Below are 115,343 nucleotides of genomic sequence, written 5' to 3'. Positions count from 1 at the left end.
ACCACACCAAGGCAGAACTCCTCTGCCTCGGAAAAATTCGACCCCAAGAGTTGTTTTGCCAAATCCTGAGAGGGGATGCCCAAACTGACGCCACAACGTTTCTCAATGGATGCAATGTAGTGTGTCAGCTGTTCATGGGTTGGCATGGGCAGTTCAATGCGCAATTGAAAACGGCGCCAGACCGCCTTGTCCAGCAATTCAGGGTGGTTGCTCGCCGCAACCACCACCACGTAGTCGGGCATGTCGTCCAATTGCAGCAAGAAAGAGCTCACCACCCTTTTTATTTCCCCTGTCTCATGGATGTCGCCACGTTCCTTGCCCAGGGTCTCGAATTCATCAAAGAACAGTACACAGCGCTGCGTTCTGGCGTACTCCAGCACGCTTTTTAGTCGGCTGGATGTCTCGCCAAGATAACTGCCCACCAGTGTTTCGTACCGAATGACGATGAGGGGATACATCAGCTGAAAAGCCAGTGCTTCGGCGAGCGTTGTTTTCCCATTGCCGGGCGGGCCTGCGAGCAAAATCTTGCTTCGTGCACGCAGATTATGTGCATGGAGCAACTCTGAGCGATGCTGTTCCTCAATGAACTCTTGTACCTGCACCTTGATTTCTTCAGGGAGGACCAAGCTGTCCAGATCACGCTCTGGCACGATTTCGTAAAATAGCTCTTTATCCGTGCTGCCAGCGTTCATTTTTGCTGCCGGATATCGCGCAAATGGCATGGTGTTGGCTTGCAATGCCTTGGTCATCCGTTCCGCCAGCAATCGGTGGCCTTTTTGTTTTTCTTCCTGGATCAGCCCTTCAGCGATTTTTCTGAATGCCAGCTGATCCCCACGGGTCGCAGTTTTGAGCAGATCAACCAATAAATCAGCTTGTGCCATCAACGTATGCTCCGAAAATAATCCAAATACTTACTCATTGCTGATCTCGACAAATGGTGAAAGCACTTCGAGCAGCGAAAGGCCGCCATGTGTCAGCGTCGGGTAGCCGCCTTGGCTGCGCCATTTCCAGCGGCCAAGCGCCAACAGGTGTGTGCCGCGCGGGTTGTCCATCTGGAGTGACACGGGCGGCACGAAGGGCCCGGTATCGCCGGCCCCCGTCTTGCTGCGCCCGCTGGCGAAGGTCTTTTTGAGAAACTGAGCGACTTCGCCCTGCGCGTCGTGGAAGTGCCCCGTCGCGGCGTAGCCATGATCGGAGGTGATGACCAGCCTGCGCCCCGTCGCCAGGCGCTCGACAAAGGCCCAGAAGTCATCGCTGCCGAGTTGCTCGGCCACGTCGCGGATCAGCACGTCGAGACCTTGGCCCGCCCCGTCGCTGGCGTGAAGCTTGTTGTCGGGCCAGTGGTGCCAGAACACCCAGTTCGGCGAACCATCCACCAGATTTTCGCAATCCTTCCACGGTATATCGACAGATTCGGTGTGCGCCGGTTGCAGCCGGTGGGTCAGGCCGCCCCGGTTGCCTCCCAGCTGACTGCGGTCGCTCAAACCCAGTGCGCGCGCGAATTCATGGGTTGTCGCAGGCAGTTCGGACGCATTGGCTTCGACGCCGTGCAAAGTGAATCCGCGTTCCCTGGCGCCCTGCACCAGCCAGGGCAGTTCGCGCAATGACAGGCCGTCAAGGATCAGCACCGCTTTCGCGGTGTAGGGTTCGGCCCACCAGCGTGCGAGCCGGTCCGAGGTGCGTTCGACGCTGTCGCCAAGGGCCTGCCACAGATCCCACCCGACGGACGACAGGAAGTGATCGAGTGCACCTATCTCCCGGTCACGCTGGACGACCTCACTGGGCGCATTGCCGGCAGTCAATGGCTTGGACGCCATGCCGATGGCGGTGTCGATGAGGATGCGCCATGCATCCTTGGCAGAGCCTTTGGTCAGGTTGCGCAGTACCTCGGCGTCGAGTGCCATCAGCTGTCCTCCTTTTCAAGGCTTAGCGCGAAGGTCATGCCATCGGGCAGTTTCCTGAGCAAGTCCTTGAGTTGGGCACCGTTGGCCGCCAACACCTTGATCGAGACCTCGGCGAGCTGTGTGGCGGGGCCTATGCGCCAGTCTTCGAGCTTGCCGATCAGGTTCAGTGCTGAGGTGGATGGGTTGCTCAGCGGGATGCGCGGTTTGCCGCCAGCGCCCGTCGAGCCGTCATCAAAGATGCTGCCTCCGGCCCGGGGCGTAGCGTCGTCAGAGCGTGTGTCGGTGCCCGCAGGAGGCGCTGTGCGACCGTCGGCCGAGGCGCCAGCGTCTCCGCCAACGGGCGGGGGGGATGCAGGATGCGTTGTGCCGCCGGTGCTTGGCACTGCCGAGGGCTTCATCAGAAACACCTCGTTGAGCAGGCGTCCGGTATGGGGAAGCTTGGAGCGCAGCCGTCTCCAGGCTGCGTCCTCGTTCTCGTCTTCTCCGGGCCGGGTCTGCAAGTGCTCCATGTCGCGCACGCGGATGACGATCCTGCCCTGCGCGCACAGGCGCAGGATGCGCTCCTTCATCGCGGTCTCGCCAAGCCAGGGGATGCAGTCCTGGCCCGCCGGGCGAGGCTCTTGCAGTTCGCGCAGCAGCTTGCCGAGCGAAGCGTGTTCGGCGGCTGCCTGGAGCACCAGCTCTTGAAAGTCCTCGGGAACGAACAAGTCGTTGAGCAGCGTTTCTTCGATGTCCTCAGGGATTTGCGCGCCCTGCTTTTTCAGGCCTTCGACGCTGAATACGCACTGGCTCGGGTCGGAAAAGTCCCAGCGGCGCAGCACGGCGAATTGGTCAAAGCGCTTCTTCAGGACATCGCGCAGCGCAGCCTGGAACTCGGTGTGCAGTTTCTTGTACTCGGGGTTTTGGCCGCTCCATTCCTGCGCCTTCATTGCGGAGCGGGCCAGGATCAGCAGATCACGGTCCAGGAACATGTTCGGTGATTCCGATCGCGGCAGCAGGAAGCGGATGGTGTTGCGGCGCTTTTGCAGATGCTCTTTGAGCCAGCGGCCAAGGCGTTGGTTTGTGGTGTCGGGTCTTTCCGGCAGCACCAGGATGGGCAGACGCTCGTCCCAATGCTCTGGCTGCTCGGCCCGGTCCAGGGTGGACCACGGATCGGTTTGCCAGGATTTCGGCAGTGCGATCACACGAAAGGTCCGGACCACTTCGTCGGTACCGCCGATGACGTAGCGAATCTGCTGGGCCAGCTGGATTTGGTCGGAACCGTCGGCAAACAGCTTGTCGTTGCGCGCGCAGGCCTTCAGCTTGGCACGGGGGTTTTCCTCTTCGCAGAAGATTAGCCGGGGGCCATTTTGGTGGATGTTGAAGCTGTTTTCGACGATGGTCGCGAGTTCGACCTGGAACGCGTTGTCGTCAACCGCTGCGCTGCGGGTGATATCGACCTGGAGCGTCGCGGCCTCGGCTCCGGCGAGGTTTCCGACGGCAATGGAGCGCAACCACAGCGCACCCACGAGCTCCTGAAGATGGGGTGCGAGCTTGGCGTGGTCGGCCACGGCCTCAGTGACAGAGAGGCCGTTGTGCTGGGCCTTCTCCCGCAAGCTGCGGTGGTGCTCGTTGGCGACCGAATCGAGTAATGCGCCAATACCCGAAGCATCGTTATCCAGCCGGAAGTCCGCCGCCGTAAGCACCGGAGTCATCTCGCCACGGCTCTTGTAGAGGTTGGCCAGAATGCGGATCATGTCGCGCGTTTCCTGCGCGTCGGTCGCGACCAGCACCTGCTCTTCGAGCAGTCGCAGCAGGTGCGGGGCGTAGGGCCAGGATTCGGTGAATTCCTTGCGCTGGCGATCCTGCTCGGACGACGGCACATCCAGTAGACGAAAATACTCGGCAACATGCGTGGCGACAAGCGACTCGATGCGGGCCGGATCCATCTGCATCCGGTTGTCAAACAGGCGGTGCAACAGCATCCGCCGGCGGTCGAGCTGGATGCGCTCGGCGTTGCCGCCCGCCTTGAAGTCGATGGCGACCGGATTGACGCGGTGCACCTGCTGGTAGGCGTCGCTGCTGCCGTTGCGAACCGAAATCACCAGCACCAGCAGGTCCGGCCGCTCCTTGGCGATCTCCGAGAGGGTCTGGATGAAGTTGAACGCCCAGTTCCTCCAAGGGGACTGCGTGGTGTTTTTCAGGCCGTCGTACCACGTCTGGAATTCGTCCAGGAGCAGCATCGTCGGGCTGTGTTGCAGCAGTTCGAGGATCAGCTGGTCGGATGGAATATCGGTCTTGGCCGTCCCCATTCCCTCCCACTTGCCCTTGATGTAGGTGCCGTGAGGGTGGCGCTCGAACAGCAAGTCCCACAGGAACTTGTGGCGTTGGCGATGCAGGCTCTCGCCAATCACCAGCAGTCCGTCGCGCAGGGCGATCTTGCCGGCACCGGGGTCATCCAGTCGGGCCGACCACGCATCGAGCCAGGCCCTTGTCGATGCCGCATCGTTGACCGCGTGGTAGAGCGCGGCCATCAGATGTGATTTGCCCAGCCCGCGCTCGCCGATCACCACCACCGGGCGACCTTGCCCGGGACCAATGGCCTCGATGCCCTTGAGCAGGTCATGCGTCGGGTACGTGATCTTCAGGAACTGGTCCGCTGCAATTTGCGTTGCGCCGGTGTTCGATCCGTTGGACAGTTCGATGGCTGTCCCCTTGAGGCGCCGATCCTGAAATTCTTCTCGCAGAGTCAGTTCCAGCATTACGCGCGCTTCCCTTTGTCAGATAGGTTCTTGCCCGCCACGTCCTCGTCCTCGTCCTGTCCGGGGTCGAGCGCTTGCCTCGACTGCTGCTTGATCCAGCAATCGATGTCCACGCGCGAGAAGCGCCATGCCCCGCCCACCTTGAAGGCCGGGAGCTTCTTGGCGGCCGCGAGCCGGTAGATCGTTCGTTGCGTGACCCTCAGGTAGTCGGCGACCTGTCCGACGGTGAGGATTTCGCCCTCGCTGGTACTTGTGGGCATGGGGATGGCCAAATTTTGGCAAACGGCGACAGGATAATGCAAAATTTTCAATCCACGCGGAAACTCGTCCGATCCCGCCGGGCGAGCGCTTTGCGGACGGGTTGACTGACCGGGTGGCCGTGGTGCCTGGGCGAGCGCCGGTGTCCGGTCTGCCTTGGGTGATTGCAAGCAGCGCAACGTCAGCAGGAAACTTCACACGGACACGCACACAATGCTTGCTACACTGCTGGCGCGGGTTTTTACTGGATCGGGAGCTCGTCATGGCGGGCGTTGGCGGCGGCGTGGGCCCTGCTGGACGGGCTTGCCAACGGTGGCTGCGAATGCGCCTTGGTGCATCCGCGACCCGATGATGGAACATGTCAACCACCACCCCGAGGAGGAAAATTCCTCGGCTTGCAAGGAGATCGCAATGAAAGCGAACGTGAATTTGCTGGACTGCAGCCGGGAGCCCTCGGACGAGCAGTTGGAGGATTTGATGCGTGACGTGGCGGCAGAGGCTCGCGCCAAGGCCACCCTCGCAAACACCGCGCTGCGCAACACCCTCGCCGCGCAAACCGCCGAGGTGCGTGCGCGCTACCACCTCCCGGTGCCGCGTGCGGTCGCTTTGGCCGCCCGGTGACGAAGCCGCGTCCCACCCTCATCGTCGTCGCCGGACCGAATGGCTCCGGCAAGACCTCGCTGACCACCAAGGTCTTGCAGCACCAGTGGATCGAGGGCTGCATCTACATCAACCCCGACAACATTGCCCGCGATGTGTTCGGGGACTGGAATTCCGTTGAATCCGTCATGGCTGCGGCCAAGTATGCAGAGGCCGAGCGCGAGCGCTGCCTGCATGAGCGGGAAAGCATGGCCTTCGAGAGCGTGCTCTCGGCACCGGACAAGATCGACTTCATCCAACGGGCGAAGGATGCAGGCTACTTCGTCCGGATCTTCTTCGTCGGCACCGACCACCCGTCCATCAACGCAGCGCGTGTGTCCCTGCGCGTGATGGAGGGCGGGCACGACGTTCCCATCTCGAAGATCATCTCGCGCTACTCCAAGTCGATTGCCAACTGTGCGGCGGCGGCTGCGTTCGTCGATCGGGCGTACATCTACGACAACTCGGTCGATGGCGAAGAGCCCAGGCTGCTTTTCCGGACGGTGGAGGGCGAGATCGTGAAGGTCTACAACGCGATCCATGGCTGGGCACAGTTCATTGTGGAGACGCTGCCGCACGGGCAGGAGCCGTCCCATGCGCAGGAGTGCGACCATGGCGTCGATTGAGACCCCCTTGCCTCGGGGGCCTTCGGCGATCCTCAGGCCGATTCCCGAACCACCAGCCTGTGGGGCAGGATGCGGTGCCCGACGATCTGCCCCTCCATCTGTCCCAGCAGCATCACGACGGCCGCGGCGCCCAGATCCTGCATGGGTTGCCCGACCGTCGTGAGGGCCGGCTCGAATACCTCGGCGATGGGCACGTCGTCGAAGCCGACGACGGCAGTGTCTTCCGGGACCCGTCGGCCGGCCCGGCGCAAACCCTTGATCACCCCGATGGCCAATGTGTCCGAGACCGCGAATACGGCGGTCGGTGGCGTGACCAGCGATAGCAGCGCCGCTGCGGCCAGGCTGCCCGCGGCGTAGCTGTTCGTGCCGGTGGTTCGTATCCGTTCGGTTTCGACGGCAATGTCCGCCCGCCGCAGGGCCAATTCGTAGCCCTCGCGCCGCTGCCGGGCGTAGAGAAAGCGTTCGTCGCTGTTCACGAGCGCGATCCGGCGGTGGCCGCGGTTGAGCAGGTACTGCACGGCGTCGGTGGCGGCTTGGCGGTGGTCGATGCTGACGTGGGGGATGCTCATCTCATCCGGTTGGAACTCGGAGCAATGGACCCAGGGCCGGCCTTCTGCCGCCTTCGCCCACGCGGCGCGCTCGTGCACCGGGACCAGATTGATGACGCCGTCGGGCAGGCCGCTTTGCAGCACTTGCAGCGATGCCTCATCGTTCGCCGAGCCTTCCAAGTCCACGGGCAGCACCGTGTATCCCCTTTGTCGCGCGACCGACACGGCGCCGCGCACGATTTCGGCGTAGTAGGGGTTGGCAAAGTCCGGCACGAGCATGAGCAGCACCCCGCTGCGGCCCGTGCTCAGCCCGCGTCCGAACGGGTTGGCGCGGTAGTCCAGCGCTTGCACTGCGGCTTGCACGCGCAGCCGTGTCTCTGCGGAGACGGGCTTGCTGCCGGTGAGCACCCGCGAAACGGTGGCAATGGAAACCCCGGCCTGGTGGGCGACTGCGTTGATCGAGGGTTTGGTACTCATGGAGGCGGGCTGGCTTCGCGGTTGCGCCACTTTTTCTGCAAAGGAAAACGGTTTCCTCATTGTCGCCTGTTCCAGGGAAAGCACTAATGGATACAGGTGGGAAAACGTTTATCTTTTGTTACCTGATTCAAACAAAAAGCGACGCGCAGCCAGGGCGAAAAAAGGCCCCATCCGGCGCATCGACCCGGAGCCAGGATAAGGAGACAAACTTGAAAACGACCCCCATCTTTCCCTCTGCGGCCTGCATTCGAAGGGCCGTGCCCTGGGTCGCGCTCGTGCTGGCTTGCAGCGCCCGGGCCGGCGAGTCGGTGGAGGTCATGCACTGGTGGACCAGCGGCGGGGAGACGGCCGCCGTCGGCAAGTTCAAGGAAGCGCTCAGCGTGCGGGGCGTGGAATGGAAGGATTTGGCCGTCGGGGGCGCTGACAACCAGCGCACGCTGCTGAAGACGCGGGTCGGCAAAGGCAGTCCGCCCGACGCGGCGCAGATCAATTCGGACGTCCGGGCCTACGCCGCAAACCCCGGCAACTTGGCGAATCTGAACGACGTTGCGGCGAAGGGCGGGTGGGACGACGCACTGCCGGCGCCCGTGCAGCGCTACGCGAAGCTGGGCGGCAAGAACTACGTGGCCGTGCCGGTGAACGTCCACCGAAACAATGTGATGTGGATCAGCGCCGCCGGCCTGAAGAAGATCGGCGCGTCGGCTCCGCCCAAGACGTGGGACGAGTTCTTCGCGATGGCCGAGAAGGCGCGCGCTGCCGGAATGATTCCGCTGGCGATGGCCGAGGACTCCTGGGTGAACTTCATGTTCATGCAGGTGGCCTACGGCACGATGCACACGGACGCTTTCCGCAAGGCGTTCTACGACGCCGACGAGGCCGCCCTCAAGGGCCCCGGAATGGTCCAGGCGTTCGAGGTGATGCGCAAGGCGCGCGGCTACTCGGACCGCGGCGCAGCCACGCGCAGGTGGAACGAGGCCACGCAGATGGTGATTCAGGGAAAGGCCCTCGCGCAGGTGAACGGCGACTGGGTCAAGGGCGAGTTCACGCTGGCGGGCAAGAAGCCGAACGTCGATTACTTCTGCATTCCGGTGCCGGGAAGCGGGAGTGGCCACGTCTTCAGCAGCGATGCCTTCATGTTCTTCAGAAACGCCAAGTCGCCATCCGCGCAGGTCGCGCTGGCCGAGACGCTGATGGACAAGGACGCGCAGGTCGCATTCAGCCTCATCAAGGGCTCGGTGCCCGTGCGCATGGACGCCGACGTGTCGGGCTTCGACGCGTGCGCCCGCCAGTCGTACGCGGACTTTGTCGCGGGGAACAAGGACGGCACGCTCGCGGCGGCGCCGTCGATGCTGCAAACCCCTGCGCGCATCGCCGCTTGGCGCGACGTCGTGCTCGCCTTCTGGAACGACGACAGCATGACCGCGCAGCAGGCAGCGAACCGCATGCTGGCCGCCGCGCGCGCCAACTGAGACGCCGGGCAACCCACGCCGCGATCGGGGGCACAGGGCCATGGATTCGAGCGTTGCAGCAACGCGGCCGCCAGCGCGCCGCACGGGACCCGAGGCCGCGGCCAGCGCGCCGGCTTCGGGGGCCCATGCGCCGCCCGGGGGGGAGCGTTGGCTGCCGCAGTTGTTGATCTCCCCGGCCTTCCTCGTGAGCCTGCTTTTCTTCTACGGCTTGGCGCTGTGGGTCGTGCTCGTTTCGTTCGTCGATTCCGAGGGCTTCATCCAATACAAATGGGTCGGCCTGCGGCAGTATCAGCGCCTGTGGGCCGACGAAAACTGGTGGCTTGCGCTGTGGAACCTGCTGCGCTACCTGCCCATCGTCGTCGGCGCTTCATTGGTGCTGGGTTGCGTGCTCGCCATCTTGTTGGACCAGAAGGTGCGGTTCGAAGGCGGGTTCCGCACGCTGTACTTGTACCCGCTGGCGCTGAGCTGGATCGTGAGCGGAACGATCTGGCGCTGGCTCCTGTCGCCCGACCTGGGGGTGGAGGCGTGGTTGCACGGCCTCGGGTGGCAGGGCGCGGTCTTCGACTGGATCGTGCGGCCGGACCGGGCCATCTTCGCCATGTCGGCGGTCGCGGTATGGCACGCAACGGGCTTCGTGATGGCGATGTTCATCGCCGGGCTGCGTGCCGTGGACGACTCGGTTTTCAAGGCCGCGATGATCGACGGCGCGAGCCTGCCACGCATCTACTGGCGCATCGTCCTGCCCACGCTGCGCCCGACCGTTTTCAGTGCCGTGCTCATCTTGTTGCCGGCGGCGCTGAAGACCTTTGACCTGGTGGTGGTGCTGACCCAGGGCGGCCCCGGACAGGCGACCGTCCTGCCGGCCTTCTACATGTTCGATCGCTTCTTTCGCCGCGATCAGATGGGGTTGGCGGCGGCGTCGGGGTCGATCATCCTGATGATGAGCATCGCGATCGCGGTGCCGTACATCGTGCGCGAACTTCGCCGGCCGCGCCATGATTGATTTGCCAGGCCGCCCGCGCGCCGCATCGCGCCTGGCCATTTATGGGGCGCTGATTCTGGCCACGCTGTTCTTCGCATTGCCGGCGTGGTTCGCGCTCATCAACTCGCTCAAGCCGTTGCAGGAGATCCAGGCGGGCAACGTGCTGGGGCTGCCTGCGCGCTGGACGGTCGAGCCCTGGATCGCAGCCTGGTCCACCGCGTGTACCGGGGCCCCGGCGTGCGCGGGGCTGGCGCGCTACTTCGTCCATTCGCTGATGGTGGCGATTCCCGCCACGGTGATCTCCACCCTCTGGGGGTGCTTCAACGGCTACCTGCTCGCGAAGTGGCGCTTTCGCGGCAGCGACGCGGTGCTGTTCGTGCTGATGTTCGGCAGCTTCGTGCCGGGAGTCCTGTTCGTGTTTCCGCTGTCGATCATCTTCGCGCGCTTGCAGCTGGCGCATTCCCTGGTCGGATTGGTGGTGGTGCACACGCTCTACAGCCTGCCCATCGCACTTTTCTTCCGCAACTACTTCGTCGGATTTCCGGGTGACCTGATCAAGGCGGCGCGCATCGATGGCGCGGGGCTGTGGGTGATCTTCCGGCGCATCGTGCTGCCCACGGCGAAACCGATCCTCGTGGTCGTGGCCATCATGCAGTTCACGTCGATCTGGAACGACTTCCAGTTCGCGCTGGTGTTGGCACCGTCGGACCAGCAACTCGTGACCGTGGGCCTGAACAACCTCACCAACGTGCAGGAGGACGTGGCGCACCACAACACCTACATGGCTGCGGCGCTCATCGCCGGCCTGCCCCCGCTGCTGATCTACATCGCGGCGGGCAAATACTTCGTGCGCGGTCTGGTGAGCGGCGCCGTCAAGGGGTAGATGCATGGCCAGCCTGCGCATTCGCAACGTCTGCAAGCACTATGGCCGCGTGCCGGTGCTCAACGGCATCGACATCGACGTCGCCGACGGCGAGTTCCTGATCCTCGTCGGTCCCTCGGGCTGCGGCAAATCCACGCTGCTGAACATGATCGCCGGGCTGGAGAGCACCGTGGAGGGGCAGATCATCATCGGCGACCGCGTCGTCAACGGCGTGAGCCCCAAGGATCGCGACATCGCGATGGTGTTCCAGTCCTACGCGCTGTACCCCAGCATGACGGTGCGCGAGAACATCGAATTCGCCATGGAGATGCGCAAGGTCCCGCGCGCCGAGCGCGCGTGCGTGGTGGCGCGCGTGGCCAAGGTGTTGCAGATCGAGGCGCTTCTGGAGCGGCGGCCGGCGCAGCTGTCGGGCGGGCAGCGGCAGCGCGTGGCGATGGGGCGTGCCCTGGCGCGCAACCCGCGCGTGTTCCTGTTCGACGAGCCCCTGTCCAACCTCGACGCCAAGCTGCGCGTGGAGATGCGCGCCGAGATCAAGTCGCTGCACCAGCGGCTGCGCGCGACCATCGTCTACGTCACGCACGATCAGGTCGAGGCCATGACCCTGGGTGACCGCATCGCGGTGATGCGCGACGGCCAGGTCCAGCAGTTGGGAACGCCCGAGGAAATCTATGAGCGGCCGGCCAACCTCTACGTCGCCGGCTTCATTGGCGCGCCGACGATGAATCTCTTGCCCGCCACGCTCGACACCGCGGATGGACGCTGGGAGGTGTCCCTGCAAACCGCTGCGGGCAGCGTCCGGCTGACCCTGGGGCCCGCGACGCAAGCCGAATGGCACGGGCGCCCGGCGATCCTCGGCCTGCGGCCCGAGCACTTCACCGAGGTCGATGCCGGCACGCCCGGAGCGCTGCCCGTCCGCTTGAACCTGCTCGAGCCCACCGGGGCCGACACCTTTGCCTTCGCCGAAATCAACGGCCTGCGCGCTGGCTTGCGCCTGGCGCCGCGCCATGGCCGCCGCGTCGGTGACACGGTCTGGTTGCGCCCGGACGGCGTATCGGCTTGCCTCTTCGACCCTGCGAGCGAACGGCGCATCACGCCGTAGCCGTAGCACGCAGGACCCTTCCACCCGTTCGACCGCTCCCCTTCCTCCCGGCTCCTCCCATGACTACAACTCCTCTGCCCCTCTCCATCCAGATCTACAGCCTGCGCAACGCGGGCCATTTCGAGCACCAACTCGATATCGTTGCCGCGGCCGGTTTCCGGCAGGTGGAGCTCACGGGAGCCCATCTCGACGACGCCAGCGGCACCCGCGCGAAGCTCGGCGCGCGAGGACTCAGCGCGTCGTCCAGCCACGTGGACATGACGGCGCTGCGCGAGCGCTTCGACGCGGTGGCCGCCGCGTGCAAGACGATCGGCTTCAACCATTTGTTCATGCCCGCGGTACCGCCGGCCGAGCGCGACGGGGATGCACCGTATTGGCAGGCACTGGGGCGCGAGCTCGGCGGGTACGCGCAGCGCTTTGCCGCGCATGGCATCGCGTTCGGCTACCACAACCACCATTGGGAGCTCAAGCCCAAGGGGGGTGGCAGCACGGCGCTGGAACTGCTCTTCGCCGCGGCCGGCGATGCGCCGTTGGGCTGGCAGGTGGACGTCGCGTGGCTCGTGCGCGGGGGCGCCGACCCGTTGGTTTGGCTGCGCCGTTACGCAGAGCGCGTCGTCTCGGCGCACGCCAAGGACCTGGCGCCTGCCGGCGAGAAGCTCGACGAGGACGGCTGGACCGACATCGGCAGCGGCACCATGGATTGGCGGATTCTCTCTGCGGCGTGCCGTGCCGCCGGGGTGCATTGCCTCGTGGCCGAGCACGACAACCCGCGCGACCCGGCCCGGTTCGCGCGCAACGCCTACGCCTACCTCGACAACCTCAAGGCCTGACGACATGCAACCCGTGAACATCGGCATCATCGGATGCGGCAATATCAGCGATACCTACTTCAACGGCGCAAAGGGATCGGACCTCGTCCGGGTCAAGGCCTGCGCCGACCTGCGCACCGAGGCCGCGCAGGCCAAGGCGCTCCAGCATGGCGTCTGCGCCATGTCGGTCCAGGCCCTGCTCGACGACCCCGACATAGAGATCGTCGTGAACCTCACCGTGCCGCAGGCGCACGCGCCGGTCAGCGAGCAGATTCTTGCGGCCGGCAAGCACGTCTACCTCGAAAAACCGCTGGCCAGCGACTTCGGTGCGGCGCAGCGCCTGCTCGCCCATGCCGCCACGCGCGGATTGCGCGTCGGCTGCGCTCCGGACACCTTCCTCGGTGCAGGGCACCAGGCCTGCCGCGCCGCGATCGACGCCGGACGCATCGGCAGGCCGATTGGCGGCTCCGTCGCGATGCTCTCGCGCGGCATGGAGTCCTGGCACCCGAACCCGGAGTTCTTCTTCAAGCCCGGTGGGGGACCCATGCATGACGTGGGCGTGTATTACGTGACGCAGCTTGTGAACCTGCTCGGTCCGGTCGCGCGCGTCAGCGGCTGCGCGAGCGTCGGTCTGCCGCAGCGCACGGTCGGCAGCGAGCCGCTGCGCGGCCAGGTGATCGACGTGGAGGTGCCGACCACGGTGAACGGCGTGCTGGAGTTCGTCAACGGTGCGAACGTGGCGATGAGCGTTTCCTGGGACGTCTGGGCGCACCAGCGCGCTCCCATTGAAATCTACGGCACCGAAGGCAGCCTGCTGGGCGTCGATCCGAACTGGTTCGGCGGCACGCCCCGCCTGAGCGAGCGCGGGGGACCCTGGCAGCCGATGGACATCAGCGCCCATCCTTTTGGCGTGGAGAACTACACGCCGAACGCCGGTGCGCGGGTCGCGAACTACCGCGGCGTCGGACTGACCGAGATGGTATTGGCGATGCACCGGGGCCGACCGCATCGCGCCTGTGGCGCGCTGGCGTTGCACGTGCTGGAGGTCCTCGATGCCTTCGGGCGCTCGTCGGGCAATGGACGCCATCTGGGCATCGAATGCAAGATCGACCGGCCCGAGCCGGTCCCCACCGGGGCCGACGAGAACGTGTTTCTCTGACCCGGGCCAGCGAAGCTGCCGGGTAACCGGTTGGCTAAGGAGTAATTTTCACCCTGACGTTTTGCACTATTTTTGATTCCTCGACGCCGCTTTGCGGATCCTTGTACCTGACGGTGAACCGGTACATATTCTCTGGAATATCGGACGCTGAAGTCAAAAACCTGCATTGGATCCTGCTTGCGGTACGCGAGAGAATATTCATTTGATATGAATTTCCGAATTTGATGGAGGTTATTTGATCGAGGTTTTGCCCCATAATGGAAAAACGGAAACCGGCGGCCTGGACATCCGCTTTGGAAACCATGGTGGGAGTGCAACTGCTGATGCTGAACGTTTTGGTCTGAGAATTTGGCTCGAGCGTGATCTGAAGCGTGTTGGTCACAGTCATCGGTTTTCCCTTGTAGGTAGCCGAAAGTGTGAGAGTCGCTTCTTCCTTGGCCGTCACTTCGAGCGAAGAAGGCACGCTACAGTTAATGCTGCCCTCGGTTTCGGAATCACCATTGACAGTGCCGTGGCTAACCTCCGCAGTGCCTCCACCTGCTGCATCGATCTGTATATCTCCAATACGCACGTCGTCCCAACTGGCGGTAGCAACGTCTTTGGAAACTTCCAATTTGAAAGAATCACCCGGCGAGAGATCATCCGGTGCAACGGAAAGCAGTTCCAATTTCAGCGTGGGAATTTTTTCCTCGATGTTTATGATGATCGGTACGAGAAAACTATCATGATAAGCTAGATCGTTCAGTATTACTCGATATTTCCCGAAAACTGATACGTCGCTTCCCCGGATCACCACTGAGCAATTTGTAGGGGTATCACCGATGACAGTTGCGTCTACTGGCGAAGGACCCACCAAGGTGCAGCTTGTGGATACCTTGTCAAGACCGGTTCCTGCCACCGATAGTTGGGCGCTGGATTGCGCGTCCAATTCAATGGAGGTTGGGGTAATGGAATCTACGGAAAACGGCGATTTGTCGTCTTCTATTTCAACATCGATGGAAAAGTTATTCAGCGTTTGGAATACATGTCCATCGGACAATATTTTAAAGCTGACGATGGCTGATTGGGTGGGACCAGGTAAATTGTGGAAACTTTGTGGCACGAAAAAACTGAAAACCCAACTGGTCGATTCAAAACTCTTTTGATAATTGGTGACGGTATGCTCGTCACCATTTACCACAAGCTTCAGATCAAATATTCCTGCTCTGGTATGAAACACCCCGGGAATAGGGCGTACATAAACCATTCCTTCGCCCCCGATTTTCAAAGTAGCGGGCAGGACGAACATGATGTCTATGTTTGGCATGTGGTTTCTCAGGGTTTGGGCCTGAGCGTGACCTCAAGCGGGTTGGTAACGATCACCGATCTTCCCTTGGGAAGCCCGGGCACGGGGATTATTAATGGAACTGTTTGACTAAGGGGGAGTGATTTCCACATTGACGTTTTGCAATATTTCTGTTTTTTCAGTGCCGCTTTGCGGATCATCATACTTGACGGTAAACTGATACACACCTTCCTTGATATCATTTGGAGGAGTCAAAAATCTGCATTGAATACGGAATGCCGTTTGCGAAGAAATATCCATTCGATATGCATTTCCGAGATTGAAGGAGGTTATTTGATCGAGGTGGATTCCAGTAAGAGAAAAAAGACAACCGGGGGACTTTGCAAACTGTTTGGAAGCCCTGAAGGGAAGACAACTGCTGACGTTGAATTTTGGGGTCCGAGGATCTGGATGGAGCGTCAGCGCAAGCGTGTTGGTAACGTTTGCCGATTCCATTTTATAGGTAGCCAAAAGTTTGAGGGTTGCTTTCTCATTGGCCAGAACTTTTACGGCAGAAGACAGGATACAGTCAACACTGCATTCGGTGTTGGAAACGGGATTGATATGGCCGTGGCGAGCGTTCGAGGTGTATCCGCTTGCTTCATCAACCTGTACACCACTAATACGCACATCATCCCAACCGCTGGTCGCAACGTCTTTGGAAATGTTCAATTTGAAAGAGTCACCCGGCGCCAGAACATCCGGTGCAATGGAAAGCAACTTCAAATTCGGCGTGGGACTTTTTCCCTCAACGCGTATGTCAATCGGTACGATGAAAGTGTCCTGAGTAGTTTCCTCGTACAAGAGTATTCGATACTTCCCGAGAACTGGTACGTCGCTTCCCTTGATGACCACTGTGCAACTCGTAGCACTGATGCCGGTGACGGCTGCATATACCGGCGAAGGACCCGCCAAGTTGCAGCTTGCGTATGCCTTGTCAAGAGATTTTCCTTTCACCAATACCTGGGCAGTGGATTGAGCGTCCAATTGGATGGTGGTTGGAGTAATGGAGGCTACGGAAAACGGCGGTTTGTTGATGTCTGTGTCAACACATATGATACAGTCATCCAGCGTTTGAAATACTTGCCCATCGGCCAATATTTTAAAGCTGACGATAGCCATCGTGGAGGGGCCGATCACACTGTGGAAACTTTGCGGCACGAGAAAACTGAAAGTCCAATCGGAAAATTCAAAACCCCTTTGATAATCGATGACGGCGTGCGACTCACCACCTGGCAAAGTCAGCGTCAGATCATCTATTTTTGCCTTGGTCTGATCCACTTCGGAAATGGGCTGTACACGGATGACTCCTTCAGCCCCGACTTTCAAAAGCGGAGGCATGACAAAATTGATATCGATGGATGGCATAGAATTCCAAGGTTTTGGCTTGAGCGTGGCTGGATGCGGGTTGGTAACAATACCCGATTCTCCTTTGGAAAACCGGGCATGTGGACTGATTATGTCAGTTCTTCAAAATTGTATCAGAATTCCAAGAGCCGGTCATTGCGCGATCTGCGCGGTGGCGCCGCAAGATTTATTTTGACGCAGGGGAATTTCAAAAACCGGTGATCCTATCCTGGTGGAGAGAAGCGGGACTCGATCCCCCGGCAAGTCACCCGCTCTCCCGCTTTGATCGAAACTGATTGACTAAACGCTAATTTGCACAACGATGTTTTTCAGTACTTCTGTTTTTTCAGTTCCGCTTTGCGGATCATTATATTTGATGGTAAAATTATACAGACCTGGCTTGATATCATTCGGAGGAGTCAAAAATCTGCATTGGATTCGGAATGCTCTTCGTGCAAAAATATCCATTTGATATGCATTTCCGAGATTGACCGAGGTTATTTGATCGAGATTGGTTCCATTAAGAACAAAAAGAAAATTGGAGGACTTTATAAACTGTTTGCTAGCCGCGTGGGGTCGACAAGTGCTGACAGTGTATTTTGTGGTCCGAGGATCTGGACGGAGCGTCAGCGGAAGCGTGTTGGTAACATTTACCCAATTTCTTTTATAGAAAGCAAAAAGTTTGAGGGTTGCTTTTTCATTGAGCACGACTTTTACGGCAGTAGGCAGGATACAGTCAACGCTACATTCGGTGTTGGAAACGGGATTGATGTTGCCGTACTGAACGTTCGAGGTGCGCCCGCTTGCTTCATCAATCTGTACAACTCTGATATGTACATCATTCCAACCGCTGGTCCCAACGTCTTTGGAAATTCTCAATTTGAAAGAGTCACCCGGCGCCAGAACATCCGGTGTAATGGAAAGCAACTTCAATTTTGGCTCGGGACTTTTTTCCTCAATGTTTATGTCAATCGGTACGATGAAAGTGTCCTGAGTAGTTGCCTCGTACAAGATTATTCGATACTTCCCGGGAACTGATGCGTCGCTTCCTTTGATCTCCACTGTGCAATTCGTAGCACTAGCGGCTGTGATGGTTGCACCGGCCGGCAAAGGACCCGCCAGCTCGCAGCGTGGGTGTGCCTTGTCAAGAGAGGTTCCTGTCACCAACACCTGGGCAGTGGATTGAGCGTCCAATTGGATGGTGGTTGGAGTAATGGAAGTTACGTAAAAAGGCGGTCTGTTGACAGTAGTTTCAACAATTATAATATCGTTATCCGGCGTTTGAAATACTTGTCCCCCGGCCGATATTTTAAAGTTGACGATGGCCAATGAGGAGTGGCCGTGAAACATGAAACTTTCCGGCACAATAAAACTGAAAGCCCAATCGGAAAATTCAAAACCCCTTTGATAAGTCCAGACGGCCTCCGGCGCGTGATCTGGCGCAGTCAGCGTCAGATCATGTATTGTTGCCTTGGTCTGATCAACTCCAGGAATGGGCTGCACACTAATGACTGCTTCAGTCCCGACTTTCAAAATCGCGGGCAGGATAAAATTGATATTGATGGATGGCATAAAATTCCAGGGTTTGGGCTTGAGCGTGGCTGCAAGCGGGCGGGTAACAATACCCGGTTTTCCTTGGGGGAAAATCGAGCGCGGAGACTGATTGTATCAGTCACAATACGATTGTGTCAATATTTTTTGAATTGTATCAAACTTTCAAGAGCCGGTCATCCAGCGGTCTGCGCGTTCGCGCCGTAGGGCTTGAATTTTTCGAGCACGCGGTTCATTTCTGCGGTGTCCAAGATCGTTGGCGTTCCGGTGGCGCGGCCAGCAGGTACTGGTGCGCGCACCTCGGCCTCGACGGCGAGCGCGAAGGCGTGGGCGCAGGTTGGCGCCGATGGCGATCAGGCTGGAATTCGAACCCGCGGCCACTGCGCCTGATCTCGAGTCAAGTGCATGTGACCACACCCTGCCACTCTCCTGCATGCATCGCATCAAGTGTTTCCCCGGAAGTGAAACTGTTGGCTAAGGGGTAATTTTCACCCTGACGTTTTGCACTATTTTTGATTCTTCGACGCCGCTTTGCGGATCCTTGTACCTGACGGTAAACCGGTACACATTCTCAGGAATATCGGACGCTGAAGTCAAAAACCTGCATTGGATTCTGCTTGCGGTACGCGAGAGAATATTCATTTGATATGAATTTCCGAATTTGATGGAGGTTATTTGATCGAGGTTTTGCCCCATAAGGGAAAAACGGAAACCGGCGGCCTGGGCATCCGCTTTGGAAACCGTGGTGGGAGTGCAACTGCTGATGCTGAATGTTTTGGTCTGAGAACCTGGCACGAGCGTCATCTGAAGCGTGTTGGTCACATTCATCGGTTTTCCCTTGTAGGTAGCCGAAAGTGTGAGAGTCGCTTCTTCCTTGGCCGTCACTTCGAGCGAAGAAGGCACGCTACAGTTAATGCTGCCTTCGGTTTCGGAATCACCATTGACAGTGCCGTGGCTAACCTCCGCAGTGCCTCCGCCTGCTGCATCGATCTGTATATCTCCAATACGCACGTCGTCCCAACTGGCGGTAGCAACGTCTTTGGAAACTTCCAATTTGAAAGAGTCACCCGGCGAGAGATCATCCGGTGCAACGGAAAGCAGTTCCAATTTCAGCGTGGGAATTTTTTCCTCGATGTTTATGAAAGTCTGTATGAGGAAATTGTCACGAGTAACTACCTCGTACAACATGACTCGGTACTTCCCGAAAACCGATACGTCACTTCCTTTTATCACGACTGAGCAGGTTGTATTTCCCTCGCCGGTAACGGTTGCATTGACTGGCGAAGGACCCACCAAGGTGCATTTTGAGGATACCCTGCTAAGATTGTCTCCTGTCACCGATAGTTGAGCAGTGGATTGATCGTCCAATTCGACGGAGGTTGGAGTAATGGAATCTACGGAAAACGGCGATTTGTCGTCTACTATTTCAACATCTACAAGAAAGTCATCCGACGTATGAAATACCTCTCCATGCTGGGATAATAGTTTGAAGCTGATGGCAGCCGATACGGAGGGGCCGGGCAAACTGTGGAAACTTTGCGGCACGAAAAAACTGAAAGTCCAATTGCCTAATTCAAAACTCTCTTCGAAATTGGTAACGTCATGCGGATCACCATTTACCAAAAGCTTCAGCTCATATATTTTTGTTCTGGTCGGGTCCACTCCGAGAAGAGGATGTACGAAAACTATTCCTTCAGTCCCGATTTTCAAAGGAAGAGGCAGGACATCCTCTACATCTACGATTGGCATAAAGTTCCAGAGTTTTTGCTTGAGCGTTACCTCAAGCGTGTTGATGACATTCTTTGGAAAGACCGGATACGGGGATTGCGTGGGACTTTCAAAGACCGATGATCCTGGCGGAGAGGGTGGAACTCGAACCCACGGCAAGTCACCCGCTCTCCCGGTTTGATTGAAATGGATTGGCTAAGGAAGGATAACCGTCACCTGGATATTTTGCACCACTTTTGTTTGCTCGATGCCGGTATTCGGATCTTTATACCTGACGGTAAACTGGTACGGACCCGGCTGAATAGTACGCGGAGGAACAAAAAATTTGCATTGCATACTGAATGGTGTCCGCGTAAAAATACCCAGTTGATAGGAAGTCCCGAAATGGATGGCGATTATTTGATCGAGGTCGGTTCCCGTAAGATAAAAACGGAAATTGGTGCCCGTGATGGTCGTTTTGGCAACCGTGAATGGAAGACAGCCGCTGATTCTGAATGTTGAGGCCGGAGGAATTGGCCGGAGTGTCAGCGGAAGCGTGTTGGTAACATTTATCGGTTTTCCTTTATTAGTAGCCGAAAGTTTGAGGGTTGCTGCTTCCCTGACCTGAATTTTCGGGAGAGAAGACAGGGTACAGCGAACGCGGCATTCGGTGTTGGAAATGCGTATGATACCTTTGTGGGAAACGTCCATGGTGTACCCGCTTGCTGCATTAATCTTTATATCTCCAATACGTACGTCATTCCAACCGCAGGTAGCATCGTCTTTGGAAATTTCCAATGCGAAATTGTTACCCTGCCACAGAATATCCGGATCCATGGAAAGCAAGGTCAAATTCGGCAGGGGAATTTTCTTCTCGATATGTATGAAAGTCGGTGCAATGAAAGTGTCAGGAGTATCTTCCTCATCCACGCACAAGAGTATTCGATATGCCCCGAAAACTGATACATCGCTTCCTTTGATATCCACTGTGCAATTTGTAGCACTAGCGCCTGTGATGGTTGCATATACGGGCGAAGGACCCACCAGATTGCAGTTTGAGAATGTCTTGTCAAAACCGGTTCCCGTCAGCAACAGTTGGGCAGTGGATTGAGCGTCCAATTCGACGGAAGTTGGAGTAATGGAAGTTACGGAAAATGGCGATTTGTTGGTATCTATTCCAACCCATATAATGAAGTCATCCTGCGTTTGAAATATCTTCCCCTTGTCCGATATTTTAAATTTGATGGTGGCCAATGCGGCGGGCCCGGGCTCATTGAGGAAACTTTGCGGCACGAAAAAACTGAAAGTCCAATCAGCTGATGCAAAATCCCTTTGATACTGGACGACGGTATGCGACGCACCACCTGGAATATCCAGCGTCATATCATATATTATTGCCGTGGTCTGATCCACTCCGGGAATGGGTTGCACACTAATGAATCCTTCAGCCCCGACCTTCAACACCGCAGGCAGGACAAAATTGATATCTATGAATGATGACATGATAAGTTCCAGAGTTTTTGCTTGAGCGTCATCTCAAGCGTGTTGATGACATTCTTTGGGAAGATCGGACACGGAGATTTGTGTGGGACCTTCAAAGATCGGTGATCCTGGTGGAGAGGGCGGGCTCGAACCCACGGCAAGTCACCCGCTCTCCCGGTTTGATTGAAATTGATTGGCTAAGAGAGGGTAACCGTCACACGGATCTTTTGCACTACTACTGTTTGTTCGGTGCCGCTATTCGGATTCTTATATCTGACGGTAAACTGATACGTACCCGGCTGAATAGTACCCGGGGGAGTCAAAAATTTGCATTCCATTCTGTTTGATGTACGCGTAAAAATACTCAATTGATAGGAATCCCCGAACTGGATGGAGACTATTTGCTCGAAGTTGTCTCCCACAAAATGAAAACGGAAATTGGTGCTCGTTATAAACGCTTTGATAACCGTGAAGGGAGCGCAACTATTGATTCTGAATATTGAAGCCGGAGGACTTGGCCGGAGCGTCAGCGGAAGCATGTTGGTAACATTTATCGGTTTTCCTTTATTGGTAGCCGAAAGTTTGAGGGTTGCTGTTTCCTTGAGCCGAACTTTCGGGAGAGAAGACAGGGTGCAGTCAACGCGGCATTCGGTGTTGGAAACGTGTATGATACCTCTGTGGGAAACGTCCATGGTGTACCCGCTTGCTGCATTAATCTGTATATCTCCAATACGTACGTCATCCCAAGCACAGGTAGCATCGTCTTTGGAAATTTCCAATGAGAAATTGTTACCTTGCCACAGAATACTCGGATTCATGGAAAGCAAGGTCAAAATCGGTGGAAGAATTTTTTCTTCGATATGTATGAAAATCGGTGCGATGAAAGTGTCATGAGTGGCTTCTGCGAACAAGAGTATTCGATACGTCCCGAAAACTGATACATCGCTTCCTTCGATCGTCACTGAGCAATTTGTAGCACTAGCGCCGGTGATGGTTGCGCCTACTGACGAAGGACCCACCAAGTTGCAGTTTGAGTACGCCTTGTCAAAACCGGTTCCCGTCAGCAACAGTTTGGCAGTGGATTGAGCGTCCAATTTGACGGAGGTTGGAGTAATGGAAGCTACGGAAAACAGCGATTTGTCGGTATCGATTTCAACATATATAGTGCAGTCATCCCGAGTTTGAAATATATTCCCTCCGTCCGATACTTTAAATTTGATGGTAGTCAATGCTGCGGGTCCGGCCTCACTGAGAAAACTTTGCGGCACGAAAAAACTGAAAGTCCAATCGGCTGATGCAAAATCCCTTTGATACTGGACGACGGCATGCGACGCACCATCTGACACATCCAGCGTCATGTCATGTATTATTGCCGTGGCCTGATCCACTCCGGGAATGGGTTGCACACAAATGAATCCTTCAGCCCCGATATTCAACATCGTAGGCAGGACAAACTTGATATCTATGAATGATGGCATGATAAGTTCCAGAGTTTTTGCTTGAGCGTCATCTCAAGCGTGTTGATGACATTCTTTGGGAAGATCGGACACAGAGATTTGTGTGGGACCTTTAAAGACCGGTGATCCTGGTGGAGAGGGCGGGACTCGAACCCACGGCAAGTCACCCGCTCTCCCGCCTGGATTGAAACTGATTGCCTAAGAGGTAATTTCCACGGTGATGTTTTGCACTGTTTGTGATTGTTCGGTGCCGCTTTGCGGATCAATATACTTGACGGTAAACTGATACCTACCCGCCTGAATATCAGTCGGAGGAGGCAAAAATCTGCACTGGAATCCGTATGCTGTCTGCGATATAATACCCATTTGATATGAATTTGCGAACTTGATGGAGGTTATTTGATAGAGGTTGGTTCCCAAAAAACGAAAACGGAAACTGCCGGTCTTTACACGATCTTTGGGAACCGTGAAGGGCGCACAACACGTGATTTTGAATATGCGGGCATGAGGATCTGGCTGAATCGTCAGCGGAAACGTGTTTGTAACATTTATCGGTTTTCCTTCATAGGTAGCCGAAAGTTTGAGGGTTGCTTTTTCCTTGACCCGAACTCTTGGAACAGGATCCAGGGTACAGCCAAGGCTGCCTTCGGTGTTGGAGATACGTTTGATGCTGCCGTGGGGAGCGGCGCCCATGGTGCACCCGCTTGCCGTATTGATCCGTATATCTCCAATACGCACATCATCCCAACTGCTGGTAGCCTCGTCTTTGGAAATTTTCAATGTGAAAATGTCACCCGGCGACAGAGTATCCGGTGCACTGGAAAGCAAGGTCAAATTCGGCAGGGGAGCTTTTCCCTCGATATTTATGAAAATCGGTGCGATGAAAGTGTCCTGAGTAGTTGCATCGGACAAGAGTATTCGATACTTCCCGAGAACTGATACATCACTTCCTTGGATCACTACTGTGCAATTTGTAGCACTAGCGCCTGTGACAGTTGCACTTATGGGCGAAGGACCCGCCAGGTTGCAGTTTGAGAATGCCTTGTCAAGAGCGGTTCCTGTCACCGACAGTTGGGCAGTGGATTGAGCGTCCAATTTGACAGAGGTTGGAGTAATGGCAGTCACGGAAAACGGCGGTTTGTTGAGCTCTATGTCAACACATATAATATAGTCATCCATCGTTTGAAATACCTGTCCCCCGTCCAATACTTTAAAGTTGACGATGGCCGTTATGGAGGGTCCGGTTTCACTGATGAAACTTTGCGGCACGAAAAAACTGAAGGTCCAATCGGCTGATGCAAAATCCTTTTGATAATCGGTGACGACATGCGTCTGACCATCCAGCACAGTCAGCGTCAGCTCATCTATTTTTGCCTTGGTCTGATCCACCCCGGGGATGGGCTGCACACAAATGACTCCTTCAGAACCGATTTTCAACACGACAGGCATGACGAACTTGATATCTACGGGTGATGGCATGAAAGCTCCAGGGTTTTGGCGTGGGCGCGGCTGCAAGCAGGTTGGTAACAACACCCGGTTTTTCTTGGGGAAAACCGAGTGCGGGGACTGAATGTATCAATTCGTCTGGGATTGTATCAAATTTTTGAGAGCCGATCATCCAGCAGTCTGCGCGTTCGCGCCATAGGACTTGAATTTTTCGAGCACGCGGTTCATTTCTGCAATGTCCAGGATCGTTGGCGTTCCGGTGGCGCGGGCCAGCAGGTACTGGTGCGCGAGCGCCTCGACCTCGACGGCGAGCGCGAAGGCGCGGCGCAGGTCGGTGCCGATGGCGATCAGGCCGTGGTTCGCGAGCAGGCAGGCGCGCCGGTCTACGAGCGCGGCGAGCGCGTTGCGCGACAGCTCCTCGGTGCCGTAGGTGGCGTAGGGTGCGCAGCGGATGTCGTAGCCCCCGGCTGCGGCCACCATGTAGTGAAAGGCCGGGATCGCCTCGCGCTGCACGGCCAGCGCCGTGGCGTGCGTCGGATGGGCGTGCACCACCGCGCCGGCCTCGGGTCGGCAGGCGTAGATGTCGCGGTGGAAGCGCCATTCCGAGCTTGGCTTGAGCGGCCCGCTCCATTCGCCGTCCATGCGCATCCAGGCGAGCGATTCGGGGCGCATTTCGTCGTAATCGACGCCGCTCGGGCTGATCAGCAGGCCGGCTTCGTCGCCCTGCGCGCAGCGCGCGCTGATGTTGCCCGAGGTGCCTTGCGTCAGGCCGGCGCTGGCGAGCCGCTGGCAGTGCTGCACGATGGCTTGGCGCAGCGCGGTTTCGTTTTGTGGGGTGGGTGTCAGGGAGGTCATGGCGGTAGAGGTGGTGGGGGTGGGGAAGGATCAGCCGGCTGCGTCCGGTGTGTGCACGGCGCACAACGCGGCGCGCTCGGCGTCGATGAGCGCACGGTAGTCCGCGAGTTCGGACTGCACGCGCTGCGCCGACCAGCCCAGCAGCGGCGCCACGAGGTTGGCGGCGAATGGCGCGAGTGCGCGCGCGCCGTCGGGCAGTTCGATGGACAGGTGCGTGCGGCGCACCAGCAGGTCGGCCAGCGTTTGCGCGCCCTCGGCGCGCACCGCGTACACGAGTTCGGCGGTCAGGTAGTGCGCGGCGCCGGGCAGCGGCAGGCCCAGTTCGGGCTGCGCGTCGGCGAGCGCGAGCAGTTCGTGCACGCGGTCGCCGTGGCGTTGCAGCAGGCGCTCGGCCGCGGCGGCGCTCAGGCCAAGGCGCTGCGCGAGCTGCGCGCCGCTGCCCCGCACGGCGGCCCAGCGCGCGGCGCCCACGAGCGCCAGCGTGGCGGTGCGCGAGGGCGTGTCCACGCCCAGCGGCCGCAGCGCGGCGTCCACGGCGTCGCGGGCCATGCGGCGGTAGGTGGTGTATTTGCCGCCGACGATGGTCGTCAACCCGGCCGGCCCCGGGAGCACGGCGTGCTCGCGCGAGAGCGCGCTGGTCGTCTCCGCGTTCTCGCCCACCGGCTTGAGCAGCGGGCGCAGGCCGGCGTATGCGCCGAGCACGTCGGCGCGGCCGACCTTGCGCGCGAGGTAGCGGTTCAGGTTGTCGAGCAGGTAGTCCACGTCGGCGGCTTCGGCCACGGGCTGCGACTTGGCGCCGTTCCACGGCGAGTCCGTGGTGCCCACGAGCCAGTAGCCGTACCAGCGCCGGGCGATGATCACCGAGTCCGCGGCGCGCGCCAGGATTCCGCTTTCCGATTGCAGCGCGTCGGGCCGCAGCAGCAGGTGCACGCCCTTGGCCGGTTGCACGCGGAAGGTGTTCGCGCCCGCCAGCTGCTGCAATTCGTCGGCCCAGACGCCGGTGGCGTTGATCACCGCGCGCGCGGCGATGCGCTGCGTCGCGCCCGTCAGGGCGTCGCGCACCAGCACGCCGCAAACCCGGTCGCCGTCGCGCAGAAAACCGACCACCGGCGCGCGCGTAATCACCCGGGCGCCATGGCCCGCTGCGGTGCGCACCACGGCCAGCGTGTGCCGGGCGTCGTCCGTGAGCGCGTCGTGGTACTGGATTCCGCCGCGCACGCGCTGCGCGTCGATCGACGGAATATGCGCCTTCAGCCCGGCCCGGCTGAAATGCCTGGGCCGCGGGACCGCGCCGCCCTTGCGGCCGAAAAGCGCGTACAGCAGCACGCCCGCGCCCACGTAGGCGCGTTCCCAGAATGCGTGCGTGAGCGGGTAGACGAAGGCCTCGGGGTGCGCCATGTGCGGGCACAGGGTCTTGAGCAGCAGGTCGCGCTCTTCGATGGCCTGCGCGACCAGCCGGAAGTTCAGCTGTTCGAGGTAGCGCAGGCCGCCGTGGAAGGTTTTTCCCGAGCGCGACGAGGTGCCTGCGGCGATGTCGTCCGCGTCCAGCAGCACCACCGACAGGCCGCGCGCCGCCGCGTCGAGCGCGGCGCCGGCGCCGGTGACGCCGGCGCCGATCACCAGCAGGTCGGCGCAGCCGGCGCCCGCCGCGGCGAGGTCGCGGCTGCGCTGCGCGCAGTTCAACCAGGTCGGGTCGTGCGCGGCGGGCGCCGGGCTTGGGGGCTGCTGCGCCATCGCTGTTTCAGCAGGGGTGCGCCGGGGCTTCGCCCTGCAGGTAGCGCCGCACTTCTTCGGCGCACAGGCTGGCGGCGTACTTCACGGTCTTGATCGACGCGCCTGCAATATGCGGCGTGAGCGTCACGTGCGGATGGCGCAGCAGCGGGTCGGCCGGGTCGCAGGGCTCGGTGCCGAAGGTCTCCAGCGCCGCGCCGCGCAGCCTGCCGCTTTGCAGCGCGGCGTACAGCGCGGCGTAGTCGACCAGCGGGCCGCGCGCGGTGTTGATGAAGCAGGCGCCTTCCTTCATCTGCGCGAAAGCCTGCGCGTTCATGAAGCCGGTGGTCTCGGGCGTGACGCGCGCGTGCAGCGAGACCACGTCGGACTGCGCGAGCAATTCGGCCAGGTCAACCTGGAGCACGCCTGCGGCGCGGTCGGTGGCGTCGAGTTGCGCATAGGGGTCGCTCACCAGGATGCGGCAGCCGAAGGGCCGCAGCAGCTTGGTGACGCGGCTGCCGATATGGCCGTAGCCGATGAGTCCCAGCGTCTGGTTGCACAGCTCTTCGCCGGTGCGGTCGGCGCGGTAGAGGTCGCCGCGCCACTGGCCGTGCATCAGCGCCACGTGGCCCTGGGTGATGCGCCGCGTCTGCGCGAGGACCATGCCGATGGTGAATTCCGCCACCGCGCTCGCGTTGCGCCCCGGTGTGTACACCACGCGCAGGCCGTGCGTGCGCGCGGCCTGCATGTCGATGTTCACCGGGCCGCCGCGCGCGACCGCGAGCAGCCTGAGCTGCGCGCAGCGCGCGAGCATGCCGCAGGTCACGGGCGCCAAATGGTTCAGCAGCACCTCGGCGTCGCCGATGAAGGTGGCCAGCGTGTGCGGCGCGCCGAGGTATTCCCTCAGGCCCTGGAGTTGCGGGTCCTCGGCCTCGGCGCCGTAGCCGTGCACCGTGGGGGTGTCGGGCCAGTCGAGTTCCAGCGTGCGGACGTCCAGCTGCGCCTGCGGCAGGACCGCCCGCAGGGCGTCGCTGAAGTAGTGGGCTTTCATGAATTGGTCGCCGATGATGGCGAGTTTCAGATGTCTCATGCGCGGGTTCCTCGGCTTGCGGTGGCGGCGGCGCTCGCCGGGGGGGACCTTGCGGGCGCTGCGTCCGCAAGGCCGGTGGACGTGCCGCTGCGCAGCGCGCCCAGGGCGGCCCAGAGCGGGCGGCTGCGCGCTGCGGCCTGTTGGTAGAGCGGGAACAGCCTGTCGTACAGCGCTGTTTGCGCGGGGTCGGGCGCGGTGACGTGCGCGTCGAGGTGGCTGTCGACCCAGCGGGGCAGCGCGTCGCGCAGGCTCGCGTATTCGCCGATGGCGACGGCGGCGAGCAGCGCCGCGCCCGCAGCGCCGCATTCCTCGCGCCGGCTCACGCGCACCGGCCGGCCGGTGGCGTTGGCCAGCAGCTGGCGCAGCGCCGGGCTGCGCGCCGCGCCGCCTGCGAGGCGTATCTCTTCGGGTATCGGGCCGAACGCCGCGTAGCAGTCGCGCGCCGCGAAGACGATTCCCTCGTACACCGCGCGCGCCAGGCCGGACAAACCCAGGCTGGCGCCAAAGCCGCTGAGCTGCGCCCGCGCGCAGGGGTCTACGAAGGGGCCGCGCTCGCCGTTCTCGGCGACGTAGGGATGGAAGATCGCCTGCCCCGGCGCGGCGGCCAGCACGGCGTGGTCGAGCCGTTCGAGCAGCGCGGCGCGCGCGGGCACGGGGGCGCCCGCGAACTCGGCGGCCTGCGCCAGCAGCCCCAGGAGCCAGTCGATGTTGAGCGTGGCCGCCATATGCGACATCAGCCGCATGCACACGCCGGGCAGCGGCATGAGCATCGTGTAGCCGGCCTCGGCGCTGGGGCGGATGGCTTGCAGGTCGGTGCTCGCCCAGCCGTGCATTCCGGTGCTGCCGAGCACCGAGCAGCCGACGCTGCGCAGCAGGCCCTGCGGTCCATAGGCGATGCCGCCGCAGCCGAGCAGGGTCGCGGGAACGTCCATGGGCGCGGGCACCACCGGCGTTCCCGCGCGCAGGCCGGTGTCCTGCGCGGCCGCGCGCGTCAGCGGCGCATGCGCCGATCCGGGCGTGACGATGGGCGGCAGCAGGCGCGCGAGCTCGGGCAGGCCGAGCAGCGCGAGCACTTCTTCGTCGTAGGCGCCGCTGCGGTAGTTGCCGAAGGTGAAGATGGCCTCGGTGTTGCAGGTGCTGCGCACGCCGGTGGCCTGGAAGTAGAGCCAGTCCTTGCAATGCAGCGCGGTCGTGGCCCGCGCCAGGCGCTGCGGCGCGTGGCGGCGCAGCCACAGCAGCTGCCCGCTCTGCATCGACGCGTTGAGCGCTGCGCCGGTGCGTTCCGCGAGCGGCGCGGCGGCCGCGCTCGCGCGCAGCGCGGCGACCTCGCCCGCGGCGCGCGCGTCGAGCCAGAGCATGGCCGGTCCCACGGGCCGGCCTGCGGCGTCGATCAACCAGGTGCCGTCGCCCTGCGCCGTGGCCACGAGCGCGGCGCTGCGCCCGGCCAGGTCGGGCACCTGCTGCGCGAGCAGGCGCAGCGTGGCCGCGGTGTCCGCCCAGGTGCGGTCCATGTCCTGCTCGGCCGCGCCGTGCGCGCCGTAGAGCACGCGGTTCGGGGTGCTGGCCAGGCCCAGCTGCTGCCCTTCGCGGTCGAAGGCCACGGCCTTGATGACCGAGGTGCCGGCGTCAACGCCGATGATGAGGTCTTGCTGCTGCATGGTTTTGGGGCTCAGAGATCGGCGCCGTGCAGCAGGGCGCGTCCGCTGTGGCTGTCGAACAGGTGCAGCGCTGCCTGCGGCAGGTCCAGCGTGACGGGGCTGTGCTCGGCCAGATCGACCGCGCCGTCGGTCACCACGAGCAGCAGCGTCGGCCCCCCGAGGTGAATGCCGATATGGCTCTGGTCGCCCTGCCACTGGTTGAAGGCCAGTGTGCCGTGCAGCGTGTTCGTGTTGTCGCCCGCCGGCGCGGTGCCGACGCGCACCTTGTGCGGCCGCACGCCCAGATGCACTGCGTGCCCGTCGCGCAGGCCGTCCGCGGCGGGCACGCGGGCGCTGTCGCCCAGGTCCAGGCGCAGCGCCTCGGTGCCCGCCGCGGCGGGCAGAACGACCCCGATCCGGCTCCCGCGGCGCGACACCCGGGCCGGCAGCAGGTTCATCGCGGGCTCGCCGATGAAGCCGGCAACGAACAGGTTCGCCGGCCGCTCCTTGAGGTCCTCGGTCGTGGCGAACTGCTGCAACACGCCGTCGGACATCACCGCGATGCGGTCGGACAGCGCCATGGCCTCGGTCTGGTCGTGCGTCACGCACAGCACGGTCATCCGGTGCGCGACCAGATAGTCCTTGATGCGCGCGCGCAGCAGCGCGCGCAGCTGTGGCTCCAGTTGCGACATCGGCTCGTCGAGCAGGTGCAGGTCGGCGTGGCGTACCAGCGCGCGCGCCAGGCTCACGCGCTGCTGCTGTCCGCCGGAGAGCGTGGGCGGGTAGCTGTCGAGGATGTCCGTGATTTCGAGCAGTTCGGCGACCTGGCGCACGCGCGCGCGCACCTGCTCGCGCGGCGTCTTGCCGCGCAGCAGGCTGAAGGCGATGTTCTCGTGCACGCTCAGCGGCGGGTACAGCGCGTAGCCCTCGAAGGCCATGGCCACGTTGCGTTCGGCGGGTGCGAGCTGGTCGATGGCCCGGTCGCCGATGCGGATGCTGCCTTCGCTGAGCGTCTCGAAGCCGGCGATCATGCGCAGCGTCGAGGTCTTGCCGCAGCCCGACGAGCCGAGCAGCGAGACGATTTCGCCGTCGCCGATCTGCATGTTCACCGACTTCACCACGTACCTGTCCGCGCGGTCGTAGATCTTGCTGACGTTCCGGAGGGTGACGCATGCCATGGCTGGGAGTCCTGGTTCGGCCGGCTTCAGACGCGCGCCCCGCTGACCGGGTCGAAGAACATGCTGCGCCCGGGCGCGAGCGTGGCGAAGCCGCGCAGGTGCCCGCGCTGCGCGGCGAGGGCGGGGTCCTCGGGCCGGCTCGACAGCAGTTCCACGCCGTCGTCGGTCCTGAGCAGCGCGACGGTGCGCACGTTCATCGGCATCGCCGCCTCCAGGGTCACGGGCAGCGCGCCGGGGCGGGGGTCGGTGCCGAACAGCAGGTCCTCGGGGCGCACGCCGAGCACGCAGCGGCGGCCCGCGAGGTCGGCGCGCGGCTCGGGCAGGGCCAGCGCCCGGGCGCCAATGGGCACTTCCAGCGCACCGCCCGGGCCCGGGCGGCGGCGCGGCGTCACCTCCAGGAGGTTCATCGGCGGGTCGCCGAACAGGCGCGCCACCGCGCGGCTTTGCGGATTGTGGTAGACGCCGGCGGGCGAGTCGATCTGCTGGAAACGGCCGTCCACCAGCACGCCGATGCGGTCGCCGAGCGCCAGCGCTTCGCGGTAGTCCTGCGTCACGTAGAGCACCGTCGAGCCGAAGGCCCGGAACAGCTTCGGGAACTCGATCCGCATCTCGAAGCGGATCTTCGCGTCCACGTTGCGCAGCGGGTCGTCGAGCAGAAGCATCTGCGGCCTGTGCACCAGGCTGCGCGCCAGCGCGGTGCGCTGCTTCTGGCCGTTGGACAGCTGCCGGGGGCTGTGGCCGAGCACCGGCCCGATGCGCAGCAGCGCCGCCACCTCCCGGACCTGCTGCGCGATCGCGGCCTCGTCCATCCTGCGCGCGCGCAGCGGGCTGGCGATGTTCTCGAACGCGCTCATGTGCGGGTAGAGCGCGAAGTTCTGGAAGGCCATGGCCACGTCGCGCTGCTGCGCGCCGGCGTCCCCGGCCGGCTGGCCGTCGATCCAGACCTGGCCCGCGTCGGGCGTCAGCAGGCCGGCGATGTGGCGCAGCAGCGTGGTCTTGCCCGATCCCGAACCGCCGAACACCACCAGGCATTCGCCGCGCTGCACCTCCAGGTCGAGGCCGTCGAGAACCTGCTTGCGGCCAAAGCCCTTGGACAGGCCGCTGATTTTCAGATGGGGCATGCGGGGTTCCTTGCGCGCTTTCATTGCACATTTCAGTGGATTGCGCGGCCGTGCGTCAGCCCTTGACCGCGCCGAGGCTCAGCCCTTCGACGAGGTAGCGCTGCGCGAACAGGGCGATTCCCGCCGTGGGCAGCACGCTGATCATCAGCGCCGCCGCGATCTGGCCGTACTGGATTCCGGACGCGGTGATGAAGGCCAGCGCCCCGACCGTGACCGGCTGCACGCTCGACGAGCCGAGGATCAGCGCGAACACGAAGTTGTTCCACGCGAAGATGAACGCGAGCAGGCCCGCAGCGGCGATTCCGGGGCGCGCCAGCGGGATCGCGATGCGGAAAAAGCCCTTGATCCAGCTGTGGCCGTCGAGGCGGTAGGCGTTCTCGATGTCCGGACTGATGTCCTCGAAGTAGCCGCGCACGATCCACAGGATCAGCGGCAGCGTGATGAGCTGATACACCCAGATCAGCCCGGCGTAGGTGTCGTACAGGCCGATCTCCTGAAAGTACAGCTGCAAGGGCAGCAGCACCAAAATGGGCGGCGCGAAACGAAAGCTCAGCAGCATGAAGGCAATGTCCTCGCCGAGCCGGAACCGAAAGCGCGCGAACGCGTAGGCCGCGGGCACGCCGAGCAGCAGCGAGAGCAGCACCGACGCGCCCGACAGCAGCAGGCTGTTCCAGAGGTTGCGCATGTAGTCGCTCGGCAGCATGCCCACGTCGGTCCTGAGCTGGCCCGCGATCAGCGCGGCGTAGTTCTCCAGCGTGGGGCTGAAGGCCAGCGTGGGCGTGCTGCGCAGGATGTCCTGGTTCGTCATGAAGGACATCAGCAGGACCCAGACGAAGGGGAACAGGAAGAACAGCCCGACGGCCGTGAGCAGCACGGGGCGCGCCAGGCGCCGCAAGAGGGTGGAGTCCATGGTGTGTCCGTCTCCCGGGTTGCGCGCCAGGCGTCAGGTGTCAGACCTGCCCGCGGGCTCTTTGCCGCAGCGTGAGCCAATGCCGGATGAACAGCGTTGACAGCGCGTAGGTGATGGCCCAGAGGATCAGCACCAGCGCCGCCGAGCGGCCGATGTTCGAGAAGCTGAACGCCTCCAGATAGGCCTGCACCTGGAACACGGTGAGCGCGTCGCCCGGGCCGCCCTGGGTCATCGAATAGATGATGTCGAACTGCTGGATGCTGTCGAGCATGCGGAACATGCCGGCCGTGAGGATGTACGGCGTGAGCATCGGCAAGGTGATGCGCAAGAACACGAAACTCGCGGGGACGCCGTCGAGCCGCGCCGCCTCGAAGGGCTGCGGCGGCAGCGCGCGCAGCCCGGCGAGCAGCAGCACGACGATGAACGGGGTGTAGACCCAGGTGTCCACCAGCACCACGGTGAACATCGCCGTCTGCGGCTGCGAGGACCAGCCGAAGTCGCTCACGCCGAGCAGCCCGAGCAGGTAGTTCAGGACGCCGAAGCCGGGGTTGGTCATGAGCTTCCACATCAGGCTCGCGATCGCCGGCGCGACCATCAGCGGCAGGATGAGCAGCACGCTCAGCGCGTTGTTCACGCGGTTGCGCTCCCTGAGCAGCAGCGCGATGCCCATTCCCAGCAGCAGCTGCACGCCCACCGTGGCCAGCGTGTAGACCAGCGACACGCGCACCGTGTTCCAGAACGCGCCGTCGGTGAACAGGTCCACGTAGTTCGCAAACCAGACGTACGCGCGCTGCTCCGGAAAGGACAGGTTGTAGCGCTGGAACGAATAGCCCACGGCGGTGAAGAAGGGGATCAGGATGCCGACGCACACCAGCAGCGCCGGCAGGCTCAGCAGGTAGGGCAGCAGCGTGCGCGCGCGTGGGTGGCTGCGCGGGCGCACGGTCGGGGCGGCCATCACGGGGGCTTCCTGGGCACCGGGGCTTGGGGTGAGGACGGGGCGCCGCGCGCGGGATCAGGCCAGGCCCACGCCCCGGAGCTTGCGCGTGAGTCCCTCGGCGAGCTTGTCCAGCCCTTCGTCCACCGGCAGCGTTGCGCCGTACATCTGCTGCAACGTGGAGGCCCAGTCGGTGGTGAACTCGGGGAACAGCTGCTGCGGTGTGAAATAGATCTTCGCGCCCTCGACGCTGGCCAGGTACTGCTTGAGGTAGCCGGGGTAGGACTTGTCGAGCCGCGCCTTGAAATCGGCGTTCTCCCACACCGATTTGCGCACCGGGTTCACCAGGTCACCCCGGGTCGCGCCGAAGGTGGTGTTCTGCGTTCCGGTGGCCCATTGCAGCAGGAACCAGGCGGCCTCCTTCTGCTTGGAGAACGCGCTCATGGCCAGCGACCAGATCCAGATGTTCGGCGTGGGCGCCTTGGCAGCCGGGTTCGGCGTGAACGCGGCGTAGGCCAGGTTGCCCGCCTCCTGGTTGCTGCCGCCGTTGAAGAAGTAGCCCAGGATGTCGGCGTCGTAGACCATCGCGGAGTTGCCCGCTCCCAGGTCGTTGCCGACCTCGTACCAGGTGTAGTTGGTCCAGTTCTTTGGCCCGCCGTTCTTCACCATGTCGATCCACTGCTGGTGGAACTGCTTGCTCTGCGGCGTGTTCATCGCCGGCGCCAGCTTGTCGTCCGCGCTGGTGAAATCCTTGTTGCCGAAGTTCGTGTACGCGGACAGAAAGCCCGCGTGGATCGTCGCCCAGCTGCGCGAGCCGCGCACGCCGATGCCGTAGCCCTTGCCGCTCCTGCTGATGCGCGCGGCCTTGTCGGCCATGTCCGCGAGGTTCGTCGGCACGCTCAGCTTCAGGGAGTCGAACAGGCGCTTGTTGTAGGACAGGCTGTTGAGCTCGAAGCCCCAGGGCAGCGCCCATTGCTTCGCGCCCGGGCCGCCCAGCGCGGAGCCGGCCCTGCCGTCCCACGCGGTGGCCGCGCGCAGGTTCTGGTAGACATCGTCCCAGGCGTAGTGGGCCGAGGTCAGCCGGGGGTCCGTGAGGTACTGGTTCAGATCGACGATCTGGCGCGCCGGGCCGTACTTCCAGGTCTGGTAGGCGCCGGTCATGAAGGCGTCGTACTGGCTGCTCTTGCTCGCCAGGGCCGCGGTCACCTTGTCGAAATAGACATCTTCCGGAAAGATGTCGTAGCCGACGTTCAGGCCGGTCAGGGTCTTGAAGTTTTCGATGTTCCTGACCATCGCGTCCACGTAGGGATGCTTGTTCAGCAGCAGCCGGATGGTCTTGCCCTTGTGCTTCATGAAGTCCACGCCGCCGTCCTCGGCGAGGGCTTCGGTGGACACTGCGTTGAGCATCAGTCCCGCGGCGCTGGCGCTGAAACCGAGCGCCGCGGCGCGCGCGAGAAAGCCCCGGCGGTCCAGCCGTTGCGCGTGACAGGCCCGGGCCAGGGCCTTGAGTGTTTCAGACATGGTGTGCGTCTCCGGTTTTTTTTAATGTGAGCGGGTCCCGGCTGCTGCGCCGCTTCCCCGGGTTCGAAGCACCGCCTTGGCAGTGGCCTCGTCCACGATCAGGGCCGTCAACACGCCGGTGCGCAGCACCGCCCGGATCGATTCGGCCTTGTACTTGCCGCCCGCGACGGCGAGCACCTGGCGACCGCGCAGCTCGTCGAGTCCAACGCCGACGGCGCGCGCGTTCATTTCATGCGCGATCAGGCTGCCGTCGGCCGCGATGAAGCGGCCCGCGAGCTCGCCCACCGCACCCGCGGCGCGGATCGACTTGAGCTCCGCAGGGGTCAGCGACTGGCTGCGCAGCAGATGCGTTGCGGGCGTCAGGTCGGCGATTCCGACCACGCACAGCTGGCATTCGCGTGCCAGGCGGAACACGTCCTGCACGCCGCGCTGCGCGCGCAGCACCTCGGCGTCGGCGACGCTGTCGGCGATGAAGGGCACGGGCATGAAATAGCACTCGCCGCCGGTGCGCTCGGCCAGCTTGGCGATCACGTCGAACGGATTCGCCGAGGAGCGCCGCGTGAGGCTGCCGAGCAGCGAGACAAAGCGCGCGCCGGGCAGCTGCAGGCTCGGCAGCCGCTCGACCATTGCGGCCAGCGTGCGGCCTTGGCCGATTCCGACGCGCTGCAGCGTGCCGCTGCCAAGCAGCCGGTGCAGGTAGCGTGCGGCGGCAGAGGCCAGGCTGGCGATGGTCGATTCCGGCGGCTGCGTGCCGTCGTCCACGTCGGGAACGACCACGCAGCGGTCCAGGCCAAAGCGCTGCATGAGCTCGTCTTCGAGCGCCAGGCACTCGGCGGGGACGCCTTCGACGAAGAACTTCACCAGACCGTTCTTCATGGCCGAGGCCACCAGCCGCTGCACCTTGACGCGGGTGATTCCCAGGCGCTCGGCGATCTCCTCCTGCGTATGGCCGCCCACGTACGCGAGCCACGCAGCGCGGATGGCCAGGCTCTGCTCAGCGTCCACGGCGGACTCCGGTTCTTGGTGATAGAACAATTGTTCTGAACACATTCATTTGTTCAATACTGTGCACGGAAAAGCGGCACACCACACGGGTGATTACCCTGGGGATGCGTTCCGGGTTCGGGGGGCGTCCGGTGGGCATGCGCCAGAAGGGGCTGGCGGACCGGCCCGGACCCAAGCCTTGCGCTCGGGTCGCCCGCTGGCGGCGGGGGTCTCTGTCAGGCTGTGGCGTGCACGGGTTGGGCGACCAAGCGCACACCGAGGGCGGCACAGACGCGGCTTACCGTGTCGAATCGCGGTTCGCTCCCGGGCCGAAGGGCTTTGTACAAGGCTTCCCGGGTGATGCCGGAATCCCGCGCAATCTGCGTCATGCCGCGCGAACGGGCAATGTCTCCGAGAGCGGCCGCCAGCAGCCCGGGATCGTTCTCTTCAAGAACGGCCGTGATGTACGCGGCAACGTCTTCCGCGCTGTTCAGGTACTCGGCTGCATCGAACTCGGGGAGTTCGGAGACTTTGATCTTCTTGGTCATGGTTCAATCCTCCAAAGACTTTGCTATCTCGATGGCCTTGTCCATGTCGGCCTGCTGCGTTGACTTGCTGCCGCCGCCGAGCGCACTTGATCAAGCGCAAACAAAGGGCCCGGCAGGCATGCAGCCCGGCGTCACCACCCCACCGCAACGTCCCCTCACATGCCCAGCGATTTGAGCAGGGACTCGGTGTCGTCCTGCCCCGTGGTGTGTGCTGCGGGGTCGGGTGCGGTCTGCGGTGGTGGCTGCGGCGGCTGCGATTCGGCCATGAGCGCGTCGGGGTCGGGTGCGTCCTGGGCCTCGAAGTCGTGGAGCTTGATGAACTCGGTGTGGTCGATCGCGAGTTCCAGATAGAAAATGTTGTTACTCCCCGTGTAGAAGCTCACGCGCCGGGCTTCGGGATTGTCGAGGTGGGCGTTCACGCTGAGCATGACCTGCTTGTTGAGCACCAGCACCTTGGGCTGGTTCTGCGTGATGTGGGTTTGCAGTTCGCGCCGCACCCTGCCCGTGAAGTCGCCCACCACCTGGTTCATGAGTTCGCCCATGACGTTGCTCACCTCGTCCGACGTGTACGAGCTCGCCAAGTCTGCCCTGGACATGCCCATGTTGAGCAGGTAGTTGGCGTAGAGCTCCATGGCGGCCTGGGCCGAGAAGTTGATGATCACCAGCCCCGAGAAGCCGCCGTCGAACAGCACGAAGCAGCCGATGTCCGGCTTGAGGCTGGTCTTGCTGATGCGCTGGACCATCCCGGAGTAGTGGATCGGACTGTGCGTGGCCAGGTTCAGCACCCGGGTGACGGAGTTGCACAGGCTGATCAGCAGGTCATCGGTGCCGTAGGCGCTGGTTTTTTCGGACTGGCTCATGGTGTCTTGTGGCGCTTTGGCCCTCCGGGATGGACGCTGCGCACAGCATAGGCCAAGGCGCCGCGCGAGGCCAGAGCGCAACGCCGCCGCAGGGCGCGCGCCGGCGCTGAGGAGGTCCTGCCCGGTCGGGCGGTCCGGGCGGTCCGGGCGTCGGCAGGATACATGTACGCCACCCGGCGTATTTGCGCCGCACCCGCCCTGCCCCAGAATCCGGACCAGCGCCCGATGAGCCTGCTCTGGCCCGTCGGGCGCGTTTGAAACGGTTTGAAACCACCCACCGGAGAAGCATCCATGCAACGTCGCCATTCGCTCCAGGCCCTTGCGGCCGCCGCCGCACTCGCCGGCCTGTCCGCGCTCCCCGCCCAGGCGCAGGGCACGATCAAGGTCGGCATCCTGCACAGCCTGTCGGGAACCATGGCGATTTCGGAAACCGTGCTCAAAGACACCGTGCTCATGGCCATCGACGAAATCAACGCCCAGGGCGGCGTGCTGGGCAAGAAGCTCGAACCCGTGGTGGTCGATCCGGCATCGAACTGGCCGCTGTTTGCCGAAAAAACCCGGCAGCTGCTTGGCCAGGACAAGGTCGCGGTGATCTTTGGCTGCTGGACCTCGGTGAGCCGCAAGTCGGTGCTGCCCGTGGTCGAGGAAATGAACGGCCTGCTGTTCTACCCCGTGCAGTACGAGGGCGAGGAACTGAGCAAGAACGTGTTCTACACGGGCGCCGCGCCGAACCAGCAGGCGATCCCGGCCGTGGACTATCTGATGGGCAAGGACGGCGGCAGCGCCAAGCGCTGGGTGCTGCTCGGCACCGACTACGTCTACCCCCGCACCACGAACAAGATCCTGCGCGCCTACCTCAAGTCCAAGGGCGTGAAGGACGGCGACATCGACGAGAAGTACACCCCGTTCGGTCACTCGGACTACCAGACCATCGTCGCGGACATCAAGAAGTTCAGCCAGGGCGGCAAGACTGCCGTGGTCTCGACCATCAACGGCGACTCCAACGTGCCCTTCTACAAGGAGCTGGGCAACGCCGGCCTGAAGGCCAAGGACGTTCCCGTGGTCGCCTTCTCGGTCGGCGAGGAGGAACTGCGCGGCGTGGACACCAAGCCGCTGGTGGGGCATCTCGCGGCCTGGAACTACTTCCAATCGATCAAGGGCCCGGCGAACAGCGAGTTCATCAAGAAGTGGAGCGACTACGCGAAGGCCAAGGCCATTGCCGGCCACAAGGACAAGCCGCTGACCAACGACCCGATGGAGGCCAGCTACATCGGCGTGAACATGTGGAAGCAGGCGGTGGAAAAAGCCAAGAGCACCGATGTGGACAAGGTGATCGCCGCGATGGCCGGGCAGACCTTCAAGGCGCCGTCGGGAATCGTCTCCAAAATGGACGAGAAGAACCACCACCTGCACAAGAGCGTGTTCATTGGCGAGATCAAGGCCGACGGCCAGTTCAACGTGGTCTGGAAGACCCCCGGCCCCGTGAAGGCCAAGCCCTGGAGCCCGTACATTGAAGGCAACGAGAAGAAGCCCGACGCGCCCGAAAAGAAATAAGCTCCGGCTCTTTGCTGCTTGCGGGGAGCCAGCTCCCCCTCTTGACCGGATTCTTATGTTGCGATGCTTTCTGGCGCTGTGCGCCGGCCTGATGCTGTGCACCGGCGCCGCCCAGGCACTGACCGCCGGGCAGGCGCTGGCCATGGCCGCAGGGGACACCGACGACCGCGTGGCCGCCGTGCAGCAGGCCGTGGTGCACGCCGATGAGCGCACCGCGGCCTTTTTGCAGGCGCTGGCCGACGACGCGGTGAAGATCGCCGCGGGCAAGGCGCTGATCGTGCGCGGCGACCAGGGGCAGGACCCGGTCACCGGCGCCGGGGTGCCCCTGCCCGATGACGCCGAAGACGTGATCAGCAACAACCGCATGCGCGGCGAGATCGACCAGGCCCTGGCGACCCTGGCGCTGTTCGACCAGGACGCATCCCGGCGCCTGGCCGCCGCGCGCGCGCTCACGCGCGCGCCCGACGCGGGCCGCATGGCGCTGCTCGACAGGGCGCTGGCGCAGGAAACGCAGGCGCGCGTCAGGGCCCAGCTGGAGTTGGCCCGCGCCGCCACGCTGCTGGGCAGCGCAGACGCCGCGCAGCGCATCGCCGCCGCGCAGGCGCTGTCGGCCAGCGCCACGCCCGATACGCGCCTGCTGCTCAACGAGCGCGCCACGCTCGAGGAGGACGCAAAGGTCCGGGCCGCGCTCGGCACCGCGCTGCGCGCCATCGACGGCCAGCTCGCCTGGGGCGAGCGCCTGGGCGCCGCGTTCTCGGGAATCAGCCTGGGCAGCATCCTGCTGCTCGTGGCGCTGGGCCTGGCCATCACCTACGGCCTGATGGGCGTGATCAACATGGCGCACGGCGAGCTGATGATGATCGGCGCCTACGCCACCTACGTGGTGCAGGGCGTTTTCCAGAAGTATTTCCCGGGGGCCTTCGACTGGTATCTGGTCGCCGCATTGCCGCTGGCGTTTGGCGCGGCGGCGGCGGTGGGCGCGGTGCTCGAGCGCGGCGTGCTGCGCTTTCTCTACGGGCGGCCGCTGGAGACCCTGCTCGCCACCTGGGGCATCAGCCTGGTGCTGATGCAGTTGGTGCGCACGCTCTTCGGCGCGCAGAACGTGGGCGTGGAAAACCCCGCGTGGATGAGCGGCGGGGTGCAGCTGCTGCCCAACCTCACGCTGCCCTACAACCGCCTGGTGATCATGGGCTTTGCCATCGCCGTCCTGCTGGGCATGGGCTGGATCATCGGGCGCACGCGCCTGGGGCTGTTCGTGCGCGGCGTCACGCAGAACCGGCCGATCGCGTCCTGCATGGGCGTGCACACCGCGCGCATCGACACCCTGGCGTTTGCGCTCGGCTCGGGAATCGCCGGCTTGGCCGGTTGCGCGCTGAGCCAAGTGGGCAATGTGGGCCCGGACCTGGGGCAGAGCTACATCGTCGACGCCTTCATGGTGGTGGTGCTCGGCGGCGTGGGGCAGCTCGCGGGCACCGTTTACGCGGCGCTCGGCCTGGGCGTGCTGAGCAAGTTCCTCGAAGGCTGGGCGGGCGCGGTGCTGGCGAAGATCGCCATGCTGCTGCTGATCATCGTCTTTATCCAGAAACGGCCGCAGGGCATTTTTGCGCTCAAGGGGCGCAGCGCGGATTGACATGACCGAGCCATCCCTTCCCCTCCCCCTCCAACTGCCTGCCCCGGCACCGCTGCTCACGCGCGCGGGCTGGTCGGCCTTCGCCGCGGCCCTGGTGGCGGTCTGCGCGCTCGCGCCCGTGCTCAATCTGTGGCTGCCTGCGGGCAGCATGTTCCACCTCTCCGACTACGCCGTGGCGCTGCTGGGCAAGATCATGTGCTACGCCATCTGCGCGCTGGCCATGGACCTGATCTGGGGCTATACCGGAATCCTGAGCCTGGGCCACGGCCTGTTCTTCGCGCTGGGCGGCTACGTGATGGGCATGTACCTCATGCGCCAGATTGGCCGCGACGGCAATTACAAGAGCACTCTGCCCGACTTCATGGTGTTCCTCGACTGGAAGGAACTGCCCTGGCACTGGGCGTTGTCGGACAGCTTCCTGGCCACGCTGCTGCTCATCGTGGTCGTTCCGGGGGGAGTCGCCTTCGTGTTCGGCTACTTCGCCTTCCGCTCGCGCATCAAGGGCGTGTACTTCTCCATCATCACGCAGGCCATGACCTACGCGGCCATGCTGCTGTTCTTCCGCAACGAGACCGGCTTTGGCGGGAACAACGGTTTTACCGACTTCAAGCGCATCCTGGGCCAGCCGATCGCCACGCAGAACATGCGCATGGCGCTGTTCGTGCTCACGGGCCTGGCCCTGCTCGGCTTCTTTCTGCTCGCGCGCTGGCTGGTGTGCAGCAAGTTTGGTCGCGTGCTGCAAGCCCTGCGCGACGCCGAGAGCCGCGTGATGTTCTCGGGCTATTCGCCGCTGCCGTACAAGCTCAGCGTCTGGACCCTGAGCGCCATGATGTGCGGCGTCGCGGGGGCCCTGTACGTGCCGCAGGTCGGCATCATCAACCCCGGGGAAATGAGCGCCGCGAACTCCATCGAGATCGCCGTATGGGCCGCCGTGGGCGGGCGCGCCACGCTGATCGGACCCATCGTGGGCGCGTTCGTCGTGAACGCCGCGAAGAGCTGGCTCACGGTCACGGCGCCGGAGTTCTGGCTGTATTTTCTGGGCGCGCTGTTCATCGCCGTGACGCTGTTCCTGCCCCATGGCCTGGTCGGCCTGCTCAAGCAGCTCAGGGGCCGGGCGACAAAGGCCGAGGCCGCGCCATGACGCCCGATCTGCTGGAGCAGGGCGCGCGGCGCCTGGCCGACAGGCAGGCCCGTCTGGCGGCCCCGGGGCAGACCGCGTCCGGCGGGCGCGCCGCGGGTTTCTCGCGCCTGGCCACACCCGGCGAGGTGGACCTGGCGCACGGCCGCATCCTGTACCTGGAGGGCGTGAACGTCAGCTTTGACGGCTTCAAGGCGATCAACGATCTGAGCCTGGACATTGCGCCGGGCGAACTGCGCTGCATCATCGGCCCCAACGGCGCGGGCAAGACGACGCTGATGGACATCATCACCGGGAAGACCCGGCCGGACAGCGGAACGGTGTACTTCGGCTCGACCATCGACCTGCTGCGCCACAACGAGCCCGGGATCGCCAGCCTGGGAATCGGCCGCAAGTTCCAGAAACCCACGGTGTTCGAGGAGCTCACGGTGTTCGAGAACCTGGAGCTGGCCTTGAAGACGCACAAGGGCGTGGCGTCCAGCCTGTTCTTTCGCATCGACTCGGCGCAGTCCGACCGCCTGGCCGAGACCCTGCACACCATCCACCTGGCCGGCAGCGTGGCGCGCAGGGCCGGCGACCTGAGCCATGGCCAAAAGCAGTGGCTGGAGATCGGCATGCTGCTGATGCAAGACCCGAAGCTGCTGCTGCTCGATGAGCCGGTGGCCGGGATGACCGACGAAGAAACCGCGCGCACCGCCGAGCTGTTTCTGCGCCTCAAGGGCCGGCACTCGCTGATGGTGGTCGAGCACGACATGGGGTTCGTGCGCAGCATCGCGCAGACCGTCACCGTGCTGTGCGAGGGCTCCGTGCTCGCGCAGGGAACGCTCGATCAGGTGCAGGCCGACGAGCGCGTGATCGAGGTCTACCTGGGGCGCTGACGCCGGGAAAGACCGCAACCCCACACAAGACACCATGCTGACCGTCCAGAACGTCAACCAGTACTACGGCGGCTCGCACATCCTGCGCGACGTGAGCCTGAGCGCCGCGCCGGGCAAGGTCACGGTGCTGCTCGGGCGCAACGGCGTGGGCAAGACCACGCTGCTCAAAAGCCTGATGGGCCTGGTGCCCATCCGCAGCGGCACCATCCACCTGGACGGCCAGGCCATCACCCGGGCCACGCCGTACGCGCGCGCACGCGCCGGAATCGGCTACGTTCCCCAGGGGCGCGAAATCTTCGGCCGCCTCACGGTGGAAGAAAACCTGCGCATGGGCCTGGCGTACAGGAGCCGATCCACCCCGGTGCCGCCGCAGCTGTACACGCTGTTCCCGGTGCTCGCGCAGATGCTGCGGCGCCGCGGCGGCGACCTCTCCGGCGGGCAACAGCAGCAGCTGGCCATCGCCCGCGCCCTGGCACCCGGCCCGCGCCTGCTGATCCTCGACGAACCCACCGAAGGCATACAGCCAAGCATCATCAAGGACATCGGCCGCGTCATCCGCCATCTCGCAGACCAGGGCGCAATGGCGATCCTGCTGTGCGAGCAGTACTACGACTTCGCGCAGGAACTGGCCGACGACTACCTGGTCATGGAGCGCGGCGAACTGATCGCACGCGGCCCGGGCAGCGAGATGCAGGCCAAGGGAATCCGCAAGCTGGTTGCGATCTGAGCGCCTGGAAGTCTGCCTTCGCGCGACCGCGTGGGCGCTTGACCCATGCGGCGGACACCTCGGACGGCAGTACCTCACCAGCAGGTCTGGCTTGGGTGAAGCACGCATTTTTGGCCTGTATAGTCAGACTTGCGAAGTCTTCATGGGGCAGGTCATGCAAAGCTGGCAAATGCAAACCGCCAAAGCGCGGTTCCCGGAACTGGTCAAGCACGCGGTCCAAGAGGGTCCGCAGGACATCACACTGCACGGACGTTCCGTGGCAGTGCTGGTCTCGCGCGAGTTGTTCGATCGCCTCAGTGGCAACGAGCAGTCGCTGGTGGACTTCATGCGCGCCTCGCCGCTGCAAGAGCACGATGGCATCGAGTTCGAACGCAGTTGCAGCCTGCCGCGTGAGATCACGTTTTGAGCTATCTGACCGACACCAACGTCCTGTCCGAACTGCGCCGCAAGCGGGCCGATTCTGGGCGAAATCCGCAAAGGCATCGAAGGTGTTGCTGACGCGGCATTCATCGGGATTGCAATGCAGGAGAGTGCGCGTGAAACCTTCGGAAGCCTTGCACTTGCACCGGGCCGCAATTCGCCGCGTGGTCGAGTCTCACCGGGCCCGGAATCCTCGGGTGTTTGGCTCTGTCCTGCACGGTCAGGATACGGACAGCAGCGATCTTGACATCCTGATCGACCCGACATCAGAGACAACACTGTTCGACATTGGCGCGATCCGCCACGAGTTGGGTCAACTGCTCGGTGTCCCGGTGGATGTATTGACCCCCAACGCCTTGCCGGACAAGTTCCGGGCATCGGTGGTCGCTGAGGCCCTCCCTGTATGAGCCGCGATCAGGGCTGTCTTTCCCCCTGCGTCAGAATAGTTGTCGTCGCCATAGGACCAAGATTTTTCGGTTCCCTGGTGTCCTGCCCCGCAGATATCAACACATGAAACGGCGCCTCTCGCGCCATGTCCAACCTATCGGAAGGAACTTGACCATGACCACCATGACCACCATGACCACCATGACCACCATGACCCCACCCCCCAAGAGCTACATAACCGACGCCAGGCGCGAGGAAATGCGCGCCGGTGGGCTGGACCAGGACGGCATCTACGTAGCTGAGTCCGTGGCGGCCGGCGCTGCAGGCGATAGAAATGCCGCTTGGGGATGGCTTGCCCGCGCCGAGCTGTACCCGCAAACCCTTATGGGGCTCAAGAGGCGCAATAGTGCGCAGTTCATCCGCGATATGGGCTTCAAGACGGCGAAGGCCGACGCGTTCTACGGACCTGGGTGGCTGGATCGGGATGATCTGTGAAAAATGATGCGCTTGAGGCGCTCGATCAATTGCTGGCAGCGGAAGAAGACTTCTTTCGGCGACCACCAAGCGTCGAAGCGGCCAGGAGTCTGCAAGGCACGCGGCACGAGATGCAGGGACATATCCGCGCGATCGGGCGCAGCGGCGACCTGCCCTTGATCGTCACGGCCGAGCGGATGATCGTCGATGGCGACTTGGTGCGCTACGCAAACAGCGTCGCCATGACCAACAGCCTGAAAGCAGCCATTGGCGAGCTATCCGTTGCCGAACGGCACATCGGCATCGTGGATGACCCGCAGAAGTACCGGGCGGTGGATCAGGCGCACAGCCTGCCGAGGAACCGCAAGGGCGGCCTGCCCTTGGACGAAGCCCGCCAAGCATTGGCGAGCCATTACACGCGGCTGAACAACCTGGACAAGGCCCGGCTCGTAGATGATGAGAAGAAGGTCATCGACGCCAGGAAGACAGCCGTTTTCGAGGCGGTGAAGCTCTACACGGCCCGCCAAGCCAAGACCCTGGGCGTGGATCTCGCGCAGGGGAAAAAGCGCGGAAACCGCTTGTGAAGGTCGCCCGCATCGACATGCGAGTCAGCCCCGGCGCGCCGGATCTGACGCGCCATACAGCCGAACATCATCAAGGACATCGGCCGCGTCTCCGCCATCTTGCGGACCAGGGCAATCGCGCTATCCTGATTCCCCTCCCTGCGCCAGAATAGTTGTCGCCTCCATGGAACCCAAGAACCGGAACAGGCGCTCGCGCATCGCAGGCACGACCGTGTCCACCGCGCGTTCGAGTTGCTCCACGAGGCCGCCCACGCCCACGGCGAACCGCGCACCCGATGCGCTCGACGCGGAGCCCAGCGCGACGATGCCGATGCCCTCGGTCACCACGCCGCGCGAAAACGCATAGCCGCGCTCACGCGACTCCTGTACCCGGGCCTTCACGTAGTCGGCGTCGACGGTCTGGCCGCTCGGCTTGAGGCGGACGTTGCTACGGTGGATCGTGCGCGCGACGTGATCGTCGCTGCCGGCCGCGAGCAGCGCCCAGCCGGTACCGGACATGCACAGCAGCCGGCGCGTGCCCGGCTGTACGTTGAACTGGATCGGGTGGCTGCCGAAGATGACGTGCACGTACTGAGCGTAGATGTCGTTCTCCACCGCGAGGATCGCGGTGAAGCGGGTCTCGCGCGCGATGTCGCCGAGCAGCGTGAGCAACTGCCCGCCCTGGAACATCGAATCCATCACCCAGTCGCCGATGGCGGCCAGGCGGGGGGTGGCGAGGTAGGCGCGCGCCGAGGAGTCGTAGCGCAAATAGCCGAGGGTGGCAACGCTCTTGAGCAGCACCTGCGTGCTCGACAGCGGATAGCCCAGCCGCTCCGATATCTCGCGCACCGTGACCGGCCGCCGCACCTCGCGCAGGTACTCGAGCACCTGAAACACCCTCCCCGCCGTCTTGATGACCGATTGCTCCAATTTCTTCTCCACGGCACCATGCCGGCACGCCTCCCGGTTCACGCCCGGCCGGACCGCGGGGATGCTACTGCAACTCGACCCCCGTGATGGCCATCAGCCGCTTCCAGCGCGCGATCTCGTCCGTCTGGTAGCGGCGCAGCTCAGCCGCCGACGACATGATCAGCTCCGTGCCCTGTTTGCGGTAATAGGCTTGAATCTCCTCGGTCTGCGCCGCCTTCGCGAACAGCGCGCCCAGCTGCTCGACCACGGCGGCTGGCGTCTTCGACGCCACTGCGGCCGCCACCCAGTTCACCGCGAGGTAATCCGGCCAGCCGGCCTCCCCGATGGTCGGCACCCCGGGCAGCACGATGGAGCGCTTCGGCGCGGTGAACGCCAGCGCGCGCACCCGGCCCGAGCGCGCGAGTTCGTTGGCGCCGGTGGCGTCGACCACCGCGAAGTCGACCTCCCCGGTCATGACCGCGTTCACCGCCTCCCCGGCGCCCTTGTAGTTGATGCCGGCGGTCTTCATCTTCGCCATCTCGTTGAACCACTCCGAATAGAGCATGTATGACATCGATCCGCTCGCATAGTTGAGCTTGCCGGGCCGACTGCGCGCATCGGCCACCAACTGCTCGAGCGTGCGGTGGGGCGAATTTGCCGGCACGATCACGAGGCAGGCACCGCGCGAGAGCAGCGTGATCGGCGCGAAGTCCGCCAGCGGGTCGTAGGGCAGCTTTCTGAAGGTGGCCGCATTGGTGGTGAGCGTCGAGTTGCTGCCGATGAACACCGTGTGCCCGTCGTGCGGTGGATTCAGCGCGGTCTGTACGCCGATGAATCCGTTGCCACCGGGCTTGTTCTCCACCGTCACGGACTGGCCCGTCAGGTCGCCCACGCTGCGCGCGAACAGCCGAGCCGTGATGTCTGTTCCGCTGCCCGGCGGAAACGGCACGATGAACCGCATCGCGTGCGACGGAAAGGCGCTTGCCTGCGCGAACGACGGCCTCCCCGCAGCGCCGGCCAGCGCGGCTCCTGCGCCCAGCAGCAGCAGCCGACGGCGATCGACGTGCGGCGGTGGCGCCGGTGTCTGGTCTTGCATTGAATGGTCTCCTCGTTGCCTTGCAATCATCAGCGCCGCGAGCCCAGCAGCGCGCGCGCCACCACCCAGCGATGCACTTCGCTGGGCCCTTCGTAGATTCGCATCAGCCGGGTTTCGTTGGCCATCTGCTGCAGCGGCATTTCCTTGGTCATGCCCATCGCGCCGAAGACCTGCATCGCCATGTCGATCACGTCCCAGGCCATCTCGGTCGCGAAGACCTTGATCATCGAAACCTGCGCGCGCGCTTCCTCGCCGCGATCGATGCGCGCCGCAGCCTCGTAGGTCATCAGGCGGCAGGCGTGGATGCGCGTGGCGGCGTCGGCCACGCTCCACTGCACGCTCTGGCGGTCGGACAGCATGGCGCCGAAGGTCTTGCGCAGCGGCGCGTAGTCGCAAACCATGTCGAGCGCGCGCTGTGCGCGGCCGATGCACCAGGCCGCCATCTGCACGCGGCGGCTCGACAGCCGCACCTGCATCGGCGCGAAGCCCTGTCCCTCGACACCCAGCAGCTGGCCCGCGCCAACGCGGCAGTCCTGCAGGCTGATCTCGTACGTCGATGCGCCCCCAAGCATGGGGATGCGACGCTCCACCACGAAGCCGGGCGTGTCCTTGTCGACGAGGAAGGCCGAGATGCCGCCGCGCGAGCCGAGCGTCATGTCGGTCACCGCCATCACGATGGTCCAGTCGGCGCTGGCGGCACGGCTGATCCAGATCTTGCGGCCGTTGAGCACCCAGGTGCCATCGGCCTCGCGCACGGCCCGCGTGCTCATCGCCGAGGGGTCAGCGCCCGCGCCGGGCTCCGAAATGGCAATGGCCGACACGGTCTCGCCGCGCGCATACGGCGCCAGGTAACGCTCGGTCTGTGTCGTATCCGCGGTCTTCAGCAGCATGCGCAGGTTGGGCGAATCGGGCGGCAGGTCATAGGGCGTGATGGTCTTGCCGAGCTCCTCGTTGACGCCCACCATCGCCGTCACCGGCAAATCGGAGCCGCCGAGTTCCCCCGGTGCGTCCAGGCCCCAGAGGCCGAGCGCGCGGGAGCGCGCGTCGAGCCGTTCGTGTTCCTCGGGCGCGAGCGTCAGCTGCCCGCCAGAGGCTTCGCGCTGGAGCACTGCGGCTTCCAGTGGCAGCAGTTCGTCGCGCACGAAGCGCGCGACCAAGTCCTTGAGCATGCGGTGTTCGTCTTCGAGTTCGAAGTTCATGGTGTGTTCGGGTGTGCTTTTTTTATTCGCCGATGACCACACGCCGGTCCTTGAGGCGCGCGATGTCCTCTTGCGCCAGTCCGGCTTCGCGCAGGATCTCCGTGGTGTGCTGCCCGACCGTGGGCGCCTGGCGGTAGACCTTCGTCGGCGTGGCGGAAAAGCGCGCGGTGGGACGCAGCTGCCGGATCGGGCCCTCTGTGGGATGCGTCGCGTCTTCGAACAAACCGACCGCCTTCAGGTGCGGATGCTCGGGCAGTTCGTCGAGTGTGTAGATCGGCGTGGCGGGAATGTCGAGCTTCTCGCACAGCAGCATCCATTCGGCCGTCGTCTTGAGCGGTGTCAGCTCGCGCAGGTGGCCGTACAGCGCCTTCACGTGCGTGTTGCGTTCCTGGCGGCTGGCGATGTTGTAGCGATCGGCCAGCTCCGGCTGCCCGACCTCGAAGAAGAACGCCTGCCAGTGGCGCTCGGTGTAGGGCAGCATGCTGACCCAGCCGTCGCGCGTGCGCACGGGCTTTCGACCGCCTTCCAGCAGCCGCGGATAACCGGCCTGCACCGTTGAGCCCTGGAAGGTCATGCCTCCCATGTGCTCGGCCAGCACGAAGGCGGCCATGGTCTCCAGCATCGGCACCTCGACGTACTGGCCTTCCCCGCTGCGCTCGCGGTGCAGCAGCGCCGCCAGCACGGCATTGCAGACCGCCAGGCCCGTGGTCTTGTCGGCGATAAGGCTCTGCGCGTAGTCGGGCTGGTCGCGGCCCACCGAGCCCACGCCCACCAGGCCGCAGGCGGCTTGGATGATGTCGTCGAAGGCGGGCCTGTCGCGGTGCGGGCCGTCCTGTCCGAAGCCGGTGGCCGCGCAGTACACGACCCGCGGGTTGAGGCGCGAGACGGCTTCGTAGCCCAGGCCGAGGCGCTCGATGGCCGCCACGCGCATGTTGTGCACCACCACGTCGATCGTCGGGATCAGCGCGCGCAGCGCCGTCACGCCCGCGGCCGACTTGAGGTCCACCGCCAGCGATCGCTTGTTGCGGTTGACGGCCAGGAAGATCGAGCTCATGCCCGGGTTCTGCGAGATGCCGTTGGCCCGCATCATGTCGCCCTCGGGCGGCTCGACCTTGATCACGTCGGCACCGTAGTCCGCCAGTGTCTGGGTGGCCAGGGGGCCGAGCACCACGGCCGTGAGGTCGAGCACGCGGATGCCCTTGAGCGGCCCGCAGGCCGCGCTGGAAGTCGAATCGGTCATGAAGAAGAAAAGGAAAGAATTGGAGAGTTCGGTCGGCCGGGTTCGGCCTCAGTTCGGCAGCCCGACCAGGTGCCGCGCCATGACCACGCGCTGGATCTGGCCCGTGCCCTCGACGATGTCGAGCGCCTTCACGTCGCGGAATAGTTTTTCGATCAGGTGCTCGCCGCGGCCCGCGGCGGGGCCCATCACCTCCATCGCGAAGCTCGCCGCCTCGAACGCCGCCGGTGGCGCAAGCGCCTTCGAGGCGGAGGCCTCGACCATGTTGGGTTTGCTCTGGTCGGCCAGCCAGGCTGCGCGCAGGGCCAGCAAAAGTGCGGCCTTGAGCTTTCGGCGCGATCGCTCCATCCGGTCGCGCAGCCGCAGGTCCGACGCGAGGCCGTTGGCCTGCATGAACGCCGCCGCCTCGTCGAGCACGGCGCGGCCGATGCCGACCGCCATGCCCGCAATGGCGGGGCGGCCCGCGTTGAAGGTATTCATCGCGCCCTTGAAGCCACCGGAGCGCTGCATGTAATAAGCCTCGCCGCCCAGCATGTTCGCCACTGGCACGCGGCAGTCGGAGAGGAAGAAGGACGTTGATTCATAGGCCCTCAGTCCCATCTTCTTCTCGATGCGGAAATCGACCAGGCCCGGCGTGCCGCGTTCGACCACGAAGGCGCGGTGGCCTGCGCGACCGAGCGCCGGGTCGCTGGTGGCGAACACCACGATCCATTCCGCGCGGCCCGAATTGCCCGAGAAAGACTTTGCGCCGTTGAGCACCCAGTGGTCGCCGTCGAGCCGCGCGCGGGTCCTGATGTTGGCCACGTCGGAGCCGCCCGAGGGCTCGGTCATCGCGAACCCGCCCCAGATCGGGCGCTGGGGGTTCACGAACGGCAAGAGAAAGCGCGCCTTCTGCTCCGGCGTGCCCATCGAGAGGATCGGCGGCTCACCGAGGCCGGGGCCCGGCAATGCGACGCTGATGCCGCGGTCCCAGTAGGCGCCCTCCTCCGCGAGCAGCACTTGCGCGGCGGCCGAGCTGGCCTTGTTTGGTGCGGCGGGTTGCGCCGCTCCTTCGTTGGCAGCCTCGCCGGGTGGGCGCCAGTGTGTGCGGCCGAAGCCCTCGGCGAGCATGCGCACGAAGAACGGGTCGTCCACCGGCAGCGGTGCGCCGGCGCGGTCGGCACGCCAGCCGGCCGGCCGCATCTCCTCACGACCGAGCCGGCGCAAGGTCTCCAGCCGTTGCTGGTCCTCTGCAGCGATCGAAAAATCCATGTCAGGCTCCCAGTGCGCCGGCGGCGAGAAAGGAAATCGGTGCAAGCGATGCATCGCCCGCGCCCAGTGCGTCGTCGCGCGCGGCATCGGCGCCGCCGAGCAGCAGGCCGAGCGCACGCAGTTCGCGCATGTGCTTTTCCACCGGGTAGTCGCGCATGAAGCCTGCGCCGCCGAGGATCTGGACCGCGTTCGAGCCGATGAACACGGCGTTCTCCACGGCCTCGATCAGCGCTGTTGCCGCGGCCTCGGTCGCGGGCTGGCCGGCATCGAGCCGCCAGGCTGCCTCGTGCAGCAACTGCCGGGTTGCGTCCACGGCGCTGTGCATGTCGACGATCAGGAAGGCCAGCGCCTGGTGGTGCGCGATCGGACGGCCGAAGGCCACCCGCTCGAGCGCGTACTTGCGCGCGTACTCGGCCGCCGCGTGCATCTGGCCCACGATTAGCGCCGACAGGTGAACGCGCGCATGCGCCAGCGCCAGCGCGGCGGCCGTGGGATCGGTCCAGGCTGCGTCAACCGGCGTGCGGTCCACGCGGATCTCGCTGGCGCCTGCCGCCCGCAAGCCCGCACCGGGCAGGGGCAGCACGGAGATCCCGTGCGTCACCAATTGCAGCCCGGTGCGGCTCAGCACCGCGAGCAGGTCCACGCGATCCGCAGGCCACCACGGCACGCTGCCACTCAGTGCATCGCCTGCGCCCTGCCAGATGCTCCGGTGGTCGAACACCAGCACCGCCCGCATGCCGGGCCTGTCCAGCGACCGGGCGTGCTGCCGCAGCGCAGCCTCCCCGCCGAAGGCCAGCAAGGCATGCGCGACGCTGCCGAGCGGCTGCAAGGCGATGGCAGCGCCGGGACATCCGCCGGCCAACCGTTCGGTCACCAGCACGCGCGCCACCGCGCCCATGCCGGCGCCGCCGCTGGACTCGGGCCAGTCGATGCGGTCGAAACCGATGTCGCGTGCTTCCTGCAGCACGGCGAGGGGAACGGCGCGCTGCTGCTCGAAGTCGCGTTGCGCAGGCAGCAGTTGCTCGTCTGAAAAACGCTGGGCCGTTTCGGTCACCAGTTCGAGGTCTTCGCCGAAGGAAAAGTCGATCATCGTGTGCTCCGTCTTCTCCTTGTGCTCAGCGACGCCCGAAGACCGGGTCACGGCGTTGCGCCATGGCGACAACGCCTTCGCGAAAGTCGCTGGTCTGGAAATGCTGGCGTTGCTCGCCGGCCTCGCGCTCGACCGCCGCACGCACGGACTCCACGAGCCCCGCGCGCAGGGTGGCCCGCGTCGATTCCACGGCGATCGGCGCCGACACGGCGATTTCGTCTGCCAGCGCCTGGGCGCGGCTTCGGACCTCGTCCTGACCCACCAGCTCGTCGGCCAGGCCGATGCGCACGGCCTCAGCACCGTTCAGTCGCCGCCCCGTGTACAGCAGCAGCGCCGCCTTCTGCGGCCCGATCAGCCGCGGCAGCGTGCAGCTCAATGCAAAGCCGGGGTGAAAACCCAGCCGCGTGAAGTTCGCACTGAAGCGCGCTTCGCTGCAGGTGATGCGGAAGTCGGCCACCAGCGCCAGCCCGAGACCTCCCCCCACCGCGGGGCCGTGCACCGCAGCGATCACCGGCTTGGTCACGGTGAACAGGCGGACGGCCTGGCGGTAGAGCTCGGCCGGGTCGCGGCGCTCGCCCGCAGGGGGCGCGGGCGCCGAGAAATCGGCGCCCGCGCAGAACGAGCGGCCCTGCGCGGCCAGCACGATGGCGCGGCAATCCGGGTCGGCCTGGAGCGTCTCGAAGGCATCGGCCAAGCGGGAGATCAGCTGGAGGTCGAAGAAGTTGTGCGGCGGCCGGCACATCTCGACCGTGGCGGTGTGGCCGGCGCGATGGATGGAGAGGTCGGGCGTTTCCCGGTTTCCGGGCGGATGCATGGTGGCGGTCATGGGGTTCCTGTCATTCCGATTTTTCAAAAATATAACAGATACCTAATTTTTAAAAGTACATATGTATTATTATTTGGACCGATCCGAAAGACGGACGCGCAGCCGAACGACCGATTCATTCACGGAATCAGGAGAAAAAAAGATGGAGACAACAAGGCGCCAGCTGCTGGCTTTGGCGGGCACGGCGATCGCGGGCCAAGCCTTCGCACAGTCGAATGCCTTTCCCACGCGGTCGATCAGGATCGTGGTGCCGTTCACGCCCGGCAGCGGCTCGGACACTTCGGCGCGCTATTTCGGCGACCAGCTCGGCGCACAGGTCGGCCAGGCGGTGGTGGTGGAGAACAAGCCCGGCGCCAACGGCATCATCGCGCTGCAGTCGGTGAAGAACGCGCCGGCCGACGGCTACACGCTGCTGCTTGCGAGCAACTCGCCAATGGCGGTGAACCCGCTCATCATCAGGGACCTCGGCTACGACTCGGTCAAGGACTTCAAGCCCATCTCCGGCCTCACGCGCGGCATGAACGTGATCGTCGTGTCGAACGAATCGCGCTTCGCGACGCTCGAGGCGCTACTGGCGGCGGCCAAGAGCCAGCCGCTCAACGTCGGTACCTATTCGGCCGGCTACCAGCTTGCCGCAGCATGGCTCGCCAGCATGGCCGGCTGCGCGTTCACCAACGTGCCCTACAAGGGGCAGGCTCCGATCATGACGGACGTGATCGGCAACCAGCTCGACTTCGCGCTGGTCGATCTCGGCGGGGCGATACAGCAGATCAAGTCCGGCAGGATCAAGGCGCTCGCGGTCTCCGGCGAAGCGCGCAATCCCGACTTGCCCAACGTGCCCACGGTCCGCGAGAAGGGTTTCAACGAGTACGTCCAGTACAGCTGGGTGTCTTTCTACCTGCGCTCGCAGACGCCCGATGACATCACGACCAAACTCGCCGAGTCACTGCAGAAGACGCTCGCCACCGACGAAGCCCGCGCCTTTGTGCGCAAGACCGGCGGCGAACTGATGCCCTATCCGCCCGAGAAGATGCAGCGCTTCCACCTCGAGGAGATCGCACGCTTTCGAAAGATCGCGGCCATCATGAACATCAAGCCCGAGTGACGACAGGAACGCCGTCACGCAGTCGCTATGGGCGTGCCTGCGGGGGCCCCTCAACGGCCCAGGGTCTCGCACCACCTTGATGCACGCGCCCATCGCGGTGTTCGGAATCGCCGCATCGGCCCTGGGTGTGCCGCCTCATCTTGGCAAATTGGCCGGACCACTGAGCCCATTGGGCGACCTTGGCATGGTTCTTGATCCACGAAAAATGGACTTATCTCATCCGCAGTCGCGAACAGGGTGCGCCTACTGCGTCAGCGCCGGGAGAGCCTGGCCAGACAAGGCCAGACAAGGCCACCGGCCCCCCTTCCCACCACCCCAAGGAAAAGCCATGTCCGTTTCCAAACTTGAGCTGAGCGCCCGCGTTGCCGTGGTCGCGCTCGCCGCGGCCGCGCTGCCCGCGCGCGCGCTCGACGTCAAACTGGGTCACGTGCTCGCTGTCAGCCACAGCTGGCACAAGGCCGCCGAAGGCTTCGCCGCGGAGGTCAAGGACAGGACCGCCGGCCGCGTCAACTTCATCCTGTTTCCCGGCGGCCAGCTCGGCAACGAGAAGACCATGGTGGAGGGCATGCAGATCGGCAGCCAGGGCGCGGCCGTCATTGGCACGGGTTCGCTGCAACCCGTGGACGCGCGTTTCGGCGTGGTCGAGCTGCCCTATGCCTGGAACAGCGCCGCGCAGGCCTACAGGGCCTACGACGGCGAACTGGGCGCGGCGCTCGCGAAGATCGCCGAGGGCAAGAACCTGGTGCTGCTGTCGTGGTGGGAGAACGGCTACCGCCACATCACCAACAACCGCGGCCCGATCAAGACGCCCGCCGACCTCAAGGGCCTGAAGACGCGCGTCACGCCCGACAAGATGCGGCTCGACGCCTTCACCCTGCTGGGCGCGGCACCCGCGCCGCTGGCCTTCGGCGAGCTCTATTCGGCGCTGCAACAGAGGGTGTTCGACGCCCAGGAGAACCCCTTGTCGATCATCTACACCTCGTCCTTCTTCGAGGTGCAAAAGTACCTGTCGCTCACGGGCCACGTGTGGAGCCCCGCGAGCCTGGTGGTTTCCAAATCGACGTGGAACCGCATCTCGCCCGAGGATTGCAAGGTGCTGAAGGCCGCGGCCGACCACTGGCGCGATGAACAGCGCCGCATGATCGCCGAGAGCGACAAGCAGTATCTGGCCCAGTTGAGCGACAAGGGCATGCAGATCAACGCGGTCGACAAGGCCCCGTTCGCTGCCGCCGCGGCCCCGGTGTGGAAGTCGTATGAGGCGACCTTCGGCCCGGAGCTGATGAGCCTGGTCAAGAAGTACCGCGAGGCCCCATGATGCTCACGCGCATGGCCTGCGCGCTGTCCGCATTCAGCAAGGCGTTCGGCGCGCTCGCGTGCGCCGTGCTTGCGGTGCTGGTGACCGCCGTGGTGTTCCAGCGCTTCGTCATGCACGACACGCCCCGCTGGGCCGAAGAGCTGCCCCGCCTCGTGCTGGTCTGGTCCGCCTTCATCGGTGGCGTGGCCTGTAGCCGTGAGCGCAGCCACCTCATGGCCGGGTTGCTGCCCTTCATCGTCAAAAGCCCCCGCGTGCTCGCCGTGGTTGACCGCATCAACCACGCGCTGATCGTCGCCGGCCTGGCCGTCTTGGGATGGGCCGGCTGGCAGTTGGCGCAGATGACCATGGAGCAGATGCTGCCCGCCATCGAGGTGTCGGCCGGCGTCGTCTACCTGGCCTTGCCGGTGGCGTGTGCGCTCACGGCCGTGGTCCACGTCGCCCAGTTCTTCGAACCCTGGCCTCCGGCGCATGCCGATTCTTTTTCCCTGGAGTAAGGCATGTCGGGCGGAGCCCTCTTTCTCATGGGCGTCTTCATGCTCACCATGCTGGTGGACCTGCCCATCGTCTACGGCATGGTGCTGTCCGGCTTGGCGTACCTGGCGATCTTCGATACCGCGCCCGTGGCCGTGGCGGCGCAGCAGTATGTTTCCGGCCTGGACAGCTTCACGCTGCTGGCCATCCCGTTGTTCATCCTGGCCGCGCAATTGATGAACGGCGCAGGCCTCACGCAGCGCATCGTGCGTCTGTGCGCCGCCATCGTCGGCGACGTCAAGGGCGGGCTGGCCGTCGTCGCCGTCATGTCGTGCCTGGTGTTCGGCGCCCTGTCGGGCTCCGGCGTGGCCGACGTGCTGGCCATTGGCAGCCTGCTGCTTCCGGCAATGGCCCGCGCGGGCTATGACAAGGGCTTCAGCTGCGCCCTGGTGGGTTGCGCCGGGACAAGCGCGACCATCGTGCCGCCGAGCATCGTGCTCATCATCTACGGCACGACCACCAACACCTCGGTGGGCAAGCTGTTCATGGCGGGCATCGTGCCGGCTGTGCTGCTGAGCCTGTCGCTGATCGCCATTGCAGTCTGGCAGGCGCGCAAATACGACTGGAGCGGCGGCAAGCCCTTCGAATGGGCCGAGTTGCGCGCGTCGCTTTCGGATGCGGTGCCCGCGCTGATGGTTCCCGTGCTGATCATCGGCGGCATCCGCCTGGGCGTCTTCACGGCCTCGGAGGCCGCGTCGAGCGCCATCGCCTATTCGCTGCTGATCGGCCTGTTCTGGTACCGCACGCTGTCGCTGCGCACCATCTGGCAGAGCCTGAAGGTGGCCGGGGAGGGGAGTGCGTCCATCCTGCTGATGATCGGTGCCTCGGGCTTCTTCGCCTGGATCCTGGTCGCGGAACAGGTGCCGCAGGCGCTGGCCGCGCTGCTGGCGAGCTGGACCGACAGCCGCACCACGGTGTTGCTGCTGCTGACCGCCGTGCTGCTCCTGCTCGGCACGTTCATGGAGGCGATCCCGATCATCATCATCGTCGCTCCCGTGGTCATGCCGGTGCTCGCGCATTACCGGATCGACCCGGTGCATTTCGGCATCCTGCTGACCATCAACATGGCCATCGGTGCGGTATCGCCGCCCGTGGGGGTGGACCTGATGGCCGCGTGCAAGGTGGGTGGCATCACGATGATGCAGACCCTGCGCCCGCTCACCTGGATGATGCTCGCGATGGTGGGCGTGCTGATGCTCGTCACCTTCGTGCCTGATCTGGTGATGTTTCTGCCGCGGCACGTGCAATGACGCGCCCCTCCATGGCATCACGCCGCCCGGCGTCTTTGCGTCGCAGCTGGCTGTTCACCTCGGGGTTGGACGAGCAGATGCAGCAGGCCGCGCTCGACAGCCGTGCCGACGTGCTGGTCGCGGATCTGGAAGAGTTCACCGCGCCAGTCGACCGCCCGGCGGCGCGTCCCCGCGTGGCCGCGCTGATGGTGCGCTGCCGCGCGCAGGGCGCCGTGGCCGCGGTGCGCGTGAATCGCCTCGCGGGGGATGGCCTGGCGGACCTGCGCGGGGTCATGCCCGGCGGCCCGCAAGTGATCCTTCTTCCATGCGTCGAGTGCGCCGAGGAGATCACCGCGTTGGCAGAAGCCATCGACCTCTTCGAGGCGGAACTGGGCCTGCCCGCCGGGACCACCGAGATCGTGCCCACGATCGAATCGGCGCTCGGCGTGGTGCGCATCCAAAGCATCCTGGCCGCCAGTGAGCGCATCAGCGCCTGCCTGCTCGCGGCCGAAGACCTCACGGCCGACCTGGGCGCCGAGCGCGGCCCGGACGGCCTGGAGCTCAACCATCTGCGCAGCCGCTTCCTGGTCGAGTGCCGGGCCGCAGGGCGCGTGGCGATCGACTGCCCGTTCAACTACCGCGATCTGCAGGCCCAGGCTGCGGACCTCGGCTGGGCCCGACGCATTGGCCTGAAGGGCAAGTGCACTGTTTTCCCCGAACAGGTCGCGGCCATTCACGCCGCCCTGACGCCATCGCCAGAGCAGTTGGCCTGCGCGACAGAGACGGTGGCGCGTTTCGAGGCCGCCCGTCGCGGCGGAGCTGCTGCCGGCCAGCCGATCGAAAGCCCCGACTACCACACCGCGCGGCGCCTGCTGGCGCGCGACACCGAATTCAGCGCATGGGCCGCACAAGCGCGGACCGAATGGCCCAACGGAGAACCGTCTTGACTTCGACTTCCACCCCCGCTTCGGCTCGGCGCAACGGCGGCCAGATTCTGATGCAGCAATTGCGCATTCACGGCGCCCGGCGCGTGTTCCTGGTCCCGGGGGAAAGCTACCTGCCCTGCATCGACGCGTTCAACGAGCACCAGGGCGCGATCGAGCCCATCGTCTGCCGCCAGGAAAGTGGCGCCGCCTACATGGCCGAGGCCTACGGCAAGCTCACCGGAGAGCCAGGTATCTGCTTCGTCACGCGCGGCCCGGGCGCGACGAACGCGAGCATCGGCGTGCATACCGCGTTCCAGGACTCGACGCCCATGATTCTCTTCATCGGCCAGGTCGGCAACGGCTTCTGCGAGCGCGAGGCCTTCCAGGAAATCGACTACCGCCGAATGTTTGGCCAGATGGCCAAGTGGGTGGCGCAGATCGACCGTACCGAACGCATCCCCGAGTACGTCGCGCGCGCGTTCTCGGTCGCCACCAGTGGCCGCCCCGGCCCCGTGGTGCTGGCCCTGCCGGAGGACACGCTGTGGGGCAGCGCCGAGGTGGCCGACCTGCCGCGCTACACCCGCGCCTGCAGCCATCCCGGCGGCGCCGACTTGGCGCGCATGGCCGCCCTGCTGGAGGAGGCCGAACGTCCGCTGATGATCGTTGGCGGGACCGGCTGGACGAGCGAGGCAATGCATCAGCTCGAGGACTTCGCCGTGCGCTTCCAGGTCCCCGTGGGCACGGCCTGGCGGCGGCTCGAGTGTTTCGACCAACGCAGTCCCAACGCGGCCGGGCATGTGGGCTGGGCGATGACGCCCGCGTTGCGCCAGCGGGTGCGCGCTGCGGACCTGATCATCGCCGTCGGAACCCGGTTGGGTGAAGCGACGACCGAGGGCTACACGGTCATCGAAAGCCCGATGCCACGCCAGAAACTGGTGCACGTGTATCCCGATCCGGGCGAGCTGGGCCGCGTGTTCGCGCCCACGCAGGCCATCGTGGCGGATGTCGCGAGCTTCGCCGGCGCGCTGGCCGCGCTCGCACCCGCCAGGCCGCCGCAGCGCAAGGCACGGGTCGAAGCCGCGCACGCCGAGTACCTTGCCAGCCTGGTCCCCCTGTCCGCGCAGGGCCCGCTCTCGCTGGACGCCGTGGCCGCCATCGCGGCGGACCAACTGCCGCATGATGCCTGCATCACGGTCGGTGCCGGCAACTACGCGCTCTACCCGCACCGCTATCGCCGGTACACCGGCCCGGGCACCAGCCTCGCGCCCACCGTCGGGTCGATGGGCTATGGCTTGCCGGCCGCCATATCCGCCAAGTTGGAACAACCGGAGCGCACCGTCGTCTGCTACGCCGGCGACGGCTGCTTCCAGATGAACCTGCAGGAACTGGGCGTGGCGCTGCAGTACCGCGTGGGCGTGGTCGTGCTGGTGTTCAACAACGGCATCTGGGGAACGATCCGTGCGCACCAGGAGCGTGAATTTCCGGGTCGCGCCATCGCACTGTCGTTCACCAACCCCGACTTCGCCGCGCTGGTCCGCAGCTATGGCGGCCACGGCGAGGTGGTGGAGTGCACCGAAGACTTTGCCGCAGCGCTCGCCCGTGCCTGCGCGTTCGCCGATCGCGAGAAACTGCCGGCGCTCGTCGAGTTGCGCTATGCGGCCGATGGCATCGCGCCCGGCGAGACCCTGTCGGGCATCCGCAGTGCAGCGCTCGCCCGGCAGCAAATCTCCGGCGCAGCGCATGGAACCTTCGCCGAGGCGGTGCCGCAGCCGTGCGGGGTGTCGGTGGCGGTGACCGACCCCGTCAACGATCGAGCGGATGCTCGACGATGAACTGGCGCAGGGCCGCGTTCATGCGGGTCTGCCAGCCCTTGCCGGTGGCCTTGAACGCGTCGAGCAAGTCGGCATCCAGCCGGATGGCGGTAAACACCTTGGTCTCTTCTGCCTTCGGGCGACCGCGTGGGCGCAGGGCCAATGCGGCGTACACCTCGGACGGCAGTACCTCGGCAGCCGGTCTGGCCCGGGTGAACCACGCATCATCGAGCTCTCTGGCGTCCGCGTCAGCAGCGATGCCCGCGGCGATGGCTGTTTCTTCTTCTGAGGTCGGGCTGACGTGCCCGACTTTAAGCTTTGGCATATCTTGTTTCCTCACGCTTGTTTGCTTTGCGCAGACTGATGACGCGAATGGCGTCACCACGAAGGCAGTAAATCATTACATGCAGGCGATCACCGATGTAGCCTGTTGCTTCAAACCGCTGCTCGGCGTATTGCTTGCGCGTGTCCTCGGAAACCACGGCGGTTTCCCATTCGAAGCCGTCGGCATCGGCCAAGGACAAGCCATGCTTGTCGAGCTTGCTCCCGTCTTTTGCGGGATCAAACGCGTAGTGCATGGGATTTATTGTATCAACACAAAATAGACGGAAACACCCCCGTCGCCGCTGCGCGCACGCGCCAGCCTGCGATGCGCTCCGGGATTCATGCAGCGCTACATGGCCCAGATGCGCGGCGGCTCGGCGCTGAGCTGCCACAGGGTCGCACGCCATGCGCTCCATACCTGCCTGAGCAGTTGCATCGCGGGCTCCACCTGCGGGGCCAGCGCGCGCAGCACCAGGACCTGCGCGCAGGGGCTGGTGGCGCCCGCGGTGTCCCGGAGCGCGTGCGCGTCCAGCACCGCGCGCGCGGCGTCCAGCGCGGCGTCGCGCCGGGTCTTGTCCAGCGCGCTGCCCGCAGCGAAGAACAGGCTCGCCATGCAGCGCTGCCCGGCCAGCCCCAGCGGGCTGCGCAGCAGGCGCTGGTCGGCGGCGTCGATCACGCCGCGCTCGCGCCACAGGCCGGGCAACTCGATGTGCTGCACGAAGCGCCCGGCCTCGAACGGCCGACCGGCATGCGGCAGGCCCAGCGCGGTCACGTCCCAGCCCATGCATTCGGCGCCGGGTGCAAGGTCCAGCGTGAGGTGGTTTTCGGCGTTGCAGGCGTTGTAGCAGAGCGCCTCCAGCGGCAGCCACTCCAGCCGCGCCCCTGCGGCCAGGGACAGCCGGGTGCGCTGGCGCGCCGGGTCGCCGGTGGAGCGGTAGAACCGCGCGGCGCCCGGCGTGGTGAGCAGCCCGTGCCCGCCGGAGCCGACCGAGGCCGTGATGTCCAGCGTGTCGCCGCCGACCAGCCCGCCCGGGGGGTGCACGATCACGTTGTGGCAAATGCCGCCGCCCTCCGGGTACAGGCCTTGCAAGATACGCAACGGTCCGTCGTGCGCAAAGCGCGCCACGGTGCGCGCGTGCTCCAGCGTGTAGTCGAGTTGCAGGCTGGCGTGCCAGGGCATGTGGGGGGGGGAGGGGGCTGCTGCGGGCGGCCGATTATCACCGGCAGCAGCGCCCTGCCGCGGCCTGGGGCGGGCGTTCCGATGGTGAATAATCGGTCCCGCCTGGAGTGCGCAGCATGCCCGATGAATCCCACCCCGCCAGACCGTCCCGCTGTGTCTTCGTGTACGGCACCCTGCGCTGCGGCGGCAGCAACGACATCACCAGGCTGCGGCCGGCTCCGCGCTTCGTCGGCGCGGCGTGGGTCGCGGGGGCGCTCCATCACCTCGGCGCGTATCCCGGCATGACGCTGGGCGGCAGCGGATGGGTGCGCGGCGAGGTGTACGCCATTGCGCCGGCACTGGAGGCGCTCCTCGACGAGATCGAGGACCTGGGCGCGGAACCGACCGACGAGTACGTGAAGCGCGAAGTCGTCGTGCAGCTAGAGGGGCAGGGGCAGGCGCAGGCGCTGCCCTGTCTGGTCTACGAAATCAATCCCCGGCGCCTCGGGTCTGCGCCCCTGATTGCGCATGGGGACTGGCTCGGGGAGGGAAATTTATCTCTTATATAAGACATAAGAGCTTGCGCAACTCTTGTAGAAGACTTAGAGTTTGCGTTCAAGGGCGGCGGCGCATCGCGGCCCGGCGTTTCCAACTTGACCCTGGAGTGATCCCATGACCCCATCCCTGAACGAACAACCGGGCCGCGAACAGCAAATTGCCGCCCTGGAAAAAGACTGGACCCGGAACCCGCGCTGGAGTGGCGTGAAGCGCGGCTACGGCGCGGCGGACGTGGTGCGTCTGCGCGGCAGCCTGCAACCGGAACACACGCTCGCCAGGCACGGCGCGCAAAAGCTTTGGGAGAAGATCAACGGGGGGGCCCGCAAGGGCTATGTGAACGCGTTCGGCGCGATCTCCGCCGGGCAGGCCATGCAGCAGGCGAAGGCGGGGCTCGAAGCCGTGTACCTGTCGGGCTGGCAGGTGGCGGCCGACGGCAACACCTCGGAGACCATGTACCCCGACCAGTCGCTGTACGCCTACGACTCGGTGCCCGCGATGGTGCGCCGCATCAACAACACGTTCAAGCGCGCCGACGAGATCCAGTGGAGCCGCGGCATCAACCCCGGCGACAAGGAGTACATCGACTATTTCCTGCCCATCGTGGCGGACGCCGAAGCCGGCTTCGGCGGCGTGCTCAACGCCTTCGAGCTCATGAAGAACATGATCTGCGCAGGCGCTGCGGGCGTTCACTTCGAGGACCAGCTGGCTGCCGTGAAGAAATGCGGTCACATGGGCGGCAAGGTGCTGGTGCCGACGCAGGAAGCCTGCGAAAAGCTGATCGCCGCGCGCTTCGCGGCCGACGTGCTGGGCGTGCCGACCATCGTGCTGGCGCGCACCGACGCCGAGGCCGCGAACCTGATCACCTCGGACCACGACGCGAACGACAGGCCCTTTCTCACCGGCGAGCGCACGCAGGAGGGCTTCTACCGCGTCAGGAACGGGCTGGAGCAAGCCATCAGCCGGGGCGCGGCCTACGCCCCCTACGCCGACCTGGTGTGGTGCGAGACCGGCGTTCCGGACATTGGCTTTGCGCGCGAGTTCGCCCGGGCCGTGCACGCCGCGTGCCCCGGAAAGCTGCTGGCGTACAACTGCTCGCCTTCTTTCAACTGGAAGAGGAACCTCGACGACCGGCAGATCGCCACGTTCCAGGACGAGCTCTCGGCGCTGGGCTACAAGTACCAGTTCATCACGCTGGCCGGAATCCACATCAACTGGTTCAACACCTTCCAGTTCGCCCATGCGTATGCCCGCGGCGAGGGCATGAAGCACTACGCCGAAATGGTGCAGGAGCCGGAATTCGCCGCGCGCGAGAAGGGCTACACCTTCGTTTCGCACCAGCAGGAAGTGGGCGCAGGCTACTTCGACGACGTGACCACCGTGATCCAGGGCGGTTCGTCCAGCGTAAGGGCCCTGACCGGATCGACCGAGGAAGAGCAGTTCCACTGATCGCAGGGGCAGCAGACAGATGCCCTCAGGCCGGCGTGCGCAGCACCCGCCGGTACTGCACGGACTCGGCCACGTGGGCCACCTCGGTGCTGGGCGCGCCCGCAAGGTCGGCGATGCTGCGCGCCACCTTCAGCGCGCGGTGCGTGCTGCGCGCTGACCAGCCCAGCCGCGCTGCGGCGGTGTGGAGGAAGCCCGCGGCTGCGGCGCTCAGTTGCAGGTGCGTGTCGATCTCCTGGCCTTGCAGCGCCTGGTTGCTCTTGCCCTGCCGGGCCAGTGCAAGAGCGCGGGCGCACTCCACGCGCGCGCGGATGGTGGCGCTGGCCTCGCCTGCGGGCGCCTGCACCAATTGGTCGGCGGGCAGGGCGGGAACCTCCACGTGCAGGTCGATGCGGTCGAGCAGCGGTCCGCTGAGCTTGCCCTGGTAGCGGTTCACCTGCTCGGGGGTGCAGCGGCAGGCGCGCTGCGTGGAGCCGAGAAAGCCGCAGGGGCAGGGGTTCATCGCGGCGATCAGCTGAAAGCGCGCCGGGAATTCCGCGCGCTGCACGGCGCGCGCAATGGTGATGCGGCCGCTCTCCAGCGGTTCGCGCAGGGCCTCGAGGGCGGCCCGGGAAAACTCGGGAAGTTCGTCCAGAAAGAGCACGCCGTGGTGCGCCAGCGAGATCTCGCCCGGCCGGGGCGGTGAGCCGCCGCCCACCAGGGCCACCGCGCTGGCGGTATGGTGCGGCGCTCCCGTCGGCCGCCGACCCCAGGTCTCGGGCCGAAAGCGCCCCGCGAGGCTGGCAAGCGCCGCGCTCTCGAGCGCCTCCTGGACCGCCATGGCGGGCAGCAGCCCGGCAAAACGCAGCGCCAGCATGGACTTGCCGGAGCCGGGCGGGCCCGCCATGAGCACGCTGTGGCCGCCGGCGGCGGCAATCTCCAGCGCGCGCTTGGCCGTGGCCTGGCCCTTGACGTCGGCCATGTCGGGGCCGTCCGCGCCGGCGTCCATCGGCAGGGGTTGCAGGTGGGTCCAGCCGTCGCCGTGCGCGTCGCTGCCTGCTGCCCCACTGCCCGGTGGCACAAAGGCGCGCACCACGTCCAGCAGATGGCGTGCGCGCACGACCCGGGCGGTGGGCACCAGGGCGGCCTCCTCGGCGCTGCCGGGCGGCAGCACCAGTTGGACGTCGATCTGCTGCGTGCGCAGCGCCAGGCTGGTGGCCAGCGCGCCGCGCACCGGGCGCAGTTCGCCCGACAGCGAGAGCTCGCCGGCAAACTCGTGGCCCGCCAGCCGGCTCGCGTCGATCTGCCCGCTGGCCGCCAGGATGCCCAGGGCGATGGGCAGATCGAAGCGCCCGGAGTCCTTGGGCAGGTCGGCTGGCGCAAGGTTCACGGTGATGCGCTTGTTGTGCGGAAACTCCAGCCCCGCGTTTTGCAGCGCCGAGCGCACCCGCTCGCGCGCCTCCTTGACCTCGACATCGGCCAGCCCCACCAGCGTGAAGCTCGGCAGGCCGTTGGTCAGATGCACCTCGACGGTGACGACGGGCGCTTGCAGCCCCAAAAGGGCGCGGCTTTGCACCAAAGCAAGACTCATGAAATGGTTTCTCCCCAGATGGGTGCCCCCTGCGGCTCTTGGGCGCGGCCCGGCTGCGTTTTGCACCGATTGGGTGCACGGCCTGCCTTGCGCGCGCGCACCGCCACTGTAATGGGGATCGGTACGACGCAGGCGTGGCGGCGGCCGTGGCACGGTCCATGCATGGAACGCTTGCTCCGATTCGTCCGTCCCCGCCTTGAGCCATCAACCAAGATCCCACAGGAGGAAACCATGCTCCCTTGCCCCATCAAGTCCCAGGGCCTTGCCTTTCTGGCCCTGCTTGCCCTGGCGCTGCCGGCCCACGCCGAGCTCAGCGGGAATATTTCCCTGACCAGCAATTACAAGTTCCGGGGTCAGGACCAGAACGTGTCCAAGAACAAGCCCTTCAAGCCCGCGATCCAGGGCGGCCTCGACTACAGCTTCGGTGAATCCGGTTTCTACGTGGGCAACTGGAATTCCAGCGTCAAATGGCTGCCGGGGAACTCCATCGAGACCGACCTGTACGGCGGCTACAAGTTGAAGGCCGGCGGCGCCGATCTGGACGTGGGCCTGATGGCCTACGTCTACCCCGGCAACAGCAGCGGCAACACCTTCGAGACCTACGGCGGCGCCACCTTCGGTCCGTTCAGCGCGAAGTACTCGCACACCCTGTCGCGGGACTACTTCGGCTTCGCAGGGGTCGGCCTCAGGGGCCGCAATACCGGCTACCTGAACCTGGCGTGCGCGCAGGAGATTGCACCCAGGTTCACGCTCCGGACCGCCCTGGGCTGGACCCGTTTCGGCGGCAGCATCAGCGCCCCGAACTACATCGACTACAGCCTGGGCGGTGCCTACGACTTCGGCTCGGGCCTGTCGCTGGGAGCGGCCCTGGTGGGCGCAAACAAGAAGTATTTCTTTGGCCCCGTGAACAAGTCCCGCGTGCTCGCCACGCTCACCAAAACCCTGTAAATCTCAACGGGCGCCGCCGGTGCCCGCTCCGGAGGATCTTCGAATGAAAATGGTGACAAGCATCATCAAGCCCTTCAAGCTCGACGAGGTGCGCGAGGCGCTCTCGGACATCGGCGTGCAAGGCATCACGGTAACCGAGGTCAAGGGCTTTGGCCGCCAAAAGGGCCATACCGAGCTGTACCGCGGCGCCGAATACGTGGTCGATTTCCTGCCCAAGGTGAAGATCGAAGCCGCCGTCGCGGACGAACTCGTGGACCGCGTGATCGAGTCCATCGAAAACGCCGCGCGCACCGGCAAGATCGGCGACGGCAAGATTTTCGTGACCCAACTGGAGCAGGTGGTGCGCATCCGCACCGGCGAAACCGGCAAGGAAGCGCTGTAAGGCCCGGCCGCATCACACGAAAGAAGAGGAAACGCCATGAAAAAAATGCTTGCCTCCTGCATTCTGGGGCTGGGTCTGCTCGGCATGGGCAATCTGTCCCTGGCCCAGGCGCCTGCCGCCAGCGTTGCGGCCCCCGCCGCGACCGCGGCGGCTCCTGCCAGCGACGTGGGTGCAGCGGCCGCAGCGGCACCGGCTGCCGCAGAGGCCCCCGCCCTCGTCCCGAACAAGGGCGACACCGCCTGGATGCTGACCGCCACCCTGTTGGTCATCCTGATGGTCCTGCCCGGCCTGGCCCTGTTCTATGGCGGCCTGGTGCGCAGCAAGAACATGCTGTCGGTCCTGATGCAGGTCATGGTCACGTTCTCGCTGGTCATGGTGCTGTGGTTCATCTATGGCTACAGCCTGGCCTTCACCGAGGGAGGGCCCTTCATCGGCGGCCTGGACCGGTTGTTCATGCGCGGCATCTGGGACAACGCCGCAGGCACCTTCGCCAACGCCGCCACCTTCAGCAAGGGGGTGGTGATTCCCGAGGTGGTGTTCGCCGCGTTCCAGGCCACGTTCGCCGGCATCACCTGCACGCTGATCGTTGGCGCCTTCGCGGAACGCATCAAGTTCAGCGCCGTCATGCTGTTCATGGTGCTGTGGTTCAGCTTCAGCTACCTGCCCATCGCGCACATGGTGTGGTTCTGGATGGGTCCCGACGCCTACACGTCCAAGGAAGTGGCCGACGCCGTGACCGCCCGGGCGGGCCAGATCTGGCAGTGGGGCGCGCTGGACTTCGCCGGCGGTACCGTCGTGCACATCAACGCCGCCGTGGCGGGCCTGGTGGGCGCCTTCATGGTCGGCAAGCGCATTGGCTACGGCCGGGAGGCCATGGCGCCGCACAGCCTGACGCTGACCATGGTCGGCGCCTCGCTGCTGTGGGTGGGCTGGTTCGGTTTCAACGCCGGCTCCGCGCTGGAGGCCAACGGTTTCAGCGCCCTGGCCTTCATCAACACGCTGGTGGCCACCTCGGCTGCCGTGCTCGCATGGTGCATCGGCGAGGCGCTGATGCGCGGCAAGGCCTCGATGCTGGGCGCCGCCTCGGGCGCCGTCGCCGGCCTCGTGGCCATCACGCCCGCGGCCGGCAACGTGGGCATCGGCGGCGCGCTGGTGATCGGCTTCGTCGGCGGCTTTGCCTGCCTGTGGGGAGTCAACGGCCTCAAGCGCCTGCTGGGCGCTGACGATTCGCTCGACGTGTTCGGCGTGCACGGCATCGGCGGCATCGTCGGCGCCCTGCTCACCGGCGTGTTCAACGCACCCGGCCTGGGTGGCCCCGGCTATGTGGCCGACTGGGTCAGCGCCACCGCAGTCAGCGCCGCCGACTACTCCATCGCAGCGCAGGTGTGGGTGCAGGCCAAGGCCGTGCTGCTGACCATCGTGTGGTCGGGCGTCGTGTCCTTCGTGGCCTACAAGATCGTTGACCTCACCGTGGGTCTGCGCGTCACGGAAGAGGACGAACGCGAAGGTCTGGACATCACCTCGCACGGCGAGACGGCGTACAACCGCTGAGCTTGCGCCCCCGGTGCGCCGCGGTGTCCGTCGTCCGGACCGCGGCGCAGCCTCTTTCTCAGATGCCCCAGGGATTGATGACGGTGATGCCCGCCGCTGCGTAGGCGGCGGTGTCGCGCGACGCCACGATGAAGTTCCGTGAGGCCGCAATCGCTGCGATGTAGCCGTCGGCTATGGGAAATCCCCGTCCGCGGGCTCTGGCCGCCGCGGCCAACTCGGCGCCGTGCGGCGTCGGTGTCGAATGGCAGCACCCGATCCCGGAACAGATCCAGCAAACCATCGAGCGCCTGTTGCAGCATGCGCTTGCGCTTTCCGGCCGGGAGCGCTGCGATGCTGAACAGCAGCTCGGCCAGCGCCACGCTGGGCAGGTACAGCGTTTCGGCGGCTTGATCGTTCAACCAGGAGCGCACATCAGGGCGCGGGCCGGGCTTCGCCCCAGGGCGCGACGCGCCAGAGGTCGGCGAATTCCCGCGCGGCACGGTCCAGCCGCTGCCTCCAGTCCGCGCCTTCGAGGTAATCCATCTCGGTGAACTGCGCCTCCATCTGGCGCCTGAATTGGGGGTCGGCAGCGATCGCCCGCAGCGCTTCGATGAGGCGCTTTTCCACGTCCTGCGGCAAGCCGCGCGGCGCGACGACACCGCGTTCCGAACCCAGCACCAGTGCCAGCCCCGATTCGCTGAAGCTCGGCACCTGCGGTGCCAGGCGCGAGCGGCCTGCGCCGGCCTGCGCCAGAATGCGCAGCCTGTGCCGAAACGGCATGGCTTCGCCGAGGTTCATCCCCCCCAGCGTCACATGCCCGCCGAGCACCGCGTTGCGCAGCGGGCCGGCACCGTTGAACGGTACGTGGTTCAGGCGCGTCCCGCTCAGGCGCTCGAACAGCACCATGCCCAGGTGGTCGTCGGTGCCGACGCCGGTGGAGCCGTAGCTGATCTCGCCCGGCCGGGCCTTGGCGTCGGCGATCAGGTCGGCCAGGCTCTGGTACTTGCTGTCCTGGACCACCGAGAACGCGCTCGGGTCGCGCACCAGATTCGCCAGGTAGCTGAAGTCGTCCGCCTGAAAGGAGGTGCGGCGCTCGATCGGCAGCGTGACCAGTCCCGGCATATTCACCATGCCCAGCACGTGGCCGTCGGGCGCGGACCGGGCCACGTAGGCCAGGGCCAGTTCGCCGGATGCGCCGGCACGGTTGCTCACCACCACCTGCGCGCCCAACTGCCGGCTCAGGTGCTGGGCCAACGTGCGGGCCGTGGTGTCGGTGCCGCCGCCGGCGGCGAAGCCGACCACGAGTTCGATCGGTTTCTCCGGCCAGGCCCATGCCGGGCCAGCGGTCAGCGCCGACGCGCATGCCAGCAGGACCAGGCAGCGGTGCGCACACCGGGTTGCGCCGCGCGCGAATGCATGCCACATGGGGAAAGTCTCCTGCCTCGGGGGCGTCGTGATTGAAATGCGGCTCAGGTCCGCGTTTGCGCCTCGCGCCAGGCCAGCAGGCGGCGCACCCCCTCGCGCATGGGAACCTCGGGCCGCCAACCGATCAGCGCGCCGGCTTTGTCGTGCGGGATGTGGAAGGCGCCGCCCGCGGTCAGGCGCACCGTGCCGGGGGGATCGGGCTGGAACTGCGGCGTCAGCCGGCTGCCGCAGTAGTCGAGCACCAACTGCACCAGTGCGCGCGTCGTGATCGGGTCCACCCCGGAGATGTTGACGGCGACGTCGGTGGCCGCACTCTCGAAGGCCGCCAGGTTGGCGCGCGCCACGTCCCCGACGTAGACGAAATGCTTGCTGTCGCTGCCGTCGCCGGGCAGCACCGGGCGCTCTCCGCGGCGCACCCTGTCGTAGGTGTCCATGATGTAGAGCGCGTTCGCTGCCCGATAGTGCTGGCGTTCCCCGTAGACCGTGGAATAGCGCAACGCCACGTAGGCCAGGCCATGCTGCTGCCAGGCTTGGCGGCACAGCTGTTCGCCGATGATCTTGGACGCGCCGTACAGCACCGCCGCGGGCGGAGCGCCGACGCTGTGCAGCGGCAGATCCTCGTGCAGTGCGCCCTGGACGCCCGGTCCGTAGCCGTACACCGCATTCGACGAGGCGAACACCAGCTTGCGCACGCGGTGCAAGCGGCAGGCTTCGATCAGGTTCTGCGCGCCGCGCACGTTCACGTCGATGGCCTGCCACGGGGTCTGCGCGAAACCCAGCGTCATGTGCGCGGCCAACAGCAGCACACCGTCCACGCCCTGCGTGGCGGTCAGCAGTTCGTGCAGCCGGGTGATGTCTGCGCGCACGATGCGCACACGCGGATCGTCCCGGAGGTGCGCGATCGCCTCGGGCGTGCCGAACGCGAAGTTGTCCAGCAGCAGCACCTCGCGCGCGCCGGCGCGCAGCAGATGTTCCGCGGTGTGCGAGCCGACCAGGCTCGCGGCGCCGGCGATGAGCACGCGGGCGCCGCGGATCGGCAGCGCCGCGGACGCGGGAGGGGAGGTTGTGGATTCGGTCATGGCGTGCGCTGCGTCCTCTCGTCAACCCAGGCTTAGAGGTTGCGTGTGCAGCCCCCAGTAAATGCTTTTGTTCTGGCTGTACAGCCGCAGGCCCTGCAGGCCTTTTTCGCGGCCGATGCCGCTGTCCTTGAAGCCCCCGAAAGGGGTGGCGATGTGCGACTGCTTGTAGGTGTTGATCCAGACTGAACCGGCTTCCAGCGCGCGCGCCAGCCGCCAGGCCCTGGGGTAGCTGCCCGTCCAGATGCCCGCCGCCAGTCCGAACGCCGTGCCGTTCGCCTGTTCGATCAGATCGTCTTCGCCGTCGAAGGGCAGCGCCACCAGCACCGGGCCGAAGATTTCCTCCTGGCAGACGCGGGCCTGCGCGTGCAGGCCATCGAGCAGGGTCGGCATGTAGAACGCGCCGCGTGCCAATGCGCTCTGCTCGGGCGCGTACCCGCCGGCCAGCACGCGCGCGCCCTCGCGCCGGCCGAGTTCCACGTAACCGGCGACCTTGTCGCGGTGCTGCCAGGAGATCAGCGGGCCGACCTGGGTGCCGGGGTCGTCGGGCAGACCGACGCGCAGCGCGCGCGTGCGCTGCGCCAGGGCGGCGACGAATTCGGCGTAGATCGCGCGCTCGACGAAGAGCCGGGAGCCCGCCACGCAGCTCTGCCCCGCAGAGCCGAAGATTCCCGAAAGCACCCCGGCCAGCGCGGCCTCGCGGTCCGCGTCGGCGCACACGATGTGCGGGGATTTGCCGCCCAGTTCCAGCCCCACCGGAATCAGCCGCTGCCCGGCGACGGCGGCGATCGCGCGGCCCGTCTCCGTGCCCCCGGTGAACGACAGCATGCGCACGCCCGGGTGGCGCACGAGCGCAGCGCCCACCTCTTCGCCGCTGCCGTTGAGCACTTGCAGCAGGCCCTGCGGCAGCCCCGCCTGGTGGCAGACGCGCAGCAGTTCGAGCGCCAATTGGGGGGTTTCTTCGGACGGTTTGAGCACCACCGCGTTGCCCGCGGCCAGCGCCGGCGCCACTTTCTGCGCCTCGTTCATGATCGGCGAGTTCCACGGGGTGATGGCCGCGATGACGCCGAACGGCTCCGCGATCGCCATCGAAAAGTATTCGCCGCGCGCCGGGGTGATTTCCCCTTGCAGGGTCTCGCAGACTGCGGCGTAGTAGCGAAAGCTCCCGGCCGCGCTGTCCACCATGTGCAGGCATTCCTTCCAGGGCTTGCCGCTGTCGGCCATTTGCAGGCGCGCCAGGGGCTCGCGTTCGGCCCGCAGGAGGCGGCCGATTTCGTACAGCACGTCGGCGCGGCGGTCCAGGCGCAGATCGCGCCAGGGCTGGCAGCGCACGGCCTGCCAGGCGCGCGCCACGGCGCCATCGACGTCCGCCGCGCGGGCCTGCGCAACGCGGCCGGCTTGCGAGCCATCGGCCGGATTGATGGAGAGCAGGAACGGGCCCGCTCCTGCGGGGGCCGGCGGGCAAAAGCGGGGGGGCTCGGGAATGGGCATCGTGCAAGAGGGCGCTGCGGGTCAGGGGGTTGGCCGCAACATGGCGGCCACGCGCAGCGCATTGGAGCCCTGCACGGGCATTTGCACAAATCGGAAATGGCCTGCCACCCATAGTCCATGGCCATGAATATCCGGGCCGCAGCCTGGCAAGAAAGGCCCGCGCCGCCATCGGGGCGGGGCTGCGCTCTGCCGTGGTGTTTACGCAGCTTCGGAATCGGGCGCAGGCAGTAGACTCGATCCATCCGAAACAAAGATATGGAACAGGCCCATGGATCAGCGCCAGGAAATCGTCTCCCGCACCCTCCAGACCATCCGGCAAATTGCCCGCAACGGCGTCACGCAGCGCCCGGTGCTCGACCAGATCCTGCAGCAGCTGCTGGGGCTGGCCGCGCAGAAGGACCTCTGGACCGGCCCCGGGTTTGCAGCGCCCACGGGCGCCGAACTCCAGGCGCGCTACCTGATCGAGGAGCAGCCCGACCAGACCTTTGCGCTCTACCTGAACGTGATGCGCGCGGGCAAGCGCATCCTGCCGCACAACCACACCACCTGGGCCTGCGTGGCGGCGGTCGAGGGCGTGGAGCACAACCATCTCTACCGCCGGCTGGACGACGGCAGCCGGCCGGGCTACGCCAAGCTGGAACAGACCGCCACCCTGCCGGTGTGCCCGGGCAGCGGCGTCGCCTTGCTGCCGGACGAGATCCACGCCGTGGAGATCAGGGACGCGCAGCTGATCCGCCACCTCCATCTGTACGGCCGCGCTTTGGAGACCCTGAGCGAGCGTCTGTGCTTTGACTTGGCAAACGACAGCTGCCAGCGCATGCCCATCGGCGTGCAGACCCGCCGCTGACACCCGCGCCCACGGCAATGTCTTCTGCTGCACACGATCCGCGCCCGGCCCTTGCGCCCGGCGTGACGCCAAACCAATTGCAAGACTGGCTGCACGACGGCCAGGAAATCGCCTTGCTCGACGTGCGCGAGCATGGCCAGTACGGCGAGGGGCATTTGTTCCATGCCGTGCCGCTGCCCTGGAGCCGGCTGGAATGGGACCTGCCCCGCCTGGTCCCATGCCGCCACGCGCGCGTGGTGGTGTACGACGACGGCCCCGGCGACGTGGCCGGCAAGGCATGGCAACGCCTGCACGACCTGGGCTATCACGCGGGCTTCGTTCTGGCCGGCGGAGCGGCCGCCTGGGCCGCCTGCGGCCAGCGCATCTTCCAGGGCGTGCACCTGCCGTCCAAGACCTTTGGCGAACTGGTCGAGCAGCGCCTGCACACGCCGTCGATTTCGGCCACCGAACTGGCGCGCCGCCAGGCGGCGGGCGACAGGCTGCTGCTCCTGGATGGACGCAGCCCCGCCGAGTTCCGGAAGATGAACGTCCCCGGCGCGCTGAACTGCCCCAACGGGGAACTGGCCCTGCGCATCGGCGACTTGGCCCCGGACCCGGAAACCACCGTCGTCATCAGCTGCGCCGGCCGCACCCGCAGCATCATCGGTGCCCAGACCCTCATCAACCTGGGCCTTCCGAACCCGGTGCTGGCGCTGGAAAACGGCACCCAGGGCTGGTTTCTGGCCGGTCTGGAGCTCGAGCATGGACAGCAGCGCTGCCATGCTCCGGGGCTGCCCGCGGATCTGGCCCTGCGCCAACGGCAGGCCAGCGCCCTGGGCCGACGCCACGGCGTGCAATGGATCGGCAGCGCGCAGGCGCAGGCCTGGGTGGACGACGCCCGGCGCAGCACCTTCGTGCTCGACGTGCGCACCGGCGAGGAATTCGCGCAAGGCTCGATCCAGGGCGCGCAGCACGCCCCGGGCGGGCAACTCGTGCAGGCCACCGACCAGTTCGTGGGCGTGCGTTCGGCGCGCTTGCTGCTGCTCGACTCCGAGGGGGTGCGCGCGCCGGTGGTCGCCAGTTGGCTGCGCCAAATGGGCATCGACGCGCATGTGCTGCAGGACGGCGTCGCGGCCGCGCTGCGCCTGCCACCGCCCCTGCAACCCGCGCTGCCCGCAGTGCCCACGCAGACCGCGGACGCGCTCGCCGCCGCATTGGCCAGTGCCAGCGCCAGCACCTGCGTCATCGACCTGCGCCCGAGCATGGCCTACCGGCGCGCGCACGTCCCCGGCGCGCTCTGGTCGATCCGCCCCCGGCTGAGCGAGGCCCTGGCCAGCGCGGGCGTCGCCGCGGACGCATCGATCACGCTCGTCGCGGACGAACCCGCAATCGCCCGCCTGGTGGCGCAGGACCTGATGGCCCGGGGCCAGCCCTGCCCCCAGCTGCTGGCCGGCGGCGTCGAGGCGTGGGAGCGGGCCGGCCACGCGCTCGAGAGCAGCCCCGAAACGCCGGGCGACGCCCAGTGCATCGACTACCTGTTCTTCGTGCACGACCGGCACGACGGCAACCAGGACGCCGCGCGGCGCTACCTGGCCTGGGAGACGGGCCTCGTCGCCCAGCTCGATGCCCGGGAACTCGCGGCCTACCGCATCGCCTGAAGCGGGAGCGCGCATGCAACCGACCCGCACCACGCGCCTGCTGCAAACCGGCCGCCCGCCCGCCGGCCAGGGCCCCCGGCCCGTGAACCCGCCCGTCATGCGCGCGAGCACCGTCGTCTTCGACAGCGTGGCCGAATGGCGCGCCGCGCGGCAGCAGCGCCAGACCCGGCAGGTCCTGAGCTACGGCGCACGCGGCACGCAAACCACGTTTGCCCTGGAAAACGCGCTCAGCGAACTGGAAAAGGGCCACCGGACCCAGCTCTACCCGACCGGCCTGGCGGCCGCGACCCAGGTGCTGATGGCCCTGCTGCGCCCTGGCGAGCACCTGCTGATCACCGACGCGGTGTACGCGCCCGTGCGGCATTTTTGCAGCACCTGGCTGCCGGCCCGGGGCGTGGACTGCGAGTTCTACGCCGCCGACGGCCACGACGTCGCCGCCCGACTGCGCCCGGGAAAGACGCGGATGATCTACGCCGAAGTGCCGGGCTCGCTCCTGAACGACATGCTGGACCTGCCCGCGCTCGCCGCGCTGGCCCGCTCCTGCGGCGCCTGGCTGGCCGTGGACAACACCTGGGCCTCGGGCTGGCTGCTGAATCCGCTCACGCTGGGGGCGGACATTTCCATACTCGCCGCGACCAAATACATCGCCGGGCATTCGGACCTGCTGCTCGGCGCCGCCGTGTGCAACGAACGCGCCTACCCGGTCCTGGCGCATTTCAGCGAATCCACCGGCCAGACGGTCAGCCCCGACGACGCCGCACTGGCACTGCGCGGCCTGCGCACCCTGGAGCTACGCCTGGAGCGGCACGAGCGCAATGCGCTCGCCGTGGCGCAGTGGCTCGGCCGCCAACCCGCCGTGGCCCGGGTGTTCCATCCCGCCCTGCCCGACGACCCCGGCCACGCCCTCTGGAAGCGCGACTTCAAGGGCGGCAACGGGCTCCTGGCGGTCGAGTTCCATGACCCCGACCCCGGGCGCCGGGACCGCTTCGTCGACGCCTTGGAATGCTTTGGCATCGGCGCCTCGTGGGGCGGGTTCGAGAGCCTGGCCGTGCCCATCGACCCTGCCGCGCTGCGCAGCGTCGGCGCATGGCATGGGCGCGGCAGCTTCGTGCGGCTGCACGTCGGCCTGGAATCGCCCGAGGACCTGTGCCAGGACCTGATGCAAGCCATCGCCGCCGCGCAATTCACCACCGCCCCCCGCAGCCAGACCCCGACAGGAGCCCCCCATGAACCGCCCCCTGCCCCCTGCATTCCGGATGCGCCGCCGCCAGACCCTGGCGCTGTGCGCCGCCCCACTGCTCCTGCCGGGCACCGGCTACGCCGCCGACCCGCTGCCCAAGGTCGGCGACTACCCGAGCCAGGTGATCCACGTGGTCTCCCCCTTTCCGGCCGGCGGCGGCAATGACATGCACATGCGCCTCGTCACGAACGAACTGGCGCGCACCACGGGCCAGCCCGCCGTGGCGGAAAACAAGGGGGGTGCGGGCGGCAACATCGGCGCCCAATCCGTCGCCGGCAGCAAGCCCGACGGCTACACCCTGCTGCTCTCCCAAGTGTCCATCATGGCGGTGAACCCGGTGCTGTACAAAGCCCCCGGCTTTGATCCGCTCAAGGACTTCGTTGCGATCACCCAGATCAACGCCGCGCCCCTGGTGCTGGTGGTGCCGGTGACTTCCTCCCTGCGCAGCATGGCCGACCTGCGCAAAATGGCCCAGGAGCACACCGGCAGCGTGACCTACGCCAGCCCGGGAAACGGCACGCTGTCGCACCTGCTGGGCGTGGTGCTGGAAAAGGACGCGGGAATTCCCATGACGCACATCCCCTACCGCGGCGCGGCCCCCGCGCTGCTCGACCTGCTGGGGGGACAGGTGACCCTGATGATCAGCTCCACCTCCTCGGTGTCCGGCGCGATCCAGCAGGGCAAGCTCCGGGCCATCGCCATCTCCAGTCCGCGCCGCGTGGGCCACTTCAGGGCCGTCCCCACCCTGGAAGAACAGGGCTTCAAAGGAATGCAGTTCGAGGACTGGTACGGCTTCTTTGCGCCCGCAGGAACGCCGCCCGAGCGCGTGGCCTACCTCAACCAGGCCATCACGAGCATCCTCAGAAGCCGGGGGGTGGTGCAGAAAATTACCGACGCCGGCGGCGAACTCGTCGCCGGCGACGCCGAGCAACTGGCAGCGCAGCTGCGGCAAGACATCACCCGCTGGAGCCGCTTGGTCAAGCTCGCCGGGATGACTGTGGAATAAGTGCCCCGGAGGGCCGGCCACGGCACCGGGCGTGGCGAGTCCATGATGACGTATCCTGCGCGTACGACGCTGTCACCGCGCCATGCGCCCGTTTACCAGCGCATTACCAAGCCGGCACCCGGGGCTACCCCGGTCTGCTACATTGACTGCAACGCAAGCCAAAACCCACCCCATGCTCTATCACATCTATGAAACCCAGCGCTCGTTGATCGAACCCTTTACCGGCTTTGCGCAGGCCGCTGCCAAATTCCTGAGCAACCCGATGTCCCCGTTCAGCGAAAGCCCGCTGGCGCAATACATGTCCGCCGGGTACGAACTGCTCTACCGCTTGGGCAAGGACTACGAAAAGCCGGCCTTCGAGATCCACGCGGTGGACGTGGACGGGGTGAGCGTCGCCGTGCACGAGCGGGAGGAACTGGACAAACCGTTTTGCACGCTGCGCTGCTTCCAGCGCTTCTCCGACGAGCCGGCCACGCTCACCCGGCTCAACGCCCAGCCCGTGGTGCTGCTCGTGGCGCCGCTCTCGGGCCACTACGCCACCTTGCTGCGCGACACCGTGCGCACCATGCTCCGGGAGCACAAGGTCTACATCACCGACTGGAAAAATGCGCGCCTGGTGCCGCTGTCCGAAGGCGAATTCCACCTCGACGACTATGTGAACTATATGCAGGAGTTCATCCGCCACCTGCAGGCCGTGCATGGCAACTGCCATGTGGTCAGCGTGTGCCAGCCCACCGTTCCCGTGCTTGCGGCCGTCTCGCTGATGGCCAGCCGGGGCGAGACGACGCCCCTGACCATGACCATGATGGGCGGCCCCATCGACGCCCGCAAGTCGCCCACGTCCGTGAACAACCTGGCGAACAACCGCAGCTTCGAGTGGTTTGAGAACAATGTCATCTACCGCGTGCCGGACAACTTCCCCGGCGTGGGCCGGCGCGTGTACCCGGGCTTTCTGCAATACACCGGATTCGTGGCCATGAACCCCGACCGCCACGCGTCCAGCCACTACGACTATTTCAAGGATCTGATCAAGGGCGACGACGCCAGCGTCGAAGCGCACCGCAAGTTCTACGACGAATACAACGCGGTGCTCGACATGGACGCGGACTACTACCTGGAAACCATAGAGACCGTTTTCCAGAAATGCAAACTGGTGCATGGCACCTGGGACGTGCGCTCGCCCGAAGGCCAAGTCGAGCGCGTGCGCCCGCAGGACATCAGGACCACCGCGCTGTTCACGGTGGAAGGCGAGCTCGACGACATCTCCGGATCAGGCCAGACCGAGGCCGCGCATGACCTGTGCAGCGGCATCGTGCGCAAGGAGCAGCGCCACCTGGAGGCCAAGGGCGCCGGCCACTACGGCATTTTCAGCGGCCGCCGCTGGCGCGAAATGGTCTACCCGCAGGTGCGCGCCTTCATCCTGGAGCATGAGCACGCAGCGCCCGTGGCAGAGCAAAGCCAACCCCCGGACGAGCCGCCGCCGCCGGCCCGCAAGCTGACGGCCAAGGCAGCGGGCGCGCGAGCCACCGTGGCCACCCGCTGGGTGACTTCCCCGGACACCGCCGCCGCAGCACCCACCCGATCCGACCCGGGCGCCGCGCGCAGCCGCCGCAGCAGCAGCACGGCACACAAGACTTGAGCCGACGACTGCAAGCAGCCGACACCCCGGCCGCCCGGACCGCCGAGCTTGCGGCGCGGATCGACGCCGCACTCCCGCAAACGCAGTGCACGCGCTGCGGCTACCCCGATTGCGCAGCCTACGCGCAGGCCATCGCGCAGGGGTCGGCGGCGATCAACCAATGCCCGCCCGGGGGCGCCGAGGGCATTGCGCGCCTGTCGGCCATCACCGGAATGCCCCCCCTGCCCCTGAGCGCCGCGCACGGCACGCAGGGGCCGCGCGCGGTGGCGTTCATCGATGAAGCCTGGTGCATCGGCTGCACCCTGTGCATCAAGGCCTGCCCCACCGACGCCATCGTGGGCGCGAACAAGCTGCTGCACAGCGTCATCGAATCCTGTTGCACGGGGTGCGAACTGTGCCTGCCGGTGTGCCCGGTGGACTGCATCTTGCTGGAGCCGGTCAGCGGCGCGGCCACGGGCTGGGCGGCATGGTCCGCCCCGTTGGCGCAGCAGGCGCGCCAGCGCTATCGCCAGCACCGCGAGCGCGTCGCGCCGGCAGCCGACCCGGCGGACGGCAGCAGCCCCCCCGCCGGGGCAGACAGTCCGGCTGCGCGCAAGGCGGCCATTGCCGCGGCCCTGGAGCGCGCGCGCCGGCAGAGCGAACGGGGTCCGCGCTGAAACGTCAGAACCAGAAGCCGTCAACCTGCATATCGGACGCCTGCCCCGTAAGGGACAGCGGCATGTACGCCGGTGCGTCGGGGACGGTGACGACTCCGTCCGCGCGGCCATCCGCGTCAAACGGACCTCCGTCGGCGACCTGAAAGTCCAGTCTGAGCCGCCCGCCTTCCATTTGCATCTTGCCGCCATAGGGCGCGCTGGCCAGGTTCACCCAAATGCCGGTGTCCGCCTCTTGCACCCAGTTGCCGTTGATGCCCAGCGCCGGGTCCACGTACAGGCTGAAGGTCTCGCTACTGCCTTGGGCCAGCGTCGTTTCGAAGTGCACGAGTGCGATGGGCGCATCCAGCCCCTGCGACAGCTGGGCCGGCGCATCCTTCTGGTTCAGGTGGATGATGCGGGTGCTGCTGTTTGCGCCCGGCTTGCCGTCCTGGCTGTCGCCAACCAAGGTCACAAAGGTGGTCGGCGCGCCGGTCGGGTTGCCGTCCTCCCCGGGGCTGATCGCGACGCTGATCGAACCCACTGCGATCTGCGCACTGTCCTTGACGCCGTCTCCGTTGCCGTCGCCGACCACGGGGGGCGCGCCATCGGGGCGCGGGAGACCGGGGGTCCGATTCTCCATGGCACTGGGAACGCTGTCGTTGTCCATGTCCGACGTGTCCGGTTTCGTTGGGCCCGCGGGGGGCTGTGGCTTCGTTGGATCCGCAGGGGACTGAGGCTGCGGCGCGGGCGTGGTGTTGGGCAGGAACAGGGCCGGCACGCTGGCCGCGTCATTGCCTGCTGCGTCCTGTATGGCATTCGTGTCGTTATCGATCGTGGGGTCGGTGTAGGCAACGCTCACCGTTTGGCCGGTGACTACCGACGTGCTCAGTCCCAGGGTGACGGTCTTGGCCCGGGCATCGACGGTGACGTAGGCAACGGCGTCGGGGACATCATTGACGCGCACCTGAAAGGCAGCGGGGGATGCGAAATGGACCCCGTCCAGGCTCGTTCCTTCGGTGTAGCTGAGCAGCAGTTTGTTGGCGTTCACCGTGGCGCTGAGCAGCACCGGGGCCTTGGTATCGACGGCATAGTTGTCGCTGCTGGCACGACCGGCGCCGGCGCGGCCCACGCCGATGGTATTCGTGCTGTCCTCCACGTTGTCCGTGGGCGTGAAAGTGCTCGTCCAGACCCTGTGGTCGGCGTTGGCCGTGAGCGGACCGAATGTGCCGTTGGCATTTCTGCGGTCAATGTCGTCGATCGAGAAGTTCGGGACCGACTTGCTGAAGGTGAAGGTAACGGTGGTTTCTTCTCCGACGGTGAGGATGGTGTCCCGCAGCGTGATCGTGGCGCTCAGGCCGGTGGTGTCAGCCGGCCGGGTGTCCACGGAGTAGTTGGCGCTGCTGACGCTGCCGACCCCGGGGTTGTGTGCGTCGTCGGTGATGCCGGTGAGTTTCAATTCGATGGTATTCGTCGCGACGTTGGCGTTGGCCGTGGGGGTGAATGTGGACGTCCATACGGAGCGGTCGGCGTTCGCCGTGGGTGCGCTCAGCGAGCCGTTGGGGACCACGAAGTCGCTGGCGTCCAAGCCGGAGACGGGCTCGGTGAAGGTGATGGTGACGAGGGTGGTCTGACCGGCCGTGAGCGCGCTGCTGGCCAGCGCGACGGTGGCCGTTGTGGGGCCGGTGGTGTCAACAGGCCGGGTGTCCACGGTGTAGTTGGCGCTGCTGACGCTGCCGACCCCGGGGTTGTGTGCGTCGTCGGTGATGCCGGTGAGTTTCAAGTCAATGGTATTCGTCGCGTCGTTGGCGTTGAGCGTGGGCGTGAATGTGGACGTCCAGACGGTGCGGTTGGTGTTGGCCGTGGCCGTGGGCGCGCTCAGCGAGCCGTTGGGGCACACGAAGTCGCTGACGTCGAGGCCGGAGACGGGCTCGGTGAAGGTGATGGTGACGGTGGTTGTCTGTCCGGCCGTGAGCGCGCTGCTGGCCAGCGCGACGGTGGCCGTTGTGGGGCCGGTGGTGTCAGCAGGCCGGGTGTCCACGGAGTAGTTGGCGCTGCTGACGCTGCCGACCCCGGGGTTGTGTGCGTCGTCGGTGACGCCGGTGAGTTTCAAGTCGATGGTATTCGTCGCGTCGTTGACGTTGGGTGTGGACGTGGGCGTGAATGTGGACGTCCAGACAGTGCGGTCGGTGTTGGCCGTGGGCGCGCTCAGCGAGCCGTTGGGGACCACGAAGTCGCCGACGTCCAGGCCGGAGATGGGCTCGGTGAAGGTGATGGTGACGGTGGTTGTCTGTCCGGCCGTGAGCGCGCTGCTGGCCAGCGCGACGGTGGCCGTTGTGGGGCCGGTGGTGTCAGCTGGCCGGGTGTCCACGGTGTAGTTGGCGCTGCTGACGCTGCCGACCCCGGGGTTGTGTGCGTCGTCGGTGACGCCGGTGAGTTTCAAGTCAATGGTATTCGTCGCGTCGTTGACGTTGGGCGTGGCCGTGGGCGTGAACGTGGACGTCCATACGGTGCGGTCGGCGTTGGCTGCGGGCGCGCTTAGCGAGCCGTTGGGGACCACGAAGTCGCTGACGTCGAGGCCGGAGACGGGCTCGGTGAAGGTGATGGTGACGGTGGTCGTCTGTCCGGCCGTGAGAGCGCTGTTGGCCAGCGCGATGGTGGCCGTGGTGGGGCCGATGGTGTCAGCCGGCCGGGTGTCCACGGTGTAGTTGGCGCTGCTGACGCTGCCGACCCCGGGGTTGTGTGCGTCGTCGGTGACGCCGGTGAGTTTCAAGTCGATGGTATTCGTCGCGTCGTTGACGTTGGGCGTGGCCGTGGGCGTGAACGTGGACGTCCAGACGGTGCGGTCGGCGTTGGCTGCGGGCGTGCTCAGCGAGCCGTTGGGGACCACGAAGTCGCTGACGTCCAGGCCGGAGACGGGCTCGGTGAAGGTGATGGTGACGGTGGTCGTCTGTCCGGCCGTGAGAGCGCTGTTGGCCAGCGCGATGGTGGCCGTGGTGGGGCCGATGGTGTCAGCCGGCCGGGTGTCCACGGTGTAGTTGGCGCTGCTGACGCTGCCGACCCCGGGGTTGTGTGCGTCGTCGGTGACGCCGGTGAGTTTCAAGTCGATGGTATTCGTCGCGTCGTTGACGTTGGGCGTGGCCGTGGGCGTGAACGTGGACGTCCAGACGGTGCGGTCGGCGTTGGCTGCGGGCGTGCTCAGCGAGCCGTTGGGGACCACGAAGTCGCTGACGTCCAGGCCGGAGACGGGCTCGGTGAAGGTGATGGTGACGGTGGTCGTCTGTCCGGCCTTGAGAGCGCTGTTGGCCAGCGCGATGGTGGCCGTGGTGGGGCCGGTGGTGTCTGCCGGCCGGGTGTCCACGGAGTAGTTGGCGCTGCTGACGCTGCCGACCCCGGGGTTCGGTATGTCGTCGGTGACGCCGGTGAGTTTCAATTCGATGGTATTCGTCGCGTCGTTGGCGTTGAGCGTGGGCGTGAATGTGGACGTCCAGACGGTGCGGTCGGCGTTCGCCGTGGGCGCGCTCAGCGAGCCGCTCCCGCAGACGAAGTCGCTGACGTCCAGGCCGGAGACGGGTTCGGTGAAGGTGATGGTGACGGTGGTCGTCTGTCCGGCCTTGAGAGCGCTGTTGGCCAGCGCGATGGTGGCCGTGGTGGGGCCGGTGGTGTCTGCCGGCCGGGTGTCCACGGAGTAGTTGGCGCTGCTGACGCTGCCGACCCCGGGGTTTGGTATGTCGTCGGTGACGCCGGTGAGTTTCAATTCGATGGTATTCGTCGCGTCGTTGGTGTTGAGCGTGGGCGTGAATGTGGACGTCCAGACGGTGCGGTCGGCGTTCGCCGTGGGCGCGCTCAGCGAGCCGTTGGGGACCACGAAGTCGCTGACGTCGAGGCCGGAGACGGGTTCGGTGAAGGTGATGGTGACGGTGGTCGTCTGTCCGGCCTTGAGAGCGCTGTTGGTCAGCGCGATGGTGGCCGTGGTGGGGCCGGTGGTGTCGGTGGTGGTGGACCTTGTGTCCAGGCGATAGTTGGCGCTGCTGACGCTGACCACTCCGGCATTGCCTGCGGCGTTGCGCACACCGTTGAGGTTCATGCTGATGGTGTTGGTGGCGTCTTCGGTATTGGCCTTTGGCGTGAACAGGGTGGTCCAGGTTGTGCCGTCGGCGCCCACGGTGAGGGGCCCCACTATGCCGTTGGCGTCCGTGAGGTCCACGTCCGCAGCCGTGAAGTCGGTGACGATCTCACTGAAGCGGAAGGTGACGCGCGTGGTCTCTCCCGCCGTGAGGTCGGTGTCGTCCAGCGTGATGGTGGCGATGGGGCGCGTGGGGGTGTTGATTGGCCTGGTGTCGACCGTGTAGTTGGCGCTGGTGGCCTGACCCATTCCGGTGTTACCCAGCTCGTCGATCACACCGCTGAGGTTCAGGCGAATGGTGTTGGTGGCGTCGCTCACGTTCGCTGTGGGCGTGAAGGTGGCGCTCCAGTTTTTGGAAGAGACGAGGTTGGGGAGCTCCCCATGAGAATCGCTGAGGTTCGTGATCGCGCTCAGCGTGCCATTGGCGTCCGTGAGCACGATGTCTTCGAGAGCCAAGCCCAAGACATACTCGCTGAATTCGAAGGAGACAAGACTCGTTTCACCCGCCGTGAGATGGGTGTCGGCCAGCACGATGGTGGCGCTGGGTCGCAGGATGTCTACCCGATAGGCGGAGTTGGTGACGCTGCCTATTCCGGCGTGGCCTGCGGCGTTGGTCACGCCAGTGAGGTTCACGCGAATGAATGTCCCGCGGTCCTCGTTGTTCTGCGGATCGACCTTGGGCGTGAAGGTGGCACTCCAGGTTTTTCCATCGGCGCCGGCCGCAAGCGGGCCCAGTATGCCTTTGGCTTTGGTCGTGTCTATGTCGTCGATCGTGAAGCCGTTGACGGGCTCGCTGAAGCTGAAGGTGACGGTGGTCGTTTCACCCGCCGTGAGGCGGGTGTCGGCCAGCGTGATGGTGACAGTGGGCCGTACGGTGACGGTGTCCACCTGGTAGTTGGCGCTGTCGGCGGTGCCTATTCCAGCGAGTCCTGCGGCGTTGTTCACGTGGCTGAGGTCCACGCTGATGCGGTTGCTGGCGACCTCCTTGTCGGCAGCGGGTGTGAAGGTGGCGCTCCAGGTTTTTCCGTCGGGGCCGGCGGTGAACGCATCCAGTGTGCCGCTGGCGTGCGCGAGGTCGATGTCGTCGATCGTGAAGCCGGTGACGGGCTCGGTGAAGCGGAAACTGACGGTGGTGCGCTCACCTTCGGTGAGGAGGGTATCGGCCAGCGTGATGGTGGCGCTGGGCCGCAGGGTGGTGGTGTCCAGGTGATAGTTGGCGCTGGTGACGCGACCCACTCCGGCGTTGCCTGCTGGGTCGCCTACGTAGCTCAGGTCCAGGCTGATGGTGTTGCTTGCGTCGTTGACGTTGGCCGTGGGGGTGAAGGTGGTCGTCCAGATTTTTTTGCGATCTGCGGTGGCCTCGATGGGCTCACACGTGCCGTTGGCGTCACTGAGCACGATGCCGTCGGTCCAGTAGAGGACATCCTCGCTGAAGGTGATGGTGAGGGTCGTGGTTTCGCCAGCCGTGAGGTAGGTGTCGGCCAGCGTGATGACGGCGCGGGGCGGTGTGGTGTCGATGGTGTAGATATTGTCGAAGCGCTCCGGGGCCAGGATCGGATTGCCTGCGACGTCGGTTATGCCGTCGAAGGACACGAGGAGGGGGACTCCGTCCGGTGAATCGCCGGAAGCCGGGGTCGTCGTCGGGGCCGTCAGGGTGCACCACCATCTGATGCCGTCGTGGGTGTACAGGTTCGATAGCGTGCCCTTGCCTGCGGGAACAGACAGGTCATCCAGAGTGAAACTGTCCGGATTCAGCTTTTCGGAGAAGCTGATGTTGAGGCTGTCTGTTTCGCCGGCGGAGAATATTGAGCCGCTACCCCGACCCGGCATGACGCCGGTCACCTGGGGCCGCATGGTGTCCAGGAGATAGTCGGCGCTGCTGACGCTGCCTGTTCCGGTGTGGCCTGCGGCGTTGCGCACGCCGGCAAGGTCCACGCTGATGCGGCTGCTGGCGCTCTCCTTGTTGGGCGTGGGCGTGAACGTGGCGCTCCAGGTTTTGCCTTCTGCATCGGCCGTGAGCTCGCCCAGTGTGCCATTGGCGTTCGTGAGCACGATGTCTTCGCCCGTGAAGTCGGTGACGGCCGTATTGAAGCGGAAGGTGACGATGGTCGTTTCCCCGACAGTCAGGACGGTGTCGGCCAGCGTGATGGTGGGCCGTGCGGTGGTGTCGACGATGTAGTTGGCGCTGTTCGCGCGGTCCAGCCCGGTGTGGCCTGCGGCGTTGGCTACGCCGGCAAGGTTCACGCTGATGCGGTTGCTCGGGTCCTCCTTGTCGGGAGTGGGTGTGAAGGTGGCGCTCCAGGTTTTTCCTTCCGTGTCGGCCGCAAGGGGCCCCAGGGTGCCGCTGGCGTCCGTGAGCAAAATGTCATCGGCCGTGAAGCCGGTGACGACCTCGCTGAAGCGGAAGGTGACGGTGGTGGTCTTGCCGATGGTCAGGCTGGTGTCGTCCAGCGTGATGGTGGCGCTGGGGCGTTGGACGGTGGTGTCCACGAGGTAGTCGATGCTGGTCGCGGTGCCGGTGCCGGCATTGCCTGCGGCGTCGGTCACGTTGGCGAGGTTTACGCTGATGTGGTTGCTGGCGTGCTTGGCGTTGGCCGTTGGCGTGAAGGTGGCGCTCCAGGTCGTGCCGTCGGCATTCGCCGTGAGCGCGTCCAACGTGCCGTGGGCGTTCGCGAGGTCGATGGCGTTCACCGGGGGGCTGTTGACTTGCTCGCTGAAGGCAAAGGTCACGGAGGTCGTCTCGCCCGCGGTGAGGCTGGTGTCATCCAGCGTGACGATGACGCTGGGCCGCTGGGTGTCTATTTGGTAGTTGTCGCTGGTGGCGTAGCCCGTCCCGGTGTTGCCTGCGGCGTTGGATACGCCGGCAAGGTTCACGCGGATGTGGTTGCTGCCGTCCTCCATGCCGACCGTGGGCGTGAAGCTGGCGCTCCAGGTTCTGCCGTCGGCGCCGGCCAGCAGCGGGCCGAGCGTGCCGTGGGCGTCCTCGAGGTTGATGTTGTCGCGGCTGAAGCCCGTGACGATCTCGTTAAAGCTGAAGCTGACGGTGGTGGTTTCATCAAGAGTCAGGAGGGTGTCGGCCAGCGTGACGATGACGCTGGGCAGTTGGGTGTCTATTTGGTAGTTGTCGCTGCTGGCCTTGCCGGGTCCCGTTTGGCCTGCGGCGTTGCGGACCCCCGTGAGGTTCGCGCCGATGCGGTTGCTGGCGTCGTGCGTGCTGCTCGCGGGCGTGAAGGTGGCGCTCCAGGTTTTGCCATCGGGGCTGGCCGTGAGCGGTCCCAGGGTGCCGTTTGCGTCCCTGAGGTCAATGTTGTCGGCCGTGAAACCGGTAACGGTCTCGCTGAAGCGGAAGGTGACGGTGGTCGTCTCACCGACGGTCAGGCTGCTGTCGTCCAGCGTGATGGTGGGGCGCACGGTGGTGTCGAGGGTGTCCAGGAGATAGTTTCCGCTTGTGACGCTGCCCTGGCCGTAGTTGCCCGTCATGTCCTGCACTCGGCCAAGGTTCATGCGGATGGTGTTGGTCGTGTCGCGGACGTTTTCCGTGGGCGTGAACGTGGTCGTCCAGACTATGTGGTCGAAGCTGGAGAGAAAATCCAGTGTGCCGTTTGCGTCCGTGAGGTCAAAGTCGGATTCGTTCACACCGCGGATTTCTTCGGTGAAGGTGATGGTGATGACGGTGGCTTTGCGGATGTTGGAGTCGGTCAGCGTGATGGTGGCGCTGGGGGGGGTGGTGTCGGTAGACCTGGTGTTCACGATGTAGTTGGCGCTGCTGGCGACGCCAACCCCGGTGTTGCCTGCGCGGTCCTTCACGCCGGAAAGGTTTATACGGATGGTGCTGGTCGCGTTTTCCAAGTCGGCCGTGAGCCAGAAGAGATTGCCCGTAAAGGTCTTGCCGTCCGGCGAGGTGAGCGGGCCCAGTTTGCCGTGGGCGTCCCTGAGGTCGACGGTGTCCCTGAGGTCGTCGAAGGCGACCAAGGGACCCACTGTCTCGCTGAAGGCAAAGGTGACGGTGGTGGTTTCGCCAATCGTGAGGTTGGTGTCAGCCAGCGTGATGGTGACGGTGGGCCGCAGGGTGTCTATTTGGTAGTTGCTGCTGACGGCCTCGCCCAGTCCGGCGGTGCCTGCGGCGTTGGTGACGCCAGCGAGGTTCACGCGGAGGGTGTTGCTGGCGTCCTCGATGTTGTTTTTTGGCGTGAAGGTGGCGCTCCAGGTTTTGCCGTCGGCACCGCCCGTGAGGGCGCCCAGGGTACCGTTTGCTTCTGCGAGATTGATGTCGGCCGCATCGAAGCCGGAGACCGGCTCACGGAAGGTGAACGTGACGATGCTCGTCTCGCCAATCGAGAGGCGGGTGTCGGCCAGCACGACGGTGGCGGTGGGCCGCTGGACGGTGGTGTTCACGCGATAGTTGGCGCTGATGATGCTGCCCATGCCCGTATTGCCTGCGACGTCGGATATTCCCCTGAGGTTCACGCGGATGGTGTTCGTCACGTCGTTGACGTTGGCCGTTGGCGTGAAGGTGACCTTCCAGACCATGTGCTTGTCGTCGGGCGTGAGATTGACCCTGAGGCTGCCTGGGTCGTTGAATCGGTCGTTGCATGTGCCGTTGGCGTTCGTGAGGTCGAAGGCCGTGGGCCAGTCAATCCAGTTGGTACGCTCACTGCAGGTCAAGGTGAGGATGGTGGTTTCACCAACGGTGAGGTCGTAGTCGTCCAGCGTGATGGTCGCGGTGGGTCGGATGGTGTCGAGGGTGTAGACATTGTTTTGCGCCCATTTCTCCTCGCCCGCATTGCCCGAGAGATCGGTGATGCCGCCCAGGTACACGGGGATGGAGATGAATTCCGGTGACTCACCGGAAGCCGGGGTCGTCATCGGGGCCGTCAGGATGCACGTCCATCTGATGCCGTCGTCGGTGCGCAGGTTGGACAGCGTGCCCTTGCCCTCGGGAACATGCAGGTCCGCCAGGGTGAAACTGCTCCGATCCAGCGCTTCCGAGCAGCGGATGATGAGGGGGACGGATTCGCCAGCGCTGAGCTTGTCGTCGTCGTAGGCGCACCAGATTCGTTCGATCGTGGGCGGCGCGGTGTCCAGGCTATAGGTGGGGCTGCTGACGCTGCCCACCCCGGGGATGCCTGCGGCGTTGGTCACGCCGCTGAGGTTCAAGCGGATCGTGTTGGTGTTGCTCGTGTTCTTGTCCTGGGGCGTGAACGTGGCGCGCCAGGTTTTGCCGTCTGCATCTGCCGTGAGTTCGCTCAGCGTGCCATTGGCATCCTTGAGATCAACGTCATCCAACGTGAAGTCGGTGACGCTGCTGTTGAAACGGAAGGTGACGATGGCCGTCTCGCCGCTCTTGAAGCGGGTGTCGCTGAGCGTGATGGTGGCCGTGGGCTGGCCGGCAACGGGGGGGCTTTCTGGTTCGACGGCCATGGTGCTGCTCCTGCCGGGTCTGCGTTTCGGAATTCAGCACGCATCTCCATCTCCTCGGCAGACAGGGTGCCAATCACTTTGGTTTGGCACCGCTCCACGCCGGTTCATCCAGCGTTTGCAACCCAGGCCGGCGGGTCACCGGGGGTAGAAAGCAGTCAAAACATGGGCGGTGAATGTGCGCGTGCCGGCCATGGATTTCCTAGCGGTTTTACGCTTGCTTTCCACGGAGGATTCGCTGTAACCGATGAATGGGCGCTCCCCGCCATGCCCGCGGGCCCCGCGCTGTGCGCGGCATCCATGATCCGACCGAAGGACGTTCTGGAGATCATCACCCCGTGTTCAGTGCCCGCCCGTATGGCTCGCGCCCGCGCAAGAACCAGAAGCGCGCATCGCGCTCGATCCGAACAATGTCCCGGAGACCCATCTGGCAAGGGTCGCGGGCACGGCGCGCTTTGCCTACGCGTGCGTTTGATACTGACAAAATATACACTGCGTCAGTATCTCTACCAAGGAGCACACCATGTCGAAAGAAGCCGTTTTCACGATGAAGCTGGAACCGGAGCTGCGCGCCGACTTCATGGCCGAAGCTGCCGGCGAAGATCGACCTGCATCCCAAGTCATGCGCGAGCTGATGCGCGGCTACATCGAGCAGCGTCGCCAAACCCGCGAATATGACGACTCCCTGCGGCGCAAGGTCGAAGCTGGCCGCGCCTCGATGCGTGCCGGCCGTGGTCGGTCGAATGATGAAGTGGAAGCCGCATTCGCTGCCAGGCGCAGCCAGGTAGCGGCAGACCAGGCGTGATCGTCATCTGGACGCCAGAGGCGGAACAAGACCGCGCTGACGTTTGGGACTGCATCGCGGCCGACAACCCCGGCGGCGCCGTTCGCATGGATGCGCTCTTCAGCGATGCGGCCGCCAGACTGGCCGCGCATCCCAAGATGGGCAAAACGGGCAAGATTTCAGGCACCCGCGAACTGATACCGCATGAAAGCTATCGGTTGGTGTATGAGCTCGACGGGGGCACGGTGTGGGTGTTGGCCCTGGTGCATACCGCCCGCCAGTGGCCGTCGGTGCAGTGAGGACAGCATGGGCAGGGCTTGCTCAGCCGCAAGCAAAAGGGATCGGCGAACCGCCGCAGGGCCAAGGGCCGGCTGGCCAAACTGCACGCCCGCATTGCCGCGATCCGCTCGGACGCGCTGCTTCCTGCTCGGCCCGCGCTGCACCCGTCACAACCAGAATTCGCCGTGCGCCACGGACGATGCCTGCCCCACGACGGACAGCGGCATCTGCGCTGCGGCGCCGGGGGCGGTGATGACGCCGTTGGCTTGGCCGTCGGCGTCGAACGGTCCGCCATCGGTGATCTCAAAGTCCAGCCGCAGCCGCTCGCCTTCCAGCGCCATCTTGCCGCCGTGGGGCGCGCTGCTCAGGTTGGTCCAGGTGCCGGTGCTGTCCTTGGCCCAGTAGCCGTTGACGCCCAGCGCCGGGTCCACATACAGGCTGAACGTCTCGCTGCTGCGGCCTGTGGCCAGCTTGGCCTCGAAACTGATCAGCCCGAGGGGCGTCTCCATCCCCGGGGGCAACTGGGCGGGTGCGTTCTTTTGCTCCAAGCGGGTGATGCGTGCACCGCTGTCCGGGTCCAGCTTGCCGTCCTGGCTGCCGGTCACCAGGGTCACGTAGGTGCTGGCTGCGCCTGCGGGCTTGCTTTCTCCGATGGGGCTGACGGGGACGCTGGCCGATGCCACCGCAGGCTGCGTGCTGTCCTGGATGCCGTCTCCGTTGCCGTCGCCGACCACGGGGGCTGCGCCACCGGGGCCGGGGATGCCGGGGGTTCGGTTTTCGGTGCTGTCGGGAATGCCGTCGCTGTCCGTGTCGTTCCTGGTGTCCTTGTCCGTCGGGCCTGACGGGGCCGGGGGGGGTGACGGGGGTGACGGGGGTGACGGGGGTGACGGGGGCGGACTCGGCGCTGGCGTGTTGTTGGTCACTGCGGTAGCAGCAAGGCTGGCCGCGTCGTTGCCGGCGGCGTCCTGTATGGCGTTGGCGTCGTTGCCGGTCGTGGGGTCGGCGTAGGCGACGGTGACCGTCTGGTCGCTGGTGACCGCTGTGCTCAGCGTGAGCGTGACGGTCTTGGCCTGGGCCCCGACGGTGACGTTGGTGACGGCGTTCGCGACGCCATTCACAAGCACCGTAAAGGCGCTGTTCGCCGGTGTGTGGGTCGCGTCCGCGTCCAGGTTGCCCGTGTCGCTAAAGCTGAGCACCAGCTGGTTGCCAGTGATCTTGGGACGCGAGTCGCCGGTGATGATCAGCTGCGGGGGCGTGGTGTCTGCTGACGCTGATGTGTTGTTGGTCACTGCGGTAGCAGCAAAGCTGGCCGCGTCGTTGCCGGCAGCGTCCTGTATGGCGTTGGCGTCGTTGCCGGTCGTGGGGTCGGCGTAGGCGACGGTGACCGTCTGGTCGCTGGTGACCGCTGTGGTCAGCGTGAGCGTGACGGTCTTGGCCTGGGCCCCGACGGTGACGCTGGTGACGGCATTCGCGACGCCATTCACAAGCACCGTAAAGGCGCTGTTCGCCGGTGTGTGGGTCGCGTCCGCGTCCAGGTTGCCCGTGTCGCTAAAGCTGAGCACCAGTTGGTTGCCAGTGATCTTGGGACGCGAGTCGCCGGTGATGATCAGCTGCGGGGGCGTGGTGTCTGCTGACGCTGATGTGTTGTTCGTCACCTCGGTGGCAGCAAAGCTGGGCGCGTCGTTGCCGGCGGCGTCCTGTATGGCGTTGGCGTCGTTGCCAGTCGTGGGGTCGGCGTAGGCGACGGTGACCGTCTGGCCGGGGGTGACTGCCGTGGTCAGCGTGAGCGTGACGGTCTTGGCCTGGGCCCCGACGGTGACGTTGGTGACGGCGTTCGCGACGCCATTCACAAGCACCGTAAAGGCGCTGTTCGCCGGTGTGTGGGTCGCGTCCGCGTCCAGGTTGCCCGTGTCGCTAAAGCTGAGCACCAGCTGGTTGCCAGTGATCTTGGGACGCGAGTCGCCGGTGATGATCAGCTGCGGAGGCGTGGTGTCTGCTGACGCTGATGTGTTGTTCGTCACCTCGGTGGCAGCAAAGCTGGGCGCGTCGTTGCCGGCGGCGTCCTGTATGGCGTTGGCGTCGTTGCCGGTCGTGGGGTCCGCGTAGGCGACGGTGACCGTCTGGCCGGGGGTGACCGCCGTGGTCAGCGTGAGCGTGACGGTCTTGGCCTGGGCCCCGACGGTGACGTTGGTGACGGCGTTCGCGACGCCATTCACAAGCACCGTAAAGGCCCCGTTGGCCGGCTTGTGGGTCGCGTCCGCGTCCAGGTTGCCCGTGTCGCTAAAGCTGAGCACCAGCTGGTTGCCAGTGATCTTGGGACGCGAGTCGCCGGTGATGATCAGCTGCGGGGGCGTGGTGTCTGCTGACGCTGATGTGTTGTTCGTCACCTCGGTGGCAGCAAAGCTGGGCGCGTCGTTGCCGGCGGCGTCCTGTATGGCGTTGGCGTCGTTGCCAGTCGTGGGGTCGGCGTAGGCGACGGTGACCGTCTGGCCGGGGGTGACCGCCGTGGTCAGCGTGAGCGTGACGGTCTTGGCCTGGGCCCCGACGGTGACGCTGGTGACGGCGTTCGCGACGCCATTCACAAGCACCGTAAAGGCGCTGTTCGCCGGTGTGTGGGTCGCGTCCGCGTCCAGGTTGCCCGTGTCGCTAAAGCTGAGCACCAGTTGGTTGCCAGTGATCTTGGGACGCGAGTCGCCGGTGATGATCAGCGCCGGGGGCGTGGTGTCCGACCGGGTGTCCACGGTGTAGTTGGCGCTGGCGATCGTGCCCGTCGCGCTATTGCCCGCCTGGTCCCGCACACCGCTCATGTTCACGCCGATGGTGTTGCTCGCGTCGTTTATGTTGGCGCTGGGCGTGAAGGTCGCGGTCCAGGTTTTTCCGTCTGCGCTGGCTATCAAAGGACCCAGTGTGCCGTTCGCGTTCGAGAGGTCTATCTTGCTCGCATCGAAGCCGTTGACTGCCTCGTTGAAGCTGAAGGTGACGATGGTGGTTTCGCCAACGGTCAGGCTGCTGTCGGCCAGCGTGATGGTCACGCTGGGGAGCACGGCGTCGATGTCGTAGCGGACCGTGGAGTCCGCCGTGCCCACCCCGGCGTTGCCCGCAAGGTCGGTGATTCCTGCCAGGTTCACGCTTATCTTGTTGCCCGTCGTACTGCTGACGGAGGCGGACTCCGGGGCCTTCAGCGTGACTTCCCAGGTGGTGCCGCCGTCGGTCCTGCGCAGGTTGGACAGCCTCGCGCCTCCCTCCACGCTCAGGTCGGCGATGCTGAAGCTGTCGGGGGCTATGTCTTCGGAGAAGCGGATCGTGGCGGTGGTGCTTTCGCCCAGGTGCAGTTTGTCGTCACGGAGCGTGATCGGGTGGGTCGCCGCGAGCGTGGGGCGCTTGGTGTCGATGCTGTAGTTGGCGCTGTGGGTGATGCCCACCCCGGCCCTTTCGGCTGCGTTCCTGACCCCGGTCATGTTCACGCCGATGCTGTTGCTCGCGTCCTCCACGGTGGCCGTGGGCGTGAACGTGGCGGTCCAGATTTTTCTGTCCGTGCCCACCGCGGTGAGCGGACCCAGCGTGCCGTTGGCGTCCGTCAGAACGATGTCCTCGGAACTGAACCCGGTGACGGTCTCGCTGAAGCGGAAGGTGACGGTCGTCGTTTCCCCCGCCTTGAGCGTGGTATTGGCCAGCGTGATCGTGGCGGTCGGCACGACGACGCCGCCGGCAGACAGGGTGTCCACGGTGTAGTGGGCGCTGCTGATCGGGCTCAGCGTGCCATTGCCCGCCAAGTCCCGCACGCCGTTCATGTTCACGCGGATGGTGTTGTTCGTCACGTTGTTCACGTTCTCCGTGGGCGTGAAGGTCGCGGTCCAGGTCTTTCCTGCTTCGCTGGCCGTCAGCGGACCCAGTGTGCCGTTCGCGTTCGAGAGGTCTATCTTGCTTGCGTCAAAGCCGCTGACGACCTCCGTGAAGCTGAAGCTGACCACCGCGGTTTCGCCACTCGTCAGGTGGTTGTCGGCCAGCGTGATGGTCACGCGGGGGGGGTCAACGTCGATGTCGTAGCTGACCGTGGAGACCGCTGTGCCCGCCCCTGCGTTGCCCGCGAGGTCGGTGATTTGGGCCAGGTTCACGCGAATCTTGTTGCCCGTCGAACTGTTGACGGAGGCAGGATTCAAAATGCGCTCGAGGATCCCCGGGGCCGTCAGCGTGACCTCCCAGGTGGTGGTGCCGCCACCGGTGCTGCGCAGGTTGGACAACTGCGCGCCTCCGCCCACGCTCAGGTCGTCGATGCTGAAGCTGCTGGCGTCAATGTCTTCGGAGAAGCGGATGATGACGGTGGTGCCCTCGCCCAGGTGCAGTTTGTCGTCGCCGATCGTGATCGGGTTGGTCGCCGCCAGCGTGGGGCCCGTGGTGTCTGCTGGCGTGTCGTTGCGCACCGCGGTGGCCGCGAAGCTGGCCACGTCGTTGCCTACCGCGTCCTGTATCGCGCGGACATCGTCGTTGGCCGTGGGGTCGCTGTAGGCAACGGTCACGCTCTGTCCATGCGCCACGGGGGTGCTCAGCGTCAGCGTGACGGTCTTGGCCTGCGCGTCCACGGCGACCGCGGTGACGGCGTTCGCCGCGCTGCCGACGCGCACCGTAAAGGCCTCGTTGGTTGGCTTGTTCTCCAGGGTCGCGTCCAACTGGTTCGCGTCGTTGAAGCGCAGCACCAGTTGGTTGCCGCGGACCGTGGCCGTGTCGAGTACCGGGGGCGTGGTGTCTTGCGCTCCGGTGTTCACGGTGTAGTTGGCGCTGCTGGCGCTGCCCACACCGGCGTAGCCCCCCGTGTTGGTCACGCCCGTGAGGTTCACGCGGATGGCGTTCGTCGCGTCATTCACGTTGGCCGTGGGCGTGAAGGTCGCCGTCCAGGTTCTGCCGTCTGCATCGGCCGTGAGCGGGCCCAGCGTGCCGTTGGCGTCGGTGAGCACGACGTCGTCGGCCGCAAAGCCGCTGACGGCCTCGCTGAAGCGGAAGGTGACGGTCGTCGTTTCTCCCGCAGTGAGCGCGGTGTCGGCCAGCGTGATCGTGGCCGTAGGGCCGGTGGTGTTGCCGCCGGAACGCGTGTCCACGCTGTACTTGGCGCTGGTGAATATGCGCGCATCGCTATTGCCCGCCACGTCCGTCACGCCGCCCTTGACGCCGATGGTGTTGTCCGCTCCGCCGTTGGTGTTGGCCGTGGGCGTGAAGGTCGCGGTCCAGGTTTTTCCGTCTGCGCCGGCCGTCAAAGGGCCCAGCGTGCCGTTCGCGTTCGAGAGCTCTATCTTGCTGGCATCAAAGTTGGTGACGACCTCGTTGAAGCGGAAGGTGACGGTGGTGGTTTCGCCAACGGTCAGGGTGCTGTCGGCCAGCGTGATGGTGGCGATGGGGTCCTGAAGGTCGATGTCGTAGCTGACCGTGGAGGCCTCCGTGCCCACCCCGGCGTTGCCCGCGAGGTCGGTGATTCCGGCCAGGTTCACGCGGATCTTGTTGTTTGTCGAACTGGTGACGGACCCCTGGACGTAATCATCGAAAGTCGGGGCCACCAGCGTGACCGTCCAGGTCGTTCCGCCGTCGGTGGTTTGCAGGTTGGACAGCGTCACGCCGGACCCCTCCGCGGTCAGGTCGGCGAGGCTGAAACTGCTGGCAGCGATGGCTTCGGAGAAGCGGATGGTGACGGTGGTGCTTTCGTCACGGGCCAGTTTGTTGTCGCCGATCGTGATCGGGTCGGTCGCCGCCAGCGTGGGGGGCTGGGTGTCCGGTGGCGCCGGCGTGCTGTTGGTCACCGCCCTTTCGCTGAAGTTCACTGCGTCGTTGCCCGCAGCGTCCTGCACCACGGCGCCGGATGCGGGCTTGGTGTAGCTGACGGTCACCGTCTCCGTGTTGGTCACGGCGCGGCTCAGTGTCAGCGTCACGGTCTTGGCTGTGGCGTTTACCAAGGCGCTGCTTACGGTGATGGCCGCCGTGCCTGCGGCGGTGTTCACCGTAAAGCCTGCGTTGCCCGCGAGCGCTGCCGCGTCCAGGGTGTTGGCTTCGGTGTATGTGAGCACCAGTTGGTCGCCGGTGACCGTGGCGGTGTTGATCACCGGGGGCGTGGTGTCTGCTGGCGCCGGCGTGTTGTTGGTCACTGCCGTGGCCGCAAAGCTGGCCGCGTCGTTGCCGGCAGCGTCCTGGATGGCGTTGGTGTCGTTGCCGGTCGTTGGGTCGGCGTAGGCGACGGTGACCGTCTGGCCGTGGCTGACCGCCGTGCTCAGCGTGAGCGTGACGGTCTTGGCTTGGGCCTCGACGGTGACGTTGGTGACGGCGTTTGCGATGCCGTTGACCAGCACCGTAAAGGCCCCGCTCGCCGGCTTGTGGGCCTGGTCCGCGTCCAGGTTGCTGGTGTCGCTAAAGCTGAGCACCAGTTGGTCGCCGCTGACCTTGGGGCGCGTCGTGTCGCCGGTGGTGATCAGCTGCGGGGGCGTGGTGTCTGCTGGCGCCGGCGTGTTGTTGGTCACTGCCGTGGCCGCAAAGCTGGCCGCGTCGTTGCCGGCAGCGTCCTGGATGGCGTTGGTGTCGTTGCCGGTCGTTGGGTCGGCGTAGGCGACGGTGACCGTCTGGCCGTGGCTGACCGCCGTGCTCAGCGTGAGCGTGACGGTCTTGGCTTGGGCCTCGACGGTGACGTTGGTGACGGCGTTTGCGATGCCGTTGACCAGCACCGTAAAGGCCCCGCTCGCCGGCTTGTGGGCCTGGTCCGCGTCCAGGTTGCTGGTGTCGCTAAAGCTGAGCACCAGTTGGTCGCCGCTGACCTTGGGGCGCGTCGTGTCGCCGGTGGTGATCAGCTGCGGGGGCGTGGTGTCCGCTGGCGCTGGTGTGTTGTTGGTCACTGCCGTGGCCGCAAAGCTGGCCGCGTCGTTGCCGGCAGCGTCCTGTATGGCGTTGGCGTCGTTGCCGGTCGTTGGGTCGGCGTAGGCGACGGTGACCGTCTGGCCGTGGCTGACCGCCGTGCTCAGCGTGAGCGTGACGGTCTTGGCTTGGGGCTCGACGCTGACGTTGGTGACGGCGTTTGCGACGCCGTTGACCAGCACCGTAAAGGCTCCGTTCGCCGGCTTGTGGGCCTGGTCCGCGTCCAGGTTGCCCGTGTCGCTAAAGCTGAGCACCAGTTGGTCGCCGCTGACCTTGGGGCGCGTCGTGTCGCCGGTGGTGATCAGCTGCGGGGGCGTGGTGTCCGCTGGCGCTGGCGTGTTGTTGGTCACTGCCGTGGCAGCAAAGCTGGCCGCGTCGTTGCCGGCGGTGTCCTGTATGGCGTTGGTGTCGTTGCCGGTCGTTGGGTCGGCGTAGGCGACGGTGACCGTCTGGCCGTGGCTGACCGCCGTGCTCAGCGTGAGCGTGACGGTCTTGGCCTGGGCCTCGACGCTGACGTGGGTGACGGCGTTTGCGACGCCGTTGACCAGCACCGTGAAGGCCCCGCCCGCCGGCTTGTGCGTCGCGTCCGCGTCCAGGTTGCCCGTGTCGTTAAAGCTGAGTACCAGTTGGTTGCCGGTGACCTTGGGGCGCGTCGTGTCGCCGGTGGTGATCAGCTGCGGGGGCGTGGTGTCTGCTGGCGCTGGCGTGTTGTTGGTCACTGCCGTGGCCGCAAAGCTGGCCGCGTCGTTGCCGGCGGTGTCCTGTATGGCGTTGGCGTCGTTGCCGGTCGTTGGGTCGGCGTAGGCGACGGTGACCGTCTGGCCGTGGCTGACCGCCGTGCTCAGCGTGAGCGTGACGGTCTTGGCCTGGGCCTCGACGCTGACGTGGGTGACGGCGTTGGCGACGCCGTTGACCAGCACCGTAAAGGCCCCGCTCGCCGGCTTGTGGGTCGCGTCCGCGTCCAGGTTGCCCGTGTCGCTAAAGCTGAGTACCAGTTGGTCGCCGCTGACCTTGGGGCGCGTCGTGTCGCCGGTGGTGATCAGCTCCGGGGGCGTGGTGTCTGCTGGCGCTGGCGTGTTGTTGGTCACCGCGGTAGCAGCAAAGCTGGCCGCGTCGTTGCCGGCGGTGTCCTGGATTGCGTTGGCGTCGTTGCCGGTCGTTGGGTCGGCGTAGGCGACGGTGACCGTCTGGCCGTGGCTGACCGCCGTGCTCAGCGTGAGCGTGACGGTCTTGGCCTGGGCCTCGACGCTGACGTTGGTGACGGCGTTTGCGACGCCGTTGACAAGCACCGTAAAGGCCCCGTTCGCCGGCTTGTGGGTCGCGTCCGCGTCCAGGTTGCCCGTGTCGTTAAAGCTGAGTACCAGTTGGTCGCCGCTGACCTTGGGGCGCGTCGTGTCGCCGGTGGTGATCAGCTGCGGGGGCGTGGTGTCTGCTGGCGCTGGTGTGTTGTTGGTCACTGCCGTGGCCGCAAAGCTGGCCGCGTCGTTGCCGGCGGCGTCCTGTATGGCGTTGGCGTCGTTGCCGGTCGTTGGGTCGGCGTAGGCGACGGTGACCGTCTGACCGTGGCTGACCGCCGTGCTCAGCGTGAGCGTGACGGTCTTGGCCTGGGCCTCGACGCTGACGTTGGTGACGGCGTTTGCGACGCCGTTGACCAGCACCGTGAAGGCTCCGTTCGCCGGCTTGTGCGTCGCGTCCGCGTCCAGGTTGCCCGTATCGCTAAAGCTGAGTACCAGTTGGTCGCCGGTGACCTTGGGGCGCGTCGTGTCGCCGGTGGTGATCAGCTGCGGGGCCGTGGTGTCTGTTGGCGCTGGCGTGTTGTTCGTCACTGCCGTGGCCGCAAAGCTGGCCGCGTCGTTGCCGGCGGTGTCCTGTATGGCGTTGGTGTCGTTGCCGGTCGTTGGGTCGGCGTAGGCGACGGTGACCGACTGGCCGTGGGTGACCGCCGTGGTCAGCGTGAGCGTGACGGTCTTGGCCTGGGCCTCGACGCTGACGTTGGTGACGGCGTTTGCGACGCCGTTGACCAGCACCGTGAAGGCTCCGTTCGCCGGCTTGTGGATCGGGTCCGCGTCCAGGTTGCTGGTGTCGTCGAAGCTGAGCACCAGTTGGTCGCCGGTGACCGCGGCGCTGCTGAACACCGGGGCCGTGGTGTCTGCTGGCGCAGGCGTGTTGTTCGTCACTGCCGTGGCCGCAAAGCTGGCTGCGTCGTTGCCGGCGGTGTCCTGTATGGCGTTGGCGTCGTTGCCGGTCGTGGGGTCAGCGTAGGCGACGGTGACCGTCTGGCCGTGGCTGACCGCCGTGCTCAGCGTGAGCGTGACGGTCTTGGCCTGGGCCTCGACGCTGACGTTGGTGACGGCGTTTGCGACGCCGTTGACCAGCACCGTAAAGGCCCCGCCCGCCGGCTTGTGGGCCTGGTCCGCGTCCAGGTTGCTGGTGTCGTCGAAGCTGAGCACCAGTTGGTCGCCGTTGACCTTGGGGCGCGTCGTGTCGCCGGTGGTGATCAGCTGCGGGGGCGTGGTGTCTGCGGGCGTGTTGTTCGTCACGGCCTGGTCGCTGAAGTTCGCTGCGTCGTTGCCGGCTGCGTCCTGCACCACGGCGCCAGTCGCGGGCTTGGTGTAGCTGACGCGCACGGTCTCCGCATGGGCCACGGTGCGGCTCAGCGTGAGCGTGACGGTCTTGGCCGCCCCGTTCACCACGGCGCTGTTCACGGTGATGGCCGCCGTGCCCGCGGCGCTGCTCACCGCAAAGCCGGCGTTGCCCGCGAGGGCTGCTGCGTCCAGGGTGCCCGCTTCGGTGCAGCTGGTTGCCGTTGACCGTGGCGCTGGCCAGCGCCGGGGGCGTGGTGTCGCGGGTGTCCACGGTGTAGTTGGCGCTGCTGGCGTTGCCAACCCCGGCGTTGCCTGCGGCGTCGGTCACGCCGCTGAGGTTTACGCGGATGCTATTCGTCGCGTCGTTGACGTTGGCCGTGGGCGTGAAGGTGGCCGTCCAGACCGTGTAGTTGGCGTTCGTCGTGAGCGGGCCCAGCGTGCCGTTGGCGTCGCTGAGCACGATGTCGTTGGCGTCAAAGTCGGTGACGGGTTTGCTGAAGGTGATGGTGACGATGGTGGTCTCGCCCGCGGTGAGCGTGCGGTCGGCCAGCGTGATGGTGGCCGTGGGGCGGGTGGTGTCCACGGTGTAGTTGGAACTGGTGGCGTTGCCTGCGCCGGTGCGGCCGGTGTCGTTCGTCACGCCGGCCAGGTTCACGCTGATGGTGTTGGTCGCGTCCTGGGTGTCTCCCGTGGGCGTGAAGGTGGCGGTCCAGGTTTTTCCGTCGGCGTTGGCCGTGAGCGCGCCGAGCGTGCCGTTGGCGTCCGTGAGGTTGACGTCGGTGGCGTCGAAGCCGTTGACGTGCTCGCTGAAGGCGATGGTCACGGTGGTGGTCTCGCCCAGCGTGAGGCTGGTGTCGGCCAGCACGATGGTGGCGGTGGGGCGCGTGCCGGAGACGGAGGTGTCGACGTTGTACTGGAAGTCGGTGGTGGTAGCTATTCCGGTGCCCGCGTTGCCCGCGGCGTCGATCACTTGGCTCATATCCACGCCCAGCCTGAGGTTGCTGAGCCTGACGTTGTTGCCCGTCGGGGCGGTGAGTGTGGCGGTCCAGGTGGTCCCGCCGTCGGTGGAGACCGGGTTCGACAGCGTGCCGCCGTTAGTGCCCTGGTTGATCATCGCGGTGGTGTAGGCCACCACCACGCGGCTGTTGTCGACGCCCGTCACCGCTTCGGAGAAGACGAAGGTGACGGTGGCTGTTTCGCCGGCGTCCAGGGTGCTGTTCGTCTCTCCCGTTGCGTAGGTGATGCGCGAGGAAGTCAGGGTAGGTCTGGTGTGGTCAACGGAGTAACTGGCGGTGGAGGCATTGGACGTATTCGGACTCGTGTTACCCGCCAGGTCGTACACGCTGTTTGCGCGCAAATAGAAACGGGCTTGACCCTCGCTGTCAGGGTCCGGGGTCAGTCTGAATGTCCAGGTCTGACGGTCATCGATGCTGACCAAATCGCTCCTGGTGGAAGTGAGCGACGTCGTTTCGTCCATTCTGATGTCATCGAGCGTGAAGTCGGTGACTTTTTCGTTGAAGCTGACGGTGACCGTAGCGACTTCTCCGATTCCCAGATTCGTGTCGCTCATCGTGAAAACGGCGTAGGCCTTTCGGACGTCGATTGCGTAGGTGTTGCTCGATTCCACACGGTTTGTCGTGGCCTGGAGGTCATCGCGATCGGTCACGCCTGCCAAGTTCACGGTGATTTTGTAGTCCTCCACGTTAAGGGAGCTAAGATACGTACCCGGGGCCGTCAATGTGGCGGTCCAGACCGCGCTATGGCCCTTGGCGTCGGGGCTTTGGGCGACCGGAGCGGACAGTGTGCCCCTGTCCCCGGGCGTGAATGCCGGGGGCAGCTGCAGGCTTGCGCTGCTCAAACCCTTGACCGGTTCGGAGAAGGTGAGGGTGACGACGGACGTCTTCGCGGCCAGAGTCAACAGGCTGTTGCTGAACGTGATGGCATCCGCGGCCAGCGAGGGGGGCAGGGTGCTGACGATGTAGCTGTCGCTGTAGACGGGGTTGCTTCCTCCTGAGGAGTCCTGTCCCGCGTTGCCATGCGCGTCGCGCACCTGGCTGACGTTCAGGCCGATCTTGCAACCCTCGGCGTTTGCCGTGTTGGCAGTGGGTGTGAAGATGGCGATCCAGGTGCCGCCGCCGTCGATGCTGTAGAGGTCGCCCAGCGTGCCATGGGCATTGGAGAGGTCGATGGCTGTCTTCACGCTTGCGACGGGGACTATTTCGTTGAAAGCGAACCTGACCCTGGTGGTTTCGCCGGCTTGGAGGCGGGTGTCGTCGAGCGTGATGCTATTGAGCCGGGGGTTGACGGTATCGACGGAAATCCAATCGGATTGGGAGACCCCTGAGCCCGCATCGCCGGTCTCATCTGCTATCAGATTGATATGTTCTATGGTGATGCGGCCGCCACAGTCTTCCCTGTTGTCATCCGCACTCAGTGTGGCCCAGTAGTGACGGCTATCGTCGGGGTCCCTGGTCAACCCGCTGGTCCAGCGGGTACCGGACGGCATGGTCGTACAGTCGTCGACGAGGTTGAAAGCCACGTGCCGCGGCGTTTCGTTGAACCTGAAATGCACGGTGGTCGATTCACCCTTGCCCAGCTTGTATTTGTCGGCCTGGATGCGGACGGAAGTGATAGCCATGGTGTTTCCTTGAGCGGTTGGTATGCCGTTGCGGGCTCGGTGCAGCCCCTGCTACAGGGCGGGTCCCAAGCAAAACAGCGACGGCAATGGGGGCAGAAATGTAACCAGAGCGACGCATATTTGAACACACGCCGGCGTTTTATTGGTCAATTTCTCCGGCTGCCCCGGCGCACTGCCGCTTGATCCCTGTGCAGAGCGCATGGCGCAGGCGGTGATCTCATCTGCCCCTATGCCCCTTTTGGCGTGGCCACCGGCTCGCTGCGACCCATCTCCGTGCCCTGCGCGTTCCGGCGCCCGTGCGCGCGACGGACCGGTTTCCTTGGCTTGTTCGCGTGAAATAAACGCGGATTTTTCAGTCCGTGCAAACCAGGGTGTGCACGGTGCGCGCGCTGGAACCCGGCCGGCTCGTTCAGGCGGCCACGTCCGCCATGCAGGCGAATGCGGCGCTGCCTGCCAGCACCATCGGGCTCAAGCCGTCTGGGCCCTGCGCTGCGCCGTCAGAGCCAGAAGTCGCCGTGCGCCACGTTGGAGGCCTGCCCCACGACGGACAGCGGCATCTGCGCTGCGGCGCCGGGGGCGGTGATGACGCCGTTGGCTTGGCCGTCGGCGTCGAACGGTCCGCCATCGGTGATTGCAAAGTCCAGCCGCAGCCGCCCGCCTTTGCTCACCATCTTGCCGCCGTAGGGCGCACTGCTCAGGTTGATCCAGGTGCCGGTGCTGTCCTGGACCCAGTAGCCGTTGACGCCCAACGCCGGGTCCAGATACAGGCTGAACGTCTCGCTGCTGTGGCCTGCGGCCAGCATCGTCTCGAAGCGCAGCAGTCCGAGGGGCATCTCCATTGCCTGGGGCAGTTGGGTGGGGGCGTTCTTTTGCTCCAGGCGGGTGATGCGGGCACCGCTGTCCGGGTCCAGCTTGCCGTCCTGGCTGCCGGTCACCAGGGTCACGTAGGTGCTGGCTGCGCCTGCGGGCTTGCTTTCTCCGATGGGGCTGACGATGACGCTGGTCGATGCCACCGCAGGCTGCGCGCTGTCCTGGATGCCGTCTCCGTTGCTGTCGCCGACCACGGGGGCTGCGCCACCGGGGCCGGGGATGCCGGGGGTTCGGTTTTCGGTGCTGTCGGGAATGCCGTCGCTGTCCGTGTCGTTCCTGGTGTCCTTGTCCGTCGGGCCTGACGGGGCCGAGGGGGCTGACGGGGCTGACGGGGCCGAGGGGGCTGACGGGGTCGGACTCGGCGCTGGCGTGTTGTTGGTCACCGCGGTAGCAGCAAGGCTGGGCGCGTCGTTGCCTGCGGCGTCCTGTATGGCGTTGGCGTCGTTGCCGGTCGTGGGGTCGGCGTAGGCGACGGTGACCGTCTGGTCGCTGGTGACCGCTGTGCTCAGCGTGAGCGTGACGGTTTTGGCTTGCGGCTCGATGGCGACGTTGGTGACGGCATTCGCGATGCCATTGACAAGCACCGTAAAGGCCCCATTGGCCGGCTTGTGGGCCGCGTCCGCGTCCAGGTTGCCCGTGTCGCTAAAGCTGAGCACCAGTTGGTTGCCAGTGACCTTGGGACGGGAGTCACCGGTGATGATCAGCGCCGGGGCCGTGTTGTCCGATGGCGCTGGCGTGGTGTTCGTCACGGGCTTTGCGCTGAAGTCCGCTGCGTCGTTGCCGGCAGCGTCCTGCACCACGGCGCCGGATGTGGGCTTGGTGTAGCTCACGGTCACCGTCTCCGCGCTGGCCACGGCGCGGCTGAGCGTCAGCGTCACGGTCTTGGCCGTTGCGTTGACCACGGCGCTGTTCACGGTAATGGCCGTGCCCGTGTTGCTGCTGACCGTAAAGCCTGCGTTGCCCGCCAGGGCTGCCGGGTCCAGGGTGCCCGCTTCCGTGTACGTGAGCACCAGTTCGTTGCCGTTGACCGCGGCGCGGCTGAACTCCGGGGCCGTGTTGTCTGCTGGCGCTGGCGTGGTGTTCGTCACGGGTTTTGCGTTGAAGTCCGCTGCGTCGTTGCCGGCAGCGTCCTGCACCACGGCGCCGGATGTGGGCTTGGTGTAGCTCACGGTCACCGTCTCCGCGCTGGCCACGGCGCGGCTCAGCGTCAGCGTCACGGTCTTGGCCGTTGCGTTGACCACGGCGCTGCTCACGGTAATGGCCGTGCCCGTGCTGCTGACCGTAAAGCCTGCGTTGCCCGCCAGGGCTGCCGGGTCCAGGGTGCCCGCTTCCGTGTACGTGAGCACCAGTTCGTTGCCGTTGACCGCGGCGCGGCTGAACTCCGGGGCCGTGTTGTCTGCTGGCGCTGGCGTGGTGTTCGTCACGGGTTTTGCGCTGAAGTCCGCTGCGTCGTTGCCGGCAGCGTCCTGCACCACGGCGCCGGATGTGGGCTTGGTGTAGCTCACGGTCACCGTCTCCGCGCTGGCCACGGCGCGGCTGAGCGTCAGCGTCACGGTCTTGACCGTTGCGTTGACCACGGCGCTGCTCACGGTAATGGCCGTTGCGCCAGCGACGGTGTTGACCGTAAAGCCTGCGTTGCCCGCCAGGGCTGCCGGGTCCAGGGTGCCCGCTTCCGTGTACGTGAGCACCAGTTCGTTGCCGTTGACCGCGGCGCTGCTGAACTCCGGGGCCGTGGTGTCCGATGGCGCTGGCGTGGTGTTCGTCACGGGCTTTGCGCTGAAGTCCGCTGCGTCGTTGCCGGCAGCGTCCTGCACCACGGCGCCGGATGTGGGCTTGGTGTAGCTCACGGTCACCGTCTCCGCGCTGGCCACGGCGCGGCTCAGCGTCAGCGTGACGGTCTTGGCCGTTGCGTTGACCACGGCGCTGTTCACGGTGATGGCCGTGCCCGTGGTGCTGTTGACCGTAAAGCCTGCATTGCCCGCCAGGGCTGCCGGGTCCAGGGTGCCCGCTTCCGTGTACGTGAGCACCAGTTCGTTGCCGTTGACCGCGGCGCTGCTGAACTCCGGGGCCGTGTTGTCCGATGGCGCTGGCGTGGTGTTCGTCACGGGCTTTGCGCTGAAGTCCGCTGCGTCGTTGCCGGCAGCGTCCTGCACCACGGCGCCGGATGTGGGCTTGGTGTAGCTCACGGTCACCGTCTCCGCGCTGGCCACGGCGCGGCTGAGCGTCAGCGTCACGGTCTTGGCCGTTGCGTTGACCACGGCGCTGTTCACGGTAATGGCCGTTGCGCCAGCGACGGTGTTCACCGTAAAGCCTGCGTTGCCCGCCAGGGCTGCCGGGTCCAGGGTGCCCGCTTCCGTGTACGTGAGCACCAGTTCGTTGCCGTTGACCGCGGCGCGGCTGAACTCCGGGGCTGTGTTGTCTGCTGGCGCTGGCGTGGTGTTCGTCACGGGTTTTGCGTTGAAGTCCGCTGCGTCGTTGCCGGCAGCGTCCTGCACCACGGCGCCGGATGTGGGCTTGGTGTAGCTCACGGTCACCGTCTCCGCGCTGGCCACGGCGCGGCTGAGCGTCAGCGTCACGGTCTTGGCCGTTGCGTTGACCACGGCGCTGCTCACGGTAATGGCCGTGCCCGTGCTGCTGACCGTAAAGCCTGCGTTGCCCGCCAGGGCTGCCGGGTCCAGGGTGCCCGCTTCCGTGTACGTGAGCACCAGTTCGTTGCCGTTGACCGCGGCGCGGCTGAACTCCGGGGCCGTGTTGTCTGCTGGCGCTGGCGTGGTGTTCGTCACGGGTTTTGCGCTGAAGTCCGCTGCGTCGTTGCCGGCAGCGTCCTGCACCACGGCGCCGGATGTGGGCTTGGTGTAGCTCACGGTCACCGTCTCCGCGCTGGCCACGGCGCGGCTGAGCGTCAGCGTCACGGTCTTGGCCGTTGCGTTGACCACGGCGCTGTTCACGGTAATGGCCGTGCCCGTGTTGCTGCTGACCGTAAAGCCTGCGTTGCCCGCCAGGGCTGCCGGGTCCAGGGTGCCCGCTTCCGTGTACGTGAGCACCAGTTCGTTGCCATTGACCGTGGCGCTGCTGAACTCCGGGGCCGTGGTGTCCGACCGGGTGTCCACGGTGTAGTTGGCGCTGGCGATCGTGCTCGTCGCGCTATTGCCCGCCTGGTCCCGCACACCGCTCATGTTCACGCCGATGGTGTTGCTCGTGTCGGCTACGTTGGCGCTGGGCGTGAAGGTCGCGGTCCAGGTTTTTCCGTCTGCGCTGGCCGTCAGAGGACCCAGTGTGCCGTTCGCGTTCGAGAGGTCTATCTTGCTCGCATCGAAGCCGTTGACTGCCTCGTTGAAGCTAAAGCTGACGGTCGTGGTTTCGCCACTCGTCAGGCTGCTGTCGGCCAGCGTGATGGTCACGCTGGGGAGCACGGTGTCGATGTCGTAGCGGACCGTGGAGTCCGCCGTGCCCACCCCGGCGTTGCCCGCAAGGTCGGTGATTCCTGCCAGGTTCACGCGGATCTTGTTGCCCGTCGTACTGCTGGCGGAGGGGGAATCCGGGGCCTTCAGCGTGACTTCCCAGGTGGTGCCGCCGTCGGTCCTGCGCAGGTTGGACAGGGTCGCGCCTCCCTCCACGGTCAGGTCGGCGATGCTGAAGCTGTCGGGGGCTATGTCTTCGGAGAAGTGGATCGTGACGGTGGTGCTTTCGCCCAGGTGCAGTTTGTCGTCACGGAGCGTGATCGGGTTGGTCGCCGCCAGCGTGGGGCGCTTGGTGTCGATGCTGTAGTTGGCGCTGTGGGTGATGCCCACCCCGGCCCTTTCGGCTGCGTTCCTGACCCCGGTCATGTTCACGCCGATGCTGTTGCTCGCGTCCTCCGTGGTGGCCGTGGGCGTGAACGTGGCGGTCCAGATTTTTCTGTCCGTGCCCACCGCGGTGAGCGGACCCAGCGTGCCGTTGGCGTCCGTCAGAACGATGTCCTCGGAACTGAACCCGGTGACGGTCTCGCTGAAGCGGAAGGTGACGGTCGTCGTTTCCCCCGCCTTGAGCGTGGTGTCGGCCAGCGTGATCGTGGCGGTCGGCACGGCGGTGCCGCCGGCAGACAGGGTGTCCACGGTGTAGTTGGCGCTGCTGATCGGGCTCAGCGTGCCATTGCCCGCCAAGTCCCGCACGCCGCTCATGTTCACGCGGATGGTGTTGTTCGTCACGTTGTTCACGTTCTCCGTGGGCGTGAAGGTCGCGGTCCAGGTCTTTCCTGCTTCGCTGGCCGTCAGCGGACCCAGTGTGCCGTTCGCGTTCGAGAGGTCTATTTTGCTTGCGTCAAAGCCGCGGACGACCTCCGTGAAGCTGAAGGTGACCAGCGCGGTTTCGCCACTCGTCAGGTGGTTGTCGGCCAGCGTGATGGTCACGCGGGGGGGGTCAACGTCGATGTCGTAGCTGACCGTGGAGACCGCTGTGCCCGCCCCGGCGTTGCCCGCAAGGTCGGTGATTTGGGCCAGGTTCACGCGAATTTTGTTGCCCGTCGAACTGTTGACGGAGGCAGGATTCAAGGCCTGCTCAATGGGCCCCGGGGCCGTCAGCGTGACCTCCCAGGTGGTGGTGCCGCCGCCGGTGCTGCGCAGGTTGGACAGCTGCGCGCCTCCGCCCACCGTCAGGTCGTCGATGCTGAAGCTGTTGGCGTCAATGTCTTCGGAGAAGCGGATGACGACGGTGGTGCTCTCGCCCAGGTGCAGTTTGTCGTCGCCGATCGTGATCGGGTTGGTCGCCGCCAGCGTGGGGCCCGTGGTGTCTGCTGGTGTGTCGTTGCGCACCGCAGTGGCCGCGAAGCTGGCCACGTCGTTGCCGGCAGTGTCCTGTATCGCGCGGGTGTCGTCGTTGGCCGTGGGGTCGCTGTAGGCAACGGTCACGCTCTGACCATGCGCCACGGGGGTGCTCAGCGTCAGCGTGACGGTCTTGGCCTGCGCGTCCACGGCGACCGCGGTGACGGCGTTCGCCGCGCTGCCGACGCGCACCGTAAAGGCCTCGCCCGCTGGCTTGTGGTCCAGGGTCGCGTCCAATGGGTTCGCGTCGTTGAAGCGCAGCACCAGTTGGTTGCCGCGGACCGTGGCCGTGTCGAGTACCGGGGCCGTCGTGTCTTGCGCTCCGGTGTTCACGGTGTAGTTGGCGCTGCTGGCGCTGCCCACACCGGCGTAGCCCCCCGTGTTGGTCACGCCCGTGAGGTTCACGCGGATGGCGTTCGTCGCGTCATTCACGTTGGCCGTGGGCGTGAAGGTCGCCGTCCAAGTTCTGCCGTCTGCCGCGGCCGTGAGCGGGCCCAGCGTGCCGTTGGCGTCGCTGAGCACGACGTCGTCGGCCGCAAAGCCGCTGACGGCCTCGCTGAAGGTAAAGGTGACGGTCGTCGTTTCTCCCGCAGTGAGCGTGGTGTCGGCCAGCGTGATCGTGGCCGTAGGGCCCGTGGTGTTGCCGCCGGAACGCGTGTCCACGCTGTACTTGGCGCTGGTGAATATGCGCGCATCGCTATTGCCCGCCACGTCCGTCACGCCGCCCTTCACGCCGATGGCGTTCTCCGCTCCGCCGTTGATGTTGGCCGTGGGCGTGAAGATCGCGGTCCAGGTCTTGCCGTCTGCGCCGGCCGTCAAAGGGCCCAGCGTGCCGTTCGCGTTCGAGAGCTCTATCTTGCTCGCATCAAAGTTGGTGACGACCTCGTTGAAGCTGAAGGTGACGGTGGTGGTTTCGCCAACGGTCAGGGTGCTGTCGGCCAGCGTGATGGTGGCGACGGGGGGCCGAAGGTCGATGTCGTAGCGGACCGTGGAGTCCGCTGTGCCCACCCCGGTGTTGCCCGCGAGGTCGGTGATTCCGGCCAGGTTCACGCGGATCTTGTTGTTTGTCGAACTGGTGACGGACCCCTGGACGTAATCATCGAAAGTCGGGGCCACCAGCGTGACCGTCCAGGTCGTTCCGCCGTCGGTGGTTTGCAGGTTGGACAGCGTCACGCCGGACCCCTCCGCGGTCAGGTCGGCGAGGCTGAAACTGCTGGCAGCGATGGCTTCGGAGAAGCGGATGGTGACGGTGGTGCTTTCGTCACGGGCCAGTTTGTTGTCGCCGATCGTGATCGGGTCGGTCGCCGCCAGCGTGGGGGGCTGGGTGTCCGGTGGCGCCGACGTGTTGTTGGTCACCGCCCGGTCGCTGAAGTTCACTGCGTCGTTGCCCGCAGCGTCCTGCACCACGGCGCCGGATGCGGGCTTGGTGTAGCTGACGGTCACCGTCTCCGTTGCGGCCACGGCGCGGCTCAGTGTCAGCGTGACGGTCTTGGCCGTCGCGCTCACCACGGCGCTGCTTACGGTGATGGCCGCCGTGCCTGCGGCGGTGTTCACCGTAAAGCCTGCGTTGCCCGCGAGCGCTGCCGCGTCCAGGGTGTTGGCTTCGGTGTATGTGAGCACCAGTTGGTCGCCGTTGACCGTGGCGGTGTGGAACTCCGGGGCCGTGGTGTCTGCTGGCGCCGGTGTGTTGTTGGTCACCGCGGTGGCCGCAAAGCTGGCCGCGTCGTTGCCGGCAGCGTCCTGTATGGCGTTGGCGTCGTTGCCGGTCGTTGGGTCGGCGTAGGCGACGGTGACCGTCTGGCCGTGGCTGACCGCCGTGCTCAGCGTGAGCGTGACGGTCTTGGCCTGGGCCTCGACGCTGACGTGGGTGACGGCGTTTGCGACGCCGTTGACCAGCACCGTAAAGGCCCCGCTCGCCGGCTTGTGGGTCGGGTCCGCGTCCAGGTTGCTGGTGTCGCTAAAGCTGAGCACCAGTTGGTCGCCGCTGACCTTGGGGCGCGTCGTGTCGCCGGTGGTGATCAGCTGCGGGGGCGTGGTGTCTGGGGGCGCGGGCGTGTTGTTGGTCACTGCCGTGGCAGCAAAGCTGGCCACGTCGTTGCCGGCAGCGTCCTGGATTGCGTTGGCGTCGTTGCCGGTCGTGGGGTCGGCGTAGGCGACGGTGACCGACTGGCCGTGGCTGACCGCCGTGCTCAGCGTGAGCGTGACGGTCTTGGCCTGGGCATCGACGCTGACGTTGGTGACGGCGTTTGCGACGCCGTTGACCAGCACCGTGAAGGCTCCGCCTGCCGGCTTGTGGGCCTGGTCCGCGTCCAGGTTGCCCGTGTCGCTAAAGCTGAGCACCAGTTGGTCGCCGGTGACCTTGGGGCGCGTCGTGTCGCCGGTGGTGATCAGCTGCGGGGGCGTGGTGTCTGGTGGCGCTGGCGTGTTGTTGGTCACTGCCGTGGCCGCAAAGCTGGCCGCGTCGTTGCCGGCGGTGTCCTGTATGGCGTTGGCGTCGTTGCCGGTCGTTGGGTCGGCGTAGGCGACGGTGACCGACTGGCCGTGGGTGACCGCCGTGCTCAGCGTGAGCGTGACGGTCTTGGCCTGGGCCTCGACGCTGACGTTGGTGACGGCGTTTGCGACGCCGTTGACCAGCACCGTAAAGGCTCCGTTCGCCGGCTTGTGGGTCGGGTCCGCGTCCAGGTTGCCCGTGTCGCTAAAGCTGAGCACCAGTTGGTCGCCGTTGACCTTGGGGCGCGTCGTGTCACCGGTGATGATCAGTTGCGGGGCCGTGGTGTCTGGTGGCGCAGGCGTGTTGTTGGTCACCTCGGTGGCCGCAAAGCTGGCCGCGTCGTTGCCGGCATAGTCCTGGATTGCGTTGGTGTCGTTGCCGGTCGTGGGGTCGGTGTAGGCGACGGTGACCGACTGGCCATGGGTGACCGCCGTGCTCAGCGTGAGCGTGACGGTCTTGGTTCGCGACTGGACAGTGACGGTGGTGACGGCGTTCGCGACGCCGTTGACAAGCACCGTAAAGGCCCCGCTCGCCGGCTTGTGGATCGGGTCCCCGTCCAGATTGCCCGTGTCGCTAAAGCTGAGTACCAGTTGGTTGCCGGTGACCTTGGGGCGCGTCGTGTCGCCGGTGGTGATCAGCTGCGGGGGCGTGGTGTCTGCTGGCGCTGGCGTGTTGTTGGTCACCGCGGTGGCCGCAAAGCTGGCCACGTCGTTGCCGGCAACATCCTGGATTGCGTTGGTGTCGTTGCCGGTCGTGGGGTCGGCGTAGGCGACGGTGATCGACTGGCCATGGGTGACCGCCGTGCTCAGCGTGAGCGTGACGGTCTTGGCCCGGGCATCGACGGTGACGGTGGTGACGGCGTTTGCGACGCCGTTCACAAGCACCGTAAAGGCCCCGCCCGCCGGCTTGTGGATCGGGTCCGCGTCCAGATTGCCCGTGCCGCTAAAGCTGAGCACCAGTTGGTCGCCGGTGACCTTGGGGCGCGTCGTGTCGCCGGTGGTGATCAGCTGCGGGGGCGTGTTGTTCGTCACGGCCTGGTCGTTGAAGTTCGCTGCGTCGTTGCCGGCAGCGTCCTGCACCACGGCGCCGGTCGCGGGCTTGGTGTAGCTGACGCGCACGGTCTCCGCATGGGCCACGGCGCGGCTCAGCGTGAGCGTGACGGTCTTGGCCGCCCCGTTCACCACGGCGCTGTTCACGGTGATGGCCGCCGTGCCCGCGGCGCTGCTCACCGCAAAGCCGGCGTTGCCCGCGAGGGCTGCCGCGTCCAGGGTGTTGGCCTCGGTGTACGTGAGCACCAGCTGGTTGCCGTTGACCGTGGCGCTGGTCAGGACAGGTCTGGTGTGGTCAACGGAGTAACTGGCGGTGGAGACTGAGGACGTATTCGGACTCGGGTTACCCGCCAGGTCAGTCACGCTGTCTGCGTGCAAATAGAAACCAGCTTGACCCTCGCTGTCAGGGTCCGGGGTCAGTCTGAATGTCCAAGTCTGACGGTCATCGGTGTTGACCAAATCGCTCATGGTGGCAGTCCAGTAAGTGTTATCCGCCCTCCTGTTCATCCTGATGTCATCGAGCGTGAAGCCGGTGACTTTTTCGTTGAAGTGGACGGTGACCGTAGCGACTTCTCCGATTCCCAGATTCGTGTCGCTCATCGTGAAATCGGCGTAGGCCTTCAGGACGTCGATTGCGTAGGTGTTGCTCGATTCCACACGGTCTGTCGTGGCCTGGATGCCATCGCGATCGGTCACGCCGGCCAGGTTCACGGTGATTTTGTTGCCCTGCACGTTATCGGTGCTAGACATACCCGGGGCCGTCAATGTGGCGGTCCAGACCGCGCTATAGCCGTTGGCGTCGGGGTTTTGGGCGACCGGAGCGGACAGCGTGCCCCTGACCCCGGGCGCGGGCAACTGCAGGCTTGCGCTGCTCAAACCCTTGACCGGTTCGGAGAAGGTGAGGGTGACGACGCTCGTCGTCGAGGCCAGACTCAGCATGCTGTTGCTGAACGTGATGGCATCCGCGGCCAGCGAGGGGGGCAGGGTGCTGACGGTGTAGCTGCTGCTGTAGACGGGGTTGCTTCCTCTTGAGGAGTCCTGTCCCGCGTTGCCATGCAGGTCGCGCACCTGGCTGACGTTCAGGCCGATCCTGCAACCCTCGGCGTTTGCCGTGTTGGCAGCGGGTGTGAAGATGGCGATCCAGGTGTTGCCGCCTTCGATGTAGAAGCCGTCCAGCGTGCCATGGGCATTGGAGAGGTCGATGGCTGCCCTGACGCTTTCGACGGTGACGATCTCGCTGAAAGCGAACCTGACCCTGGTGGTTTCGCCGGCTTTGAGGTTGGTGTCGTCGAGCGTGATGCTCCTGACCCGGGGGTTGAGGGTATCGATGGAGATCCAATTGGATTGGAAGGTCCCTGAGCCCCAATAGTCGGACGGATCCTTCACATTGGCAAGGTTTATGGAGATGCGGCCGGTAATTTCCACGTCGTCATTCACACTCAGTGTGGCCCAGTAGTGACGGGGATTTCTGGAGTCCTTGGTCAACCCGCTCAAGTGGGTACCGGTCGGCGTCGTACAGTCGTCGGCGAGGTTGAAACTCGACTCGTACGGCGTTTCGTTGAACCAGAAATCCACGAGGGTCCATTCACCCTTGTGCAGCTTGGATTTGACGGACTGAATCCTGACGGAAGTAATAGCCATGGCGTTTCCTTAAGCGGTGGGTATGCCATTGCGGGCTTGGTGCAGCCCCTGCTACAGGGCGGGTCCCAAGCAAAACAGCAACGGCGATGGGGGGAATGTAACTTTGGTGGCGCATATTTGAACACATGCTGACGTTTTATTTGTCAATTTCTCAGGCTGCCCCGGCGCACTGCCGATGGATCCTTGTGCAGAGCGCGGCGCAGGCGGTGATCTCATCTGCCCGCCCCTTTTGGCGCGGCCACCGGCTCGCTGCGACCCCTCTCCGTGCCCTGCGCGTTCCGGCGCCCGTGCGCGCGACGGACCGGTTTCCTTGGCTTGTTCGCGTGAAATAAACGCGGATTTTTCAGTCCGTGCAAACCAGGGTGTGCACGGTGCGCGCGCTGGAACCCGGCCGGCTCGTTCAGGCGGCCACGTCCGCCATGCAGGCGAATGCGGCGCTGCCTGCCAGCACCATCGGGCTCAAGCCGTCTGGGCCCTGCGCTGCGCCGTCAGAGCCAGAACCCGCCATGCGCCACGTCCGGCGCCTGCCCCACGATGGACAGCGGCATCTGCGCTGCGGCACCGGGCGCGGTGATGGCGCCGTTGGCCTGGCCGTCGGCGTCGAACGGTCCGCCATCGGTGATTGCAAAGTCCAGCCGCAGCCGCCCGCCTTCGCTCGCCATCTTGCCGCCGTAGGGCGCGCTGCTCAGGTTGACCCAGGTGTCGGTGCCGTCTTTCACCCAGTAGCCGCCCACGCCCAGCGCCGGGTCCAGATACAGGCTGAACGTCTCGCTGCTGCGGCCTGCGGCCAGCCTCGCCTCGAAGCGCAGCAGCCCGAGGGGCATCTCCATTGCCTGGGGCAGTTGGGCGGGGGCGTCCTTTTGCTCCAGGCGGGTGATGCGGGCGCCGCTGTCCGGGTCCAGCTTGCCGTCCTGGCTGCCGACCACCAGGGTCACGGGGGTGCTGCTTGCGCTTTCTCCGCCGGTGGGGCGGACGGTGACGCGGGTCGATCCCACTGCCGCTTGCGTGCTGTCCTGGACGCCGTCTCCGTTGCCGTCGCCGGTGACGGGGGCTGCGCCAGAGGGGCCGGAGATACCGGGGGTCGGGTCTTCGATGCTGTCGGGAATGCTGTCGCCGTCCGTGTCCTTGCTGTCCTTGGGCGCCGGGCCTTCCGGGGGCGATGGGCTCGGGGCTGGACCCGGAGGAGTCGGGCCCGGACCCGGAGTTGGTGGCGCGGGGGTGTGGTTGTCCACCGGCATGGCCGCGAAACTGGCCGCGTCGTTGCCGGCCGCGTCCTGTATGGCGTTGGCATCGTTGCCGGTCGTGGGGTCGGTGTAGGCGATGGTCACTGCCTGGCCGGTGGCGACAGCGGTGGCCAGCGTCAGGCTCACGGTCTTTTCCTGCGCGCCTACTGCGATGGCGGTGACGGCGGTGAGTACCTTATCGACGCGCACCGTGAAGGCCGTGGCGGGCGGGATATGCGCCGCGTCCAGACTGGTCCCTTCGGTGTAGCGCAGCACCAGCTGGCTCGCGTTCACCGTGGCGCTGGCGAGCACCGGGGCCCGGGTGTCGATTTGGTAGCGGGCGCTATGGGCGTGGCCGGTGCCGGCGCGGCCTGCGGCGTTGCGCACGCCCTCCTGGTTCACGCCGATGGTGTTGCTGCTGTTCTCGACGCCGGCCGTGGGCGTGAATGTCGCTGTCCAGGTTCTTCCTTGGTCATTCGTCGTGGGGTCGGTGAATGTGCCGTTGGCATTGCTGAGCACGAGGTCGTCGCGCGTGAAGTCGGTGACGGGCTCGTTGAAGGCGATGGTGACTGTTGTGGTTTCGCCCACGGTCAGCTGGGTGTCGGCCAGCGTGAGGGTGGCCGTGGGGCCGGTGGTGTTTGCCGGTCGGGTGTCCACGCTGTAGTTGGCGCTGCTGGCGCTGCCGGTCCCGGCGTTGCCTGCGTCGTTGGTTACGCCGGCGAGGTTGACGCGGATGGTATTTTCCCCGGCGCTGACGTTGGCCGTGGGCGTGAATGTCGCTATCCAGACCGTGCGCTCGGTGTTGGCCGTGGGGGGACTCAGCGTGCCGCTCGTGCACACGATGTCGCTGGGGTCCAAGCCGTTGACGGGCTCGCTGAAGGTGATGGTGACGGTTGTGCTTTCGCCCGCGGTGAGTGTGCTGTCGGCCAGCGCGATGGTCGCCGTGGGGCGTGTGGTGTCCACGGAGTAGCTGGTGCTGGAGGCGATGTCGGTCCCGGCGTTGCCTGCGTCGTCGCGCACATGGGCGAGGTTTACGCGGATGGTGTTCGTCCCGGCGTTGACGTTGGCCGTGGGCGTAAAGGTCGCCGTCCAGACCGTGCGCTCGGCGTTGGCCGTGGGGGGGCTCAGCGTGCCGCCCGGGCACACGATGTCGCTGGGGTCCAAGCCGGTGATGGGTTCGCTGAAGGTGATGGTGACGGTTGTGCTCTCACCCGCGGTGAGTGTGCTGTCGGCCAGCGTGATGGTCGCCGTGGGGCGTGTGGTATCGACGGAGTAGTTGTCGCTGGAGGCGTTGCCGGTGCCGGTGTTGCCTGCGTCGTCGCGCACACCGCCAAGGTTTATGTGGATGGTATTGGCCCGGACGCTGACGTTGGCCGTGGGCGTGAAGGTCGCTGTCCAGACCGTGCGCTCGGCGTTGGCCGTGGGCGGGCTCAGCGTGCCGCCCGGGGACACGACGTCGCTGGGGTCAAAGCCGTTGACGGGTTCGCTGAAGGTGATGGTGACGGTTGTGGTCTTGCCCGCGGTGAGCGCGCTGTCGGCCAGCGTGATCGTGGCCGTGGGGCCGGTGGTGTCTGCCGGCCGGGTGTCTACGGAGTAGTTGTCGCTGCTGGCGCTGCCGGTGCCTGCGTTGCCCGCGTCGTCGCGCACGCCGCTGAGGTTCACACGGATGGTATTTGCCCCGGCGCTGACGTTGGCTGTGGGCGTGAATGTCGCCGTCCAGACCGTGCGCTCGGTGTTCGCCGTGGGCGTGCTCAGCGTGCCGTTGGGGCACACGATGTCGCTGGCGTCCAAGCCGGTGACGGGCTCGCTGAAGGTGATGGTGACGGTTGTGGTTTCGCCTGCGGTGAGTCTGCTGTCGGCCAGCGCGATGGTCGCCGTGGGGCGCTTGGTATCGACGGAGTAGTTGTTGCTGGATGCCGTGTCGGTCCCGGCGTTGCCTGCGTCGTCGCTCACATGGGCGAGGTTTACGCGGATGGTATTGGTCAGGGCGCTGACGTTGGCCGTGGGCGTGAATGTCGCCGTCCAGAGCGTGCGGTCCGTGTTCGCCGTGGGGGGGCTCAGCGTGCCGTTGGCGTCCGTGAGCACGATGTCGCTGG

Annotated in this window: 79 protein-coding genes and 2 pseudogenes (2 of these 81 running past the window's edge); 36 read left to right on the top strand and 45 right to left on the bottom strand. The window is 65.5% G+C overall.

Annotated elements, in window-relative coordinates; translation table 11 throughout:
* The 4 genes in view from D5041_RS01115 to D5041_RS01100 are tightly spaced (at most 30 nt apart) and all read right to left on the bottom strand, a layout consistent with a single transcriptional unit that may run on beyond the window.
* On the bottom strand, positions 1-881 hold the 5' portion of the coding sequence (locus D5041_RS01115) for an AAA family ATPase (protein ID WP_265283657.1). It extends 196 nt beyond the left edge of the window; only the first 881 of its 1,077 coding nucleotides appear in the window; it begins with the start codon at positions 879-881; its stop codon lies off the left edge, out of view.
* 30 nt (positions 882-911) lie between these two features.
* Positions 912-1,904: a hypothetical protein gene (locus D5041_RS01110; protein ID WP_265283656.1), complete on the bottom strand. Its 993-nt coding sequence runs from the start codon at positions 1,902-1,904 to the stop codon at positions 912-914.
* Positions 1,904-4,645 carry a DUF499 family protein gene (locus D5041_RS01105; RefSeq protein ID WP_265283655.1) on the bottom strand — a complete coding sequence of 914 codons (2,742 nt, stop codon included), beginning with the start codon at positions 4,643-4,645 and terminating at the stop codon, positions 1,904-1,906. Before D5041_RS01105 ends, D5041_RS01110 begins: the two co-directional genes overlap by 1 nt.
* The gene (locus D5041_RS01100; protein WP_265283654.1) at positions 4,645-4,905 is read right to left on the bottom strand and encodes a helix-turn-helix domain-containing protein; all 261 of its coding nucleotides are present in this window, start codon (positions 4,903-4,905) and stop codon (positions 4,645-4,647) included. The genes D5041_RS01105 and D5041_RS01100 overlap by 1 nt, the downstream gene beginning before the upstream one ends.
* A gap of 409 nt (positions 4,906-5,314) precedes the next feature.
* On the opposite strand from D5041_RS01100, the gene D5041_RS01095 reads away from it, so the two are divergent.
* Positions 5,315-5,524, top strand: a complete 210-nt coding sequence (locus D5041_RS01095) for a hypothetical protein (RefSeq protein ID WP_169315424.1) — start codon at positions 5,315-5,317, stop codon at positions 5,522-5,524.
* A complete protein-coding gene (locus tag D5041_RS01090) occupies positions 5,521-6,168 on the top strand; it encodes an ATPase (RefSeq protein WP_265283653.1) in 648 nt (215 codons plus the stop codon). Before D5041_RS01095 ends, D5041_RS01090 begins: the two co-directional genes overlap by 4 nt.
* 32 nt (positions 6,169-6,200) lie before the next feature.
* Here the strand turns inward: D5041_RS01090 and D5041_RS01085 are convergent, their stop codons facing one another.
* On the bottom strand, positions 6,201-7,193 hold the full coding sequence (locus D5041_RS01085) for a LacI family DNA-binding transcriptional regulator (RefSeq protein WP_029554570.1): 993 nt from the start codon (positions 7,191-7,193) through the stop codon (positions 6,201-6,203).
* Between the two features lie 209 nt (positions 7,194-7,402).
* Here D5041_RS01085 and D5041_RS01080 point away from each other — a divergent pair, with 209 nt between their 5' ends.
* The 6 genes from D5041_RS01080 (at position 7,403) to D5041_RS01055 (ending at position 13,594) form a co-directional block, all read left to right on the top strand.
* Positions 7,403-8,662 carry an ABC transporter substrate-binding protein gene (locus D5041_RS01080; RefSeq protein WP_265283651.1) on the top strand — a complete coding sequence of 420 codons (1,260 nt, stop codon included), beginning with the start codon at positions 7,403-7,405 and terminating at the stop codon, positions 8,660-8,662.
* Between the two features lie 163 nt (positions 8,663-8,825).
* Positions 8,826-9,665, top strand: coding sequence for a carbohydrate ABC transporter permease (locus D5041_RS01075; protein WP_010100188.1), 840 nt, complete (start codon positions 8,826-8,828; stop codon positions 9,663-9,665).
* On the top strand, positions 9,658-10,527 hold the full coding sequence (locus tag D5041_RS01070) for a carbohydrate ABC transporter permease (protein WP_265283649.1): 870 nt from the start codon (positions 9,658-9,660) through the stop codon (positions 10,525-10,527). The genes D5041_RS01075 and D5041_RS01070 overlap by 8 nt, the downstream gene beginning before the upstream one ends.
* Before the next feature lie 4 nt (positions 10,528-10,531).
* Positions 10,532-11,626 (top strand): ABC transporter ATP-binding protein, encoded by a 1,095-nt coding sequence (locus D5041_RS01065; protein ID WP_265283648.1) that lies wholly within the window; start codon positions 10,532-10,534, stop codon positions 11,624-11,626.
* A 59-nt stretch (positions 11,627-11,685) separates the two neighbouring features.
* The gene (locus D5041_RS01060) at positions 11,686-12,456 is read left to right on the top strand and encodes a sugar phosphate isomerase/epimerase family protein (protein ID WP_265282014.1); all 771 of its coding nucleotides are present in this window, start codon (positions 11,686-11,688) and stop codon (positions 12,454-12,456) included.
* A gap of 4 nt (positions 12,457-12,460) precedes the next feature.
* Positions 12,461-13,594, top strand: coding sequence for a Gfo/Idh/MocA family protein (locus D5041_RS01055; protein ID WP_265283647.1), 1,134 nt, complete (start codon positions 12,461-12,463; stop codon positions 13,592-13,594).
* 34 nt (positions 13,595-13,628) lie between these two features.
* On the opposite strand, the gene D5041_RS01050 is transcribed toward D5041_RS01055, so the two are convergent.
* The 20 genes from D5041_RS01050 to D5041_RS00955 form a co-directional block, all read right to left on the bottom strand.
* Positions 13,629-14,900, bottom strand: coding sequence for a hypothetical protein (locus D5041_RS01050; protein ID WP_265283645.1), 1,272 nt, complete (start codon positions 14,898-14,900; stop codon positions 13,629-13,631).
* 108 nt (positions 14,901-15,008) lie between these two features.
* The gene (locus D5041_RS01045; protein WP_265283644.1) at positions 15,009-16,286 is read right to left on the bottom strand and encodes a hypothetical protein; all 1,278 of its coding nucleotides are present in this window, start codon (positions 16,284-16,286) and stop codon (positions 15,009-15,011) included.
* A gap of 279 nt (positions 16,287-16,565) precedes the next feature.
* Positions 16,566-17,837, bottom strand: a complete 1,272-nt coding sequence (locus tag D5041_RS01040; RefSeq protein WP_265283643.1) for a hypothetical protein — start codon at positions 17,835-17,837, stop codon at positions 16,566-16,568.
* 155 nt (positions 17,838-17,992) lie between these two features.
* Positions 17,993-18,115, bottom strand: a complete 123-nt coding sequence (locus D5041_RS01035; RefSeq protein WP_265283642.1) for a hypothetical protein — start codon at positions 18,113-18,115, stop codon at positions 17,993-17,995.
* Positions 18,116-18,290: 175 nt separating this feature from the next.
* A complete protein-coding gene (locus D5041_RS01030; protein WP_265283641.1) occupies positions 18,291-19,565 on the bottom strand; it encodes a hypothetical protein in 1,275 nt (424 codons plus the stop codon).
* A gap of 174 nt (positions 19,566-19,739) precedes the next feature.
* Positions 19,740-21,026, bottom strand: a complete 1,287-nt coding sequence (locus tag D5041_RS01025; RefSeq protein ID WP_265283640.1) for a hypothetical protein — start codon at positions 21,024-21,026, stop codon at positions 19,740-19,742.
* A gap of 176 nt (positions 21,027-21,202) precedes the next feature.
* Entirely contained in the window at positions 21,203-22,483 is a 1,281-nt protein-coding gene (locus D5041_RS01020) for a hypothetical protein (RefSeq protein WP_138927801.1), read from the bottom strand.
* A 177-nt stretch (positions 22,484-22,660) separates the two neighbouring features.
* On the bottom strand, positions 22,661-23,941 hold the full coding sequence (locus D5041_RS01015; protein WP_265282005.1) for a hypothetical protein: 1,281 nt from the start codon (positions 23,939-23,941) through the stop codon (positions 22,661-22,663).
* A gap of 135 nt (positions 23,942-24,076) precedes the next feature.
* Positions 24,077-24,763 (bottom strand): class II aldolase/adducin family protein, encoded by a 687-nt coding sequence (locus D5041_RS01010; RefSeq protein ID WP_010101602.1) that lies wholly within the window; start codon positions 24,761-24,763, stop codon positions 24,077-24,079.
* Positions 24,764-24,793: 30 nt separating this feature from the next.
* Positions 24,794-26,497: a glycerol-3-phosphate dehydrogenase/oxidase gene (locus D5041_RS01005; protein ID WP_265283639.1), complete on the bottom strand. Its 1,704-nt coding sequence runs from the start codon at positions 26,495-26,497 to the stop codon at positions 24,794-24,796.
* Between the two features lie 7 nt (positions 26,498-26,504).
* Positions 26,505-27,563 carry a 2-hydroxyacid dehydrogenase gene (locus tag D5041_RS01000; RefSeq protein ID WP_265258645.1) on the bottom strand — a complete coding sequence of 353 codons (1,059 nt, stop codon included), beginning with the start codon at positions 27,561-27,563 and terminating at the stop codon, positions 26,505-26,507.
* Complete coding sequence (locus D5041_RS00995) at positions 27,560-29,221, bottom strand: FGGY-family carbohydrate kinase (protein ID WP_265283638.1); 1,662 nt, start codon at positions 29,219-29,221, stop codon at positions 27,560-27,562. The genes D5041_RS01000 and D5041_RS00995 overlap by 4 nt, the downstream gene beginning before the upstream one ends.
* An 11-nt stretch (positions 29,222-29,232) precedes the next feature.
* A complete protein-coding gene (locus tag D5041_RS00990; protein ID WP_265283637.1) occupies positions 29,233-30,378 on the bottom strand; it encodes an ABC transporter ATP-binding protein in 1,146 nt (381 codons plus the stop codon).
* A gap of 26 nt (positions 30,379-30,404) precedes the next feature.
* On the bottom strand, positions 30,405-31,499 hold the full coding sequence (locus D5041_RS00985) for an ABC transporter ATP-binding protein (RefSeq protein WP_265283636.1): 1,095 nt from the start codon (positions 31,497-31,499) through the stop codon (positions 30,405-30,407).
* A 55-nt stretch (positions 31,500-31,554) separates the two neighbouring features.
* Entirely contained in the window at positions 31,555-32,409 is an 855-nt protein-coding gene (locus tag D5041_RS00980; RefSeq protein ID WP_010107554.1) for a carbohydrate ABC transporter permease, read from the bottom strand.
* 40 nt (positions 32,410-32,449) lie between these two features.
* Entirely contained in the window at positions 32,450-33,364 is a 915-nt protein-coding gene (locus tag D5041_RS00975; RefSeq protein WP_265283635.1) for a carbohydrate ABC transporter permease, read from the bottom strand.
* A 57-nt stretch (positions 33,365-33,421) separates the two neighbouring features.
* Positions 33,422-34,864 carry an ABC transporter substrate-binding protein gene (locus D5041_RS00970; protein WP_265283634.1) on the bottom strand — a complete coding sequence of 481 codons (1,443 nt, stop codon included), beginning with the start codon at positions 34,862-34,864 and terminating at the stop codon, positions 33,422-33,424.
* Positions 34,865-34,885: 21 nt separating this feature from the next.
* Complete coding sequence (locus tag D5041_RS00965; RefSeq protein ID WP_050809540.1) at positions 34,886-35,869, bottom strand: sugar-binding transcriptional regulator; 984 nt, start codon at positions 35,867-35,869, stop codon at positions 34,886-34,888.
* A gap of 215 nt (positions 35,870-36,084) precedes the next feature.
* On the bottom strand, positions 36,085-36,396 hold the full coding sequence (locus D5041_RS00960) for an addiction module antidote protein (protein WP_010107563.1): 312 nt from the start codon (positions 36,394-36,396) through the stop codon (positions 36,085-36,087).
* A gap of 155 nt (positions 36,397-36,551) precedes the next feature.
* Positions 36,552-37,256 (bottom strand): DUF3334 family protein, encoded by a 705-nt coding sequence (locus D5041_RS00955; RefSeq protein WP_265283633.1) that lies wholly within the window; start codon positions 37,254-37,256, stop codon positions 36,552-36,554.
* A gap of 291 nt (positions 37,257-37,547) precedes the next feature.
* Here D5041_RS00955 and urtA point away from each other — a divergent pair, with 291 nt between their 5' ends.
* The 9 genes from urtA to D5041_RS00910 all read left to right on the top strand — a co-directional run bounded on the left by urtA (position 37,548) and on the right by D5041_RS00910 (position 45,048).
* Positions 37,548-38,810 (top strand): urea ABC transporter substrate-binding protein, encoded by a 1,263-nt coding sequence (urtA, locus tag D5041_RS00950; protein ID WP_010107565.1) that lies wholly within the window; start codon positions 37,548-37,550, stop codon positions 38,808-38,810.
* A gap of 55 nt (positions 38,811-38,865) precedes the next feature.
* On the top strand, positions 38,866-40,440 hold the full coding sequence (urtB, locus tag D5041_RS00945) for an urea ABC transporter permease subunit UrtB (protein WP_265283632.1): 1,575 nt from the start codon (positions 38,866-38,868) through the stop codon (positions 40,438-40,440).
* A 1-nt stretch (position 40,441) separates the two neighbouring features.
* Positions 40,442-41,581 carry an urea ABC transporter permease subunit UrtC gene (gene urtC / locus D5041_RS00940; protein WP_265283631.1) on the top strand — a complete coding sequence of 380 codons (1,140 nt, stop codon included), beginning with the start codon at positions 40,442-40,444 and terminating at the stop codon, positions 41,579-41,581.
* Positions 41,578-42,456 (top strand): urea ABC transporter ATP-binding protein UrtD, encoded by an 879-nt coding sequence (gene urtD / locus D5041_RS00935; protein WP_010107568.1) that lies wholly within the window; start codon positions 41,578-41,580, stop codon positions 42,454-42,456. The genes urtC and urtD overlap by 4 nt, the downstream gene beginning before the upstream one ends.
* Before the next feature lie 34 nt (positions 42,457-42,490).
* Positions 42,491-43,183 carry an urea ABC transporter ATP-binding subunit UrtE gene (urtE, locus tag D5041_RS00930; protein ID WP_010107570.1) on the top strand — a complete coding sequence of 231 codons (693 nt, stop codon included), beginning with the start codon at positions 42,491-42,493 and terminating at the stop codon, positions 43,181-43,183.
* A gap of 154 nt (positions 43,184-43,337) precedes the next feature.
* Complete coding sequence (locus D5041_RS00925; protein WP_029554557.1) at positions 43,338-43,589, top strand: type II toxin-antitoxin system Phd/YefM family antitoxin; 252 nt, start codon at positions 43,338-43,340, stop codon at positions 43,587-43,589.
* A 130-nt stretch (positions 43,590-43,719) separates the two neighbouring features.
* The gene (locus D5041_RS00920) at positions 43,720-44,010 is read left to right on the top strand and encodes a nucleotidyltransferase family protein (RefSeq protein ID WP_265283630.1); all 291 of its coding nucleotides are present in this window, start codon (positions 43,720-43,722) and stop codon (positions 44,008-44,010) included.
* A 154-nt stretch (positions 44,011-44,164) separates the two neighbouring features.
* Complete coding sequence (locus tag D5041_RS00915; RefSeq protein WP_265283629.1) at positions 44,165-44,485, top strand: hypothetical protein; 321 nt, start codon at positions 44,165-44,167, stop codon at positions 44,483-44,485.
* Positions 44,482-45,048: a hypothetical protein gene (locus D5041_RS00910; RefSeq protein WP_265283628.1), complete on the top strand. Its 567-nt coding sequence runs from the start codon at positions 44,482-44,484 to the stop codon at positions 45,046-45,048. Before D5041_RS00915 ends, D5041_RS00910 begins: the two co-directional genes overlap by 4 nt.
* 120 nt (positions 45,049-45,168) lie before the next feature.
* On the opposite strand, the gene D5041_RS00905 is transcribed toward D5041_RS00910, so the two are convergent.
* From D5041_RS00905 to D5041_RS00875, 7 genes are read right to left on the bottom strand one after another with little or no spacing between them, the layout of a single operon-like run.
* Positions 45,169-45,969 (bottom strand): IclR family transcriptional regulator, encoded by an 801-nt coding sequence (locus D5041_RS00905; protein WP_265283627.1) that lies wholly within the window; start codon positions 45,967-45,969, stop codon positions 45,169-45,171.
* 52 nt (positions 45,970-46,021) lie between these two features.
* Positions 46,022-47,032 carry a Bug family tripartite tricarboxylate transporter substrate binding protein gene (locus D5041_RS00900; protein WP_265283626.1) on the bottom strand — a complete coding sequence of 337 codons (1,011 nt, stop codon included), beginning with the start codon at positions 47,030-47,032 and terminating at the stop codon, positions 46,022-46,024.
* Between the two features lie 29 nt (positions 47,033-47,061).
* Positions 47,062-48,231: an acyl-CoA dehydrogenase family protein gene (locus D5041_RS00895; protein WP_265283625.1), complete on the bottom strand. Its 1,170-nt coding sequence runs from the start codon at positions 48,229-48,231 to the stop codon at positions 47,062-47,064.
* Positions 48,232-48,253: 22 nt separating this feature from the next.
* Positions 48,254-49,471: a CaiB/BaiF CoA transferase family protein gene (locus tag D5041_RS00890; protein ID WP_265258662.1), complete on the bottom strand. Its 1,218-nt coding sequence runs from the start codon at positions 49,469-49,471 to the stop codon at positions 48,254-48,256.
* A 48-nt stretch (positions 49,472-49,519) separates the two neighbouring features.
* Positions 49,520-50,719, bottom strand: a complete 1,200-nt coding sequence (locus tag D5041_RS00885) for an acyl-CoA dehydrogenase family protein (protein ID WP_265283624.1) — start codon at positions 50,717-50,719, stop codon at positions 49,520-49,522.
* A gap of 1 nt (position 50,720) precedes the next feature.
* Positions 50,721-51,860 (bottom strand): acyl-CoA dehydrogenase family protein, encoded by a 1,140-nt coding sequence (locus D5041_RS00880; protein ID WP_265283623.1) that lies wholly within the window; start codon positions 51,858-51,860, stop codon positions 50,721-50,723.
* On the bottom strand, positions 51,835-52,635 hold the full coding sequence (locus D5041_RS00875; protein WP_265283622.1) for an enoyl-CoA hydratase/isomerase family protein: 801 nt from the start codon (positions 52,633-52,635) through the stop codon (positions 51,835-51,837). Before D5041_RS00875 ends, D5041_RS00880 begins: the two co-directional genes overlap by 26 nt.
* A gap of 142 nt (positions 52,636-52,777) precedes the next feature.
* Between D5041_RS00875 and D5041_RS00870 the strand changes: the two genes are divergently transcribed.
* The 6 genes from D5041_RS00870 to D5041_RS00845 all read left to right on the top strand — a co-directional run bounded on the left by D5041_RS00870 (position 52,778) and on the right by D5041_RS00845 (position 59,573).
* Positions 52,778-53,740 (top strand): Bug family tripartite tricarboxylate transporter substrate binding protein, encoded by a 963-nt coding sequence (locus D5041_RS00870; protein WP_265283621.1) that lies wholly within the window; start codon positions 52,778-52,780, stop codon positions 53,738-53,740.
* 328 nt (positions 53,741-54,068) lie between these two features.
* Positions 54,069-55,055: a TRAP transporter substrate-binding protein gene (locus tag D5041_RS00865; protein ID WP_265258667.1), complete on the top strand. Its 987-nt coding sequence runs from the start codon at positions 54,069-54,071 to the stop codon at positions 55,053-55,055.
* Entirely contained in the window at positions 55,055-55,549 is a 495-nt protein-coding gene (locus D5041_RS00860; RefSeq protein WP_265284360.1) for a TRAP transporter small permease, read from the top strand. Before D5041_RS00865 ends, D5041_RS00860 begins: the two co-directional genes overlap by 1 nt.
* Before the next feature lie 3 nt (positions 55,550-55,552).
* On the top strand, positions 55,553-56,836 hold the full coding sequence (locus tag D5041_RS00855) for a TRAP transporter large permease (protein WP_010107595.1): 1,284 nt from the start codon (positions 55,553-55,555) through the stop codon (positions 56,834-56,836).
* Between the two features lie 11 nt (positions 56,837-56,847).
* Positions 56,848-57,762: an HpcH/HpaI aldolase/citrate lyase family protein gene (locus tag D5041_RS00850; protein WP_138927957.1), complete on the top strand. Its 915-nt coding sequence runs from the start codon at positions 56,848-56,850 to the stop codon at positions 57,760-57,762.
* Complete coding sequence (locus D5041_RS00845) at positions 57,738-59,573, top strand: thiamine pyrophosphate-binding protein (protein ID WP_407702200.1); 1,836 nt, start codon at positions 57,738-57,740, stop codon at positions 59,571-59,573. The genes D5041_RS00850 and D5041_RS00845 overlap by 25 nt, the downstream gene beginning before the upstream one ends.
* Here D5041_RS00845 and D5041_RS00840 read toward each other — a convergent pair.
* The 3 genes from D5041_RS00840 to D5041_RS00830 form a co-directional block, all read right to left on the bottom strand.
* Positions 59,545-59,877, bottom strand: coding sequence for a BrnA antitoxin family protein (locus D5041_RS00840; protein ID WP_265258670.1), 333 nt, complete (start codon positions 59,875-59,877; stop codon positions 59,545-59,547). The two genes, D5041_RS00845 and D5041_RS00840, sit on opposite strands and share 29 nt — an antisense overlap.
* Positions 59,864-60,130: a BrnT family toxin gene (locus D5041_RS00835; RefSeq protein ID WP_265258671.1), complete on the bottom strand. Its 267-nt coding sequence runs from the start codon at positions 60,128-60,130 to the stop codon at positions 59,864-59,866. Before D5041_RS00835 ends, D5041_RS00840 begins: the two co-directional genes overlap by 14 nt.
* A 95-nt stretch (positions 60,131-60,225) precedes the next feature.
* Complete coding sequence (locus D5041_RS00830; protein WP_265258672.1) at positions 60,226-61,056, bottom strand: urease accessory protein UreD; 831 nt, start codon at positions 61,054-61,056, stop codon at positions 60,226-60,228.
* Between the two features lie 116 nt (positions 61,057-61,172).
* Between D5041_RS00830 and D5041_RS00825 the strand changes: the two genes are divergently transcribed.
* Positions 61,173-61,604, top strand: coding sequence for a gamma-glutamylcyclotransferase family protein (locus D5041_RS00825; RefSeq protein WP_265283619.1), 432 nt, complete (start codon positions 61,173-61,175; stop codon positions 61,602-61,604).
* A 103-nt stretch (positions 61,605-61,707) separates the two neighbouring features.
* The gene (gene aceA / locus D5041_RS00820) at positions 61,708-63,039 is read left to right on the top strand and encodes an isocitrate lyase (protein WP_010100718.1); all 1,332 of its coding nucleotides are present in this window, start codon (positions 61,708-61,710) and stop codon (positions 63,037-63,039) included.
* Positions 63,040-63,064: 25 nt separating this feature from the next.
* On the opposite strand, the gene D5041_RS00815 is transcribed toward aceA, so the two are convergent.
* On the bottom strand, positions 63,065-64,606 hold the full coding sequence (locus tag D5041_RS00815) for a YifB family Mg chelatase-like AAA ATPase (protein WP_010100715.1): 1,542 nt from the start codon (positions 64,604-64,606) through the stop codon (positions 63,065-63,067).
* A 231-nt stretch (positions 64,607-64,837) separates the two neighbouring features.
* On the opposite strand from D5041_RS00815, the gene D5041_RS00810 reads away from it, so the two are divergent.
* Genes D5041_RS00810 through D5041_RS00800 form a run of 3 tightly spaced genes read left to right on the top strand, consistent with a single transcriptional unit; the run spans position 64,838 to position 67,487 of the window.
* Entirely contained in the window at positions 64,838-65,554 is a 717-nt protein-coding gene (locus tag D5041_RS00810; protein ID WP_010100713.1) for a TorF family putative porin, read from the top strand.
* Between the two features lie 43 nt (positions 65,555-65,597).
* Positions 65,598-65,936 (top strand): P-II family nitrogen regulator, encoded by a 339-nt coding sequence (glnK, locus tag D5041_RS00805; protein ID WP_010100711.1) that lies wholly within the window; start codon positions 65,598-65,600, stop codon positions 65,934-65,936.
* 36 nt (positions 65,937-65,972) lie between these two features.
* Positions 65,973-67,487 carry an ammonium transporter gene (locus tag D5041_RS00800; protein WP_265283618.1) on the top strand — a complete coding sequence of 505 codons (1,515 nt, stop codon included), beginning with the start codon at positions 65,973-65,975 and terminating at the stop codon, positions 67,485-67,487.
* 58 nt (positions 67,488-67,545) lie between these two features.
* On the opposite strand, the pseudogene D5041_RS00795 reads toward D5041_RS00800, so the two are convergent.
* The 4 genes and pseudogenes from D5041_RS00795 to D5041_RS00780 all read right to left on the bottom strand — a co-directional run bounded on the left by D5041_RS00795 (position 67,546) and on the right by D5041_RS00780 (position 71,458).
* Positions 67,546-67,897, bottom strand: a pseudogene (locus D5041_RS00795) (PIN domain-containing protein).
* A 1-nt stretch (position 67,898) separates the two neighbouring features.
* Positions 67,899-68,891, bottom strand: a complete 993-nt coding sequence (locus D5041_RS00790) for a tripartite tricarboxylate transporter substrate binding protein (protein ID WP_265283617.1) — start codon at positions 68,889-68,891, stop codon at positions 67,899-67,901.
* A 44-nt stretch (positions 68,892-68,935) separates the two neighbouring features.
* The gene (locus tag D5041_RS00785) at positions 68,936-69,970 is read right to left on the bottom strand and encodes an NAD-dependent epimerase/dehydratase family protein (protein WP_010100703.1); all 1,035 of its coding nucleotides are present in this window, start codon (positions 69,968-69,970) and stop codon (positions 68,936-68,938) included.
* A 21-nt stretch (positions 69,971-69,991) separates the two neighbouring features.
* A complete protein-coding gene (locus D5041_RS00780; RefSeq protein WP_265283616.1) occupies positions 69,992-71,458 on the bottom strand; it encodes an aldehyde dehydrogenase in 1,467 nt (488 codons plus the stop codon).
* A 268-nt stretch (positions 71,459-71,726) separates the two neighbouring features.
* Here D5041_RS00780 and D5041_RS00775 point away from each other — a divergent pair, with 268 nt between their 5' ends.
* The 6 genes from D5041_RS00775 to D5041_RS00750 all read left to right on the top strand — a co-directional run bounded on the left by D5041_RS00775 (position 71,727) and on the right by D5041_RS00750 (position 78,483).
* The gene (locus tag D5041_RS00775) at positions 71,727-72,305 is read left to right on the top strand and encodes a cysteine dioxygenase family protein (RefSeq protein ID WP_010100635.1); all 579 of its coding nucleotides are present in this window, start codon (positions 71,727-71,729) and stop codon (positions 72,303-72,305) included.
* A gap of 17 nt (positions 72,306-72,322) precedes the next feature.
* On the top strand, positions 72,323-73,942 hold the full coding sequence (locus D5041_RS00770) for a rhodanese-like domain-containing protein (protein ID WP_265283615.1): 1,620 nt from the start codon (positions 72,323-72,325) through the stop codon (positions 73,940-73,942).
* Between the two features lie 13 nt (positions 73,943-73,955).
* A complete protein-coding gene (gene metC, locus D5041_RS00765) occupies positions 73,956-75,347 on the top strand; it encodes a cystathionine beta-lyase (protein ID WP_265283614.1) in 1,392 nt (463 codons plus the stop codon).
* Positions 75,238-76,188, top strand: coding sequence for a Bug family tripartite tricarboxylate transporter substrate binding protein (locus D5041_RS00760; RefSeq protein ID WP_265284359.1), 951 nt, complete (start codon positions 75,238-75,240; stop codon positions 76,186-76,188). The genes metC and D5041_RS00760 overlap by 110 nt, the downstream gene beginning before the upstream one ends.
* A 172-nt stretch (positions 76,189-76,360) precedes the next feature.
* Positions 76,361-77,827, top strand: coding sequence for a polyhydroxyalkanoate depolymerase (locus D5041_RS00755; RefSeq protein ID WP_265283613.1), 1,467 nt, complete (start codon positions 76,361-76,363; stop codon positions 77,825-77,827).
* Positions 77,824-78,483 carry an RnfABCDGE type electron transport complex subunit B gene (locus D5041_RS00750; protein WP_265258684.1) on the top strand — a complete coding sequence of 220 codons (660 nt, stop codon included), beginning with the start codon at positions 77,824-77,826 and terminating at the stop codon, positions 78,481-78,483. Before D5041_RS00755 ends, D5041_RS00750 begins: the two co-directional genes overlap by 4 nt.
* A gap of 4 nt (positions 78,484-78,487) precedes the next feature.
* Here D5041_RS00750 and D5041_RS00745 read toward each other — a convergent pair whose 3' ends face one another.
* Positions 78,488-88,006 (bottom strand): Ig-like domain-containing protein, encoded by a 9,519-nt coding sequence (locus tag D5041_RS00745; protein WP_265283612.1) that lies wholly within the window; start codon positions 88,004-88,006, stop codon positions 78,488-78,490.
* A gap of 520 nt (positions 88,007-88,526) precedes the next feature.
* Between D5041_RS00745 and D5041_RS00740 the strand changes: the two genes are divergently transcribed.
* The gene (locus D5041_RS00740; protein WP_010109963.1) at positions 88,527-88,808 is read left to right on the top strand and encodes a hypothetical protein; all 282 of its coding nucleotides are present in this window, start codon (positions 88,527-88,529) and stop codon (positions 88,806-88,808) included.
* Complete coding sequence (locus tag D5041_RS00735; protein ID WP_010109962.1) at positions 88,805-89,086, top strand: type II toxin-antitoxin system RelE/ParE family toxin; 282 nt, start codon at positions 88,805-88,807, stop codon at positions 89,084-89,086. The genes D5041_RS00740 and D5041_RS00735 overlap by 4 nt, the downstream gene beginning before the upstream one ends.
* Before the next feature lie 147 nt (positions 89,087-89,233).
* Here the strand turns inward: D5041_RS00735 and D5041_RS00730 are convergent, their stop codons facing one another.
* From D5041_RS00730 to D5041_RS00715, 4 genes and pseudogenes are all read right to left on the bottom strand, one after another.
* Complete coding sequence (locus tag D5041_RS00730; protein WP_265283611.1) at positions 89,234-98,689, bottom strand: SwmB domain-containing protein; 9,456 nt, start codon at positions 98,687-98,689, stop codon at positions 89,234-89,236.
* A 127-nt stretch (positions 98,690-98,816) separates the two neighbouring features.
* A pseudogene (locus D5041_RS00725) lies at positions 98,817-101,042 on the bottom strand (beta strand repeat-containing protein); the annotation flags it as partial.
* 629 nt (positions 101,043-101,671) lie between these two features.
* The gene (locus tag D5041_RS00720) at positions 101,672-112,024 is read right to left on the bottom strand and encodes a SwmB domain-containing protein (RefSeq protein ID WP_265283610.1); all 10,353 of its coding nucleotides are present in this window, start codon (positions 112,022-112,024) and stop codon (positions 101,672-101,674) included.
* Positions 112,025-112,512: 488 nt separating this feature from the next.
* On the bottom strand, positions 112,513-115,343 hold the final stretch of the coding sequence (locus D5041_RS00715) for an Ig-like domain-containing protein (protein WP_265283609.1). The gene runs 7,789 nt beyond the window's last position; the window shows 2,831 of its 10,620 coding nt (coding positions 7,790-10,620); its start codon lies off the right edge, out of view; it ends in the stop codon at positions 112,513-112,515.

The sequence above is a fragment of the Verminephrobacter aporrectodeae subsp. tuberculatae genome, assembly GCF_026127385.1.
Lineage (GTDB): Bacteria > Pseudomonadota > Gammaproteobacteria > Burkholderiales > Burkholderiaceae_C > Acidovorax > Acidovorax aporrectodeae.
This window is presented reverse-complemented; position numbering and strand designations above follow the sequence as displayed.

Excerpts from the sequence above, each read along its gene's own strand:
- D5041_RS00740 (WP_010109963.1), top strand. The coding sequence starts at position 88,527 with ATGTCGAAAGAAGCCGTTTTCACGATGAAGCTGGAACCGGAGCTGCGC.
- D5041_RS00985 (WP_265283636.1), bottom strand. The coding sequence starts at position 31,499 with ATGCCCCATCTGAAAATCAGCGGCCTGTCCAAGGGCTTTGGCCGCAAG.
- D5041_RS00755 (WP_265283613.1), top strand. The coding sequence starts at position 76,361 with ATGCTCTATCACATCTATGAAACCCAGCGCTCGTTGATCGAACCCTTT.
- D5041_RS00885 (WP_265283624.1), bottom strand. The coding sequence starts at position 50,719 with ATGGATTTTTCGATCGCTGCAGAGGACCAGCAACGGCTGGAGACCTTG.
- D5041_RS00775 (WP_010100635.1), top strand. The coding sequence starts at position 71,727 with ATGGATCAGCGCCAGGAAATCGTCTCCCGCACCCTCCAGACCATCCGG.
- D5041_RS01005 (WP_265283639.1), bottom strand. The coding sequence starts at position 26,497 with ATGGCGCAGCAGCCCCCAAGCCCGGCGCCCGCCGCGCACGACCCGACC.
- D5041_RS00900 (WP_265283626.1), bottom strand. The coding sequence starts at position 47,032 with ATGCAAGACCAGACACCGGCGCCACCGCCGCACGTCGATCGCCGTCGG.
- D5041_RS00845 (WP_407702200.1), top strand. The coding sequence starts at position 57,738 with ATGGCCCAACGGAGAACCGTCTTGACTTCGACTTCCACCCCCGCTTCG.
- D5041_RS01085 (WP_029554570.1), bottom strand. The coding sequence starts at position 7,193 with ATGAGTACCAAACCCTCGATCAACGCAGTCGCCCACCAGGCCGGGGTT.
- aceA (WP_010100718.1), top strand. The coding sequence starts at position 61,708 with ATGACCCCATCCCTGAACGAACAACCGGGCCGCGAACAGCAAATTGCC.
- D5041_RS01060 (WP_265282014.1), top strand. The coding sequence starts at position 11,686 with ATGACTACAACTCCTCTGCCCCTCTCCATCCAGATCTACAGCCTGCGC.
- D5041_RS00850 (WP_138927957.1), top strand. The coding sequence starts at position 56,848 with ATGGCATCACGCCGCCCGGCGTCTTTGCGTCGCAGCTGGCTGTTCACC.
- urtB (WP_265283632.1), top strand. The coding sequence starts at position 38,866 with ATGTTGCGATGCTTTCTGGCGCTGTGCGCCGGCCTGATGCTGTGCACC.
- D5041_RS00815 (WP_010100715.1), bottom strand. The coding sequence starts at position 64,606 with ATGAGTCTTGCTTTGGTGCAAAGCCGCGCCCTTTTGGGGCTGCAAGCG.
- D5041_RS01015 (WP_265282005.1), bottom strand. The coding sequence starts at position 23,941 with ATGCCATCACCCGTAGATATCAAGTTCGTCATGCCTGTCGTGTTGAAA.
- D5041_RS00780 (WP_265283616.1), bottom strand. The coding sequence starts at position 71,458 with ATGCCCATTCCCGAGCCCCCCCGCTTTTGCCCGCCGGCCCCCGCAGGA.
- D5041_RS00960 (WP_010107563.1), bottom strand. The coding sequence starts at position 36,396 with ATGACCAAGAAGATCAAAGTCTCCGAACTCCCCGAGTTCGATGCAGCC.
- D5041_RS00980 (WP_010107554.1), bottom strand. The coding sequence starts at position 32,409 with ATGGACTCCACCCTCTTGCGGCGCCTGGCGCGCCCCGTGCTGCTCACG.
- D5041_RS01010 (WP_010101602.1), bottom strand. The coding sequence starts at position 24,763 with ATGACCTCCCTGACACCCACCCCACAAAACGAAACCGCGCTGCGCCAA.
- D5041_RS01070 (WP_265283649.1), top strand. The coding sequence starts at position 9,658 with ATGATTGATTTGCCAGGCCGCCCGCGCGCCGCATCGCGCCTGGCCATT.
- D5041_RS01065 (WP_265283648.1), top strand. The coding sequence starts at position 10,532 with ATGGCCAGCCTGCGCATTCGCAACGTCTGCAAGCACTATGGCCGCGTG.
- urtC (WP_265283631.1), top strand. The coding sequence starts at position 40,442 with ATGACCGAGCCATCCCTTCCCCTCCCCCTCCAACTGCCTGCCCCGGCA.
- D5041_RS01110 (WP_265283656.1), bottom strand. The coding sequence starts at position 1,904 with ATGGCACTCGACGCCGAGGTACTGCGCAACCTGACCAAAGGCTCTGCC.
- D5041_RS01095 (WP_169315424.1), top strand. The coding sequence starts at position 5,315 with ATGAAAGCGAACGTGAATTTGCTGGACTGCAGCCGGGAGCCCTCGGAC.
- D5041_RS00915 (WP_265283629.1), top strand. The coding sequence starts at position 44,165 with ATGACCACCATGACCACCATGACCACCATGACCACCATGACCCCACCC.
- D5041_RS01105 (WP_265283655.1), bottom strand. The coding sequence starts at position 4,645 with ATGCTGGAACTGACTCTGCGAGAAGAATTTCAGGATCGGCGCCTCAAG.
- D5041_RS01030 (WP_265283641.1), bottom strand. The coding sequence starts at position 19,565 with ATGCCAATCGTAGATGTAGAGGATGTCCTGCCTCTTCCTTTGAAAATC.
- D5041_RS00895 (WP_265283625.1), bottom strand. The coding sequence starts at position 48,231 with ATGAACTTCGAACTCGAAGACGAACACCGCATGCTCAAGGACTTGGTC.
- urtE (WP_010107570.1), top strand. The coding sequence starts at position 42,491 with ATGCTGACCGTCCAGAACGTCAACCAGTACTACGGCGGCTCGCACATC.
- urtD (WP_010107568.1), top strand. The coding sequence starts at position 41,578 with ATGACGCCCGATCTGCTGGAGCAGGGCGCGCGGCGCCTGGCCGACAGG.
- D5041_RS01045 (WP_265283644.1), bottom strand. The coding sequence starts at position 16,286 with ATGCCATCCATCGATATCAATTTTGTCATGCCTCCGCTTTTGAAAGTC.
- D5041_RS00995 (WP_265283638.1), bottom strand. The coding sequence starts at position 29,221 with ATGCAGCAGCAAGACCTCATCATCGGCGTTGACGCCGGCACCTCGGTC.
- D5041_RS00970 (WP_265283634.1), bottom strand. The coding sequence starts at position 34,864 with ATGTCTGAAACACTCAAGGCCCTGGCCCGGGCCTGTCACGCGCAACGG.
- D5041_RS00875 (WP_265283622.1), bottom strand. The coding sequence starts at position 52,635 with ATGACCGCCACCATGCATCCGCCCGGAAACCGGGAAACGCCCGACCTC.
- D5041_RS00865 (WP_265258667.1), top strand. The coding sequence starts at position 54,069 with ATGTCCGTTTCCAAACTTGAGCTGAGCGCCCGCGTTGCCGTGGTCGCG.
- D5041_RS01040 (WP_265283643.1), bottom strand. The coding sequence starts at position 17,837 with ATGCCATCCATCAATATCAATTTTATCCTGCCCGCGATTTTGAAAGTC.
- D5041_RS00955 (WP_265283633.1), bottom strand. The coding sequence starts at position 37,256 with ATGAGCCAGTCCGAAAAAACCAGCGCCTACGGCACCGATGACCTGCTG.
- D5041_RS00830 (WP_265258672.1), bottom strand. The coding sequence starts at position 61,056 with ATGCCCTGGCACGCCAGCCTGCAACTCGACTACACGCTGGAGCACGCG.
- D5041_RS00825 (WP_265283619.1), top strand. The coding sequence starts at position 61,173 with ATGCCCGATGAATCCCACCCCGCCAGACCGTCCCGCTGTGTCTTCGTG.
- metC (WP_265283614.1), top strand. The coding sequence starts at position 73,956 with ATGCAACCGACCCGCACCACGCGCCTGCTGCAAACCGGCCGCCCGCCC.
- D5041_RS01100 (WP_265283654.1), bottom strand. The coding sequence starts at position 4,905 with ATGCCCACAAGTACCAGCGAGGGCGAAATCCTCACCGTCGGACAGGTC.
- D5041_RS00990 (WP_265283637.1), bottom strand. The coding sequence starts at position 30,378 with ATGGCATGCGTCACCCTCCGGAACGTCAGCAAGATCTACGACCGCGCG.
- D5041_RS00800 (WP_265283618.1), top strand. The coding sequence starts at position 65,973 with ATGAAAAAAATGCTTGCCTCCTGCATTCTGGGGCTGGGTCTGCTCGGC.
- D5041_RS00890 (WP_265258662.1), bottom strand. The coding sequence starts at position 49,471 with ATGACCGATTCGACTTCCAGCGCGGCCTGCGGGCCGCTCAAGGGCATC.
- D5041_RS01000 (WP_265258645.1), bottom strand. The coding sequence starts at position 27,563 with ATGAGACATCTGAAACTCGCCATCATCGGCGACCAATTCATGAAAGCC.
- D5041_RS00870 (WP_265283621.1), top strand. The coding sequence starts at position 52,778 with ATGGAGACAACAAGGCGCCAGCTGCTGGCTTTGGCGGGCACGGCGATC.
- D5041_RS00855 (WP_010107595.1), top strand. The coding sequence starts at position 55,553 with ATGTCGGGCGGAGCCCTCTTTCTCATGGGCGTCTTCATGCTCACCATG.
- D5041_RS00720 (WP_265283610.1), bottom strand. The coding sequence starts at position 112,024 with ATGGCTATTACTTCCGTCAGGATTCAGTCCGTCAAATCCAAGCTGCAC.
- D5041_RS01025 (WP_265283640.1), bottom strand. The coding sequence starts at position 21,026 with ATGTCATCATTCATAGATATCAATTTTGTCCTGCCTGCGGTGTTGAAG.
- glnK (WP_010100711.1), top strand. The coding sequence starts at position 65,598 with ATGAAAATGGTGACAAGCATCATCAAGCCCTTCAAGCTCGACGAGGTG.
- D5041_RS01020 (WP_138927801.1), bottom strand. The coding sequence starts at position 22,483 with ATGCCATCATTCATAGATATCAAGTTTGTCCTGCCTACGATGTTGAAT.
- D5041_RS00790 (WP_265283617.1), bottom strand. The coding sequence starts at position 68,891 with ATGTGGCATGCATTCGCGCGCGGCGCAACCCGGTGTGCGCACCGCTGC.
- D5041_RS00810 (WP_010100713.1), top strand. The coding sequence starts at position 64,838 with ATGCTCCCTTGCCCCATCAAGTCCCAGGGCCTTGCCTTTCTGGCCCTG.
- D5041_RS00770 (WP_265283615.1), top strand. The coding sequence starts at position 72,323 with ATGTCTTCTGCTGCACACGATCCGCGCCCGGCCCTTGCGCCCGGCGTG.
- D5041_RS01050 (WP_265283645.1), bottom strand. The coding sequence starts at position 14,900 with ATGCCAAACATAGACATCATGTTCGTCCTGCCCGCTACTTTGAAAATC.
- D5041_RS00785 (WP_010100703.1), bottom strand. The coding sequence starts at position 69,970 with ATGACCGAATCCACAACCTCCCCTCCCGCGTCCGCGGCGCTGCCGATC.
- D5041_RS00860 (WP_265284360.1), top strand. The coding sequence starts at position 55,055 with ATGCTCACGCGCATGGCCTGCGCGCTGTCCGCATTCAGCAAGGCGTTC.
- urtA (WP_010107565.1), top strand. The coding sequence starts at position 37,548 with ATGCAACGTCGCCATTCGCTCCAGGCCCTTGCGGCCGCCGCCGCACTC.
- D5041_RS00840 (WP_265258670.1), bottom strand. The coding sequence starts at position 59,877 with ATGCCAAAGCTTAAAGTCGGGCACGTCAGCCCGACCTCAGAAGAAGAA.
- D5041_RS00925 (WP_029554557.1), top strand. The coding sequence starts at position 43,338 with ATGCAAAGCTGGCAAATGCAAACCGCCAAAGCGCGGTTCCCGGAACTG.
- D5041_RS00835 (WP_265258671.1), bottom strand. The coding sequence starts at position 60,130 with ATGCACTACGCGTTTGATCCCGCAAAAGACGGGAGCAAGCTCGACAAG.
- D5041_RS00975 (WP_265283635.1), bottom strand. The coding sequence starts at position 33,364 with ATGGCCGCCCCGACCGTGCGCCCGCGCAGCCACCCACGCGCGCGCACG.
- D5041_RS01055 (WP_265283647.1), top strand. The coding sequence starts at position 12,461 with ATGCAACCCGTGAACATCGGCATCATCGGATGCGGCAATATCAGCGAT.
- D5041_RS00745 (WP_265283612.1), bottom strand. The coding sequence starts at position 88,006 with ATGGCCGTCGAACCAGAAAGCCCCCCCGTTGCCGGCCAGCCCACGGCC.